This is a genomic window from Nonomuraea sp. B208 (assembly GCF_057536035.1).
In genome coordinates, this window is sequence record NZ_BAAJOU010000010.1 from 615,910 (window position 1) to 727,642 (window position 111,733).

The 111,733-nt window shown below is 72.4% G+C and carries 105 protein-coding genes and 2 tRNA genes (1 of these 107 cut by a window edge); 59 read left to right on the forward strand and 48 right to left on the reverse strand.

Features of this window, described 5'->3' with window-relative positions:
• The 6 genes from AC27IY_RS08185 to AC27IY_RS08210 all read left to right on the forward strand — a co-directional run.
• Positions 1–1,595, forward strand: partial view of a sugar ABC transporter ATP-binding protein gene (locus AC27IY_RS08185; RefSeq protein WP_487177580.1) — the 3' portion only. It extends 82 nt beyond the left edge of the window; only the last 1,595 of its 1,677 coding nucleotides appear in the window; the start codon falls outside the window, past its left edge; it ends in the stop codon at positions 1,593–1,595.
• The gene (locus tag AC27IY_RS08190) at positions 1,588–2,547 is read left to right on the forward strand and encodes an ABC transporter permease (protein ID WP_487177581.1); all 960 of its coding nucleotides are present in this window, start codon (positions 1,588–1,590) and stop codon (positions 2,545–2,547) included. The genes AC27IY_RS08185 and AC27IY_RS08190 overlap by 8 nt, the downstream gene beginning before the upstream one ends.
• Positions 2,544–3,557: an ABC transporter permease gene (locus AC27IY_RS08195; RefSeq protein ID WP_487177582.1), complete on the forward strand. Its 1,014-nt coding sequence runs from the start codon at positions 2,544–2,546 to the stop codon at positions 3,555–3,557. Before AC27IY_RS08190 ends, AC27IY_RS08195 begins: the two co-directional genes overlap by 4 nt.
• On the forward strand, positions 3,550–4,458 hold the full coding sequence (lsrF, locus tag AC27IY_RS08200; RefSeq protein ID WP_423445717.1) for a 3-hydroxy-5-phosphonooxypentane-2,4-dione thiolase: 909 nt from the start codon (positions 3,550–3,552) through the stop codon (positions 4,456–4,458). The genes AC27IY_RS08195 and lsrF overlap by 8 nt, the downstream gene beginning before the upstream one ends.
• Before the next feature lie 74 nt (positions 4,459–4,532).
• Positions 4,533–6,182 carry a glycerol-3-phosphate dehydrogenase/oxidase gene (locus AC27IY_RS08205; RefSeq protein ID WP_487177583.1) on the forward strand — a complete coding sequence of 550 codons (1,650 nt, stop codon included), beginning with the start codon at positions 4,533–4,535 and terminating at the stop codon, positions 6,180–6,182.
• The gene (locus AC27IY_RS08210) at positions 6,179–7,744 is read left to right on the forward strand and encodes an FGGY-family carbohydrate kinase (RefSeq protein ID WP_487177584.1); all 1,566 of its coding nucleotides are present in this window, start codon (positions 6,179–6,181) and stop codon (positions 7,742–7,744) included. The genes AC27IY_RS08205 and AC27IY_RS08210 overlap by 4 nt, the downstream gene beginning before the upstream one ends.
• Positions 7,745–8,063: 319 nt before the next feature.
• Here the strand turns inward: AC27IY_RS08210 and AC27IY_RS08215 are convergent, their stop codons facing one another.
• From AC27IY_RS08215 to AC27IY_RS08225, 3 genes are all read right to left on the reverse strand, one after another.
• On the reverse strand, positions 8,064–9,041 hold the full coding sequence (locus AC27IY_RS08215; protein ID WP_487177712.1) for a quinone oxidoreductase family protein: 978 nt from the start codon (positions 9,039–9,041) through the stop codon (positions 8,064–8,066).
• Between the two features lie 139 nt (positions 9,042–9,180).
• Positions 9,181–10,071, reverse strand: coding sequence for a Vgb family protein (locus AC27IY_RS08220; protein ID WP_487177585.1), 891 nt, complete (start codon positions 10,069–10,071; stop codon positions 9,181–9,183).
• Positions 10,065–11,936, reverse strand: coding sequence for an ABC-F family ATP-binding cassette domain-containing protein (locus AC27IY_RS08225; RefSeq protein ID WP_487177586.1), 1,872 nt, complete (start codon positions 11,934–11,936; stop codon positions 10,065–10,067). The genes AC27IY_RS08220 and AC27IY_RS08225 overlap by 7 nt, the downstream gene beginning before the upstream one ends.
• Positions 11,937–12,055: 119 nt before the next feature.
• Between AC27IY_RS08225 and AC27IY_RS08230 the strand changes: the two genes are divergently transcribed.
• Positions 12,056–12,649, forward strand: coding sequence for a TetR/AcrR family transcriptional regulator (locus AC27IY_RS08230; RefSeq protein WP_344207048.1), 594 nt, complete (start codon positions 12,056–12,058; stop codon positions 12,647–12,649).
• Positions 12,650–12,689: 40 nt separating this feature from the next.
• On the opposite strand, the gene AC27IY_RS08235 is transcribed toward AC27IY_RS08230, so the two are convergent.
• Genes AC27IY_RS08235 through AC27IY_RS08260 form a run of 6 tightly spaced genes read right to left on the reverse strand, consistent with a single transcriptional unit; the run spans position 12,690 to position 18,892 of the window.
• A complete protein-coding gene (locus AC27IY_RS08235) occupies positions 12,690–14,315 on the reverse strand; it encodes a serine/threonine-protein kinase (protein WP_487177587.1) in 1,626 nt (541 codons plus the stop codon).
• A gap of 43 nt (positions 14,316–14,358) precedes the next feature.
• Positions 14,359–14,982 carry an HAD family hydrolase gene (locus AC27IY_RS08240; RefSeq protein WP_487177588.1) on the reverse strand — a complete coding sequence of 208 codons (624 nt, stop codon included), beginning with the start codon at positions 14,980–14,982 and terminating at the stop codon, positions 14,359–14,361.
• Complete coding sequence (locus tag AC27IY_RS08245; protein ID WP_487177589.1) at positions 14,972–16,075, reverse strand: ABC transporter ATP-binding protein; 1,104 nt, start codon at positions 16,073–16,075, stop codon at positions 14,972–14,974. Before AC27IY_RS08245 ends, AC27IY_RS08240 begins: the two co-directional genes overlap by 11 nt.
• Positions 16,072–16,929, reverse strand: coding sequence for an ABC transporter permease (locus tag AC27IY_RS08250; protein ID WP_344207052.1), 858 nt, complete (start codon positions 16,927–16,929; stop codon positions 16,072–16,074). The genes AC27IY_RS08245 and AC27IY_RS08250 overlap by 4 nt, the downstream gene beginning before the upstream one ends.
• On the reverse strand, positions 16,917–17,741 hold the full coding sequence (locus AC27IY_RS08255; protein ID WP_487177590.1) for an ABC transporter permease: 825 nt from the start codon (positions 17,739–17,741) through the stop codon (positions 16,917–16,919). The genes AC27IY_RS08250 and AC27IY_RS08255 overlap by 13 nt, the downstream gene beginning before the upstream one ends.
• Positions 17,738–18,892: an ABC transporter substrate-binding protein gene (locus AC27IY_RS08260; protein WP_487177591.1), complete on the reverse strand. Its 1,155-nt coding sequence runs from the start codon at positions 18,890–18,892 to the stop codon at positions 17,738–17,740. Before AC27IY_RS08260 ends, AC27IY_RS08255 begins: the two co-directional genes overlap by 4 nt.
• Positions 18,893–19,003: 111 nt before the next feature.
• On the opposite strand from AC27IY_RS08260, the gene AC27IY_RS08265 reads away from it, so the two are divergent.
• Genes AC27IY_RS08265 through AC27IY_RS08275 form a run of 3 tightly spaced genes read left to right on the forward strand, consistent with a single transcriptional unit; the run spans position 19,004 to position 23,720 of the window.
• Positions 19,004–19,771, forward strand: a complete 768-nt coding sequence (locus AC27IY_RS08265; protein WP_487177592.1) for a GntR family transcriptional regulator — start codon at positions 19,004–19,006, stop codon at positions 19,769–19,771.
• Positions 19,772–19,830: 59 nt separating this feature from the next.
• Positions 19,831–20,097 (forward strand): DUF6504 family protein, encoded by a 267-nt coding sequence (locus AC27IY_RS08270; protein ID WP_026214111.1) that lies wholly within the window; start codon positions 19,831–19,833, stop codon positions 20,095–20,097.
• A complete protein-coding gene (locus tag AC27IY_RS08275) occupies positions 20,097–23,720 on the forward strand; it encodes a DNA polymerase III subunit alpha (protein WP_487177713.1) in 3,624 nt (1,207 codons plus the stop codon). The genes AC27IY_RS08270 and AC27IY_RS08275 overlap by 1 nt, the downstream gene beginning before the upstream one ends.
• Positions 23,721–23,724: 4 nt before the next feature.
• Here AC27IY_RS08275 and AC27IY_RS08280 read toward each other — a convergent pair whose 3' ends face one another.
• The 3 genes from AC27IY_RS08280 to AC27IY_RS08290 all read right to left on the reverse strand — a co-directional run bounded on the left by AC27IY_RS08280 (position 23,725) and on the right by AC27IY_RS08290 (position 26,011).
• Positions 23,725–24,408, reverse strand: coding sequence for a DUF4328 domain-containing protein (locus AC27IY_RS08280; protein WP_487177593.1), 684 nt, complete (start codon positions 24,406–24,408; stop codon positions 23,725–23,727).
• A 65-nt stretch (positions 24,409–24,473) separates the two neighbouring features.
• Positions 24,474–25,124, reverse strand: a complete 651-nt coding sequence (locus AC27IY_RS08285) for a response regulator (RefSeq protein WP_091093801.1) — start codon at positions 25,122–25,124, stop codon at positions 24,474–24,476.
• Between the two features lie 56 nt (positions 25,125–25,180).
• On the reverse strand, positions 25,181–26,011 hold the full coding sequence (locus tag AC27IY_RS08290) for a DUF3800 domain-containing protein (RefSeq protein ID WP_487177594.1): 831 nt from the start codon (positions 26,009–26,011) through the stop codon (positions 25,181–25,183).
• 230 nt (positions 26,012–26,241) lie between these two features.
• Between AC27IY_RS08290 and AC27IY_RS08295 the strand changes: the two genes are divergently transcribed.
• Positions 26,242–26,922, forward strand: a complete 681-nt coding sequence (locus AC27IY_RS08295) for an ABC transporter ATP-binding protein (RefSeq protein WP_487177595.1) — start codon at positions 26,242–26,244, stop codon at positions 26,920–26,922.
• Positions 26,919–28,865: an FtsX-like permease family protein gene (locus tag AC27IY_RS08300; protein ID WP_487177596.1), complete on the forward strand. Its 1,947-nt coding sequence runs from the start codon at positions 26,919–26,921 to the stop codon at positions 28,863–28,865. Before AC27IY_RS08295 ends, AC27IY_RS08300 begins: the two co-directional genes overlap by 4 nt.
• A 4-nt stretch (positions 28,866–28,869) precedes the next feature.
• On the opposite strand, the gene AC27IY_RS08305 is transcribed toward AC27IY_RS08300, so the two are convergent.
• Positions 28,870–29,871: an LLM class F420-dependent oxidoreductase gene (locus AC27IY_RS08305; protein WP_344207058.1), complete on the reverse strand. Its 1,002-nt coding sequence runs from the start codon at positions 29,869–29,871 to the stop codon at positions 28,870–28,872.
• 126 nt (positions 29,872–29,997) lie between these two features.
• Here AC27IY_RS08305 and AC27IY_RS08310 point away from each other — a divergent pair, with 126 nt between their 5' ends.
• A complete protein-coding gene (locus AC27IY_RS08310; protein WP_423474784.1) occupies positions 29,998–31,383 on the forward strand; it encodes a sulfatase family protein in 1,386 nt (461 codons plus the stop codon).
• Here AC27IY_RS08310 and AC27IY_RS08315 read toward each other — a convergent pair.
• Positions 31,377–32,099: a FadR/GntR family transcriptional regulator gene (locus AC27IY_RS08315; RefSeq protein ID WP_487177597.1), complete on the reverse strand. Its 723-nt coding sequence runs from the start codon at positions 32,097–32,099 to the stop codon at positions 31,377–31,379. The genes AC27IY_RS08310 and AC27IY_RS08315 overlap by 7 nt on opposite strands.
• An 87-nt stretch (positions 32,100–32,186) precedes the next feature.
• Here AC27IY_RS08315 and AC27IY_RS08320 point away from each other — a divergent pair, with 87 nt between their 5' ends.
• Genes AC27IY_RS08320 through AC27IY_RS08330 form a run of 3 tightly spaced genes read left to right on the forward strand, consistent with a single transcriptional unit; the run spans position 32,187 to position 34,859 of the window.
• The gene (locus tag AC27IY_RS08320; protein WP_344207062.1) at positions 32,187–32,918 is read left to right on the forward strand and encodes a (Fe-S)-binding protein; all 732 of its coding nucleotides are present in this window, start codon (positions 32,187–32,189) and stop codon (positions 32,916–32,918) included.
• Positions 32,915–34,309, forward strand: coding sequence for a lactate utilization protein B (locus tag AC27IY_RS08325; protein ID WP_423474782.1), 1,395 nt, complete (start codon positions 32,915–32,917; stop codon positions 34,307–34,309). Before AC27IY_RS08320 ends, AC27IY_RS08325 begins: the two co-directional genes overlap by 4 nt.
• Positions 34,296–34,859: a LutC/YkgG family protein gene (locus tag AC27IY_RS08330; protein WP_449958045.1), complete on the forward strand. Its 564-nt coding sequence runs from the start codon at positions 34,296–34,298 to the stop codon at positions 34,857–34,859. Before AC27IY_RS08325 ends, AC27IY_RS08330 begins: the two co-directional genes overlap by 14 nt.
• On the opposite strand, the gene AC27IY_RS08335 is transcribed toward AC27IY_RS08330, so the two are convergent.
• On the reverse strand, positions 34,849–35,859 hold the full coding sequence (locus AC27IY_RS08335) for a baeRF2 domain-containing protein (RefSeq protein WP_423445694.1): 1,011 nt from the start codon (positions 35,857–35,859) through the stop codon (positions 34,849–34,851). The two genes, AC27IY_RS08330 and AC27IY_RS08335, sit on opposite strands and share 11 nt — an antisense overlap.
• A 3-nt stretch (positions 35,860–35,862) precedes the next feature.
• Positions 35,863–36,270: a DUF2795 domain-containing protein gene (locus tag AC27IY_RS08340; protein ID WP_449958051.1), complete on the reverse strand. Its 408-nt coding sequence runs from the start codon at positions 36,268–36,270 to the stop codon at positions 35,863–35,865.
• 77 nt (positions 36,271–36,347) lie between these two features.
• Between AC27IY_RS08340 and AC27IY_RS08345 the strand changes: the two genes are divergently transcribed.
• The 11 genes from AC27IY_RS08345 (at position 36,348) to ettA (ending at position 53,247) form a co-directional block, all read left to right on the forward strand.
• A complete protein-coding gene (locus AC27IY_RS08345; RefSeq protein ID WP_364460379.1) occupies positions 36,348–37,436 on the forward strand; it encodes a GNAT family N-acetyltransferase in 1,089 nt (362 codons plus the stop codon).
• Positions 37,437–37,521: 85 nt separating this feature from the next.
• Entirely contained in the window at positions 37,522–38,700 is a 1,179-nt protein-coding gene (locus AC27IY_RS08350) for a bifunctional cobalt-precorrin-7 (C(5))-methyltransferase/cobalt-precorrin-6B (C(15))-methyltransferase (protein ID WP_487177598.1), read from the forward strand.
• A 70-nt stretch (positions 38,701–38,770) separates the two neighbouring features.
• Positions 38,771–39,610 (forward strand): sirohydrochlorin chelatase, encoded by an 840-nt coding sequence (locus AC27IY_RS08355; protein ID WP_449958057.1) that lies wholly within the window; start codon positions 38,771–38,773, stop codon positions 39,608–39,610.
• A 33-nt stretch (positions 39,611–39,643) separates the two neighbouring features.
• Positions 39,644–40,729 (forward strand): nicotinate-nucleotide--dimethylbenzimidazole phosphoribosyltransferase, encoded by a 1,086-nt coding sequence (cobT, locus tag AC27IY_RS08360; protein WP_423474777.1) that lies wholly within the window; start codon positions 39,644–39,646, stop codon positions 40,727–40,729.
• Between the two features lie 27 nt (positions 40,730–40,756).
• On the forward strand, positions 40,757–41,770 hold the full coding sequence (gene speB, locus AC27IY_RS08365; protein ID WP_344207071.1) for an agmatinase: 1,014 nt from the start codon (positions 40,757–40,759) through the stop codon (positions 41,768–41,770).
• A gap of 93 nt (positions 41,771–41,863) precedes the next feature.
• A complete protein-coding gene (cobA, locus tag AC27IY_RS08370; protein ID WP_344207072.1) occupies positions 41,864–43,096 on the forward strand; it encodes a uroporphyrinogen-III C-methyltransferase in 1,233 nt (410 codons plus the stop codon).
• Positions 43,093–46,446 carry a dynamin family protein gene (locus tag AC27IY_RS08375; RefSeq protein WP_487177599.1) on the forward strand — a complete coding sequence of 1,118 codons (3,354 nt, stop codon included), beginning with the start codon at positions 43,093–43,095 and terminating at the stop codon, positions 46,444–46,446. Before cobA ends, AC27IY_RS08375 begins: the two co-directional genes overlap by 4 nt.
• Positions 46,443–48,068 (forward strand): GTP-binding protein, encoded by a 1,626-nt coding sequence (locus tag AC27IY_RS08380; RefSeq protein ID WP_487177600.1) that lies wholly within the window; start codon positions 46,443–46,445, stop codon positions 48,066–48,068. The genes AC27IY_RS08375 and AC27IY_RS08380 overlap by 4 nt, the downstream gene beginning before the upstream one ends.
• A gap of 165 nt (positions 48,069–48,233) precedes the next feature.
• The gene (locus AC27IY_RS08385) at positions 48,234–48,791 is read left to right on the forward strand and encodes a single-stranded DNA-binding protein (protein WP_423445681.1); all 558 of its coding nucleotides are present in this window, start codon (positions 48,234–48,236) and stop codon (positions 48,789–48,791) included.
• An 892-nt stretch (positions 48,792–49,683) separates the two neighbouring features.
• Positions 49,684–51,471, forward strand: coding sequence for a diguanylate cyclase (locus AC27IY_RS08390; protein WP_487177601.1), 1,788 nt, complete (start codon positions 49,684–49,686; stop codon positions 51,469–51,471).
• A 111-nt stretch (positions 51,472–51,582) separates the two neighbouring features.
• A complete protein-coding gene (gene ettA, locus AC27IY_RS08395) occupies positions 51,583–53,247 on the forward strand; it encodes an energy-dependent translational throttle protein EttA (RefSeq protein WP_344207077.1) in 1,665 nt (554 codons plus the stop codon).
• 73 nt (positions 53,248–53,320) lie between these two features.
• Here the strand turns inward: ettA and AC27IY_RS08400 are convergent, their stop codons facing one another.
• Positions 53,321–54,634 (reverse strand): MFS transporter, encoded by a 1,314-nt coding sequence (locus AC27IY_RS08400; protein ID WP_344207078.1) that lies wholly within the window; start codon positions 54,632–54,634, stop codon positions 53,321–53,323.
• Between the two features lie 164 nt (positions 54,635–54,798).
• On the opposite strand from AC27IY_RS08400, the gene AC27IY_RS08405 reads away from it, so the two are divergent.
• From AC27IY_RS08405 to AC27IY_RS08415, 3 genes are all read left to right on the forward strand, one after another.
• Entirely contained in the window at positions 54,799–55,311 is a 513-nt protein-coding gene (locus AC27IY_RS08405; protein ID WP_487177602.1) for a VOC family protein, read from the forward strand.
• Between the two features lie 75 nt (positions 55,312–55,386).
• Positions 55,387–55,806 carry a Zn-ribbon domain-containing OB-fold protein gene (locus tag AC27IY_RS08410; protein ID WP_487177603.1) on the forward strand — a complete coding sequence of 140 codons (420 nt, stop codon included), beginning with the start codon at positions 55,387–55,389 and terminating at the stop codon, positions 55,804–55,806.
• Positions 55,803–56,930, forward strand: coding sequence for a thiolase C-terminal domain-containing protein (locus AC27IY_RS08415; RefSeq protein ID WP_487177604.1), 1,128 nt, complete (start codon positions 55,803–55,805; stop codon positions 56,928–56,930). The genes AC27IY_RS08410 and AC27IY_RS08415 overlap by 4 nt, the downstream gene beginning before the upstream one ends.
• A 55-nt stretch (positions 56,931–56,985) precedes the next feature.
• Here AC27IY_RS08415 and AC27IY_RS08420 read toward each other — a convergent pair whose 3' ends face one another.
• Entirely contained in the window at positions 56,986–59,073 is a 2,088-nt protein-coding gene (locus AC27IY_RS08420; protein WP_487177605.1) for an acetate--CoA ligase family protein, read from the reverse strand.
• Positions 59,074–59,077: 4 nt separating this feature from the next.
• Positions 59,078–60,232, reverse strand: a complete 1,155-nt coding sequence (locus AC27IY_RS08425; RefSeq protein ID WP_487177606.1) for an acyl-CoA dehydrogenase family protein — start codon at positions 60,230–60,232, stop codon at positions 59,078–59,080.
• A 115-nt stretch (positions 60,233–60,347) separates the two neighbouring features.
• Between AC27IY_RS08425 and AC27IY_RS08430 the strand changes: the two genes are divergently transcribed.
• Entirely contained in the window at positions 60,348–60,959 is a 612-nt protein-coding gene (locus AC27IY_RS08430) for a TetR/AcrR family transcriptional regulator (protein ID WP_487177607.1), read from the forward strand.
• A 9-nt stretch (positions 60,960–60,968) separates the two neighbouring features.
• On the opposite strand, the gene AC27IY_RS08435 is transcribed toward AC27IY_RS08430, so the two are convergent.
• Together AC27IY_RS08435 and AC27IY_RS08440 are read right to left on the reverse strand one after the other, a co-directional pair.
• On the reverse strand, positions 60,969–61,787 hold the full coding sequence (locus AC27IY_RS08435; protein WP_487177608.1) for a MaoC/PaaZ C-terminal domain-containing protein: 819 nt from the start codon (positions 61,785–61,787) through the stop codon (positions 60,969–60,971).
• A gap of 1 nt (position 61,788) precedes the next feature.
• The gene (locus tag AC27IY_RS08440; RefSeq protein ID WP_487177609.1) at positions 61,789–62,688 is read right to left on the reverse strand and encodes an SDR family oxidoreductase; all 900 of its coding nucleotides are present in this window, start codon (positions 62,686–62,688) and stop codon (positions 61,789–61,791) included.
• A 77-nt stretch (positions 62,689–62,765) separates the two neighbouring features.
• Here AC27IY_RS08440 and AC27IY_RS08445 point away from each other — a divergent pair, with 77 nt between their 5' ends.
• Genes AC27IY_RS08445 through AC27IY_RS08455 form a run of 3 tightly spaced genes read left to right on the forward strand, consistent with a single transcriptional unit; the run spans position 62,766 to position 65,801 of the window.
• Positions 62,766–64,199: an MFS transporter gene (locus tag AC27IY_RS08445; protein WP_423445668.1), complete on the forward strand. Its 1,434-nt coding sequence runs from the start codon at positions 62,766–62,768 to the stop codon at positions 64,197–64,199.
• A 22-nt stretch (positions 64,200–64,221) separates the two neighbouring features.
• A complete protein-coding gene (locus AC27IY_RS08450; RefSeq protein WP_364460433.1) occupies positions 64,222–64,638 on the forward strand; it encodes an acyl-CoA thioesterase in 417 nt (138 codons plus the stop codon).
• Complete coding sequence (locus AC27IY_RS08455; RefSeq protein WP_449958091.1) at positions 64,638–65,801, forward strand: MFS transporter; 1,164 nt, start codon at positions 64,638–64,640, stop codon at positions 65,799–65,801. The genes AC27IY_RS08450 and AC27IY_RS08455 overlap by 1 nt, the downstream gene beginning before the upstream one ends.
• Positions 65,802–65,804: 3 nt before the next feature.
• On the opposite strand, the gene AC27IY_RS08460 is transcribed toward AC27IY_RS08455, so the two are convergent.
• From AC27IY_RS08460 to AC27IY_RS08475, 4 genes are all read right to left on the reverse strand, one after another.
• Complete coding sequence (locus tag AC27IY_RS08460) at positions 65,805–67,313, reverse strand: glycoside hydrolase family 13 protein (protein WP_449958094.1); 1,509 nt, start codon at positions 67,311–67,313, stop codon at positions 65,805–65,807.
• Positions 67,314–67,330: 17 nt separating this feature from the next.
• The gene (locus AC27IY_RS08465) at positions 67,331–67,711 is read right to left on the reverse strand and encodes a globin (protein ID WP_344207090.1); all 381 of its coding nucleotides are present in this window, start codon (positions 67,709–67,711) and stop codon (positions 67,331–67,333) included.
• 9 nt (positions 67,712–67,720) lie between these two features.
• Positions 67,721–68,716, reverse strand: coding sequence for a mechanosensitive ion channel family protein (locus AC27IY_RS08470; RefSeq protein ID WP_423445664.1), 996 nt, complete (start codon positions 68,714–68,716; stop codon positions 67,721–67,723).
• A gap of 454 nt (positions 68,717–69,170) precedes the next feature.
• Positions 69,171–69,455, reverse strand: coding sequence for a hypothetical protein (locus AC27IY_RS08475; RefSeq protein WP_344207092.1), 285 nt, complete (start codon positions 69,453–69,455; stop codon positions 69,171–69,173).
• A gap of 271 nt (positions 69,456–69,726) precedes the next feature.
• Between AC27IY_RS08475 and AC27IY_RS08480 the strand changes: the two genes are divergently transcribed.
• The 6 genes from AC27IY_RS08480 (at position 69,727) to AC27IY_RS08505 (ending at position 76,736) form a co-directional block, all read left to right on the forward strand.
• On the forward strand, positions 69,727–71,277 hold the full coding sequence (locus tag AC27IY_RS08480; RefSeq protein ID WP_449958098.1) for an NsdA family TPR-like regulatory protein: 1,551 nt from the start codon (positions 69,727–69,729) through the stop codon (positions 71,275–71,277).
• Positions 71,274–71,777 (forward strand): GNAT family N-acetyltransferase, encoded by a 504-nt coding sequence (locus AC27IY_RS08485; RefSeq protein WP_344207094.1) that lies wholly within the window; start codon positions 71,274–71,276, stop codon positions 71,775–71,777. The genes AC27IY_RS08480 and AC27IY_RS08485 overlap by 4 nt, the downstream gene beginning before the upstream one ends.
• 264 nt (positions 71,778–72,041) lie before the next feature.
• Positions 72,042–73,340 (forward strand): DMT family transporter, encoded by a 1,299-nt coding sequence (locus AC27IY_RS08490; protein ID WP_487177610.1) that lies wholly within the window; start codon positions 72,042–72,044, stop codon positions 73,338–73,340.
• 201 nt (positions 73,341–73,541) lie between these two features.
• Positions 73,542–75,245, forward strand: coding sequence for a tetratricopeptide repeat protein (locus AC27IY_RS08495; protein ID WP_487177611.1), 1,704 nt, complete (start codon positions 73,542–73,544; stop codon positions 75,243–75,245).
• Positions 75,246–75,316: 71 nt separating this feature from the next.
• Positions 75,317–76,282: a YbgA family protein gene (locus tag AC27IY_RS08500; RefSeq protein WP_423474759.1), complete on the forward strand. Its 966-nt coding sequence runs from the start codon at positions 75,317–75,319 to the stop codon at positions 76,280–76,282.
• A gap of 13 nt (positions 76,283–76,295) precedes the next feature.
• Positions 76,296–76,736 carry an NUDIX domain-containing protein gene (locus AC27IY_RS08505; protein ID WP_449958106.1) on the forward strand — a complete coding sequence of 147 codons (441 nt, stop codon included), beginning with the start codon at positions 76,296–76,298 and terminating at the stop codon, positions 76,734–76,736.
• Here the strand turns inward: AC27IY_RS08505 and AC27IY_RS08510 are convergent.
• Together AC27IY_RS08510 and AC27IY_RS08515 are read right to left on the reverse strand one after the other, a co-directional pair.
• Positions 76,723–77,520 (reverse strand): hypothetical protein, encoded by a 798-nt coding sequence (locus AC27IY_RS08510; RefSeq protein ID WP_423474756.1) that lies wholly within the window; start codon positions 77,518–77,520, stop codon positions 76,723–76,725. The genes AC27IY_RS08505 and AC27IY_RS08510 overlap by 14 nt on opposite strands.
• Before the next feature lie 17 nt (positions 77,521–77,537).
• A complete protein-coding gene (locus tag AC27IY_RS08515) occupies positions 77,538–78,164 on the reverse strand; it encodes a TetR/AcrR family transcriptional regulator (protein ID WP_487177612.1) in 627 nt (208 codons plus the stop codon).
• Positions 78,165–78,244: 80 nt separating this feature from the next.
• On the opposite strand from AC27IY_RS08515, the gene AC27IY_RS08520 reads away from it, so the two are divergent.
• Positions 78,245–79,171, forward strand: a complete 927-nt coding sequence (locus tag AC27IY_RS08520) for a zinc-binding dehydrogenase (RefSeq protein WP_423445648.1) — start codon at positions 78,245–78,247, stop codon at positions 79,169–79,171.
• 105 nt (positions 79,172–79,276) lie between these two features.
• On the opposite strand, the gene AC27IY_RS08525 is transcribed toward AC27IY_RS08520, so the two are convergent.
• Genes AC27IY_RS08525 through AC27IY_RS08535 form a run of 3 tightly spaced genes read right to left on the reverse strand, consistent with a single transcriptional unit; the run spans position 79,277 to position 81,348 of the window.
• Entirely contained in the window at positions 79,277–79,729 is a 453-nt protein-coding gene (locus AC27IY_RS08525) for a hypothetical protein (RefSeq protein WP_487177613.1), read from the reverse strand.
• Positions 79,730–79,768: 39 nt separating this feature from the next.
• Positions 79,769–80,404, reverse strand: coding sequence for a DUF47 domain-containing protein (locus AC27IY_RS08530; protein WP_344207103.1), 636 nt, complete (start codon positions 80,402–80,404; stop codon positions 79,769–79,771).
• Complete coding sequence (locus AC27IY_RS08535) at positions 80,401–81,348, reverse strand: inorganic phosphate transporter (protein WP_364460473.1); 948 nt, start codon at positions 81,346–81,348, stop codon at positions 80,401–80,403. The genes AC27IY_RS08530 and AC27IY_RS08535 overlap by 4 nt, the downstream gene beginning before the upstream one ends.
• A 187-nt stretch (positions 81,349–81,535) precedes the next feature.
• On the opposite strand from AC27IY_RS08535, the gene purU reads away from it, so the two are divergent.
• Positions 81,536–82,390, forward strand: coding sequence for a formyltetrahydrofolate deformylase (purU, locus tag AC27IY_RS08540; protein ID WP_487177614.1), 855 nt, complete (start codon positions 81,536–81,538; stop codon positions 82,388–82,390).
• 13 nt (positions 82,391–82,403) lie between these two features.
• On the opposite strand, the gene AC27IY_RS08545 is transcribed toward purU, so the two are convergent.
• From AC27IY_RS08545 to AC27IY_RS08555, 3 genes are read right to left on the reverse strand one after another with little or no spacing between them, the layout of a single operon-like run.
• Positions 82,404–82,751 (reverse strand): VOC family protein, encoded by a 348-nt coding sequence (locus AC27IY_RS08545; protein ID WP_344207106.1) that lies wholly within the window; start codon positions 82,749–82,751, stop codon positions 82,404–82,406.
• Between the two features lie 4 nt (positions 82,752–82,755).
• Positions 82,756–83,547: a helix-turn-helix domain-containing protein gene (locus tag AC27IY_RS08550; protein ID WP_344207107.1), complete on the reverse strand. Its 792-nt coding sequence runs from the start codon at positions 83,545–83,547 to the stop codon at positions 82,756–82,758.
• Positions 83,548–83,557: 10 nt separating this feature from the next.
• On the reverse strand, positions 83,558–85,615 hold the full coding sequence (locus AC27IY_RS08555; RefSeq protein ID WP_449958127.1) for a prolyl oligopeptidase family serine peptidase: 2,058 nt from the start codon (positions 85,613–85,615) through the stop codon (positions 83,558–83,560).
• A gap of 279 nt (positions 85,616–85,894) precedes the next feature.
• Between AC27IY_RS08555 and AC27IY_RS08560 the strand changes: the two genes are divergently transcribed.
• The 3 genes from AC27IY_RS08560 to AC27IY_RS08570 are packed head-to-tail and all read left to right on the forward strand — an operon-like array spanning position 85,895 to position 87,464.
• Positions 85,895–86,404, forward strand: a complete 510-nt coding sequence (locus AC27IY_RS08560; protein WP_329591958.1) for an HNH endonuclease — start codon at positions 85,895–85,897, stop codon at positions 86,402–86,404.
• 46 nt (positions 86,405–86,450) lie between these two features.
• Positions 86,451–87,248, forward strand: coding sequence for a GNAT family N-acetyltransferase (locus tag AC27IY_RS08565; RefSeq protein ID WP_364460489.1), 798 nt, complete (start codon positions 86,451–86,453; stop codon positions 87,246–87,248).
• Positions 87,249–87,251: 3 nt separating this feature from the next.
• Positions 87,252–87,464 (forward strand): FmdB family zinc ribbon protein, encoded by a 213-nt coding sequence (locus AC27IY_RS08570; RefSeq protein WP_344207110.1) that lies wholly within the window; start codon positions 87,252–87,254, stop codon positions 87,462–87,464.
• 80 nt (positions 87,465–87,544) lie between these two features.
• Here AC27IY_RS08570 and AC27IY_RS08575 read toward each other — a convergent pair whose 3' ends face one another.
• The 3 genes from AC27IY_RS08575 to AC27IY_RS08585 form a co-directional block, all read right to left on the reverse strand.
• Entirely contained in the window at positions 87,545–88,045 is a 501-nt protein-coding gene (locus AC27IY_RS08575; RefSeq protein ID WP_177241217.1) for a WYL domain-containing protein, read from the reverse strand.
• A 110-nt stretch (positions 88,046–88,155) separates the two neighbouring features.
• A complete protein-coding gene (gene ilvD / locus AC27IY_RS08580; RefSeq protein ID WP_487177615.1) occupies positions 88,156–89,994 on the reverse strand; it encodes a dihydroxy-acid dehydratase in 1,839 nt (612 codons plus the stop codon).
• A gap of 164 nt (positions 89,995–90,158) precedes the next feature.
• Entirely contained in the window at positions 90,159–90,986 is an 828-nt protein-coding gene (locus AC27IY_RS08585) for a nuclease-related domain-containing protein (RefSeq protein ID WP_344207114.1), read from the reverse strand.
• A 202-nt stretch (positions 90,987–91,188) separates the two neighbouring features.
• On the opposite strand from AC27IY_RS08585, the gene AC27IY_RS08590 reads away from it, so the two are divergent.
• Positions 91,189–91,479: a hypothetical protein gene (locus AC27IY_RS08590; RefSeq protein WP_344207115.1), complete on the forward strand. Its 291-nt coding sequence runs from the start codon at positions 91,189–91,191 to the stop codon at positions 91,477–91,479.
• A gap of 21 nt (positions 91,480–91,500) precedes the next feature.
• Positions 91,501–91,866, forward strand: a complete 366-nt coding sequence (locus tag AC27IY_RS08595) for a DUF5130 family protein (protein WP_344207116.1) — start codon at positions 91,501–91,503, stop codon at positions 91,864–91,866.
• A gap of 18 nt (positions 91,867–91,884) precedes the next feature.
• On the opposite strand, the gene AC27IY_RS08600 is transcribed toward AC27IY_RS08595, so the two are convergent.
• The 3 genes from AC27IY_RS08600 to pepN form a co-directional block, all read right to left on the reverse strand.
• Complete coding sequence (locus AC27IY_RS08600) at positions 91,885–92,844, reverse strand: hypothetical protein (RefSeq protein ID WP_423445637.1); 960 nt, start codon at positions 92,842–92,844, stop codon at positions 91,885–91,887.
• 90 nt (positions 92,845–92,934) lie between these two features.
• A complete protein-coding gene (locus tag AC27IY_RS08605) occupies positions 92,935–94,434 on the reverse strand; it encodes a serine/threonine-protein kinase (RefSeq protein ID WP_487177616.1) in 1,500 nt (499 codons plus the stop codon).
• Positions 94,435–94,584: 150 nt separating this feature from the next.
• Positions 94,585–97,149, reverse strand: a complete 2,565-nt coding sequence (gene pepN, locus AC27IY_RS08610) for an aminopeptidase N (RefSeq protein WP_423474750.1) — start codon at positions 97,147–97,149, stop codon at positions 94,585–94,587.
• Positions 97,150–97,239: 90 nt separating this feature from the next.
• Here pepN and AC27IY_RS08615 point away from each other — a divergent pair, with 90 nt between their 5' ends.
• Positions 97,240–97,860: a mycothiol-dependent nitroreductase Rv2466c family protein gene (locus tag AC27IY_RS08615; RefSeq protein ID WP_487177617.1), complete on the forward strand. Its 621-nt coding sequence runs from the start codon at positions 97,240–97,242 to the stop codon at positions 97,858–97,860.
• A gap of 127 nt (positions 97,861–97,987) precedes the next feature.
• The gene (locus AC27IY_RS08620) at positions 97,988–99,391 is read left to right on the forward strand and encodes an aldehyde dehydrogenase family protein (RefSeq protein WP_344207121.1); all 1,404 of its coding nucleotides are present in this window, start codon (positions 97,988–97,990) and stop codon (positions 99,389–99,391) included.
• An 18-nt stretch (positions 99,392–99,409) separates the two neighbouring features.
• On the opposite strand, the gene AC27IY_RS08625 is transcribed toward AC27IY_RS08620, so the two are convergent.
• Together AC27IY_RS08625 and def are read right to left on the reverse strand one after the other, a co-directional pair.
• On the reverse strand, positions 99,410–100,141 hold the full coding sequence (locus tag AC27IY_RS08625) for an SDR family oxidoreductase (RefSeq protein ID WP_423445631.1): 732 nt from the start codon (positions 100,139–100,141) through the stop codon (positions 99,410–99,412).
• Between the two features lie 22 nt (positions 100,142–100,163).
• The gene (def, locus tag AC27IY_RS08630; RefSeq protein ID WP_344207123.1) at positions 100,164–100,649 is read right to left on the reverse strand and encodes a peptide deformylase; all 486 of its coding nucleotides are present in this window, start codon (positions 100,647–100,649) and stop codon (positions 100,164–100,166) included.
• A gap of 89 nt (positions 100,650–100,738) precedes the next feature.
• On the opposite strand from def, the gene AC27IY_RS08635 reads away from it, so the two are divergent.
• Positions 100,739–101,206, forward strand: coding sequence for a ribose-5-phosphate isomerase (locus tag AC27IY_RS08635; RefSeq protein ID WP_344207124.1), 468 nt, complete (start codon positions 100,739–100,741; stop codon positions 101,204–101,206).
• Here AC27IY_RS08635 and AC27IY_RS08640 read toward each other — a convergent pair whose 3' ends face one another.
• A complete protein-coding gene (locus AC27IY_RS08640) occupies positions 101,207–101,362 on the reverse strand; it encodes a hypothetical protein (protein ID WP_344207125.1) in 156 nt (51 codons plus the stop codon). It abuts the gene before it with no gap.
• 44 nt (positions 101,363–101,406) lie between these two features.
• Positions 101,407–102,639, reverse strand: a complete 1,233-nt coding sequence (locus AC27IY_RS08645; protein ID WP_487177618.1) for a GNAT family N-acetyltransferase — start codon at positions 102,637–102,639, stop codon at positions 101,407–101,409.
• A 118-nt stretch (positions 102,640–102,757) separates the two neighbouring features.
• On the opposite strand from AC27IY_RS08645, the gene AC27IY_RS08650 reads away from it, so the two are divergent.
• Both AC27IY_RS08650 and AC27IY_RS08655 read left to right on the forward strand, forming a co-directional pair.
• Positions 102,758–103,873: a PP2C family protein-serine/threonine phosphatase gene (locus AC27IY_RS08650; protein ID WP_344207127.1), complete on the forward strand. Its 1,116-nt coding sequence runs from the start codon at positions 102,758–102,760 to the stop codon at positions 103,871–103,873.
• A 141-nt stretch (positions 103,874–104,014) separates the two neighbouring features.
• Positions 104,015–105,319, forward strand: coding sequence for a M50 family metallopeptidase (locus AC27IY_RS08655; protein WP_364460526.1), 1,305 nt, complete (start codon positions 104,015–104,017; stop codon positions 105,317–105,319).
• On the opposite strand, the gene AC27IY_RS08660 is transcribed toward AC27IY_RS08655, so the two are convergent.
• The 3 genes from AC27IY_RS08660 to AC27IY_RS08670 form a co-directional block, all read right to left on the reverse strand.
• Complete coding sequence (locus AC27IY_RS08660) at positions 105,280–105,780, reverse strand: nucleoside/nucleotide kinase family protein (RefSeq protein WP_487177619.1); 501 nt, start codon at positions 105,778–105,780, stop codon at positions 105,280–105,282. The two genes, AC27IY_RS08655 and AC27IY_RS08660, sit on opposite strands and share 40 nt — an antisense overlap.
• Positions 105,781–105,816: 36 nt before the next feature.
• On the reverse strand, positions 105,817–106,263 hold the full coding sequence (locus tag AC27IY_RS08665) for a hypothetical protein (protein ID WP_487177620.1): 447 nt from the start codon (positions 106,261–106,263) through the stop codon (positions 105,817–105,819).
• A 75-nt stretch (positions 106,264–106,338) separates the two neighbouring features.
• Positions 106,339–106,415 (reverse strand) — tRNA-Pro (locus AC27IY_RS08670).
• Between the two features lie 89 nt (positions 106,416–106,504).
• Here AC27IY_RS08670 and AC27IY_RS08675 point away from each other — a divergent pair.
• Positions 106,505–106,578 (forward strand) — tRNA-Gly (locus AC27IY_RS08675).
• 80 nt (positions 106,579–106,658) lie between these two features.
• On the opposite strand, the gene AC27IY_RS08680 is transcribed toward AC27IY_RS08675, so the two are convergent.
• The gene (locus AC27IY_RS08680) at positions 106,659–106,991 is read right to left on the reverse strand and encodes a hypothetical protein (RefSeq protein ID WP_487177621.1); all 333 of its coding nucleotides are present in this window, start codon (positions 106,989–106,991) and stop codon (positions 106,659–106,661) included.
• A 105-nt stretch (positions 106,992–107,096) separates the two neighbouring features.
• Here AC27IY_RS08680 and AC27IY_RS08685 point away from each other — a divergent pair, with 105 nt between their 5' ends.
• From AC27IY_RS08685 to AC27IY_RS08700, 4 genes are all read left to right on the forward strand, one after another.
• Complete coding sequence (locus AC27IY_RS08685; RefSeq protein ID WP_487177622.1) at positions 107,097–107,291, forward strand: hypothetical protein; 195 nt, start codon at positions 107,097–107,099, stop codon at positions 107,289–107,291.
• A 117-nt stretch (positions 107,292–107,408) separates the two neighbouring features.
• Positions 107,409–107,561: a hypothetical protein gene (locus AC27IY_RS08690; protein ID WP_487177623.1), complete on the forward strand. Its 153-nt coding sequence runs from the start codon at positions 107,409–107,411 to the stop codon at positions 107,559–107,561.
• 38 nt (positions 107,562–107,599) lie between these two features.
• The gene (locus AC27IY_RS08695; protein ID WP_344207134.1) at positions 107,600–108,232 is read left to right on the forward strand and encodes a nucleoside/nucleotide kinase family protein; all 633 of its coding nucleotides are present in this window, start codon (positions 107,600–107,602) and stop codon (positions 108,230–108,232) included.
• A 42-nt stretch (positions 108,233–108,274) separates the two neighbouring features.
• The gene (locus tag AC27IY_RS08700; RefSeq protein WP_487177624.1) at positions 108,275–109,585 is read left to right on the forward strand and encodes a TrpB-like pyridoxal phosphate-dependent enzyme; all 1,311 of its coding nucleotides are present in this window, start codon (positions 108,275–108,277) and stop codon (positions 109,583–109,585) included.
• A gap of 44 nt (positions 109,586–109,629) precedes the next feature.
• On the opposite strand, the gene AC27IY_RS08705 is transcribed toward AC27IY_RS08700, so the two are convergent.
• Complete coding sequence (locus tag AC27IY_RS08705; RefSeq protein WP_371252575.1) at positions 109,630–109,707, reverse strand: 50S ribosomal protein bL37; 78 nt, start codon at positions 109,705–109,707, stop codon at positions 109,630–109,632.
• Between the two features lie 142 nt (positions 109,708–109,849).
• Between AC27IY_RS08705 and AC27IY_RS08710 the strand changes: the two genes are divergently transcribed.
• Together AC27IY_RS08710 and galT are read left to right on the forward strand one after the other, a co-directional pair.
• The gene (locus tag AC27IY_RS08710; protein ID WP_344207136.1) at positions 109,850–110,632 is read left to right on the forward strand and encodes a DeoR/GlpR family DNA-binding transcription regulator; all 783 of its coding nucleotides are present in this window, start codon (positions 109,850–109,852) and stop codon (positions 110,630–110,632) included.
• Positions 110,629–111,708, forward strand: coding sequence for a galactose-1-phosphate uridylyltransferase (gene galT / locus AC27IY_RS08715; protein ID WP_487177625.1), 1,080 nt, complete (start codon positions 110,629–110,631; stop codon positions 111,706–111,708). The genes AC27IY_RS08710 and galT overlap by 4 nt, the downstream gene beginning before the upstream one ends.
• Positions 111,709–111,733: the final 25 nt, after the last annotated feature.

A 111,733-nucleotide genomic window follows, 5' to 3' on the forward strand; every position in this document is an offset into this window, starting at 1 on the left:
TGACCAAGGCGTACGGGCGCACCAAGGCACTTGCGGGCGTGGACCTGCAGGTCCGCGCGGGCGAGGTGCTCGGGCTCGTCGGCCACAACGGCGCGGGCAAGAGCACGCTGATGCGGGTGCTCGCCGGGCTGGAGTCCTGCGACGCCGGCGCGGTTCTGGTGCACGGCGAGGAGGCGCCGGCCGGTTCCGCGGCGGCCTTCCGGACGGTGCGCATGGCCTACCAGGAGACGTCGCTGTGCCCGGACCTCACCGTGGCGGAGAACATGTGGATCTCCTCCCGGCACTGCCTGCCCCGGTTGGGGTGGCGGCGGGCGGCGAGCACGTCGGTACGCCGCCGCCTCGACGAGGTGTTCCCCGGGCACGGCGTGACGCCGCGCGACCGGGTCGAGGACCTGTCGCTGGCGCAGCGCCAGATGGTGGAGATCGTCCGTGCCTGCCTGGTCGACCGGCTCGATCTGCTGATCCTGGACGAACCGACCGAGTCGCTCGGCCCGGACGCGGCCCGGACGCTGTACGCGTACGTGCGCCGGCTGGCCGAGGCCGGCACCGCCGTGCTGCTCATCTCCCACCGCATCCGCGAGGTGCTCTCGACGGCCGACCGCGTCGTGGTGCTGCGCGACGGCGCGGTCACCGCGGACCGGCCCGCAGCCGGGCTGACCGAGCCCGGCGTGCTCACCCTGATGGGCGCGCACGTCGCCGTCCCGTCCGAGCGCACCTCAGAGGCGCGCGCCGCGACCGGCGACGGGACGGGCGCCCGGATCGTGGCCGAACTGCGCGACGCCCGCGGCGGCGGCCTGCACGGGGTGTCCCTGCGCGTCGCCGCCGGTGAGGTGGTGGGCCTGGCCGGGCTGGCCGGGCAGGGCCAGCAGGAGGTGCTGGAACGCCTGTGGCGGCCCGCCCGGCGCGACACCGAGGTGAGCGTCACCCGGGCGTACGTGCCCGGCGACCGGCAGCGTTCCGGGGTGCTGCCCCTGTGGAACGTGGGCGACAACCTGGTCGTCACCGCGATGCGCGAGATCGCCCGCCGCGGGCTGCGCCGGATCCCCGACGAGCGGGACGTCGTCCGGCACTGGGTCGAGCGCCTGGCCGTCAAGGGCGGCGCGGACGCCGGCATCACCGAGCTGAGCGGCGGCAACCAGCAGAAGGTCGTCGTCGCCCGCGCGTTCGCCTCCACGGCCGGGCTGGTGCTGCTCGACGACCCCTTCCGCGGGGTGGACGTGCACACCAAGACCGAGCTGTACCAGCTCATCCGGGAGGAGGCGGCCAAGGGCCGCAGCATCGTCTGGTACTCCAGCGAGAACGCCGAGATGGCGCACTGCGACCGCGTCCACGTCTTCCGCGCCGGCCGGACCGTGGCCGAGCTGACGGGCGAGGAGATCTCCGAGGAACGGATCATCGCCGTCTCCTTCGCCGAGCCGGACGAGCCGGGCGAGCGCGCCGAACTGGTTAAGCGCGCCGAGCCCGACGAGCGCGCCGAGCCGGACGAGCGCGCCGAGCCGGACGAGCGCGCCGAGTCGAACGAGCCGGGGAGGCCCGGCGAAGCGGGCGAGTCGGGCGCTGCCGGTCGCGCCGCGCAAGGGAGGACTCATGGCTGAGCAGCTCGCACCCGCCCTGCCGGGACGCCCGCGGATGCGCCACTCCGCACCCGCTGCCGTCAGCACACTGGCCCTGATCGCCATGATCGGCCTCTGCTCGTCGCTGCAGCCCGGCGTGCTCAGCGTGCAGGGTCTCACCCTGGTCCTGTCGGCGACCGTGCCCCTCGTCATCGCCGCGCAGGCGCAGATGACGCTGATGGCCGTGGGCGACATCGACCTGGGCATCGGCGCCTTCGTCGGCCTGGTCACCGTCGTCACGGCGACCAAGCTGTCGTCGTCGCCGCTCGTCGGCGGCCTGGTCCTGCTCGGGCTGGTCGCCGCGTACGCGCTGCTCGGCCTGCTGATCCACCTGCGCCGGGTGCCGTCGCTGATCGCCACCCTGGGCGCGTCGTTCGTCTGGCTCGGGCTGGGCCTGTTCCTGCTGCCGACGCCCGGCGGCAGCACCCCCGAGTGGCTGGCGGCCTTCGGCGCCTGGCAGCCCGCCGGGTTCCCCGCGCCGCTGCTGCCCATCCTGCTCGTCACCGCGCTGGTCTACCTGCTCGCCTCGCGCGGCTCGGCCGGCGTACGGATGCGCGCCCTCGGCAGCAACCCGGTCGCGCTGGGCCGGGCCGGGCTGCGCCCGCTGACCTCCCGCGTCATCGCCTATGCCACGGCGGGCGGGCTCGGCGTCGCCTCGGGCCTCGCCCTGGCCTCCCAGACCGGCGGCGGCGACGTGTCGTCGGCCTCCAGCTACACGCTCATGACGGTGGCGGCCGTGATCCTCGGCGGCGGCTCGTTCGCCGGCGGCGTCGCCGTCCCGTGGGGCGCGGCGGTCGGCGGTGTGACGCTGGGCCTGGTCAGCGTCGTGCTCAGCCTGCTCGACGTGCGGTCCGACCTCCAGTCGGCCGTGCAGGGCGGCATCGTTCTGGCCGTGCTCGCCGGCCGCGTGCTCGTGGGGAAGGTGCTGCGATGAACCTCCGTGTGACCCGTTCGCGCCCCTGGATCTGGGGCTTCGCCGCGGCGGCGCTGATCTGGCTGGTCATCCTGGCCATCTCCGGCCAGGGCGGCGGCCAGACGCTGTCCCTCGCCCTGTCCCTCGCGCCGTACCTGGTCATCGTCGCCCTCGGGCAGATGCTCGTCGTCACCGCCGGGCCGGGCAACATCGACGTGTCGGTGGCTCCGGTCATCTCGCTGGCCGGGTTCGCCTCGGTCGCGGTGTCCGCAGGCACTGGCTCGGCGCTCGCCGGGGTGCTGGCGGGGATCGGCGTCGGCCTGGTGGTGGCGGTCGTCAGCACGATGGCGATCCTCGGCCTGGCCGTCCCGCCGATCATCGCCACGCTGGCCGCCGGGCTCGTCGCCTCGTCGGTCACGCTGCACCTGGCCGGCGGCTTCACCGCCGTGCCCGATCCCGGGCTGCGTGAGCTGCTCAACCTGCGCCCCCTCGGCGTGCCCGCGCTCGCCGTGGCGATCGCGGCGCTCACGTGGCTGACCGTCGTCCTGCTGCGCCGCACCGTCTACGGTCGGTCCCTGATCGCGGTGGGGCAGAACCGCCGCGCCGCCGAACGGGCCGGCGTCCCGGTCTCCCGGGTGATCGCGACGGCGTACCTGCTGAGCGGGGCGCTGGCCGGGCTGACCGGCGCGCTGCTCGCCACCTACATCGCGCCCTCCGCCGACCTCGGCACCCGCTACCTGCTCGACTCCGTGGCCGTCGTCGTCATCGGCGGCACGCTCATCTCCGGCGGCCGCGCCGTCCCGGTGGGCGTGTGGGGGGCGGCGCTGTTCTTCATCCTGCTCGACGGCCTGGTGAACCTCGTGGGCTGGAGCACCGCGGGGCAGAACCTGCTCAAGGGCGGCCTGGTGCTCTTCGTCCTCTTCCTCGCCGGCGGGGGTGACCGTGCCGCGAGCACGGCCCCCCGGCTCAGACGGCGGCCGCGTCCCGCGGTCGCCACCACCACTACCACAGGAGACAACTCTGATGGCTGACACCGACGGTCTCATCGACGCCCGCGACTTCGGGACGTCCGCGCCCGCGGCGAGCGGCCTCCACGGCGGGTTCTTCGTCAAGGGCGCCCACGGACAGGACTGGGGCCTGCGCAACCGGCTGTCGCGCATCTTCCGGCCGGACACCGGGCGCACGGTCATGCTGGCGTTCGACCACGGCTACTTCGTCGGCCCGATGGCCGGCCTGGAGCGTCTCGACACCGGGATCGCCCCGCTCGTGCCCGCCGCCGACGCGATCATGATGACCCGGGGCGCGCTGCGCACGAGCATTCCGCCGACCACGGACGCCGGGATCGTCCTGCGCGCCAGCGGCGGCCCGAGCATCCTGCGCGAGCTGTCGGACGAGCACATCGCCCTCGACATCGAGGACGCGCTCCGGCTCAACGCCGCCGCGCTGGCCATCCAGGTGTTCATCGGCGGCGAGCACGAGTCCCGGTCGGTGGCGAACCTGGCCGCGCTCGTGGACGCCGGCCAGCGGCACGGCGTCGCCGTGCTCGGCGTCACCGCCGTCGGCAAGGACATGGTCCGCGACGCCCGCTACTTCCGGCTGGCCACGCGGATCAGCGCCGAGATGGGCGCGCACATCGTCAAGACCTACTACGTCGAGGACGGGTTCGAGACCGTCACCGCGAGCTGCCCGGTGCCGATCATCGTCGCGGGCGGCAAGAAGCTGCCCGAGCTGGACGCCCTCACCATGGCGTACCGGTCGATCCAGGAGGGGGCGGCGGGCGTCGACATGGGCCGCAACATCTTCCAGAGCGAGTCCCCCGCCGCCATGCTGGCCGCGGTGCGCGGGGTCGTGCACGACGGGCTCAAGCCCGTCGAGGCGCACGAGCTGTTCAAGGAGACGGCGGCCGGCGCCACGGGCAACGCCGAGTCCTGACCCTCGTGAGCGCGGGTCCGTGAGCGCGTTCGGACCGCCGCGGACCCGCGCCCGTCACCTCCGGGAGCCTCCCCATGTCTCACCATCCCACCGGAACCGGCGGCGAGGTCGATCTCGCCGTCATCGGGGCCGGTATCAACGGGCTCGCCATCGCCCGGGACGCCGCCGCCCGCGGGCTGCGCGTCGCCGTCGTGGACCGCGCCGACATCGGCTCCGGCACGTCCAGCACGTCCAGTCGGCTGATCCACGGCGGCCTGAAATACCTCGAACGCTACGACTTCTCCCTCGTGTACGAGTCCATCCGGGAACGGCACCTGCTCTTTCGCACCGCTCCGCACCTCGTGCGCGACTACCCGATGCTGATCCCCTTCTACCGGGGCAACAGCCGGCCGGGCCCGCTGATCCGGCTGGGCCTGCTCGCCTTCGACGTGCTGGCGCTGGGCCGGGGACGCGGCCTGAGCCGCCGCGTGCCGCTGCGTGAGGTGGCCCGCCGGTGGCCCGGCCTGTCGCGTGCGGGCCTGCGCGGGGCCGCGCTGTTCCACGACGCGCAGGTGCCGGGGGCGGAACGGCTCTGCGTCGAACTGCTTCTCGACGCGCGGCGGCTGGGCGCGCGGGTGCTCACCCACACCACGGTCACCGGCCTCATCGTCGACGACGGTCACGTCCGCGGGCTGCGCATCGAGGACCGCCGGACCGGCCGGCGCGAGGAGATCCGGGCCGCCGTCACCGTGAACGCGGCCGGCCCGTGGATCGACCGCGTCCTCGACGGGCAGGTGGAGAGCCGCCGGCTGAACGGCGGCACCAAGGGCAGCCACGTCGTCGTCGACCCCTTCCCCGGCGCGCCCGACACCTGCATCTTCTTCGAGGCGGCAGCCGACCGGCGGCCCATCTTCGTCCTGCCCTGGCAGGGCAGGTACGTGCTCGGCAGCACCGATCTCAGCTACGACGGCGACCTGGACGACGTCACGGCGAGCGACGACGAGATCGGCTACCTGCTCGCCGAGACCAACCGCATCTTCCCGGACGCCCGGCTCACCCCCGGCGACGTGCTCTACAGCGTCGCCGGGATCCGGCCCCTGCCGTACGAGAGCGGCGTGGCGGACAACGCCAAGATCAGCCGGGGACACACCGTGCTCGACCACGCGCCCGCGTACCAGGGTCTGCTGACCGTCATCGGCGGGAAGCTCACCACGCACCGCGCGCTGGCCGAGGACGTCACCGACGCGGCGCTGCGGGTGCTCGGCCGCCGGCCCAGAAGGTGCGTGACGCGCGGACGGCCGCTGCCCGGCGCGGAGACCTCGGACTGGCCGGAGTTCGCCCGGGACTTCCTCCGCCACTCGCCGCTCGACCGGGCGCGCTCGGCCAGGCTGCTCACCCTCTACGGGGTGCGTGCCCGCCGCGTGCTCGACCTGGCCGCCGAGGACCCCGCCCTCGCCGAGACCGTCGACAAGGAGAGCGGCGCACTGGCCGCCGAAATCGTCATGGCCGTGCGCGAGGAAGGCGCCGTGACCCTGGGTGACATCATGCTCAGACGTACCCTCATCGGGCTCGGCGCCGACATGGGTCTGTCCGCCGCGCCCGCCTGCGCCGCCGTGGCCGTGCGCCATCTCGGCTGGGACGAGGAGCGGGCAAGGGCCGAGGTGATCGGCTACGAGAAGGAGCTGGAGCGCTATCGGCCGCGGGCCCTGGCGGCACCGGCGGGCGGCGACAGGAGGACATCGTGACGGACCGGGCGATCTGCTACATCGGCGTCGACGTCGGCCTGACCGCGTCGAAGGCCGCGGCGTTCGACGCGGAGGGCCGCGAGGTCGGCGTGGTGCACGCCCGCACGCCCCGCACCACCACGACCGCGCACCGGCACGACGTGGACATGCGGGGGCTGGCCGACACGGTCGTCGCGCTGCTCGGGCGGCTGGCGGCCGAGCTGGCGGCCGGCGGGTACGTCCCCGCCGGAATCGGGGTGGCGGCGCACGGCAACGGCCTGTACCCCGTCGACGCGGACCTGCGGCCGGTCGGCCCGGCCATCGCCTCCTCCGACAGCAGGGCCAGGCACCTCGTCGACGCGATCCCCGCCGATACCGCCCGCGCCCTGGCGGCCGAGACCGGGTCCATCCCGTGGGCGGCGCAGCCGGCCGTGCTCCTGCGCTGGCTGCACGACCACGAACCCGAGGCGTACGCGGCGACCCGATGGGTCCTGTCCTGCAAGGACTGGGTGACCTCGCAGCTCACCGGCAGGCCGAGCGCCGATTACAGCGACGCCAGCGCGTTCGGCATGGTGGCCCTGGACACCCGGCGCTACACCCCGACGGCGCTGGAGCTGGTGGGGCTGCCGGCGAGCGACCTCGACCGGTTCCCGCCGCTGCGGGAGTCGGGGGAGGTCGTGGCCGGGCTGAGCGCGCGGGTGGCGGAGCTGACCGGGCTCCCCGAGGGGCTGCCCGTGATCGCCGGGTGCATGGACTGCGTGGCCGCGACGCTCGGCGCGGGCGGCCGCGAGCCGGGCGACATGACGATCATCGTCGGCACCTGGGCCATCAACGGCGTCGTCGTGCCGGCGCGGGTGCCGGCTCCCGGCGTCACGCTCAGCGCGCTGATGCCCGACTCCCGGACGATGCTGGCCATGGAGGTCGCGCCCACGTCGGCGGCCAACCTGGAGTGGCTGGCCTCGGCGTGCGCGCCGTACGACCAGGTGGGCGGCGTTCCCGCGGCCGAGCTGCTGCGGGAGGCTGCCGAGGTGGAGCCGGGGGCGGTCGGGCTGCTGTTCCTGCCGTTCGTCAACGGCGCGCCCGAGCACCCGGCGGCCTCCGGCACCTTCCTCGGCGTCTCCGGGCTGCACCGGCGCGGCCACCTTACCCGCGCGGTCATCGAGGGGGTCGCCCAGTACCACCGGGTGCAGCTCGAGCGGGTGCTGGCCAGCGGGGCCGCCGTCGCCGACCGGCCCTGGCGGCTGGCCGGAGGGGGCGCGCGCTCGGAGGTGTGGGCACAGGTCTTCGCCGACGTCCTCGGGCGGCCGGTGCGCCGGCAGCTCACCAGCGAGCTGGGGGCGCGCGGGGTCGCCTCGCTGCTGCCCGCCGCGCTCGGCCATGCGGACATGCCGTGGTCGATCAGCGACAGCGACGACCTGTGCGTACGGCCCGGGCCCGCGCGGGCGGCGTACGTGCGGCAGGGGCAGGCGTTCGACCGGTGCCTGGCCGGCATGTGGGCGGCCTGGTCGGAGGTCGAGCGGTACCGCAGCGCCGAGTTCGAGCCCGTCCCCGGCACGGTCCGGCCCGCGGCCGTCGGCGCCTGACGCGGCTGGGAGTCCTCTGAAGAGGTCGTCCGGACAGCGGGTGGTGGGGCCGGCAGGGCGGTCGATGGGGCGCCGGGCCCGCCGCGGTGGCGGAGCTCGCGTGCGCCGCCGTCCGCGCCGACCACAGCCAGGGGATGCGGCGTTCGACGCCGTGTCCCTCTGCGGTGCCGACACGGACAGTACGGCGACGCGATGCTCGCTGTCTCGACGACGGCCGGGATCGAGGTGACGGCGGGCTCGCCGTCGTCACCTCTGCTCGACTGGCGACCGGCCGAAGCCGTGGCCCGAGATCGTCCACGACTGTCCGCCGCCGGCGCCCTCACCGGCGAGTACGGTCACCGGCCGATCGGTCCGGGATGAGGAGCAGTTTGCCGGTCGTACGCCGGCCGGCCAGGTCCTCGTGAGCCTTCCGTGCGTCCGCCAGCGGATAGCGGTGCGAGATGTTGATGCGCAGCTCGCCCGCCGCGATCCAGCCGAACAGGTCGGACGCGCGCTGCAGCAGCTCCGCCCGCTCGGCGATGTAGTGCACGAGTGTCGGCCGGGTCAGGAAGAGCGAGCCCTTCTTGTTGAGGGTCTGCGGGTCGAGGGGCGGGACCGGGCCGCTCGCGGCGCCGTACAGGGCCATGAGGCCGCGCGGGCGCAGGGCGTCCAGGCTGCCGTCGAAGGTGGCCTTGCCGACGCCGTCGTACACGACGTCGATCGTGCCGCGCAGCGCCTCGGCGAAGTCGTCGTAGCGCAGCACCTCGTCGGCCCCGGCCTCGCGGGCCAGCTTCTCCTTCTCGTCGGTGGACACCGTGGCGTACACCTTGGCGCCCCGCAGCTTGGCGAGCTGGATCAGCAGCTGGCCCATGCCGCCCGCGCCCGCGTGCACGAGGACGCGGTCGCCCTCCTTCACCTCGTGCGTGGAGTGGGTCAGGTAGTGGGCGGTCATGCCCTGCAGCATGGTCGCGGCGGCCAGCTCGGCCGACACGCCGTCCGGCACCGGCACCAGCCGCGCGGCCGGCACGACGGCCTTCTCGGCGTAGCTGCCGAGCACGTTCGCCCAGGCCACGGTGTCGCCGACGGCCACGTCCCGCACCCCGGCCCCGACCGCCGCGACCGTGCCCGCCCCCTCCGAGCCGATGGTGATGGGCAGGTCGAGCGGGTACGCGCCGGAGCGGTGGTAGATGTCGATGAAGTTGACGCCGCTGGCGGCGACGTCGACCACGACCTCGCCGTCACCGGGCGTGGGGTCGGGACGCTCGACGTATTGGAGAACTTCTGGACCGCCCTGGGCGGAGACGAAGATGGCATGCATGCCCATAGTCAACTCCGCGCGAGAGTCCGGTCGCCACCCGGACCCCCGCAACACCCCCTTGACGGACTCGACGGGTGGCGGCTCAGATCGAGCCGTGATGAGCCCCGTAGGTGGTGGGGAGTGGGACGAGGCCGGGTGGTCAGGGCGTCGTGGTGAGGCGGGCCAGGGCGCCGGCTTCGAGGGCGGTCCAGATTGCTCCGTCAGGGCCCACCGTCAGGCCGTGTGGCTCTGCCTTCCACGGTTCGCCGCCTCCATGACCGGGTGGCGGCTCCGGGAGGGCGAACTCCTGGATGGCACCATCCGGGGTGATGCGGCCGACGCGGTCGGTGCCCCAGAGGGTGAACCACAGGGCGTTGTCGGGGCCTGCGATGATCGCGTGTGGGCGGGAGGCGGGGTCGGCGAGCGGGTACTCGTCGATCTTGCCGGTCGGGTCGATGCGGCCGATCTGCCCGGCGCCGATCTCCACGAACCACAGCGCCGCGTCCGGGCCGAGCGTGATGCCGACCGGGGCGGCGGCCTCCGTGGGCAGCGGGTGGAGGGTCACCTCGCCGGTCAGTGAGACGCGGCCGATCGCGTTGCCCTGGTTGAGGGTGAACCACAGGGCCTCGTCGGGACCGGGGGTGATGAAGGCGGGCATGCCGCCGGGCGACGGGATCTCGAAGTCGGCGCGGTCGCCGTCCGGTGTGATGCGGCCGATGCGGCCCGGCTGCATCTGGGTGAACCACATGGCGCCGTCGGGGCCTGCTGTGATGCCGAACGGGGAGTCGGCGGGGTAGGCGGTCACCTCGCCGTCGGCGGTGATCCTGGACACCCGGCCGCCCTGGCCCTCGGTGAACCACATCGCGCCGTCCGGGCCGGGCGTGATCACGGTGGGCTGGCCGTCGGCCGGGTCGAGCTGGTGGATCACCGGGGCGCCGTGACCGGGGCGCAGGCGTCCGATGCGGCCCTGGTGGACGAGGGTGAACCAGAGCTCGCCGTCCGGGCTGGTCGTGATGCCGTACGGTGTGCCGGCGTCGATCATGGTCAACATATACGTCCCCCTACGAGGTGCAGGTGTTCGCCGCGGAAGCGCTGGGTCAGCGCGCGGTCGTGCGACACCACGACGAGCGTGCCGCGGTAGTGGTCGAGTGCCTGTTCCAGCTCCTCGGCCAGGAGTGGCGAGAGGTGGTTGGTGGGCTCGTCGAGCAGGAGCAGGTCGTGCTCGGAGGCCAGCAGGCGGGCTAGGGCCAGGCGGCGTCGTTGCCCCACTGACAGCTCGCCGACCTTCTGCCGGAGCGTGTGCGGGGCGAAGAGGCCGGTGCCGAGGAGGGCGGCCTCGCGTTCGTCCGGGTAGCCGTGGCCGTAGGCGGCGAGGACGGTGAGGTCGGGGTCGAACGTCACCTCCTGGGGGAGGTGGCCGACTCTGACCGAGGCGCGGGCGGCCTCGTCGGCGAGCGCTTGCAGGAGCGTGGACTTGCCGGCGCCGTTGGGGCCGCGTACGAGCAGGCGGTCTTCTGGGGCGAGGGCCAGATGCGGGATGTGCAGGCGGCCGTCGCCGATCCGGACGTCGCGGAGCTCGACCAGCACCCCTTGCTCCGATGCCCTGACGGTCGCGGAGGTGGCGGAGGTCGCGGAGGTCGCGGAGGTCCCAAGGGCGCCGGCGGTGCCGGAGGTCCTGGCGGTCCCGGTGGCGGCGGCTCCGGTGATCCCGGTGGCGGCGGTTTCGATGGTTGCGGTGGCCCCGGTGGTGCTGTCGGTTCCGGTGGTCCCGGGGGCGGTGGTCCCGAAGGCGGTGGTCCCGGTGGTTGCGGTGGCCCCGGGGGCGGTGGTCCCGGGGGCGGTGGTCCCGGCGGTGCTGGCGGTTTCGGTGGGGGTGGGGCCGTTGTCGGGGACGGGGACGGGGGTGGGGGGTGGGGTGAAGGGGGAGTGGAAGTGGAGGGGGGATGGGGGGCGGGGGATCGGGTTGTCGAGGAGGCGGCGGAGGCGTTCGTGGGCGTTGCGGACGCGGCTGGAGATCGAGCTCTGCACGCGCCCCGCGTTACGGTCGTAGGCCATCTTGTTGTTGTCGCGCATGAGGCCGCCGGCGGCGACGCGGTGGGCGGTGGTGGCGGCGTGCTCGCGCACCTGGCGCACCTCCGCGCACCAGGCCGCGTACGCCTGCTCCCAGCGGGCCCGCGCCGCCGCCTTGGCGGCGACGAAGCCGTCGTAGCCGCCGCCGAAGCGGGTGACGGCCCCGCCCTCGACCTCCAGGACGGCGGTGGCGACGCGGCCGAGGAAGACGCGGTCGTGGGAGACCACGACGACCGTGCCGCGATGCTCGCGCAGGCGGTCTTCGAGCCAGGTCAACGCCGGCTCATCGAGGTGGTTGGTGGGCTCGTCGAGGAGCAGGACGCGGGGCGCGGCGGCGAGGACGCAGGCCAGCCCGAGCCGGGCCAGCTCGCCTCCCGACAGGCTGCCGAGAGTCCGGTCGCGGCCGACGTGGGCCAGGCCGAGGCCGTGGAACGCCTTGTCGACGCGGGCGTCGGCCTCGTAGCCGCCGCGCGCCTCGTAGAGCGTCTGCAGTTCGCCGTACTCGGCGAGGGCGGCGGCGTCGGTGGTGTCGGCGGCGGTGTCGTCTGCGGTGTCGGCGGCGGCCGTCGCGAAGGTCGTCTCCAGGTCGCGCAGGCGGCGCTCGATGGCCCGGAGGCCGGCCAGGGCGGCGTCCACGGCCTGCTGGACGGTGTGCGTGGGCGGCAGGTCCAGGGTCTGGCCGAGATAACCCACCTCGTCGGCGGCGGTCGGCACGGTGATCTCGCCGTCGTCGGGGCGCTCGACCCCGGCCAGGAGCCGGAGCAGGGTGGACTTGCCCGAGCCGTTCTCGCCGACGACGCCCGCGCGCTCGCCCGCCTTGACGGACACGGTGACGTCGTCGAGCACGATGCGCTCGCCGTAGGACTTGGAAACGCTACGAAAGTGGATCAGGATGAAACTCCAATCGCAACTGCGGTAGCGTTAGCTAACCACAAGCGGGCAGACAAACGCAACTGGAGTAGTTTTTGGAAGCGGGTGGCAGCAAACGGCCGGGAGGGCGCAGCGCGCGCGTACGCGATGCCGTACGCCAGGCGACCCTCGCCGAGCTGGCCGAGCACGGCTACACCGGGCTGACGGTCGAGCGGGTGGCCGAGCGGTCCGGCGTGCACAAGACGACCGTCTACCGGCGCTGGGGCAATGTGGAAGGGCTCATCTCCGACGCACTGGAGCTGGCGCGCGACGAGCCTTGGCCCATCCCCGACACCGGGACGATCGAGGGCGACCTGCGGGGCGTCGTGCAGCTCGTCCGGTCGGGGTTCGACGATCCCGAGCTCGGGCCGGTGTCGTCGGCGTTCGTGGCGGCCGCCGTGCAGAACGAGGCGGCGGCGCGGGCGCTGCACGACTTCTTCGTGGCCAGGCACGACCAGTCGGCCGAGGTCGTACGGCGGGCGGTCGCCCGGGGCGAGCTGCCCGACGTGGTGGACGTCCGCGAGGTGATCAGGGTGGCGGTCGCGCCCGTCTACTACCGGTTGTTCGTGGCGCACGAGCCGGTCAGTGAACGGGACGCCGACCGTGCCGCCGACGCCGCCCTGGCCGCCGCCCGCGCCGGAGTCCTCTGAGCAACCGGAGTCCTCTGAGCAGAGGTCGACTGCGTGGCGATCAGGGGTCGGCCTTCTTGCCGCGCAGCTCGAAGTCGTCGAACGTGGTCCGCAGCAGCGACCCCTCGGCCTTCGTCGTACGCGCGAACAGCCCGAGCGTCCCGTTGCCGATCCCGTCCGGGTCCTCCACCTGGTGCACCCGGTCGTCGTTGACCCACATGGTCAGCCGCGTCGCCGTGTCCACCTGCTCGCACGCCACCACGATCCTGACCGGCCCGCCGGACAGCCCGTCCACCTGGACCGGAGGGGCGAGGGTGCCGCCCGCGCCGTCCACCACCCGCCGGATCCTGGCCTTGCCCGCCGTGTCCAGCCCGAACTCGTAGTAGGACTTGTCGTCGGCGGCGTGGCAGTAGACGCCGTACTCGCCGGTGCCCGACGCCTTCTTGACCTCGGCGGTGACGCCGATGACCACCGACGTCGGCAGCATCGGCGTGGGCTTGGCCGTCGGGTTGGGCGTGGTCGTCGGCGTGGCGACGAGGAAGGGGATGGGGGCCTCCGCCCACCGCTCCTCCCAGCCGCTGCCCTGCTTGACGTCCAGTCCGTACGTCCCGTCCGTCCGGTATCCGTAGGAGGCGTCGGCACTGGCGTCGTAGGTGCCGTTCCAGCCGCCGGAGGTCTGGGTGAAGTCCTCGGCGTACAGGACGCCGAGGTCGGGCGGGCCGCCGGGCGACAGCAGCGCCCACGCCCCGACGGACGCGGCCACGAGCAGCGCGGCCCCGGCGGCGACGGCCGCGTACAGCTTGCCGCGCTGCGCCCCGTCCACCGGCTGCGGCGCGTACGGGCCGCCGGCGTGCTGCCAGGTCGCCTGGACCGTCCGCGTGGCCTGCTCCGGCTCGGCGGCCCGCCCGACGAGGTGGTCGAGGAGCTGCTGGGCGGTCGGCCGGGCGGCCGGGTCCTTGCGCAGCGCGGCCCTGACCAGCTCGCGCATCCCCGGCTCGACGCCGTCGAGCGCGGGCTCGGTGTTGAGCACCTGGTAGACGATGGTGGGCAGCGTGTCACCGGGGAACGGCGCCCGCCCGCTCGCCGCGAACGCCACCAGGCACCCCCACGAGAACACGTCGCAGGCCGGCGAGACCGGCTCGCCCCGCAGCACCTCGGGCGCCATGTAGCGGGGCGTGCCGACCAGCTCGCCAGTGCCGGTGACGCCGCCGAGCGTGTCGAGCGCCCGCGCGATGCCGAAGTCGATCACGCGCGGGCCGACCGGCGACAGCAGCACGTTGGACGGCTTGAGGTCGCGGTGGACGACCCCGGCCGCGTGGATGGCGGTCAGTGCCGTCGCCACGCTCACGGCCAGCGCGTCGAGGCTGGAGCCGCGCAGCGGGCCCGACTCGCGTACGGCCTGCTCCAGGCTGGGGCCCGGCACGTACTCGGTGACGACGTAGAGCTGGTCGCCGTCGAGCGCCGCCTCCAGGACGGCCGCCGTGCAGAACCTGCGCACCCGGCGCGCGGCGTCGGCCTCCCTGCGGAAGCGCAGGCGGAACTGCTCGTGCTGGCTCAGCTCGGGGTTGATGACCTTGACGGCGACCCGCTGGCCGGCGGGGTCCTCGGCGAGGTGAACCGTGCCCATGCCGCCCCGCCCCAGCACGCTCAGCACCCTGTAGCGCCCGATGTGGGAGGTTTCATTCACGCCGCGCAAGCTTACCGACACCGCCATGATCGCGGGAGCATGGTCACAAGGCCCCTCGCGACGCGGCCAGGCAGGCGCGGATGCCGGCCAGGGACGGCGGTCCCTCCGGCCCCGCCACCAGCACCCGGCATCCCGCGGCGGTGGCCGCCGCGACGCCCGCCGGGCTGTCCTCGACGGCCACGCAGCGCCGGGGGTCCGCGCCGAGCCGCCGGGCCGCCTCCAGGTACGGGTCCGGATGCGGCTTGCCGCGCGCCGCCTCCCCGTCGGCGACGACCACGTGGAACGAGTGGCGCAGGCACGGCAGCACCAGCTCGACCACGCGCCGCGGGGACGCGCTGACCAGGGCCGTGGGGATGGACGCGGCCGCGAGGTCGGACAGGAGCTCAAGGGCCCCGGGCATCACCGGCACGCCGTCGCGGCCGAGCCGCTCGGCGAAGGCGTCCACCAGCCGCTCCGCCAGCGCGCCCACAGCGGCTCCGGAGGCGGAGGGGAGGAGGTGGGCGGCGGCGTCGGCGGCGGTGCGGCCGCGTACGTGCGGCACGTCGTCCGCCCCCAGCCGCCGCCCGAGCGTCGCGGCGACCCCGGCCACCGCCCGCCACCACGCCCCCTCGGTGTCCACCAGCGTCCCGTCCAGGTCAAGCAGGACCGCCTGAGGATCAGACGGCATCGGCGGCGGCCACGACGGGAGCGGGCGTCGTGACCGTACGGGCCGCCACCAGCACGGGCCGCTCCACCAGCCGCACCGCGACCCGCGTCCCCGGCCCGAGCCGCGCCGCCTCGTGGCCGGGCACGTCGGCCAGCACCTCGCCGCCGTCCACGGCGAGCCGGAGCCGTACGGACGCGCCGCGGAAGGAGGCCGCCAGCACCTCGGCCGTCGCGCCCTCAGCGGGCCCGTCCTCGGCGGGCTCCACCCGGACCGCCTCCGGCCGGACCAGCACGTCCACGTCCGCGCCGCCCGGTACGGGGCCGTCCACGGGCAGGCTCTGGCCGAGCACGCTCACCCGGTCGCCGCCGAGCGTCCCGGCGAGGTGGTTCATGGTGCCGACGAACTCCGCGACGAACGGCGTCGCGGGCCGGTCGTAGACCTCGGCGGGCGCGCCCACCTGCTCCAGCCGCCCCTCCCGCAGCACCGCGACCCGGTCGGCGACCGACAGGGCCTCCTCCTGGTCGTGGGTGACGAAGACGGTGGTGATGCCCAGGTCGAGCTGGAGCCGCCGGATCTCCTCGCGCAGGGTGACCCGTACCTTGGCGTCCAGCGCCGACAGCGGCTCGTCGAGCAGCAGCACGCGCGGCTCCAGGGCGAGCGCGCGGGCCAGCGCGACCCGCTGCTGCTGGCCGCCGGAGAGCTGGTGGGGGTAGCGGTCGGCGTGCTGGGGCAGGCCGACCAGCTCCAGCAGCTCGTCCGCGCGCGCCCGGCGGGTGGCGGCGGGCACCTTGCGCACGCGCAGCCCGAAGGCGACGTTGTCGCGGGCGTTCAGGTTGGGGAACAGCGAGTACGACTGGAAGACCATCCCGGCGTCGCGCTTGTTGGCGGGCACGCGGGTGACGTCCTTGCCGTCCACGAGCACCGCGCCGGAGTCGGGCCGCTCGAACCCGGCCACGCACCGCAGCGCCGTCGTCTTGCCGCACCCGGAAGGGCCGAGCAGGGCGACGAACTCGCCGGGCTCGATGAGCAGGTCGAGCCCGTCCAGCGCGACCGTCCTCCCGAACTCCCGCCGCAGCGCCCGGAATTCGACGGACGCCGGAGCCGATGCGGTCATTTCCTTTTCTCCCTACCGAAGACGGTCGACACGGCCAGCAGGAGCAGCCAGATGATGAGCAGGCTCAGGATGGAGACGGCCACCGAGAGCTGGCCCCTCGACCCCGACACGGTCACGATCCACACCGCGAACGGCTGGTAGCCCAGGAGGCTGGCGACGGTGTACTCGCCGAGGACGAGCGCGAGCGTCAGGAACGACGCGCTGGCGAGGGCCGAGCGCAGGTTGGGCACCACGACCCGGAACAGCACGTACGGCCACGAGGCTCCCAGGTTGCGCGCCGCCTCCACCAGCGTCCGCACGTCCATCGTGCGCAGCCCGGCGTCCAGCGACCGGTACACGAACGGCAGCACCAGCACCACGTACGCGAGCACCAGCACGATCGGGAAGCCAGGGTCCTGCACCGCGATGATCGTGGCCCAGAACGGCGTCGGCGCCAGCATCTCGGTGCCGTTCCGCAGCGCCGTGGACAGCCCCGCCACGAACGTGATCGGCGGCACCACCAGCGGCAGCGTGCACAGCACCTCCATGACCGGCCGCAGCCGCGGCGCGAACAGCCGTACGGCCAGCATGGCGGGCAGCGCCAGCAGCAGCACCACGGCGATCGTGGCCGCCGCCAGCCCCAGCGACAGCGTCAGGGAGCTCGCGAAGCCCTCGGCCGTCAGCAGCTCGGCGTAGGGCGCGAACGACACCCCGGACCTGGGCGAGTAGAGCGTGTACCAGAGCGAGGCGCCGAGCGGCACCAGGAAGTAGAGCCCGGCCACCAGGAACACCAGCCCGCGCCACACCCTCGGCCGGGCGGGCGCCTTCGCGGGGGCGGCGGTGGCGACGGGCTCCAGCCCGGTCAGTGCAGCCATCGCGAGGTCCTCCTCTGCAGCGGCAGGTAGATCACCATGACCAGGCCGGCCACCACGATCATGTCGAGGCTGAGCGCCAGCGCGATGTTCTCGTAGCCGATCAGCACGTCGCCGGTGAGCGCGGCGGCGATCTTCAGGGTGACGAGCGGCACGACGGTGCCGACCATGGCGTTGGCGGTGGCGTAGGCGGAGAAGGCCGAGCCGAACAGCAGCACCACGCCGCCCAGCATGGCCGGGGCGAGCACCGGCAGCGCCACGTAGCGCCAGTAGTGCCAGGCGGTGGCGCCGCTGTTGGCCGCCGCCTCCCGCCACTGCGGGCGCAGGCCGTCCAGCGCCGGCGCCATGGCCAGCACCATCAGCGGCACCGAGAAGTACAGGTAGACGACGGCGAGGCCCCAGAACGTGTAGAGCGACCCCGACGGCAGCCCGACCAGCCCGCTGACCACGCCGGAGTTGCCGAGCGTGGCGATCCAGAAGAACGCCAGCGGCACCCCGCCGAAGTTGGCCAGCACGCCGGAGGCGGTCAGCACCGCCTCCCGCAGCAGCCGCGAGCGCGAGGTCACGACGGCGTAGGCGAGGAACGTGCCGAGCACGGCCCCCGCCAGCGCCACCACGGCCGACAGCTTCACGCTGCCGAGCAGGGCGGTCAGGTAGCCGCCCTGCAAGCTCAGCGCCAGGTTGGCCGTGCTGGGCCGCCCCTCCGCGGTGAACGCCCCCGCCACCAGCACGACGGCGGGGACGCCGAAGACGAGCGCGAAGAACGTCAGCAGGGGCAGCGCGCCCAGCCAGCCGCTCGACCGGGGACGGCTCATCCGGAGATCGCGGCGTCCCAGCCGCTGGCCAGCTTGGCCTTGGCCGCGTCGACCTGCTCGGTGGTGGGGAAGGTCGGCTCGCCCTCCACCTTGGGCAGCTTGTCGGCGAGCGCCTGGTCGGCGGTGCCGTCGGCGGTCATGGCGGGCAGCAGCACGGGACGGGCGAAGCCCTTGAGGAAGAGGTTCTGGCCCTCGGCGCTGTAGAGGTACTCCTGCCACAGCCGGGCGGCGGCCGGGTGCGGGGCGTCCTTGTTGATCGCCTGGGCGTACATCTGGAAGTACTTGCCGTCGGAGGGGATGTTGACCTGCCAGTCGATGCCCTTGTCGGCCATCTGGGGGGCGTAGGCGGCGTTGTTGTAGTCCCAGTCGATGCTGATCTGGGTCTCGCCCTTCTCGATGGTGGCCGGGGTGGTCTCGACCGGGTTGTAGTTGCCGGCGTCCTTGAGCTTCTTGAAGAAGTCGATGCCGGGCTGGATGTCGTCGAACGAGCCGCCGTTGGCGAGCGCGGCGGCGTACACGCCGGCGAAGGCGGAGCCCGCCTTGGTCGGGTTGCCGTTCATCGCGACCTTGCCCTTGTACTCGGGCTTGAGGAGGTCCTGGAAGCTGGTGGGGCAGGTGGCGATCTTCTTGGCGTCGCAGCCGATGGACACGTAGCCGCCGTAGTCGTTGACCCAGAGGCCGCTCTGCTCCTTCTGGCCCTCGGGGATCTTGTCGAACGTCTGCACCTTGTACGGCGCGAACAGCCCCTCGGCCGCGCCGCTGAGCGCGAACGACTGGCCGAGGTCGAGCACGTCGGGGGCGCGGTCCTGGCCCTTGCGGGTCTTGACGGCGTTGATCTCGTCGGCGCTGGACGCGTCGGGGGTCTCGCTCTCGATCTTGATGCCGTACTTGGCCTGGAACTTCTCGATGATCTCGCCGTAGTTCGCCCAGTCGGGAGGCAGGGCGATGACGTGCAGCGCGCCCTCCTTCTTGGCGGCCTCGACGAGCTTGTCCAGCCCGCCGAAGTCGGCGGCGGAGGTGGCGGTGGCGGCGTTCGCCCCGCCCTGTGACGCCTCGGTGGTCTGCTGGGTGCCGGGGGCGGCGCCGCAGGCCGCGGTGGACAGTGCGAGTATTGCGGCGATTCCGGCCGCTCGGGCGCGAGAGGTGAGCACGACGCCTCCATGTGCAGGGGGTATGGCACGAAAGTAAGGGAACTTGTACAAACAAGCGAGCACCAGTAAGTCGCATGAACGTTGCTCTTTCATGAACGGGGAGGGGCGGGTGTGGCTGCTCGCTATGAACTGATCGCTGATGACCTGCGGGAAGGCATCCTCTCCGGCGCGTACCCAGTGGGCTCGCAGCTCCCCAGCGAGGCCGAGCTGGCCCGGCGGCACGGCGCGGCGCGCGGCACGGTGCGCCAGGCGGTGGCGGTGCTCGCCGCCGAGGGGCTGGTGGGCTCCCGGCAGGGCGCCCGGCGCATCGTGCTCGGCGCGGCGCCCAGCCAGAGCTTCGCCGAGCTGCACAGCTTCGCGCAGTGGGCACGCGCGGGCGGCCACCGCTTCGGCGGCCAGGTGATCGAGCAGCGCCGCCGCCCCGCGAGCGCCGCCGAGACGGTCAGGCTCGGCGGCGGCGAGGTGCTGGAGGTGCTGCGGCTGCGCACGCTGGAGGGCGAGCCGGTGCTGGTCGAGCGGACGGTGTACGCGGCCTGGGTGGCCCCCGCCGTCGAGGCGCTGCCCGCCGACTGCGAGTCGGTCACCCAGGCCCTGTACGACACCGCCGGCCTCGTGTGCGCCTACGGCGAGCACCTCATCGACGCGGTCGCCGCCGGCGCCCAGGACGCCCGTCTGCTGGGGGTGCGCCGCGGCAGCCCGCTGCTGCGCCAGCGCCGCACCACGACGACCCACGAGGGCCGCCCCGTGGAGTCCTCCGACGACCGTTACCGCGCGGGCAGCGTGGCCTTCAGCATCCGCAACTCGATCGGCGCGAACCCGCTCGTACGGCAGGCGATCGACTTGCGTTCCGCGCCCGGAGAACATATGTTCGAGTCATAAGCGCCCGTCTTCCCCCGGGTGGCTCACGAACACGACCAGAGCCGCGTGGGAGAAGCGTCTTGAGCAGACTCTATGGCGATCCGATAGAGGTGTGGACGAGGGACGGGGAGCCGATCCAGTTCGTCTGGCGCGACCGGCTCTACCTGGTCCGCCGCGTCCTCGACCACTGGGTGGTCGCGCGCGAATGGTGGAAGACCAGCGAGGGAGATCCGGGCGAGCGCCGGTTCTGGCGCGTGGACGCCGGCCCCGGCCGCGAGGTGGGCTCCTACGAGCTGCGCTACGACACCGCCGCCAACGGCTGGCTGCTGCTGAGGGCGTGGGACTGATGGCGCCGCCGTTCCCGCACCTCAACGTGTGCTCGGCCTACTCCATGCGCTACGGCACCGCCTTCCCGCAGGCGCTCGCCGGCCGCGCCGCCGAGCACGGCATGGACATCCTGGCCCTGACCGACCGCGACGGGCTCTACGGCGCCGTCAAGCACGTCCAGGCGTGCGCCGACGCCGGGATCGCGCCGGTCGTCGGGGTCAACCTGGCGCTCGACGCCCCGCCGGCCGGTCCGGTGCCCGGCATGCGCGCCGAGCGGCCCCGCACCGGCCCCGAGGCCGAGGACCGCGTCACCGTGCTGGCCCGCGGCGAGGGCTGGTCGCGCCTGGCGCGCCTGGTGACGGCCGCCCACCGGGCCGGCGAGCGCGGCAGCCCGAAGGTGACCCGCGAGCTGATCGGCGCGTGGGCGGGCGGGCCGGGCGGCGAGCACGGGTTCGGGGCAGACGACGGGCTCGTGGTGCTGCTCGGCCCCCGTTCCGACGTGGGCCGCGCGGTGGCCGCGCGGCGCGACGAGCAGGCGCGGACGCTGCTCGGCCTGTGGCGGGCGGCGGTGCCCGCCGTGGTGATCGAGCTGGTCGACCAGTACGGCTTCCGCGACGCGACCACCGCCGTGCGCATGCTCGGCCTGGCCGAGTCCATGGGCGTGCCCGCCGTGCTCACCAACGCGGTGCGCTACCTCGACCCGGCCGACCACCAGGTGGGCGACGTGCTCGACGCGGCCCGCCAGCTCGTCCCCCTGCACCCGCGCCACCTCGACCGGACGACCTCGCACGCCTATCTCAAGAGCACCAAGGAGATGTGGCAGGTGGCGGCCAAGGTCTGCGGCGCCGACCGGACGCGGGTGGGGCGGCTGCTGCTCACCACCCGGCGGCTGGCCGAGGCGTGCGCGATGGACCCGCTGCGGCTGCTCGCGCTCCGCAACGACCCGCCTGACCTGCACCTGCCCGAGATCGGCAGGGATCCGGTGCCGCTGCTGCGCCACCGCGTCGAGGACGGCCTGCTCCGGCGCGGCCTCGGCCGCGACGCCGACGCCCGGCGGCGGCTCGGCGAGGAGATGACGATCATCGAGCGCAAGCGCCTGTCCGGCTACTTCATCGCGGTGGCCGGCATCACCGACATGATCCGCGGCATGGGCGTGCGCTGCGCCATCCGCGGCTCGGGCGCCGGCAGCCTGGTCAACTACCTCATCGGCATCGGCGAGGTCAATCCGCTCGACCACGGCCTGCTCATGGAGCGGTTCCTGTCCGAGGGGCGCGTCGGGCTGCCCGACATCGACGTGGACGTCGAGTCCGCCCGCCGCCTCGACTGCTACAAGGCGATCTTCGAACGGTACGGCGAGGACCGCGTGGCCTGCGTGTCCATGATGGAGACCTACCGGGCGCGCAGCGCCATCCGCGACGTCGCCGGGGCGATGGGCCTGCCGCCGCACGAGATCGACACGATCGCCAAGGCGTTCCCGCACATCAGGGCCAGGCAGATCACCGCCTCGCTCGCCGACCTGCCCGAGCTGCGCGGCAGCCGGCTCGGCGACGCCGGGCTGGACCGGGTGTTCCGCCTCGCCGAACGGCTCGACGGGCTGCCCCGGCACATCGCGCTGCACCCGTGCGGGGTGCTCGTCGGCAACTCCGGCCTCCTCGACCGGACGCCGGTCGAACGCAGCCTGCTGGAGTTCCCGATGTCGCAGTTCGACAAGGACGACGTGGAGGAGGCCGGGCTGCTCAAGCTGGACGTGCTGGGCGTGCGGATGCAGTCGGCGCTGGCGTACGCGCTGGGCGAGATCAAGCGCGTGGACGGCGTCACCGTCGAGCTGGACACCCAGCGCGGCGACGACCCGGACGTCCAGTACGTCCCGCACGACGACCAGGAGACCTACGACATGGTCTGCGCGGCCCGGACGATCGGGTGCTTCCAGATCGAGTCGCCCGGTCAGCGGGAGCTGGTCGCCAAGCTGGAGCCGCGCAAGATGCATGACCTGATCGTGGACATCTCGCTGTTCCGGCCGGGGCCGGTCAACTCCGACATGATCACCCCGTACCTGGAGGCCAGGCAGGGGTGGCGGCAGCCGCACTACCCGCACGAGCGGCTGCGTGAGGCGCTGCGCGAGACGCACGGCGTCGTGGTGTTCCACGAGCAGGTCCTGAAGATCATCTCGGTGATGACCGGGCGCGACCTGTCCTTCGCCGAGCTGCTGCGGCGAACCCTCGGCACGCCGGAGGGACGCGAACGGGTGCGCAAGACGTTCGTGCCCCTGGCGCGGGCCAACGGCTTCGACGACGCGGCCGTGGACCGGGCCTGGCGGGTGCTGGACGCGTTCGGCGGGTTCGGGTTCTGCAAGGCGCACGCGGCGGCGTTCGCGCTGCCCACCTACCAGTCGGCGTGGCTGAAGCGGCACCACGCGGCGGCGTTCTTCGCGGGGGTGCTCACGCACGACCCCGGCATGTACCCCTCGCGGGTGATCATCGACGAGGCCAGGCAGTGCGGGGTCAAGATCCTGCCGCTCGACGTCAACAAGTCCGGCAAGGACTGGCGGGTGGAGCGGCTCGGGCCGCGCGTGCCGGTGCGGGTGCGCCCCGACCGCCTGGCCGGCGCGCGGCGGCGGGAGTTCCGGGCCGCGGACATCGGCAAGGGGTACGCGCTGCGGGTGCCGTTCTCGGCGGTCAAAGGGGTGAGCGAGGCCGAGGTCGAGCGGATGGTGGCCGGGCAGCCGTACACCTCGCTGGCCGACTTCTGGGACCGCGCCCGGCCCTCGCGGCCCGTCATCGAGCGGATCGTCCAGGTCGGCGGCCTCGACGCGCTGCACGACCTGCATCCCGGCGGGCCGCGCTGGAAGCCCGGCGAGCTGACCCGGCGCGACCTGATTGCGCGGATCGGCGCGCTCGAACGGTCGTCGGCGAGCGGCGTACGGGCCGGGCCGCGCGCCTCCAAGCGCTACACCCGCACCGCCACCCGAGCGGTGGAGCCCCAGCCGTCGGCGCAGCTCCCGCTGGGCTTCACCGAGCACCTGCCGCCCGGCGAGCTGCCCGAGATGACCGAGGCCGAGATGGTCGAGGCCGAGCTGGAGATCCTCGGCATCGACGTCAGCCGGCACGTCATCAGCTTCCACGGCGAGCTGCTCGACCTGCTCGGCGTGGTGCGCGCCCGCGACCTGCTGCGCATGCGCAACGGGTCCGAGGTGCTGGTGGCCGGGGTCAAGGTGGCCACGCAGACGCCCGCCGTGCGCTCCGGGCAGCGGGTCGTCTTCACCACCCTGGAGGACTCCACCGGGCCGATCGACCTGACCTTCTTCGAGTCGGTCCAGGGGCACTGCGCCGCGACCGTGTTCGGGGCGTGGCTCATGCTGGCCAAGGGGGTGGTGCGGCGCACCGGGGTGCGGGCGGTGTCGCTGCGGGCCCTCGACTGCTGGGACCTCGCCGACCTGGACGGGCTGTGGCGTTCGCAGGGCATCGACGCGGTCCGCGACCTGCTCCGCCGTACGCCGGGCGAGCCGGTGGGCGTGGGCGGGCGGAGCATCGAGTATCCCAACGGCTTCCGGCTGTCGCCCTACTCCGACATCGCCCCGGCCGTCACCCCGTCCCGCCGCCTCTGGCACGCCAGCCCCGGCAGCTCCGGCCCCACGGCCGCCTGACGGGTCACATGGGGTGGCTGAGAGAGGTGGAGTCGGGGGCGGGTCTGGCGGACAGAGGGCGGAGGGAGGTGAGGGGGGAGCGGGCGGCGCGCTGGAGCCGGGTCAGCTCGCGGACGGTGCCCGCGCAGAGGGCCGCGGCGACGGCCGCGCACAGCAGCTCGGGCGCCCCCACCCCGGTGAGGCCGCCGGACGCGGAGTCGAGCGGCAGCCGGATCGTGACCAGCGCGAGCGTGGCCAGCCAGCTCAGCCACCACCCGGCCAGCAGCGCCAGCCACCGGCCGCGCCGCCCCGCGGGCGGCCGGGCGCCGCGCCAGACCTCGTCGAGGAGCACCGCGGGCGCCACCAGGTTGACGCCGGGGATCAGCCAGGCCGCCGCCACCGGCGCGGTCGCCGCCGAGCGGTCGTTGGCCTGCCTGGCCCGGACGAGCCACGTCACGTATGCCGCCCCGGCCGCGACCGACGTGCCAGCCACCAGCATGATCAGCACCGCGAACACGGTCACCGCGCCCACGACCGCCTCCGCCTCGGCCCCCTGGGGACGTCCGCCGAACGCGGCGAGCTGGGCGGCGAGCTGCCGCCCGCGCACCTGCTCGAAGATCACCAGAGCGGCGAGGGAGAGGACCTGCGCGGCGAGCGTGACATAGACGGCGGAGGCGGCTCTGGTAGGCGGTGCCTGGGTGTGGCGCATGTTCTCTCCCCGGGCCTTGCGCTGCGGTTCTGATTCACTTTTTATCCCGCGGGCCCCGCCGTTAATCAGCTCACCACGCCGGATTCCCACGCCCAAGCAGCGATTTCCACCCGATTGCGCACGCCGAGTTTGGCGAAGATGCTGCCGAGGTGCGTCTTGACGGTCGACAGCGACACGAACAGCTCGGCCGCCACCTCCTGGTTGGTGCGCCCCCGCGCGATCAGCCGCACCACGTCCAGCTCGCGCTCGGTCAGCGGGTCGTTCATGGGCGGCGGCGCGGCCCGCCTCGGCTGGGCGAGGTGCTGCAGCAGCCGCACGGTGACCGACGGCGACACCAGCGCGTCCCCGGCCGCGGCCGCGCGCACCGCCTCGATGAGCAGCGTGGGCCCGCTGTCCTTGAGCAGGAACCCGGTCGCGCCGGAGCGCAGCGCGCCGTAGACGTACTCGTCGAGGTCGAACGTGGTGACGATGACCACCCGCAGCGGGTTCTCCACGCCGGGCCCGGCCAGGATCCTGGTCACCTCGATGCCGTCGAGCCTCGGCATCCTGATGTCCAGGAGGCACACGTCGGGCCGCAGCCGCCGCGCCTCCGCCACCGCCTCGGCGCCGTCGGCCACCGCGGCGACGACCTCCATGTCCGGTTGCGCGTCCAAAATCATCTGGAAGCCGGTACGTACCAGCTGCTGGTCGTCGGCGACGAGAACCCGAATAGTCACGGCCCAACTCTAAAGAGATCGGCACCCTGCCGAGTCGTCAAGCCGTCCCGGCGCTGTCAGGCTCCGAAGAGCCGGGAGCCGGGCTCCTTGGACACGGGATCGCTGACGACGAGACCTCCGCGCCACTTCCCGGTCTCGTCGCGGTAGCGGTACTGGAGACTCCGGAGTCGGGCGCCGAAGTCTGTTCGCACGTCGGCGTAGAGCCCTGACGAATGAGGATTTCCCGGCCGCCGAGGGCAATATGCCCATGCCGCCATCGGGAATACCAGGGTGGTTGCCAACAGGTCGGCGATTTGGAGTCCGGCGTGGTTGTCGCTGGCGGCGAACAGAGGCACTTCGCTGAGAGGCTGGTAAGGGTCACCACCCGTTCGCCATTTCTGGGTGAAGATTGAATGTGCAACGCCACGATTGGTCTCGTGATCCCTGCCGTCGGCGATCAATACACCCATGGCGCCGCGAAATGTGAGGTATTGGCTGAAGTGACGAGCAATGTCTTGAACGGCATAGCTGTAGCTGGCCGATGGATTCAGTCCTTTGCCGGCTTCCTTGATCCATACTCGGCCTACAACCCGGCAGTCGTGTGCTTCCACAAGATCCAATAGATCTTGACGGAACCGATGCGCCTTGCGCCGCTGGTTCCGTGAAGGCTTCCGGGTCATCTGGAGGATCTCGCTCCCCTTGATCTCTTCAAGGATGTGATCGAGAGCATGCCCGCAGGCGAATCTCGCCGGGAAGTGATTGCGTTTGAGAGCAAGGAAGTCTCTGGTCAGCGAGGGAATCGAGGCGCTGTTGACGATCAACCCCAGAAGCACCATGACCGGGGTTGCCGTCAGGCTCATGTCGGGGGACTCGCAGCCACCGGATTCGTCGAGGTAGCAGAGCTGCACTAGGTCAAGATAGCGCTAAGGCCGCCCAAAGGCGGCCTTAGGATGTGGTGTTCGGGTTGCCCCTAGGCACCGATAGAAAATTTCTCCCTTCATGTAAGCACAACCGCAGATCCGGAAGCAAATACGGCTGATGGTGGGCCTGAGCCGGCTGCGAGATCGGCCGTTCGGCCGAGACGGGATGGCCGCACGGCCGATCCGGTGGGTACGCGCCCGCCGGGAGGCTGGAGGGCATGAACGACGTGCTTGTTGGACGGGCCCTGGTCAAGAGGTTCGGGCAGACGGTCGCCCTCGGCGGCGTGGACATCGCGGTGCGGGCCGGCGAGGCCGTGGCGATCATGGGGCCGAGCGGGTCGGGCAAGTCCACCCTGCTCCACTGCCTCGCGGGCATCATGCGGCCGGACGACGGCGAGGTGCACCTGCTGGGGCAGCGCATCGACGCGATGGGGGAGCGCAAGCGCAGCGCGCTGCGGCGTACCCGGTTCGGCTTCGTCTTCCAGTTCGGGCAGCTCCTGCCCGAGCTGCCGGCCGAGGAGAACGTGGCCCTGCCGCTCATGCTGGGCGGCGTGTCCCGGCAGCAGGCGGTCAGGCAGGCGCGCGAGTGGTTCGCGCCGCTCGGGCTGCCGGGCATGGAGACGCGGCGGCCGGGCGAGCTGTCCGGCGGGCAGGCGCAGCGGGTGGCCATCGCGCGGGCGCTGGTGACCAGGCCGGCGGTGGTGTTCGCGGACGAGCCGACCGGGGCGCTCGACCAGCGGACCGGGCAGGACACGATGCGGCTGCTGGTGGAGGCGACCCGGCACAACGACGCCTCGCTGATCGTCGTCACCCACGACCCGAACGTGGCCGCCTGGTGCGACCGCACCGTCGAGGTCCGCGACGGCCACCTCGTGACGATGAGCGGAGCGTCGGCGTGAACCTGGATCTGACGTGGCGGCTGCTCAAGGGCGGCGGCCGCAAGGGGCTGCTGGGCGTCTGGCTGACGCTGGGGGCCGTCGCCGTGTCCACGGCGCTGCTGCTGTTCGCCGTGGCCGCGAACCTGGCCTTCGACGCCCGCGCCGAGCGCGGCGCCTGGCGCAACCCGGTTCCGGTCGCCAAGGACGCGGCCAAGGACGCGGTCGCCGTCGAGGCGTCCCGGTTCGACTACGTACGCGACCGGGTGATCACCGTCGTGGACCTCGCCGCGCTCCGGCCCGACGCCGTGCCGCCGCCCGGCCTGCCGCGCTTCCCGAAGCCGGGGGAGACGTGGCTGTCGCCCGCGCTCGCGGAGCTGGCCCGTGAGCTGCCCCCCGCCGAGCTGGGCGACCGCTACCCGAACCGGGCGGGCGTCCTGGGGGACGAGGCCCTGGTATACCCGGGGGAGCTGGTGGCGGTCGTCGGCCACGCGCCGGACGCGCCGGCGATGACCGCGGAGCGCAGTGACGACTGGCTCATGGGCAAGCCGCCGGTCAGGGTCGCGAGCCTGGCGGGGACGCCGAGCGAGGACGCGGAGGCGTACAAGGTGCTCGCGGTCATCGCGAGCGTGCTCATGGTGGTGCCGCTGCTGGTGTTCGGGGGCGCGGCGGCCCGGCTCACGGTGGCCAGGCGGGACACGCGGCTGGCCGCGCTCCGGCTGGTCGGCGCGACGCCTGGCCAGGTCGTGCGGATGACGGTGGCCGAGGCGGTGCTCGTGGCGCTGGCCGGGGCGTTGGCGGGCGCGGTGGCGTTCGCGCTGTCCGTGCCGCTGCTGACCCGGATCGAGATCCAGGGCGGCGCCTGGTTCGCGGGGGACCTGTTCCCCGGCCTCGCGGTGCTGGCCGGGGTGCTGGTGGCGGTGCCGCTGCTGGTGGGGCTGTCGGCGGTGGCGGGGCTGCGGCGGGTCGTGGTGAGCCCGCTCGGCGTGGCCAAGCGGGAGACGCCGCCCGGCATGCGCTTCGTCCGGGTGCTCGCGCTGGTCGTGGTGCTGGCCGCGTTCCCGCTGCTGACCCAGGGGACCAGCGTGGCGATCGTGGCCGTGGCGCTGGGGCTCGCGTTCCTGTGCCTGAACCTGGCCGGGCCGTGGGTGGTGGGACTCATCGGCCGGATCACGGCCGGTACTGCGCGTACCCCCGCACGGCTGCTGGCCGGGCGCAGGCTGGTGGACGATCCGCGTTCGGCCTGGCGGACGGTGAGCGGGGTGGCGCTGACCGGGTTCGTGGCGGGCTTCCTCGGCCTGCTCAGCCCGGGCGCGTTCGCGGGGGACGACGGGCCGCTCCAGCTGCGCGTCCTCGCGCCCGCCGGGCAGGTCGAGCAGGTGGCCGGGCAGGCCCGCGAGCGGCTGGCGGCGGCGAAGGTGCCCGCCGCGGTCACGGTCGTCAAGCGGACCGTCGTCGCCGCGCCGTCGGGCTCGCCCGACGCCGCGGACGTGGACCGGGCGCGTACGGCCCTCGCCGGGCTCGTCCCCGGGCGTACCCCGACCACCGAGGCCGACGAGCGGAACTTCAGCGACCAGCTGCTGGCCGACGTGCGGGTGGGCACGATCGTCGTGCTGTCGGTGTCGTTCCTGGTGGCCATCGCGAGCGCCGGCATCACGGCCGCCTCGTCGATCCTCGACCGGCGGCAGACGTACGGGCTGCTGCGCCTGGCCGGGACGCCGCTGGAGGTGCTGGACCGGGCCAGGCGGGCCGAGACGCTGATCCCGCTGGGCGTGATGGGCGGCGGCGCGATCCTGGTGGGGGCGTTCTGCGCGACGCCGTTCATGATCGGCGGGGTCAGTGTGGCCGGGGTCGTCACGCTGACGGTGTGCGTGGTGCTCGGGTTCGCCGGGGTGATCGGGGCGGGGGCGCTGAGCCGGCCGCTGCTGAGGTCGGTCACGGCCGACCCGGCGCCCCGTCCGGACTGAACGGCTAGCCGAGGACCAGGTCGCGGACCAGTTTCAGCGTGGGCTCGTCGCGCGGTCCCATGACGAGCAGGCTCGTCACCGGGCTCTTGCGCCACAGCTCCAGGCGCTCCCTGATGCGGCCGGGCGGGCCGACGAGCGAGATGCCGTCGGCCAGCTCGTCGGGGATCGCCCGGAACGCCTCGTCCTTGCGCCCGGCCAGGTAGAGCGCCTGGATGTGCTCGGCGGCCTCGGCGTAGCCCATGCGGCCGATGATGTCGGCGTGGAAGTTACGGTGCCGGGCGCCCATGCCGCCGATGTAGAGGGTGAGCATGAGCTTCACGCCGTCGAGTGCGGCCCGTACGTCGTCGGAGACCACGACGGTCACCATGGCCGCCACCTCGAAGCCCGCGGGGGCGCCGGCGAGCGCGCCGCCGTACATCTCCTCGATCTTCTCGGGGAAGGCGAACAGCGGCAGCCAGCCCTGGCCGATCTCGGCGGCCAGCGCGACGTTCTTGGGGCCCTCCGCGCCCAGGTAGACGGGGATGTCGGGGCGCAGTGGGTGGGTGATGAGCTTGAGCGGCTTGCCGAGGCCGTCCGGCAGCGGCAGCGGGTAGTGGGGGCCGTCGGCGGTGACCGGCTCCTCGCGGCGCCAGACCTTGCGCATGATCTCGACGTACTCGCGGGTCCTGGCGAGGGGCCTGGCGAACGGCTGGCCGTACCAGCCCTCGACCACCTGCGGGCCCGAGGCGCCCACGCCGAGCAGCAGCCGGCCGCCGGTCAGGTGGTCGAGGGTCATGGCCGTCATGGCGGTCGTCACCGGCGGCCTGGCCGACAGCTGCGCGACCGACGTGCCGAGTTTGATGCGGCTGGTGCGCGCGCCGTACCAGGCGAGCGGGGTGAACGCGTCGCTGCCGTACGCCTCGGCCGTCCACACCGAGTCGTAGCCGAGGCGCTCGGCCGCCAGCACGGATGCGGTCGCGTCGTCGGCGTTGCGCTGCCAGTAGCCCAACTGGAGCCCGAGCTTCATGTGACACCTCCGGAATTAAGTTCTATTACCCCCGTGCGGGGGCCGGGTGTCAATGGAGGATCCTCCGGGCAGTCACAGTCCGTGGTCAAAGGTCTCTGTCGCGTAGCCTGCGTCCTGCTCCTGCTGTTGCCCGCGGCCGAGCCCCTGGTGGCGGCGAGCGCGTCGCGGCCGAACATCGTCCTCATCGTCACCGACGACCTGGAGGCGGGCACGCTGGCGTACTTCCCCCAGATCACCCGGCACCTGGTGCGCAAGGGGGCGACGTTCGACCGGTTCTTCGTGACGAACTCCTGGTGCTGCCCGTCGCGGGCGTCGATCCTGCGCTCCCAGTACGTCCACAGCCACGGCGTCCTCACCAACACCGCCCCCGAGGGCGGCTTCGACCGGTTCCACACCCTCGGCCTGGAAAGCTCCACGGTCGGCACGTGGATGCAGGCGGCCGGCTACCGCACCGCGCTCATGGGCAAGTTCCTCAACCACTATCCGGGGCGCACCGCCACCGAGACGTACGTGCCGCCCGGCTGGGACGAGTGGGCCGTCCCGGTGACGAACCTCTACGAGGAGTACGGCTACCGGCTCAACGAGAACGGCGCGCTGACCGAGCACGGCTGGGGCCAGGAGGACTACCTGTCGGACGTGCTCGCCGAGAAGAGCCGGGAGTTCATCAAGAGCTCGGGCCGGCCGTTCTTCCTCTACCTGGCGCCCATCGCGCCGCACAACCCGGCCAATCCGGCCTGGCGGCACGAGGGCGCGTTCCCCCACGTGACCGCGCCCCGGACGCCGTCGTTCAACCAGGCCGACGTCAGCGCCGAGCCGCTGTGGCTGCGCGGCAGGCTCCCGCTGTCGCAGGAGCAGATCGACGCCGTGGACCGCCGCCACCGCGCCAGGCTGCGCGCCATGCTCGGCGTGGACGACCTGGTCGGCGCCGTCGTCGACGCGCTGCGCGACAGCGGGCACCTCGACGACACCTACATCATGTTCACCTCGGACAACGGCTTCCACCTCGGCACCCACCGGCTGCCGCAGGGCAAGACCACGCCGTACGAGGAGGCGATCAGGATCCCGCTGGTGGTGCGCGGGCCCGGCGTCCGGCCCGGGGCGAGGATCGGCCACATGGGCGCCACGGTCGACCTCGCGGCGACCGTGGCCGACCTGGGCGGGGCCATGCTGCCTCCGTTCGCCGAAGGGCGGTCGCTGAAGCCGCTGCTCAAAGGGTGCAAACCGCCGATATGGCGGCACAACGCGCTCATTGAGTTCCACCGGCCGGCCAACCGGTCGTCCGCGCGGCAGACGCCGGTGCCCGCCTACACCGCGCTGCGCACCGAGCACTACACCTACGTCCGCTACGTCACCGGCGAGAAGCAGCTCTATGACCTGCGGACGGATCCGTACGAGCTGCAGAACCTCGCGGCCACGGCCGACCCCAAGCTGCTGGCGAACCTGGACGTCCGGCTGGACACCATGGCGCGCTGCTCGGGCGCGGGCTGCCGCCAGGCCGACGTGCTTCAGTGAGTGAACAGCTCGGGGTAGGCGTCGGCGAGGTGCTCCGACACGGCCGCGGCGGCCTCGGCGGGGTCGCCCGCCTCGATCGCGGCCAGGATGCGGACGTGCCCGGCGCGCAGGATCGCGGTGTCGCCGAGGCGTTCGACCGCCTCGACCGAGAACTTGCGCATCGTGTCCCGGAGCGAGCGCATGACGGCGGAGACGAGCCGATTGCCCGAAGCGTCCGCGAGCGCGCAGTGGAAGGCGGTGTCGTGCTCGACGAACTCCTCGGCGGTGCGCGCCGCGTCCATGCCGGCGAGGGCGGCGGCCAGCGCCTCGGTGCCGGCGTGGCCGGCGCTCGGCGTCCCAGCGCCGTCGCGGCCGGCGGCGGCGCGGGTGGCGGCGGCGCGGGTGGCGGCCCACTGCTCGATCATGTGCCGGGTGTCGATGACCTCGCGCAGCTCCAGGGTGGCCAGACCGAGGTGCAGCCGCAGCAGCCCGGTCATGGCCGAGTCGGGACGGGCGATGAGCACCGCGCCCGCGTCGGGGCCCCGTCCGACCTGGGAGGAGACCACGCCCAGCGTCTCCAGCACGCGCATGGCCTCGCGCACGGACGAGCGGCTGACGCCGAGCTGTTCGGCGAGCCGGCGCTCGGCGGGCAGGCGGTCACCGGCCGTGAGGCCGTCCTCGGCGATGCGCCGCTCGATCTGCGCGAGAACGTCCTCGAACGTGCGCGTGCGCTTCACCGGACCCCACCCGCTGCCGTCCACTCGGACCTCCCTGCTATGGTCTGACCATATTGTGGTCAGACCATACTCTTCGAGAGGAGAGCGGTGCGAGTCGCCCTGTTCATCACGTGCGTGAACGACACGCTCTTCCCCGGCACCGGCAAGGCCGTGGTGTCCCTGCTGCGCAGGCTCGGCTGCGAGGTCGACTTCCCCGCCGCCCAGACGTGCTGCGGCCAGATGCACGTCAACACCGGCTACCGCGCGGAGGGGGTGCGCCTGGCCCGGCACTTCACCGAGGTCTTCGCCGGGTACGACGCCGTGGTGGCCCCGTCGGGGTCGTGCGCGGCCATGGTCCGCGAGCAGTACCCCAAGCTGGCCCGGCCGGGCAGCAAGGGGGCCGCGGCGATCGCGGAGGTCGCGCCCAGGGTGTACGAGCTGTCGGAGTTCCTGATCGACGTGCTCAAGGTCGAGGACGTGGGCGCGTACTTCCCGCACCGCGTCACCTACCACCCGACCTGCCACTCGCTGCGCGGCCTGCGCCTCGGCGACCGGCCCGCCCGGCTGCTGCGCAACGTACGCGGCCTGGAGCTGGTGCCGCTGCCGGGCGCTGAGGAGTGCTGCGGCTTCGGCGGCACGTTCGCCGTGAAGAACCCGGCGGTCTCGGCGGCGATGGGCGCCGACAAGACCCGCAACATCATGGACACCGGCGCCGAGGTGCTGTGCGCGGCCGACAACTCGTGCCTCATGCACATCGGCGGCACGCTGAGCCGCCAGAAGACCGGCGTGCGGACGATGCACCTGGCCGAGATCCTGGCGTCCACGGAGGAGAGCCAATGAGCGCGACATTCCTCGGCATGCCCGGAAATTTCCCGAAAAACTCGCAGAAGGCCGTCCAGGACTCTCAGCTCCGCTACAACCTCCGCAAAGCCACTCACACCATCCGCGGCAAGCGCGCCGGCGTCGTCGGCGAGCTGCCCGACTGGGCCGAGCTGCGCGCCGCCGGCAAGGCCATCAAGGACCACACGCTGCGCAACCTCGACCGCTACCTGGTCCAGCTCGAACGGGCCGTCCAGGACGCGGGCGGCACGGTCCACTGGGCGCGCGACGCGGCCGAGGCCAACCGCATCGTCACCGGCCTGGTCAAGGCCACCGGCGAGCGCGAGGTCGTCAAGGTCAAGTCGATGGCCACCCAGGAGATCGAGCTCAACCAGGCGCTGGCCGCCGAGGGCATCACCGCGTACGAGACCGACCTCGCCGAGCTGATCGTGCAGCTCGGCGACGACTTCCCCAGCCACATCCTGGTGCCCGCGATCCACCGCAACCGGTCGGAGATCCGCGAGATCTTCCTGGAGAAGATGCCGAAGACCCCGGAAGGGCTCACCGACGACCCGCCCGCGCTGGCCGAGGCCGCCCGGCTCCACCTGCGCGAACGGTTCCTGCGCAGCAAGGTCGCGATCTCCGGGGCCAACTTCATGGTGGCCGAGACCGGCACGCTGGTCGTGCTGGAGTCCGAGGGCAACGGCCGCATGTGCCTGACCCTGCCCGAGACGCTGATCAGCGTGGTGGGGATCGAGAAGCTCCTGCCCACCTGGCGGGATCTGGAGGTGTTCCTCCAGCTCCTCCCCAGAAGCTCCACAGGTGAGCGGATGAACCCGTACACCAGCATGTGGACCGGCGCGGTCGAGGGCCAGGACTTCCACCTCGTGCTGCTCGACAACGGCCGCACCGGCGTGCTCGCCGACGAGGTCGGCCGCCAGGCGCTGCGCTGCATCCGCTGCTCGGCCTGCCTCAACGTGTGCCCGGTCTACGAGCGGGCGGGCGGCCACGCCTACGGCTCCGTCTACCCGGGCCCGATCGGCGCCATCCTCACCCCGCAGCTGCGCGGCATGGGCTCCGAGCTGGACGCCTCGCTGCCGTACGCCTCCAGCCTGTGCGGCGCCTGCTACGACGTCTGCCCGGTCGCCATCGACATCCCCGAGGTCCTGGTGGACCTGCGCGCCAAGGCCCCGCACGCGGCGGCCGAGAAGGCCGGCATGAAGGTCGCCGGCTGGATACTCGACGACCACCGGCGGCTGGCGGCGGCCCAGCGGCTCGCGTCCAAGGCACGCGGGCTGGTGCCCAAGAAGCGGCTGCCCGGCCCGCTGTCGGCCTGGACCGACACGCGGGACGTGCCGGAAATCCCGGAAGAATCGTTCAGAGACTGGTGGGAGCGGAATGAGCGCGCGTGAGGAGATCCTCGCCCGGATCGCCAAGGCCGTGGCGGGCACCGAGGACGTCGAGATCCCCCGCGACTACCGCACCGAGGCCGCGACCGGCGACCTGGTCGAGCTGTTCGCCGAGCGGGTGGACGACTACCGCGCCGTCGTCCACGTCCTGCCGGCCGCCGAGGTGCCCGGCTGGATCGAGAAGCGCCTGGCCGGCCGCCGCATGATCGTCCCCGACGGCTTCGGCCTGGCGGGGCACGAGAGCTGGCCCGACCTGCACACCGCCGACGGGGTCGTCACCGGCTGCGCCGTGGGCATCGCGGTGACCGGCACGATCGTCCTCGACCACGGCCCCGGCCAGGGCACCCGGGCCCAGACGCTGGTGCCCGACTACCACCTGTGCGTGGTGCGGGCCGACCAGATCGTCTCCTCGGTGCCCGAGGCCGTCGCCAGGCTCGACCCGGCCCGGCCGCTGACCTGGATCAGCGGCCCGTCGGCCACCAGCGACATCGAGCTCAACCGGGTCGAGGGCGTGCACGGCCCCCGCACCCTCGAAGTGGTCATCAGTACCTGAGCACCGCCGCCACGTCCTTGACGCCGTCTGTGAACCACAGCTCGGCGTCCGTCATCGCGGCGGCCCGCACCAGGGCGGCGTCCGCGCGCTCGCGCACCGGCTCGGTTACACCCCAGTGCCGCAGCTCGCCCTGGTCGGTGTTGAGCTGGACGCCGCCCTCGCCGATCCAGATCGGCTCCGGCCGCTCGCCGGGCAGCAGCAGCGCCTGCACCCGCCCGTCGCGCAGCGCCCGCGCCACCTGCGACAGGCCCACGGGACCGCCGCTCTCCTGGTGGCGCTCCAGCAGCTCGCCGCGGCGGCGGTCGAGCCAGTCGTCGAGCGCCTGCTCGACGTCCTCCTCGAACTGGCCGTGGTCGGAGCGGCTGCCGTGCTCGACCATCACCACCCGGTCGCTCGCCTTGGTGCCGAGGTGGTGCATCAGGAACGAACGGGACTTCGGCTCGCCGGCGATGATGATCAGCTCGGTGCCGAGGCGGCGTACCTGCTCGTCGATCTCGTGCGCGACCGCCTGCGCGTTCTGCTCCCAGGCGTTCTCGACGGACATCTCGTAGCGGCGCTGCGACCAGCCGCCCTGCGCGGTCTTCTGCAGGGGCCAGACCGCGGCCTGCACCGTGCGCCGGCGCGGCGCCCCGCTCCCGTACACGGTGAGCTCCGCCCCCGCGTGGTCCACGATGACCCGCAGGTGCGGCACGTTCTCGCCGCGCTCCAGCAGCATCGGCGCGATGTTCGGCAGCGGGGACCAGGTCGCCCGCTCGTACGGCGGCCGCGACAGCGGCTCGGCCAGCACCACCTCCCCGTGCGTGGCGAACAGCGCCTGCCCCGCGGCCGCCGCCTCGGCCCGCTCCGCAAGCGCCGCGACGGTCGCCGGGTCCGCCCCGTCGAGCGCGTCGCGCACGCTGTGCCAGTGCGTCTCACGCTCCGGGCCGGTCAGCGCCCCCAGGTAGACGGAGGCGTACGGGCCCCGCCGCTCGTACAGCGGCCGGATGAAGTCGAGGCGCACCCGTCACCACCTCCGCTTCTCCACGCCGAGCCCGAGCGCCTCGCCCACGTCGGCCATGTTCGTGTACTCCCGCTCGGGGAGGGAGCGCACCATGTCCGTCACCCGGTCGGGAGCGTCCGCCTCCTCCGCCTGCCGGAGCAGGTCCGCCTTCGACTTGGGCCAGTGGGTGTCGCTCAGCCACTTGGCCAGGTCGGCGCGGGCGTCCACGCTCTGCCCCGTCATGCCTTCCGGCACGCCGGGCTCGTGGCCGGGCGGGTACGACCGCATGGACTCCTCGCCTGGCGCCGGCATGGACTCGGGCTCCTTCCACTCCTCGGCGTGCGTGGTGCCGCCGCCGCGCATCATGCCCTCGGTCTCGTGCTTCTGCTGGTGGTCCAGACGGGGGCCGTGCTTGTCGCTCCCACGTTCCATATTCGCCTCACCTCTCTCTTCAGCGCCCCTACCCCCGCTTTCGTGGGCAAACATCGCCGCTGTGTACCCTGCCGTCCGTGTTCGATGCCGACATCACCATCGCGACGGCCCGCCTGACCCTGCGGCCGTTCGCCCCCCAGGACACCGCGCGGATCCGGTCGATCGTGGAGTCCGGCGCCGTCTTCCTGCCCCCCGGCGCGCCCGCCACGGCGTCCGGCGTCGAGCAGTGGCTCGACCGGGGCGTGCACGAGCTGCACAGGTCGGGCCAGGGCGTGCACCTCGCGATGATCGACGTGGACGGCCGCGTCGTGGGCGCCATCAGCCTCTTCAAGACCTCGTGGGAGTCCGGCACGACCGAGGTCGGCTACGGCGTGCACCCGCTGTACCGGGGCCGCGGCCTGGCCACCGAGGCCCTGCGCGGCCTCGCCGAGTGGGTCTTCGACAGGACCCGGCTGCGTCGGATCGACCTGACCGCCAACCTCGACAACCTGCCGTCGCTGCGCGTCGCCCAGAAAGCGGGCTTCACCTGGGAGGGCGTGCTGCGCGGCGCGGTGCTGGAGGACGACGGGCCGCACGACTTGGTCGTGTTCGGCCTGCTGCGGGGCGACGGCCGCGCCCCTGCCACCGTCCTGCCGCGCGCCGAGCTGCGCACGCCGCGCCTGCTCCTGCGCGCGCCCGAGCCCGCCGACGCGACCGACCTGGCCGCCACCGGGGCCGACCCGCTCACCCAGGCCAGGACCGGCGTGCCGCGCGGCTACACCGTCGAGCACGCGCTCGCCTTCATCGACCACGCCGAGCGGGTACGCGTCCGCGGCGCCGGCATCGCCTGGTCGGCCGTCGAGCAGGCGACCGGCCGCTTCGCCGTCAACGTGGACCTGCGCGACGTCGACTGGAGCCACCGCACCGCCGAGATCGGCTACATGACCGCCCCCTGGGCGCGCGGCAACGGCTACGCCGGCGAGGCGGTGCTCGCGGTCGCCCGCTGGCTGTTCGAGCGGCAGGGCTTCACCCGGCTCCAGCTCCGCGCCGCCGTGGACAACCCGCAGTCGCAGCGCGTCGCCGAGAAGGCCGGCTTCGTCCGCGAGGGCGTGGCCCGCTGCGCGCTCGCGGGGGAGGACCTGGTCGTCTTCAGCCTCGTGCCGTCCGACCTGGAGTCCGGCGCGTAGCCCCGAAGGCACGCCGTACTGGCTTTCGCAGTCCTTTGTGAAACCCGCCGGCAACCGTCACCCTTGAAGGGGAGGTGGAGGCACGATGATCACGGTTGTCGGCTGGGACGGGACGGAGCTGCCGCCCGCCGCGCTCGACCGGCTGCGCGAGGCCGCCCTCGTCGTGGGCCCCGACGCCCTGCTCGGCCGGCTCAGGCTCAACGCCGCGACCGTGGCCGACGGCGCGCTGCTCCAGGCGCTGGACGACCATCTCGAGAACGGTGACGGTCCCGCGGTCGTGATCGCGGAGGGCGATCCCGGCTTCTTCGGCGTCGTACGCACGCTCCGGGCGCACGGCCTCAAACCGGACGTCCTGCCCGCGACCTCGCTGGTCACCCGGGCCTTCGCCTGCGCCGGGCTCAACTGGGAGGACGCGCTGGTCGTCGCCCCCGGCGGCCCCCACCAACTGGCCAGGGCGGTCAACGCCTGCCGCGCCCACCCCAAGGTCGCACTGCTGGTCGCGCCCGGCGTCGGCCCCGCCGAGATCGCCCGCGAGCTGGCCCCCACCACGCCCCGCGCGCTCATCGTCTGCGAGGACCTCGGCGGGCCCGACCAGCGGGTCACGCACAGCCGCATGGGCGAGGCCACCACCCGGCCGTGGAAGGACCCCGACGTCGTCCTCGTCGTCGACCCGCTCCACCAGGCCAAGGAGCCGAGCTGGGTGGCGGGGGCGCAGCCGGGGCCGGCCGAGTGGGCGCTGCCGTTCGAGGGGGGCGGGCTGCCGCCCGAGGTGCGGGCGTACGTGCTGGCCAAGCTCGGCCCCCGGCTCGGCGACCTCGTCTGGGACGTCGGCGCGGGCGTCGGCGAGATCGCCGTCGAGTGCGCCAGGCACGGCGCGGCCGTGGTCGCCGTCGAGCGCGAGGAGGCCAACTGCGCCCGGCTGCGCGCCAACGTGCTCGCCCACGGCGTCAAGGTCGCGCTCACCCGGGGCCAGGCTCCGCCCGCCCTGGAGCCCCTGCCCGACCCCGACGCGGTGTTCGTCGGCGGCGGCGGGGCCGACGTGGTGTCGGCCTGCGCCGCGCGCCGCCCGCGCTCGCTGGTGTGCGCGCTGCGCACCGTCGAGCAGGTCTCGGCCGTGCTCGACCGGCTGCGCGAGCACGGCTACCGGGGCACGGGCACCCAGATCATCGCCTCGGCGCTGACCGTCAACCCCGACGGGACGCACCGCCTGGCCGCCGCCGACCCCGTTTTCGTGGTCCACGCGACGCCCGCGTACGGAACGTGACCTGTTCCCTACTGCCGCGCATCGGTTATCCTCGCGTGTCCTTGTCCAACGCCTCGGAGATTCCCTCACGATGAAGCCGCCGCTCCTGCTGATCGGGCAGGGCTCGCACGATGACGCCTACGCCGCGGAGTTCGGCAGGTTCGTACACCGGCTGCGCTGCCGCCTCGACCTGACGGCCGTCGACGTCTCCGGCGGCTACCTGGAGCGCGCCACGCCGCGGCTGAGCGACTCCGTCGCCTCCCTGGTCGCGAGGGGCCACCACCGTCTCGTCGCCCTGCCGCTCAGCCTCAGCAGGACGAGCGACGACCTCGGCGCCGCCATGGAACGCGAGCAGCGGCGCCACCCCACCCTCATGTACGACTACGGCCGCCCGCTCGGCCCCGACCCCCGTGTGCTGTCGCTGCTGGCCGAGCGGCTCACCGAGGCCGCCGCCGACCTGTCCAGGCCGCGCGCGCTGGAGCCCGCGGGCGCCCGCCCCCGGCTGCGCGCCGTGGACGCCCCCGTCGACGAGGACCTGCACGTCGAGCCGGGCGAGACCGGCATCGTGCTGGTCGGCGAGGGCTCGACAGACCCGGCGGCCAACGCCGAGATCCACCGCGTGTCCCGGCTGTTCTGGGAGACGCACGCCTACGACTTCATGACCGTCGAGACCGCGTTCGTCTCGGTCACGCCCCCAGGCGTGCCTGGCGGGCTCGAACGCTGCCGCCGCCTCGGGGCCAGGCGCGTGATCGTGGTGCCTTACCTGCTGTTCGCGGGCGGCATGCTGGAGCGCGTGTGGGCGCAGGCGCTGGCGTACGGCGCCGGCCACCCCGATCTCGACATCCGCTGCGCCGAGGTGATCGGCGACTGCGAGCCCCTGGCCGACGTCGTCATCGAGCGTTACGAGGAAGCACTCCAGCTCGTCCACTGAGCCCCCCAAGCCCTTTCTTCCCGGAGGTACGCCGTGCTGGCCGACACCCTCGCCGCGATCCGCGCCGCCGACCCGGTGGCGATCGCCGAGGCCCGAGCGTTCCAGGACCGTCTCACCAAGCCGCGCGGCTCGCTCGGCGTGCTGGAGGACGTCGCGGTCCGCCTGGCGGGCGCGGCCGGCGTCTGCCCGCCGCCCCTGCCCGCCCCGGCCGCGCTGGCCATCTTCGCGGCCGACCACGGCGTGCACGCCGCGGGCGTCACGCCCTGGCCGCAGGAGGTCACCGTGCAGATGGTGGCCAACTTCCTGGCCGGCGGCGCGGTCGCCAACGCCTTCGCCGCCCAGGCAGGCGTCACGGTCACCGTCGTGGACGTCGGCGTCGCCGCCGACCTGCCCGACGCGCCCGCCCTGGTCAAGCGGAAGGTCGGCTACGGCACCGCCGACCTGTCGCGCGGGCCCGCCATGACCGTCGACCAGGCCGTCAGGGCCATGGAGGCGGGCATCACGGTGGCCCGCGACCTGGTGGCGGGCGGGGCCCGCTGCCTGATCACCGGCGACATGGGCATCGCCAACACCACGGCCTCGGCCGCCCTGATCTCCGTCTTCACCGGCGCCGACCCGGCCGAGGTCACCGGCAGGGGCACCGGCATCGACGACGAGACGTACGAGCGGAAGGTCGGCATCGTCCGCGAGGCGCTGCGCGTGAACGGCCTCGACGGCGGCCCGCTCGGCCCGCTCGGCTCCTCGGCGAGCGAGGCGTTGCGGGCGCTGGCCGCCGTCGGCGGGTTCGAGCACGCGGCGCTCGCCGGCTTCATTCTCGGCGGCGCGGCGGCCCGCGTGCCGGTGCTGCTCGACGGTGTGATCGCCGGGGCCGCGGCCCTGGTCGCCGCCGCTCTCGACCCGTCCGCGCTCGATCACTGCGTGGCCGGGCACCGCTCGGCCGAGCCCGGCCACGCCGCCGCGCTCGCCCGCCTCGGGCTGCGTCCCCTCGTGGACCTGGAGCTCCGGCTTGGCGAGGGGACCGGCGCGCTGCTGGCCCACCCCGTGCTGTGCGCGGCCGTACGGGTGATGCACGAGGTCGCGACGTTCGACTCGGCGGGGGTCACCGAGAAGCCCGTGTAAGGATGGTGCTCACTGGAGGTGAGCTCGTTGTCCCGATACGGCGCCATGTACGGCCCGGATTACACGTTCCTGGGGGTCGACCGCTGCGACCTGGGGGATCCCGCGTCCTACGAGGGCGCGGACGTCGTGATCCTGGGCGCCCCCTTCGACGGCGGCACCTCCCACCGGCCGGGCGCCAGGTTCGGCCCGCAGGCGCTGCGGCAGGCGTGCTACCTGCCGCACGACGGCTCACGTCCGAGCCTCGCGCTGCGCGTGGACGGGCTGAAGGACCTGCGGGTGCTCGACGCCGGCGACGTCGAGTGCTACTCGGGCGACGTCGAGGGCTCCTTGCAGGCCATCGAGGACGCCGTGCACCGCATCGCGGCCTCCGGCGCGGTGCCCCTGGTGCTGGGCGGCGACCACACGATCGCGCTGCCCGACGCGCGCGGCACGGCCAGGGCGCACCTCCCCGGCCGCACCTCGATGATCCACTTCGACGCGCACGCCGACACCGGCGACATCACCTTCGGCCACCTGTACGGCCACGGGCAGCCCATGCGGCGGCTCATCGAGTCCGGCGCCATCCGCGGCGACCGGTTCCTGCAGATCGGCCTGCGCGGCTACTGGCCCGAGCCTGAGACGCTGTCGTGGATGGCCGGGCAGCGGATGCGCTCGTACGAGATGACCGAGATCGTCGCCCGCGGGCTGGACGAGGTGCTGACGGAGGCGTCCGCGATCGCGCTGGACGAGTGCGACCAGATCTTCCTGTCGGTCGACATCGACGTCTGCGACCCCGGCCACGCGCCCGGCACCGGCACGCCCGAGCCCGGCGGCCTGACCGCCCGCCAGCTCCTCGACGCCGTTCGCCGCCTCTGCTACGAGCTGCCCGTCGCCGGCATGGAGCTGGTCGAGGTGGCTCCGCCGTACGACCACGCGGACATCACCGCCTTCCTCGGCAACCGGGTCATCCTGGAGGCTCTGTCGGCGATGGCCAGACGCCGCAAGGACGACGAGGGCGGGCCGCGCTGGGATCCGCGTCAGCCGCTTCTCGACGGCCGTTGACTCGTGCCCGTTAACCTGTGCGCAGCAAATGACGGATGCGAAGCCGGTAGGTTTACCTCTTAACACAACCTGCGCGAACGGGAGATTTCCCTCATGGGCCCCTACCTCCTCGGCCTGCGGCTTTCCGGCCGCCGGGTGCTCGTCGTGGGCGGCGGCCGCGTTGCCCAGCGGCGGGTGCCCGCGCTCCTGGAGGCCGGTGCGGAGGTCACGGTCGTCTCGCCGAGCGTGACCCCGGCACTAGACGACCTCATCGCCGCCGGACGGATCACCTGGCACGCCCGGCCCTACGAGGTCGGCGACTGCGACGGCGCCTGGCTCGTCCAGGCGTGCACCGACGACAGGTCCGTCAACACCGCGGTCGCCGCCGAGGCGGAGGCCAAGCGCGTGTGGTGCGTACGCGCCGACGACAAGGACGCGGCCGCCGCCTGGACCCCCGCCAGCGGGCGCGTCGGCGAGATCAGCGTGGCCGTCACCGCGGGCGGCGACCCCAGACGGGCCGCCGGCATCCGCGACGCCGTGGTCGAGGCACTGCGCGACGGCACCGTCGACGCCCGCCGCAACCGCACCAAACCCGTCGGCGTCGCCCTCGTCGGCGGCGGTCCCGGCGATCCGGGGCTCATCACCGTACGCGGGCGGCAGCTCCTCGCACAGGCCGACGTGGTCGTCGCCGACCGCCTCGCGCCGCGCGCCCTGCTCGACGAGCTCGCCCCCGACGTCGAGCTGATCGACGCCGCCAAGGTGCCCTACGGCCGCTCGCTGTCCCAGGAGACGATCAACGACATCCTCGTGGACCGCGCCAGACAGGGGAAGTTCGTGGTCCGGCTCAAGGGCGGCGACCCGTTCGTCTTCGGGCGGGGCGGCGAGGAGATGATCGCCTGCGCGGAGGCCGGCATCCCGGTGCTCGTCGTCCCCGGCATCACCAGCGCCGTCGCCGTCCCCGCGTCGGCCGGCGTGCCGGTGACGCACCGGGGGGTCAGCCAGGAGTTCCACGTCATATCGGTGCACGTGGCGCCCGACGACGAGCGCTCCACCGTCGACTGGCCCGGCCTGGCCCGTTCCCAGGGCACGCTGGTGCTCATGATGGCCGTCGAGCGGCTGGCGAAGGTCGCCGAGACGCTCGTTCGAGACGGACGTTCGCCGGATACTCCCGTAATGGTGGTGCAGGACGGTACCCTTCCGACGCAGCGGGCGGTCGTCGCTTCGCTTTCCACCGTGGCCGACCGCGTGTCGGCGGCTGGAATACGACCGCCGGCGATCGTCGTCGTCGGGGACGTCGTCAGGGTCGGCCAGGAGGTCGAGATGGTTCGAGCGGAGCGCCTGCCGTGAACACGGCCATGGATGACGGGCGGCCGGAGTCGCTGGGGGAGCAGACGCTGTCCTTCCCCTCGATCAGCGACGACGACACCTTCGACGCCTTCACCCCCTCCGGGGACACCAAGAAGAACCCCAAGGACACCCCGCGCGACCCGCGCCGCCCCCGCGACGCCCAGGACCCTCGCGAGCGGCGAGCTGGCGACGCCCAGGAGCGCCGCGAGCGGCGGCCCGGTGACGCTCAGGAGCGCCGCGAGCGGCGGCTCGGCGAGGCTGAGCACGTCCGCGAACTGCGCCGCGCCGGCGAACCGCCACAGGCCCGCGAGCCGCAGCCGGGCCGGGAGCCGCTGCCTGCTCGCGAGCCTCAGGCGGGTCGGGAGCCGCTGCCCACTCGCGAGCCGCAACAGGGTCGGGAGCCACTGCCCGCTCGCGAGCCGCAGCGGAGCCGCGAGCCGCTGCCCGTTCGCCAGCCGCGGCAGGGCCGCGAGCCACAGCAGGGCGGCGAGCGGCGGCAGGTGGGAGAGCCCCAGCAGGGCCGCGAGCCGCAGCAGGCGCACGAGCCACTTCCGAGGCGTCGCCCCACGTCCCCCAATCGCCCTGCCTTCCCCGGCCACCCTGCCACGGGCGCCCCTGAGGGCCACGGCGCGCCGGGCGAGGTCAACCTGTTCGACGCCCCCGCCAAGCCCGCCGACCGCATTGACTTCTTCACCCCCCGAAAGCCCGCCGCCGGCACCTCCCCCGTCCCAGAGGACACCCCCTCAGCGGACCGACCCGCCCCCGGCCCTCAGGACCCCGCCCAGCCTGCCCCCGGCGCCCAGAGCCTTTTCCGGTCCGCCCCCAGCAGACCCGCTCGCCCCGCCACCGACGCCACCCCGGGCCGTCCCGCCGCTGCACCCTCCGGCGAACCCTCCCTCTTCACCAGGCCCGCCGCACTGAGCGTCCCACCCACCGGCGAGCCCCCCACCGCAACCCCCTCACCCACCGACGACCACCTCGCCCCCGAGCACCCGTACGCCCCCGAGCAGCCGACCGACGCCGAGCAGCCAACTGACGCTGACCAGCAGACTGACGCCGAGCAGCAGACTGACGCTGATCAGCTCAGCGACGTTGACCAGGTAGGCGACGCCGAGCAGACGCTCGCCGCCAAGCCCTCCGCCGACGAGCCGCCCGCCGTCGAAGCGCTTCCGCCCGCCACCGACCCCTCCGCCGACCACGACGCGAGCTCTCCAGAGGACCTGAGCCCTTCAGAGGACCCGGAGACCTCCACAGACCTCGCCTCCTCCGCGGAGCCCGACCTCTCCACCGAGCCCGCCCCCTCCGGCGAGGACTCCTCCGCAGACGCCGCCTCCACCGGGGACGCTGACGTCTCCGCCGGTCCGGACCTGGACCCATCGGCAGAACCGGACGACTCCGCGCCGGATCTCGCTCCGTCCACGGAGTCCCGCACCGCCGGCGAGCCGGCCGACGACGAAGAGTCCACCCCCGTCCCCTCCGCAGAAGCCGCACCCGCCGACGACACCTTGGCGGCGACCACCTTCCTCCAGTCCGAGGCCACCACTCTCGACGAGGGCGAGGACGACGGAGAGGAAGAAGACGAAGACGCGGAGAAGGCCGAGGAAGAGGGAGAGGACGCCGCCGCCGACCAGCAGCCCTCCGCCGACGAGCAGCCCCCCGCCGACGGCACCCGTACCGAAGCCCTCCCCCCGGAGACCGTAGAAGCGCTCACCACCGCGCTCGACCAGCTCCGCGAGAGCATCACCGACATCCGCCTCGGCCTGGACCTCCCCGGCGTCAAAGACGCCAGGCAGGCCCGCACCGACCTCCTGGCCCAGCTCGACAACTACGTCCTGCCCAGGGTCCGCACCAGCACGGCCCCCGCCCTGATCGTGGTGGCCGGCTCCACCGGCGCGGGCAAGTCCACGCTGGTCAACAGTCTCGCCGAGCGCAACGTCTCCCGCACCGGCATCCGCCGCCCGACCACCGGCACCCCCGTCCTGGTGTGCCATCCGGACGACCGCCAGTGGTTCGCCGAGGGCGAGCTGCTCGGCACCGTACAGCGTCTCGACCAGCCCGAGCCGACCGCCACCCGGGGTGGCGGCGCGGGCACGGGCACCAACGACGGCCTGGTCCTGGTCGCGACCGAGAAGCTGCCGCAGGGCGTGGCGCTGCTCGACACCCCCGACATCGACTCGGTCGTCGAGGAGCACCACGAGATCGCGCACCGCATGCTCGACGCCGCAGACCTGTGGATCTTCGTGACCACGGCGGCCCGCTACGCCGACGCCCCCGCCTGGAGCCTGCTCAAGCTGGCCAAGGAGCGCGGCGCCCGGCTGGCGATCGTGCTGTCGCGGGTGCAGCCGAAGGCGGTGGACGTCGTGCTGAAGCACTTCGTCCGCATGCTCACCGAATATGGTCTGGGCGACATCGACCGGTTCGTCATCCACGAGTCGGAGGTCACCGACGGCAGGCTGCCCGACAGCGAGGTCACCGACCTGCGCCTGTGGCTGGCCGAGCTGTCAGTTGACGAGGAGCGGCGCGCCCAGGCCGTCCGCGAGACGCTGAACGGCGTGCTCGACAGCTTCCGCACCCGCGTACCGGCGCTGGCCAAGCACCTGGAGGCGCAGGTCGCGTTCCGCGCAGAGCTGCGCAAGGACGTGGAGGCCGCGTTCTTCGGCGCGCTGAGCGACATCGACAAGGCGGCGAGGAGCGGCTCGCTGCTGCACGGCGAGGTGCTGGCCCGCTGGCAGGACTTCGCGGGTTCGGGCGACCTCATGCGCTCGCTGCAGCTCCGCCGGCGCGGCCGGGCGGCGAGGCAGGCGCCGGAGCGGGTGATCGCGTTCAGGGCGGCGATCCGCACCGGCCTGGAGTCGGTGATCGTCGCCGCCGCCAACCGCGCGACCGCCGAGGTCGTCGCGCGCTGGCGGCACCGCGCCGAGCTGGGCGGCAAGCTCGGCGAGGGGCTCGACGTCCCCTCCGACACGCTCGTACGCAACGCCGGCCGGGCCATCGCGTCCTGGCAGGATCACCTGGGCGAGCTCGTACGCACCGAAGGCGTGGCCAAGCGCTCGGTGTCCAAGATCGTGTCGTTCGACCCCGACGCGCTGGCCCTGATCTTCACGGTCGCCATGTTCAGCGGCGCGAACGGCGAGGGCGTGCCGCACCGCCTGGTCAACGCCCTGCTCGGCGCCGAGTCGCTGCGCGGCATCGGCGCGAAGGCGCTGAGCGACCTGCGGGCCAGGATCGGTATGTTGTTCGACGAGGAAGCCATGCGTTACGTGCAAGCGCTCGACTCCGCGGGCGTGCCCGACGAGTCCGCCGCGACCCGCCTCTACCAGGCGACGTACAACCTTGAGGTCGCCCGATGACCACCACGACCACCCCCAGGCCGGGGCTCGCCGCGCGGCTGACCGCGCTCACCAAGGTGGTCGAGGTGGGCGCGGGCCGGCTCGACAAGAAGCTGCTCGACGAGGCCACGGCGCTGCTGCAACGGGCCGGCGAACGCCTCAAGCTCTCCTCCGAGCACACCGTCGTCGCCCTCGCGGGCGGCACGGGCAGCGGCAAGTCGTCGTTGTTCAACGCCATCTCGGGGCTGGAGCTGTCGCCGACGGGCGTACGCCGGCCGACGACCGGCCGCACGCACGCCTGCGTGTGGGGGCTGGAGGGCTCGGCGCCGCTGCTCGACTGGCTGCAGATCCAGTGGCGGCACCGCTTCTCCCGGGCCAGCGCGCTCGACAAGGGCGACACCCAGCTCAACGGGCTCGTCCTGCTCGACCTGCCCGACCACGACTCGATCAGGGCGCTCACCGACACCGAGGCCGACCGGCTCATCGGCCTGGCCGACCTGGTCGTGTGGGTGCTCGACCCGCAGAAGTACGCCGACGCCTCGACGCACCGGCGCTACGTCACCGAGCTGGCGGGACACGACGCGGTCACCGTGTTCGCGCTCAACCAGGCCGACAAGCTCGACACCGAGGAGCTGGCCGAGCTGCTCATCGACCTCAACGACCTGCTGCGCCGCGAGGGCGTCGAGCACCCTAGCGTGGTGCCGACCTCGGCGGTCACCGGGCGGGGCGTCGAGAGCCTGAAGAGCGTCATCGCCACCGCCGTCTCCCGCCGCCGCGCCGCGATCCAGAAGCTGGAGGCCGACCTGCAGCGGCTGGAGCAGCGCATCGCCGAGACCATGCCGCTCGGGGAGGCGCTGTCCGCGCCCGCCTCCGTGGACGAGGCCCGCCGCATGGGCCTGACGGACGCGCTGTGCGACGCGGTCGGCGTCCCGGCCGTGGGCGAGGCCATGGAGAACGTCTACGCCGAACGTTCCAGCAAGTGGGTGGGCTGGCCGTACCCGCGCTGGGCCGACAGGTTCCGCGCCGACCCGCTGAAGAGCCTGCGGCTGGAGGACGTCAGCGAGGAGATCCGCGGGATCACGACCGGCTCGGTGAGCGCGCAGTCGGCCGAGGTCGCCAACGCGGTGCACGCCCTGGCCGACGGTCTGTCCATGAACATGCACCCCGTGTGGCGCACGGCCGTACAGCAGGCGGCGAAGTCGCGTTCCAAGCAGTTGCCCAAGGCGCTGACCGAGGACCTGGCGGAGGTGGCGCCCCGCCTCGACCACGTGCCCGGCTGGTGGTGGGCGCTCAAGATCTGGCAGTACGTGCTGGTGGCGGCGTTCCTGGCGGGCGTGGTCTGGCTGGCGGCCGGGCTGCTCATGCCGGGCTCGCTGCCGCCGTCGCTGGAGCTGCTGGGCGACAGCGCGACGCTGCCGTGGGTGGGCCTCATGATGGCCTCGGTGCTGGGGCTGGGCGCTTTGTCCGGCATCGCGGCCCGCAACTTCGTGGAGCTGGGGGCCTCGCGGGAGCGCGAACGCCTCGAACGCGAGATGCGCCGCCGGGTCGCCGCCGTGTCGGCCACGATGGTCGTCGAGCCCGTGGAGCGCGAGCTCGCCCGCCACCACACGTTCTACACGGCCCTGCGCGACCTGTCCGCCTGACCTCCCGGCCGCGGGTGGGGGCGTGAACGGGGGGCGTGCGCCCTCCGCCCGTACGCCTCCATCCACAGAATCCCGTTCGCCCGCCCGCGGCCGTAGCCGTCTACGGCACCTTGTCACCAGGCCGCGGGCACCCCGCCCGCCGCCCGCAGCAGGGGAAGGCACAGGATGAACGACATCTACGTCACGCTCACCGGCAACGTCGCAGCAGAGCCCAGGCAATACACCTTCGAGGACGGCCTCAGGGTCACCTCGCTGAGGGTCCTCACCTCACATCGCTACTTCGACAAGAAGACCGGCCAGTGGACGGACGGCGACCGCGTCTGCTTCACGGTCCGCTGCTGGCGCGCCCTCGGCGACAACGTCGCCACGTCCGTACGGGCCGGGCAGCCCGTCGTGGTGTCCGGCAGGCTGCGCATCCGCGAGTTCGGCCCGGAGGGCGACCGCCGCTTCATGCCCGAAATCGAGGCCAGCGCCGTGGGCCACGACCTGCGCTGGGGCACCGGCGCCTTCACCAAGCCCGAGCGGGGCGGCGGCACGACCTCGATGAGCAAGGAGATGCGCGACCGCCTCGACGAGGAAACCCAGGACTGGGCCATGGCCACCCGCCCCGGCCGCGCTTCCTCTCCGACCGTACGCATCCTCGGCGCCCCCGACCAGGAGCAGCCCGAACCCTTGGACGACGACGCTGACACCCACCTGACGGAGGACCGAGCGGCAGCATAACCCCGACACCGCTACGCCACCCGGCGGCTGCCGCCCAGGCGAACCGCCACACCCCGACGCACGAACAGCCCGGCAAACAACAGGACACCAACGCAACCCCGCCCCGCCCCGCCCCGCCCTACGGACCGGGGCGGGCGGGCCGGGTGAGTCTGCTGGGGTTGGCGGGCTGGGTTGGGAGGGCTAGGTTGGGCGGCCGGGTTAGGCCGGATGCGTTGGGCTGGCTGCGTTTGGTCGGCTGGGTGAGCGGACCAGGTCGCGCAGGCCGGGCGAAGTCGTTCGCCTGACCCAGTGGGCGTGAGCCGGCCCGCGCGAGAGCAGCGGGCCGCGGCGGCAGAAGGCGGCGAGTCTGTGATCGTCGCCCTCACCCCGGACCAGGCGAGCGCCCGACCAGGCGAGCAGTCCTGGCTCGGATCAGGCGAGCAGCTCTGGCTCGGATCAGGCGAGCAGAGTCCTGGCTCGGATCAGGTGAGCAGTCCTGGCCCGGACCAGGTGAGTAACCCTGGCCCGGATCAGGTGAGTGACCCTGATCCGGGCAGGCGGGCAACCGACCATCCAGGCAGGGACCGCCGCCGGAGGAGCGGGGGAGATGGGCGGGGAAAGCTGGGGGAGGGGGGCACCGGCCAGGCCCGTTACTTCACCCCGAGGGCGGCCGATGGCATGTTCACCAGCATTAGATCCCGAGAGAGCATCTATCAGGTCCAGATGACGCCCCGCACCATGGCTGCTCCTTTCCGGCACGGCCCGCTCGCGGAGTGAGCAGGCACGGTCCATGCCAACGTATAGGTTCCCATCGCACAACGCACACTCCGCAATTATTGTGTTACACATCGTTAGTTAGGGAGGAGACGAGATGGCGGCGACCAGTCACGCTTCGATCCAGCCTCGCGACGGTGTGTCAACACTGGTCGGCCGCTGGCCGTTGCTCGGGCAACGCCGCGCGCTCGTGATCTACCTGGCCGCGATGGTCGCTCTCGACCTCGTCGCGATCATGGTGTTCGCGGTAACACTGGAGTTCCGGTGGCCGGACGTGTACACCTTCGCCGCCCTCATGGGCTGCGGCGCGGTCTGCATCGAGGCGACCCGGCGGCTCGGGGTGCCGGCCGGAGTCTCACGCGACCTGCTGTCGGCCTGGTGGTTGCCGGTGGCGCTGCTCCTGCCACCGCTCTACGCGTTGTTCGCGCCGATCGTCCTGCACGCGCTCCTGCAGGTACGGGTCCGGGCGACCGTCCTCTACCGGCGGGTCACCAGCGCGGCCGCCATCGGCCTGGCGGGATGTACGGCTTCGGTGCTGTTCCATCGTTTCGTCGCGGAGCCGGGGCTGCTGTCGCAGGGCAGCGGGCCGCCGATCATCTTCGCGGTCGTGGCCGCCGTCCTCTTCGCGCTGCTCAACATCGCCCTCATCGCCATCGCAGCCCTGACCGCCGACCCGGACATGAGCTGGCGCGAGGTGCTTTGGGACAAAGAGAGCCTCCTGCTCGACATCGTCGAGCTGTGTCTGGGCATCTCCGTCGCGATCGTCTGCGGGCTCAACCTGGCCCTGCTCCTGCTCGCCCTGCCGCCTGTCGTCCTGCTGCAACGCAGCCTGCTGCACGCCCAGCTCCAGGCGGCGGCCCGTACGGACGCCAAGACCGGGCTGCTCAACGCCGCCGCCTGGCATCGCGAGGCCGACATGGAGATCGTCCGGGCGCGGCGCACCGGCGCGAGCCTGGCCCTTCTGATCATCGACATCGACCACTTCAAACGCGTCAACGACGCCCACGGGCACCTGGCCGGCGACCAGGTGCTCGTTGGCGTGGCGTCCACGTTGCGCGGCCAGCTCCGCGAGTACGACGTGGTGGGTCGCTTCGGTGGTGAGGAGTTCGTGGTGCTGCTGCCGGGCGCCGACTCCCATGAGGCCCGTCGCGTGGCCGAGCGCCTGCGCACCCGCATCCGCCACCTGGCCGTCCCCGCCGATGACACCCTGATCAGGGTCACCGTCTCGACCGGCGTGGCTCTGATGAACGTCCACGGCGACGATCTCATCGAGCTGCTGGCCGCCGCCGACCTGGCCCTCTACCGAGCCAAGGAGCTGGGCCGCGACCGCGTCTGCGTGTCCGTCATCCAACCCCAGCCCGGCTCCCCACCCGCCACCGAGCCCCATCCGGAGCCCCACCTCCTCCCCGAGTCGCATTCGGAGTCCCATCTCCTCCCCGAGCCCCAGCCGGCGCCCTGCCCTCTCCCCGAGCCCTATCCGGAGTCCCGCCCTCTCCCCGAGTCGCGTCCGGAGCCCCATCTCCTCCCCGAGCCCCAGCCGGCGCCCCGCCCTCTCCCCGAGCCCTATCCGGAGCTCCACCATCTTCCCGAGTCTCCTCCTCCGCACCCCGATAGCCCACCTCAGCCTCAGTCCTTGTCTCCGTCTCCGTCGCTGGATGCGTCTCCTTCCCAGGCTCTGTCTCGGTCGCAGCACCAGCCCAAATCCGATCCCGAGCTCGCCCCTGGCCCCCGCCCCGACCTCGACGCCGGGCCCGACCTCGCCACTCAGCTCGGTCTCGGGTCCCATCCTCGGCTCGGGCTCCATCCCGACTCGCAAGCCGGGCCTCAGCCTCAGCCCTGGGCCCAGTCTCAGATCCAGGGTGAGTATCCGATTCCGGTTCAGCCCCAGGCCCACCAGGTTCAACCTGTTCCTGAGCCGGAGGTCTGAGAGGAGCGGTTGGAGGGGGACGCTCGAACCTGGCGGCCCAGAAGGGGGTCGCGTGGGTGCGGTGGGGAGGAGCGGCGGAAGCCTGGGTCAGGAGCCCCTAAGCTAGGGGGCATGCCGGAGTACATCTACACGCTGCAGCGCGTGCGTAAGGCGCACGGCGACAAGGTGGTCCTTGACGACGTCACGCTGTCGTTCCTGCCCGGAGCCAAGATCGGTGTTCTGGGGCCGAACGGCACCGGGAAGTCCACGCTGCTCCGGATGATGGCCGGCCTGGAGCAGCCGTCCAACGGTGACGCGCGGCTCATGCCGGGCTTCACGGTGGGCATGCTCCAGCAGGAGCCCCCGCTCAACGAGGAGAAGACGGTCCTCGGCAACGTGCAGGAGGGTGTCGCCGAGACGATGGCGATGCTCCAGCGCTTCAACGAGATCGCCGAGCAGATGGCCACCGACTACAGCGACGAGCTGATGGACGAGATGGGCAAGCTGCAGGACCAGTTGGAGCACCGCAACGCCTGGGATCTCGACAGCCAGCTCGAACAGGCGATGGACGCCCTGCGCTGCCCGCCGCCCGACGCCGACGTCACCACGCTGTCCGGTGGTGAGCGCCGCCGGGTCGCGCTGTGCAAGCTGCTGCTGGAGGCCCCCGACCTGCTGCTGCTCGACGAGCCCACCAACCACCTCGACGCCGAGAGCGTGCAGTGGCTGGAGCAGCACCTGGAGAAGTACGCCGGCACCGTGCTGGCCGTCACCCACGACCGCTACTTCCTGGACAACGTGGCGAACTGGATCCTGGAGCTCGACCGCGGCCGGGCCTACGCCTACGAGGGCAACTACTCGACCTACCTGGAGGCGAAGGCGCAGCGCCTCAAGGTCGAGGGGCAGAAGGACGTCAAGCGCAAGAAGCGCCTGGAGGACGAGCTGGAGTGGGTCCGCTCCAACCCGAAGGCCCGCCAGACCAAGAGCAAGGCCCGTCTCCAGCGGTACGAGGAGATGGCGGCCGAGGCTGACAAATACCGCAAGCTGGACTTCGACGAGATCCAGATCCCGCCGGGCCCGCGTCTCGGCACCACGGTCATCAGGGCCGAGGAGCTCACCAAGGGCTTCGACGACCGGCTGCTGATGGAGGGCCTGACGTTCGACCTGCCGCGCAACGGCATCGTCGGCATCATCGGTCCCAACGGCGTCGGCAAGACCACGCTGTTCCGGATGATCACCGGCGGTGAGACGCCCGACAAGGGGTCGATCACGATCGGCGACACGGTCAAGATCTCCTACGCGGACCAGAGCCGTGGCGGCATCGACCCGAACAAGAACGTCTGGGAGGTCGTCTCCGACGGGCTCGACCACATCAAGGTCGGCAACGTCGAGATGCCGTCGCGGGCCTACATCGCGGCGTTCGGGTTCAAGGGCCCCGACCAGCAGAAGAAGGCCGGGGTGCTGTCGGGCGGCGAGCGCAACCGGCTCAACCTGGCGCTCACCCTCAAGCAGGGCGGCAACGTGCTGCTGCTGGACGAGCCGACCAACGACCTCGACACCGAGACCCTGTCGTCGCTGGAGAACGCGCTGCTCGACTTCCCGGGCTGCGCGGTCATCACCTCGCACGACCGTTGGTTCCTCGACCGCATCGCCACGCACATCCTGGCGTGGGAGGAAGGGTCGAACTGGTTCTGGTTCGAGGGCAACTACGCCGACTACGAGAAGAACAAGATCGAGCGGCTGGGCGCGGACGCGGCACGCCCGCACCGGGTGACGTACCGCAAGCTGCACCGCGACTAGAAGCGGGTCGTACGTAAGGCGGCAGGCGCCGGTCCCCCCTCGGGACCGGCGCCTGCCGTCATGAGGAGGCAGGTCAGCCTTCCGCCTTCACCGCCACCTTGACGGGGGTCCGGTCGGTACGCCGCCAGGGGCCGTTGAACATCAGGATCGCGGGGACGAACAGTACGAGGCAGCCGAGCGCCACGTACAGCCAGGTCTGCCAGCCGGTGGCCTCGACCACGCGCGGGATGACGAGCAGCCCGACCACCGCGATGCCCTTGGACAGGAAGCCGAACAGGCCCCACGCGGTGCCCTGCAGGCGCGGGTCGGCGTCCTCGGCGTCCTCGGAGTAGTTCGCCATCCACGGCGCGTACGCGACACCGAGCGAGCCGCCGAGCAACGCGCCGACGACCATGAGCGTCCCGGAGGAGACGCCGGGCGAGCCGAGGAGCACGGCGAGGAAGGCGGTGACGAGCACGGCGGCGATCGTCCCGCCGAGGGTGAACGGCTTGCGGAGCTGGAGCCGGTCCGACAGGCGGCCGGTGATGATGAGCGTGATGAGGTTGAGGCTCCAGAACGCCGCCATGATCGTGGACGCCTCCGCGCTGCTCACGCCGAGGGCGCCGACCAGCATGGTCTGCCCGAACAGCGACAGCGTGATGTAGAGGACCAGCCACAGCGAGATGCCGACGACGTGCGCCCAGATGTTGGGCCGGGCGAACAGCGCCGAGATCCGGACCGGCCGCGTCACGTCCACGGCCTCGGTGGCGGCGCGCTCGGTGTGCTGGATCCTGGCCCGCAGCTCGGGGGAGAGGTCGGCGATGTTGAGCGCGATGACGATGGAGATGACCAGCGAGAAGCAGCCCATGATGACGAACTGCGAGCGCCAGGAGTCGTTGAAGATCGGCAGGGTCCAGCCGGCGACGGCGGCGGCCAGGAAGTTCGCGCCGACCGGCCCCCACGTCCAGAACCCGAACGCCTGCGCCCGGCCGAGCCGCGGGGAGAAGTCGCGGATCAGCGGAGCCGTGCTGGCCATCGCCACCCCGTCCACGAACGCCAGCACGATCCTGGCGATCAGCAGGTCGCGTGGGCTGTGCACGAGCGTCATGGCGAAGCAGCACACGGCGGTCAGCGCCATGAGCGGGATGAGCAGCCGCACCCGCCCCACCCGGTCGGTGAGCCGGCCGCCGAGGATGGAGGCGATCGCGCCGGCCACGGCCGCCGCGCCGGACACGGCGCCGTACGTGGCCAGCGTCATGTCCAGGTCTTTCAGCAGCAGCGGGACGACGGGCGCGATCTGCCCTTCGTAGGAGCCGATGAGGATGGCCAGGACGGCCATGGTGAGGATCTTCATGCGCCGGGCGCCGGTCGGGTACTCGTCGAGCTCGCGGACGTAGGACAGCCTCATGGACGGCCTTTCTGATCGGGCTGGACCCCCGCCTAGTTCTAGAAGCTAGCTCTAGAATCGGTTTCTGCGATGCTGCTCCTCACACCGGGCCTCCGTCAAGGGTGAGTCGCGGTCCGCGCGCTAGAATGAAATTCTAGGATTCGACGGAGTAAGGGAGTCTCGCCTTGGACCTGGAACTCGACGGCCTTGAGGTGATCTTCGACCACACGGCCGTGGCCGCGCCGCGCATCAGGGACCTGCTGCCGATCTACGGCGACCTGCTCGGCGGCCGGCATCTGGGCGGCGGGGGCGACAACCGGGTCAGCGGCTACCGCACCCTGCAGCTCACGTACGCGAACGGCGGCAAGGTCGAGCTGATGGAGCCGCTGGCGGGCTCGTCCTTCTTCGACAGCTTCTTCGAGCTCACCCGGGGCCGCGGCGGCGTCCACCACCTGAACTTCCACGTCAACGACCTGGACGCGGCCGTCGCCCGGCTCGCCGCCCGTGGCTTCCGCCTGCACGGGCTCAACCGGGCCGACGCGCGCTGGCAGGAGGTGTTCCTGCACCCCAAGGAGGCGCAGGGGGTGCTGATCCAGCTCGCCCAGCCGGGCTTCCGCGACCCGAACGAGCCGCGGCCGAGCCTGGAGGAGGTGCTCGCCGGGCGCGGCCGCAACGGCAACGGCATCCCCAGTCCCTGATCCGGCCTCGCGGGTCTTCCCTCTCTGGTCTCGCCAGATTTAGAGTGAGATTCTAGAACCAGATTGGGGAGGCCGATGAAGCCGGCACCTAAGCCCACACCCGACACCCAGCCGTTCTGGGACGGCACGGCCGCGGGAGAGCTCAGGATCCAGCGCTGCCAGACGTGCGCGCGCCACTACTTCTACCCGCGGCCGAGCTGCCCCCATTGCGGCAGTGACCAGGTCGAATGGGTCCGGGCCAGCGGCCGCGCGACCCTCTACTCGTACGTGATCAACCACCGCCCCGCCCTCGGCTTCGAGGACGAAGGACCGTACGCCATCGCGGTCGTCGAGCTGGAGGAGGGCGTACGCATGATGACCAACATCGTGGGCGTCGAGAACGTCCCCGAGAACCTGCCGCTGGACATGGAGCTGCGGGTGGTGTTCGAGCGGCGCGGCGAGGTGTCGGTGCCCCTCTTCGAGCCCGCCGCCACGGACGCTGGAGGCGCCCGATGAACGTCGTGATCGCCGGCGCCGCCGAGACCGACGAGGTCGGCCGCCTTCCGAACCATTCGACCCTCCAGCTCCACCTGGAGGCCGCCCGCAACGCGCTCGCCGACGCGGGGCTGACCAAGGACGACATCGACGGCGTCGCCACGGTCGGCACGCCCGGCCCGATCCAGGTGGCCCACGCCCTCGGCATCACCCCCGCCTGGCTCGACGGCACGGGCGTGGGCGGCTCGTCGTTCCTGTTCCACGTACGGCACGCGGCGGCGGCCATCCGCGCCGGGCTGTGCCACACCGTGCTCATCACGCACGGCGAGTCGGGCCGCTCGCGGGTCGGGGCCGGCCGGTTCGGCATGGGGCCGGACTCGCTGCTGGGTCAGTTCGAGGTGCCGTACGGCGTGGTCGGGCCGCCCACGTCGTTCACCATCACCGCGTTGCGCTACATGAAGGAGACCGGCCTCACCCACGAGCAGCTGGCCGAGGTGGCGGTGGCGCAGCGGCGCTGGTCGCACCTCAACCCGCGGGCGATGTTCCGCGATCTCATCACGGTCGAGGACGTGTTCGCCTCGCGGATGGTGGCCTACCCGTTCCACCTGCTGGAATGTTGCCTGGTCACGGACGGCGGCGGCGCCCTGGTCGTCACCTCCGCCGAGCGCGCCCGACGCTCCCCGGTCCACCTGCTGGGCTCGGGCGAGTCGGCGGAGTCGCCGATCATCTCGCAGATGGAGGACTTCACCACCTCGAAGGCGTTCCGGCTGTCGGGGGAGGCGGCGTTCGCCGAGGCCAAGATCACGCACGAGGACGTCGACCACCTCATGGTGTACGACGCCTTCGCCCACGTGCCGATCTACGGCCTGGAGGATCTCGGGTTCGTGGGCCGGGGCGAGGCGGGGGCGTTCATCGCCGAGGGCCACACCTCGCCAGGCGGCCGGCTGCCCATGAACACCAACGGCGGCGGCCTGTCCTACACGCACACCGGCATGTACGGCATGTTCGCCATCCAGGAGGCGGTGCGCCAGCTCCGCGGCGAGGCGGCGGCCCAGGTGTCAGGCGTGGAGGTGAGCGTGGTGCTGGGCAACGGCGGCATGTTCGCCTCGGCCGCGACCCTCGTCCTCGCCAACCGCCTGCCCTGACGCGCCGAGCCGGCCGGGGACCGCAAGCCCCCGGCCGGCAGGCGTCGGCGTGGGATCAGTCGCGCCAGGTGACCAGTGCGTCCAGGGCCTCGACGCGGGAGCCGGTGACGAGGAGCGGGTTGATCTCCAGGGACTCCAGCCGTTCTCCGAGGCTCTCGGCGAACGCCGCGATCCGCGCCACCACCTCGGCCACCGCGTCGAGATCGGCGGGCTCGGCGCCCCGAGCCCCCTGCAGCAACGCCGCGCCGCGCAGCTCCGACAGCGCCCGGCGGACCTCGGCGGCGTCCACCGGCAGCACGCGCAGCGCCGCGTCCCGCAGCACCTCGACCCACACCCCGCCGAGCCCGACGGCGAGCGTCAGCCCCCAGGCGGGATCGCGGACGATCCCGACCAGCAGCTCGATCCCGCCGCCGCGCTGCGGCTGCACGAGCACCCCGTCCGCGTCGGGCACCGCGGCCATGAGCTCGCCGTGGATCCGCCCGACCGCGGCGGCGTCCCGTACGTCCAGTCGGACCCCGCCGATGTCGCTCTTGTGGCCGAGCCCTTCGGCGGCCACCTTGAGCACGACGGGATAGCCGAAGCTCTCGGCCGCCGCGACGGCCTCGTCCGCGGTCCGGGCGAGCGCCGACGGCACGACGGGCAGCCCGGCCGAGGCCAGCAGGGCGGCGGCCCGGTGCTCGGCCCACACCCCGGCCGCCCCTTCAGGAACGGCCACGGTGGCGGGCGGAGCCGCGGCGGGCCGGGACAGGGCGTGCTCCCGGGTCTCGGACCAGCGGACCGCGGCCGCGATGGCCTGGAGGCCGTGCTCGATCCCGCCCGCCACGTACGGATAGCCGGTCTCCCGCTGCACCTGCCGCCCGAACTCCGTGACGTCCGTCAGCACGTTGCTCACCACGACGACCGGCACCGGCGACTCGGCGATGCGCCGCGCGCTCGCCGCGTACAGCGCGAAGACCGGCGCCGGGTCGGGCGGCGCGACCTTGGGCGGCTCGGACAGCAGCAGCACCACGTCGATGCCGGGATCGGCGGTGACCACCTCCAGCGCCCGCCCCAGCAGCGTCCGGTCGATGAGGACGTAGCCGGTGACGTCGAGCGGGTTCTGCACGGTGCCGAACGACGGCACGATCTCGGCCAGCTTGGCCACGGTCTCCGGCGCGAACGCCGGCAGCTCCAAGCCTTCGTCCTCGGCCCGGTCGGCGATGATCTCCGACGCGCCGCCGGAGGGCGTCACGACGCCGACCCGCCGGCCGGGCAGCGGCCCGGTCGCGGCCAGCAGCCCGGCCGTGATGATCAGATCCTCCAGCGAGCGCACCCGGATCACGCCGAGCTGCCGCAGGGCGGCGTCGATGACGTCGTCGTCGCCGACGAGCGCGCCCGTGTGGGCCTGCGCGGTACGCGAGGCCAGCGTGCTGCGCCCGATCTTCAGCGCCACGATGGGCTTGCCGGCCTCCAGTGCCCGCCGCGCCACCCGGGAGAACTCGGCCGGGTTCCTGATCGTCTCCAGGAACAGCGCGATCACCTTGGTCGCCGGATCGTCCACGAGGTAGTCGACCACGTCGGTGACCGTGACGACCGACTCGTTGCCCATCGAGGTGAGCAGGCTGACGCCGACGTTGCGGGCCAGCGCGAAGCCCAGCACCGAGCTGGCCAGCGCGCCGCTCTGCAGCACCACGCCGACCGAGCCGCGCAGCAGCGGCTCGGGGATGGGCAGCCCGTACGGGGTGATCCCGGCGGCGGCGTTGATGTAGCCGTTGCCGTTGGGCCCGAGGACGGTCAGGCCGTGCTCGCGGGCGAAGCCGGCGACCTCGGCCTCCATCCGCGCGCCCTCCTCGCCCGACTCGCCGAAGCCCGCCGTCAGCACCACGTAGTCGCGGATGCCGAGCTTGGCGCCCTCCTTGAGCACGCCGAGCACCGCCGGGGTCGGCACCATGACGTACGCGAGGTCGACGGGCTCGGGGATCTCGGTGAGGCTGCGGTGGGCGGGCTGCCCGTGCACCACGCCGCCGCGCGGGTTCACCAGGTGCACCGGCCCGGGGAATCCGTGCGTACGCAGGTTGAGCAGGGTGCTGACCGACCAGCCCGACTTGTCGGTGGCGCCGACCAGGGCGATCGAGCGCGGGTTGAACAGTGCGTGGACCGACATGCGATCACTCCCCGATGAGACCCAGCCGCGCGTGTCCCTTGATGAGGTTGCGGGCGATGGTACGGCGCTGGATCTCGTCGGTGCCCTCGAAGATGCGCAGCAGCCGCAGCTCGCGGTACCACCGCTCGATCGGCAGCTCCTTCGTGTACCCCATACCCCCGTGGATCTGGAGCACCCGGTCGACGACCTGGTTGGCCATGACCGCGCCGTTGAGCTTGGCGATGGAGGAGGCGTGCCGGGCGTCCATGCCCTCCTGGACCCGCCAAGCCGCGTACAGCGTGAGCCACTTGGCGGCCTCGATCTCCACCTGGGAGTCGGCGATCATCCACTGGATGGCCTGGTACTCCGCGATCGCCTGCCCCATCGACTTGCGGATCTTCGCGTAGTCGACGGCCATCTGGAGCATGCGCTCGGCCGAGCCGATGGCGCGGGCGGGGATCATGTAGCGGCCCTGGCCGATCCACTGCATGGCCAGCTCGAAGCCCTTGCCCAGCTCGCCGAGGATGTTCTCCTCCGGCACCCGGACGTCCTGGAACACCAGCGACGCCGGGCCCCATTCGCCCATGGTCGGGATCGGCTCGGAGGTCCAGCCCATCTCCCTGTCCACCAGGAAGCAGGTGACGCCGTGCTCCTCGGCCACGGCGAACACCATGACGAAGTCGGCCTCGCTGCCGTTGGTGATGAAGGTCTTCTCGCCGTTGATGATCCACTCGCTGCCGTCGCGTACGGCCTTGGTGCGGATGTTGCGGGCGTCGGAGCCCGCGCCCGGCTCGGTGATCGCGAAGCAGGAGCGGCGCTCGCCCTCGATGGTGGGGACGAGGTAGCGGCGCTTCTGCTCCTCGGTGCCGGCGTAGAGGATGTTGTCGGCGGTGCCGCCGAAGGTGAACGGCACGAACGTACGGCCCAGCTCCATCGCGATGATCGCGGACATGACGGGGCCGAGGGCGGCGCCGCCGTACTCCTCGGGGGTGTTGATGCCCCAGAACCCGGACTTCCTGGCCTTGGCGCGCAGCTCGACCAGTGTGTCGCGGTCGATCGCCGGCCGGCCCTCGCGCTCGTTGCGCAGGACCTCGGGCTCCAGCGGCATGACCTCTCTCTCGATGAAGGACCGTACGGTGTCGCGGATCTGCCGTTCCTCGGGGGTGAGTGAGAAGTCCACGGCCGCCTCCTGCCTGCGGAAATTTCTAGAATCTTTCTCTAGGAATACATTCGGGGCAAGGAGGTCCGGTGTCAAGAATCAGATTCTAGAATTTGGAGGCGCTAGCATGGCACGCATGGCACGCAAGTCGTCGTGGGAGTGGAGCCGCACCGCGCAGACCCGCAAGAGCATGCTGCAGGCGGCCCGTGAGGTCTTCAGCGAGCACGGCTTCGCCGAGGCCAACGTCTCCGAGGTGGTGGCCCGCGCCGGATCCAGCGTCGGCAGCCTCTATCACCACTTCGGCGGCAAGACCGAGCTGTTCCTCGCCCTCTACGAGGACCACCAGGCGGCGCACGAGCAGGCGTCGGCCGCCAGCGTGTCCAAGGCCAAGAAGGAGGGCGAGAGCGACCCGGTCGAGCTGCTGATCGCCGGGGCGCGCGCCTACCTCGCCGGGGCGTGGGAGCGCCGCGACCTGGTCCGGCTGTTCATCGACGGCGACGGGCCGCCCGGCTTCGAGCTGATCAGGCGCACCCGGGGCCGCGAGTGGGTCCGCCAGAACGCCGTGCTGCTCGGCGCCGGCGGCGACCCGCTCGACCGGTTCACCGTGGCCGTGCTGACCAGCATCATCGGCGAGGCCGCGCGCGAGGTCGCCACCTCCGACACCGAGGAGGAGGCGCAGGAGGTCATCGAGGCGGCGATGACGCTGATCCGCCGCCTCGACCCCCTGCGGGTGCTCGACGAGAGCTGAGCCCGGGGCTCAGGCGACGGTGGCCCGGCCCCGGTCGATGACCACCGTGCCGTCGTCCTTCGCCGTACGGAACAGCACGTCGGTCCCGTCCACCCAGATCGACACCGTCAGCGACTCGCCCGGGAAGACGGGGCTGCTGAACCGGCCCGACATCGCCTTGAACCGGGCCGGGTCCGAGCCCGCGACCGCGTGCAGCAGCGCCCGCCCGGTCACCCCGTACGTGCACAGCCCGTGCAGGATCGGCCGGTCGAAGCCCGCCCGCGCGGCGAACTCCGGATCGCTGTGCAGCGGGTTGTAGTCGCCCGACAGCCGGTAGACCAGCGCCTGCTCGTGCCGCGTCGCGTAGGTGATCTTGTGGTCGGGAGCCCGGTCCGGCGCCCGCCAGTCGTCGCGCGGCCCGCGCTCGCCGCCGAAGCCGCCCTCGCCCCTGATGAACACCGAGCTCCGGCTGACGATGACCGGCTCGCCGGTCTCCAGGTCCACCGCCCGCGCCTCGGTCGTCACCAGCGCGCCGGAGCCCTTGTCGTAGATGCCGGTGACCGTGCTGGACGTGCGCACCCCGCCGGCCGGCGGCAGCTCGCGGAACAGCTCGAACGCCTGCTCGGCGTGGACCAGCATGGCCCGGTCGAAGTCGCCGAGCCGCCGCCCCGGCGACTGCGCGGCCAGCACCGCGAACGTCGGCAGCACCCGCTGGCCCTTCTCGGTCGCGAACTCCAGCTCCGACAGGCCCGCGCCGACGCCGAGCGCGTACAGCATGGTGTCCCTGGCCGTCCAGGTGCGCTCGTGCGCCGGCCCCTCCTGGCCGACCACGTCGTGGTCGAGCGGCATGTCAGTCCTCCCGTCCCGGGATGCGGCCGTTGGTGAGCGCGTTGGGCGCGGCCTTCTCGACCAGGCCGGGGATGACCGCGCCCAGCTCGGCCGGGTCCCACCGCGAGCCCTTGTCGACGCCGGGCCCCGCGTGCCAGCCCTCGGCCACGCTGATCGCGCCGCCGCGCACGTTGAACACCCGGCCGGTGATGCCGCGCGCCTCCGCGCTGGCCAGCCAGACCACCAGCGGCGCGATGTCCTCGGGATCGGCGCCCTTGGCCCCGGACGCGATGAGGTTCTCGGTCATGCGGGTGAGCGCGGCGGGGGCGACGGCGTTGACGGTGACGCCGTAACGCTCCAGCTCCCGCGCCGCGATGACGGTCAGGCCCGCGATGCCCGCCTTGGCCGCGCCGTAGTTGCCCTGCCCCGGGTTACCGTAGATGCCGGAGGACGAGGTCGTGTTGATGATCCGGGCATCCACCGGTTCGCCCGCCTTCGCCTTGCCCCGCCAGTAGGCGGCGGCGTGGCGCAGCGGCGCGAACGTCCCCCGCAGATGCACCTTGATGACGGCGTCCCACTCGTCGGCGGTCATGTTGACGAGCATCCGGTCCCGCAGGATGCCCGCGTTGTTGACCAGCACGTGCAGGTCGCCGAACCGCTCGATCGCGGCGCGCACCAGGCGTTCCGCGCCGTCGAAGTCGGAGACGTCCTCGCCGTTGACGATCGCCTCCCCGCCCATGGCCTCGATCTCGGCCACCACGTCCGCCGCGGCCCCGGACGAGCCGGTGCCGTCCACCTCCGCGCCCAGGTCGTTGACCACCACCTTGGCGCCCTGCCGGGCGAACTCCAGCGCGTGCCCGCGCCCGATGCCCCGCGCTCCGCCCGTGACGATGACCACGCGGCCGTCGACTATCCCGCTCATCCGACACCTCGATCCTTGACCGGCTGACGATGCGAATTGGATTCTAGTATTAAAATCTAGAAAGGACAGGGTCTCTCTTGACGCTCACGACCACCACCCCCACGGGCCAGGCCTGGCGAACGTTGTCGGTCGTGAGCCTCGCCAGCGTGCTGACCGGTCTCGGCGGCAGCTCGATGAACGTCGCGCTGCCCGAGATCGCCCGGCACACCGGGGCCGACGCCACCGCGGCCGGCTGGATCCTCCTGGGCTTCCAGTTGACCACGACCGTGCTCATGGTGGTGTTAGGCAGGCTCGCCGACCTGTTCGGCCGCCGCCGGATGTACCTGCTCGGGCTGGGGATCTACACCTTCGCCGCCCTCCTCGCCGGCTTCTCGCCCAACGCCTGGGTGATCGTCGCGCTGCGCGTGGTGCAGGCCGCCGGGGCCGCGATGCTCCTCACCAACAGCGCCGCCCTCGTCAGCGACGCCTTCCCCCGCGAGCGGCTGGGGGAGGGCATGGGCGTGTACGTGGCCTCGTTCTCGATCGCCGGGCTCATCGGGCCGACGCTCGGCGGGTTCCTGGCCGAGAGCCTGGGCTGGCGGTGGGTGTTCTGGTTCAACGTGCCGATGGGCGTCGTGTGCCTGGTCTGGGGCGCGCTCGTGCTGCGCGGCCCCGCGCCCGGCGACCGGGACCGCGGCCTCGACCTGCCCGGCAGCCTGCTCGTGCTGGTCACGCTGGGCGGGCTGCTGCTGGCGCTGTCGGAGTTCACCCGGCTCGGCTGGAGCCACCCGGTCGTGGTGTCCGGGCTGGTGGCGGCCGTCGCCGGGCTGCCGCTCTTCCTGATCAGGGAGCGGCGGGCCGCGCACCCCGTGGTGGACCTGGGGCTCTTCCGCGACCGGGCGTTCGCCTTCGGGACGCTCGCCTCGTTCCTCAACGCCGTCGCCCGCATGGGCATGGTGTTCCTCGTCGCCCTCTACTTCCAGGCCGTACGCGGCGAGGACCCGGTGCAGGCCGGGCTCAAGGTGCTGCCGCTCGCGGTGGCCGCGATGACCGCCTCCGTGGTCTCCGGGTTCCTCCAGCGCCTGCTCACCGCCCGTACGCTGGCCGTCGGCGGCGCCGCCGCCACCACCTGCGGCCTGCTCGTCATGCTGGCCGTGATGTCCACCGACGTCCCCTACCCGGCCGTGGCACTCGGGCTGGTGCTCATCGGGCTCGGCTCGGGGGTGTTCCTGCCCTCCAACACCACCGCCATCCTCGACGGCCTGCCCTCCGACCGGCTCGGCATCGTCAACGCCATGCGCCTCATGCTCCAGAACACCGGCAACGTCGTCGGCACCGCCCTGGTCCTGTCGATCCTCACCGCCCCGCTCCCGGCCGCCCTGCACCAGCAGGTCTTCGCCGGCACGCTCGGCCGGCTGTCGGGCGGCGCGGTCGAGCAGCTCGTCACCGGCTACCGCTACGCGCTGGCCGCCATGGCCGCGATCTCGGTGCTGACCGTGCTGGCCTGCCTGGCCCGGCGCAGGGCCACCTGACCGGGACCGGTACGGTGGCCAGGTGGTTGAACACGATGGTCCCCGGCGACACGTCTACCTCCGCGCGGTGCGCTTCGGCGACGTCGACTCCCAAGGGCACGTCAACAACGTGCGCTTCCTCGACTATCTGGAGGACGCCCGCTTCGGCATGTTCGCCATCGACCCGCACAACGCGGGGGAGGAGCCGTTCGGCGGCCTGGTCGTCACCCGGCACGAGATCGACTACCGCCGCCCGCTCGGCTTCCGCCCCCAGCCGGTGCGCGTGGAGACCTGGGTGGAGGAGGTCCGCGCGGTGCGCTTCCGGCTGCGGTACGAGATCCGCGACGACGACGAGCTCTACGTCACGGCCACCTCCGTGATCGCCGCCTACGACGTCGAGCGGGCCGCCCCGCGCAGGCTCAGCGAGGCCGAACTGGCCTACCTCAAGCGCTTCGCGTAATGAAGCGCTGGTGGATGCTGGCGCTGGGCGTCAACGCCCACGCCGGCGTCACCCTCGGGCTGTTCGGCTTACCGCTGGTCATGCCGGAGATCCAGCGCCACTTCGGGGTGTCGCTGCCGGTGGCCGGCATCATCGCCAACGCCTCCGCCGTCGGCATCCTCGCCGCCCTCGTCGCCTGGGGCGCGCTGGCCGACCGGCACGGCGAGCGGATCGTGCTCGGCGCCGGTGTGGGCCTGGCGGCCGTGCTGTTCGCCGCCGCCTCCCGCGTCGGGAGCGCCTGGGGGGTGGCCGTGCTGCTCGCCCTGGCCGGCGCGGCGGGCTCGGCCGCGATGGTCGGCGGCGGGCGGATCGTGCTGCGCTGGTTCCGGCCGCCCGAGCGCGGCGTCGCCATGGGCGTGCGCCAGGTCTCCTTCACGCTGGGCATGGCGGTGAGCGCGTTCACGCTGCCGCCGGTCGCGGCGGCGTACGGGCTGCCCGGCGTGCTCCTCGTCTGCGCGGGCGTGAGCCTGCTGGCCGCGGTGCTGGCCGCGATCTTCCTGACCGAGCCGCCGCACGAGGCCGCCGGGCAGGGCGCGGCGCCGGTCGGCTCGCCGTACCGGCAGCCGGCGCTCTGGCGGGTGCACGCCACCAGCGCCCTGCACGTGGTGCCCCAGATCGTGGTCACCACGTACGGGGTGACCTGCCTGGTCGAGCTCTACGGCTGGGACGCCGTGTCGGCCGGCCGGCTGTTCGGCGTGGCGGCGATCGGCGGGGCCGCGGTGCGCGTCGCGGCCGGCCGCTGGTCGGACCGGGTCGGGCTGCGCATGCGGCCCCTGTTGCTGATCACGTTCGCCAACGTCGTCGTGCTGCTCCTGCTGGTCGCCGGGACGCTCACCCGCACCTGGCCGGGCCCCGTCATGCTGGCGCTGGCCGCCGTGATGACCGTGGCCGGCAACGGGCTCGCCTACCTCGCGGCGGGCGAGCTGGCCGGGCCCGCCTGGGCGGGGCGGGTGCTCGGCACCCACAACACCGTCCAGAACACCGTCTCCCTGGCCGCCATCCCGCTCACCGGCGTGCTCATGGAGAGCGCCGGGTTCTGGGCGGGCTTCGCCGCGGGGCTGGCGTGCACGCTGCTGTCGGTGCCGGTCGTGCCATGGCGGGGTGAGCGGACCAGGCGAGGGTGAGGGCTATGCGGCCCGGCGCAGCCACACGGCCGTGTCGGCGGGCAGCAGGCCGCCCTTGACCGGGCCGCTCGCCAGGATCACCTCGTCGTGGGCGGGGAGGCGTACGGGGTGGGTGCCGCAGTTGATGGCGCAGATCAGCGGGCCGCGGGTGAAGAAAAGCGCACCTTCGGGAGAATCCAGCCACTCCAAGGTATAAGGAATTTCCTCCACCAGTTCGCGGCGCCGGGCCAGCGCCCGCCGGTAGAACTCCAGCGTCGAGCCGGCGTCGCCCTCCTGCTTCTCCACGCTCAGCTCCGCGAACTCCGGCGGCTGCGGCAGCCACGGCTCCACCGAGTCGGGGGAGAACCCGTGGGAGGGGGCGTCCACCGTCCACGGGATCGGCACCCGGCACCCGTCGCGCCCCGGCAGCTTGCCCTCCGACTGGAAGAACACCGGATCCTGGCGGGCCTCGGCCGGCAGATCGGTGACCTCGGGCAGGCCCAGCTCCTCGCCCTGGTAGAGGTAGGCCGAGCCGGGCAGGGCCAGCATGGTCAGCAGCGCGGCCCGCGCCCGTGCCAGCCCCGTGCCGGGGTCGGCCGTGCCGTAGCGGGTGCGGTGGCGGACCACGTCGTGGTTGGACAGCACCCACGTCGCGTAGGGGACCGCGCCGAGCGTGTCGTCGATCACCTGCTTGAACGCCGTCGGCGACCAGGGCGCCTGCAGCCAGGCGAAGTTGAAGCTCTGCTGCAGCTCGTCGGGGCGCACGTAGAGCGCGAGGTCGTCGAGGCTGTCGGTCCAGACCTCGCCCACCGCCATGCGCTCGCCCGGATAGCTGTCGAGCAGCCGCCGCCAGTCGCGGTAGACGCCGTGCACCTCGGGCTGCCCCCACACCGGCGAGGCCGCCATGAACGACTGGTCGCCCACGTCGGGCAGGCCCTCCGCCTTGTAGAGGCCCATCGCCACGTCGATGCGGAACCCGTCGACGCCGCGGTCCAGCCAGAACCGCAGCACGTCGAGGAACTCCTCGTGCACCTCGGGGTTGCGCCAGTTGAAGTCGGGCTGGCCCGGGGCGAACAGGTGCAGGTAGTACTGGCCGTCGGGCACCTGCGTCCAGGCCGGGCCGCTGAAGGTGGACTGCCAGTTGTTGGTCGTGTCGCGGAAGATGTAGCGGTCGCGGCCCTCGCCCCGCAGCGCCGCCTGGAACCACGGATGCTGGTCGGAGCTGTGGTTGGGCACGATGTCGACCAGCACCCGCAGCCCCAGATCGTGCGCCTCGGCCACCAGCGCGTCGAAGTCGGCCAGCGAGCCGAACAGCGGGTCCACGCCGCGGTAGTCGGCCACGTCGTAGCCGCCGTCGGCCATGGGGGAGGGGTAGAACGGGGTCAGCCAGATGGCGTCGATCCCCAGCCGCTTCAGGTAGGGCAGCCGCTGCCGCACCCCGGCCAGGTCGCCGACGCCGTCTCCCGAGGCGTCGGCGAAGCTGCGTACATAGATCTCGTAAACGACGGCGTCACGCCACCAGGGGATGTCCATGACGGCTCTCTGCCCCGTCAGGCGGGGGAGTTCACCAAGCTGTGGGCGGCGTAGACCAGATAGTCCCAGAGCCGGGTCTCCTGCTCCTCCGGCAGGTCGAGCGAGTCGACCGCGTCCCGCATGTGCCGCAGCCAGGCGTCCCGCTCGGGCTCGCCGATCACGAACGGCATGTGCCGCATCCGCAGCCGGGGATGCCCGCGCTGCTCGCTGTAGGTCTTGGGGCCGCCCCAGTACTGGACGAGGAAGCCCCGCAGCCGCTCCTCGGCGCCCGTCAGATCGGGCTCGGGGTAGAGCGGCCGCAGGATCGGGTCGTCGGCGACCCCCTCGTAGAAACGGTGGACGAGGCGCCGGAAGGTCTCCTCGCCGCCTACGGCATCGTAGAAGGAGGTCTCAGTCACAGCATTAGCTTAGGCAATCGCGACCATGGGAATGCCCGCGGTGTCCATGGCCGTCTTGACCCGGAGCCTGAGCTCCCGCGCCACCTCGGCCTGCGCGGACGGCAGGGTCTTGACCGTGACGCGGAACACCATCGCGCTGTTGGACATCTGCTCCACGCCGAAGACCTGGGGCTGCTCGACCATCTTGCTCTCGCGCAGCTCGGAGTCGGCCCACATCTCCTCGGCGGTGTGCTCAAGCAGCACCTTCACGGTGACCACGTCGGCGTCGTAGGCGACCGGGACGTCCACGAAGGCGCGCGACCAGCCCTGCGACTCGTTGCCGACGCGGGTGATCGTGCCGTTGCGCACGTACCAGACCCGGCCGTCGGAGTCGCGCAGCCGGGTCACCCGCAGCGTCACCGCCTCGACGGTGCCGACGGCGGCGCCCGCGTCGATCACGTCGCCGACGCCGTACTGGTCCTCCATCAGCATGAACAGGCCCGCGATGAAGTCCTTCACCAGCTCCTGGGCGCCGAAGCCGATGGCCACGCCGAGGATGCCGACGCTGGTCAGCACGGGCGCGATGGGGATGGTCAGCCGGTCGAGCACGGTCAGCGCCGCGGTGCCCAGGATGACGATCGAGGCGATGTACCTCAGCACCGAGCCCATGGTCTCGGCCCGCTGCTTGCGCCGCTCGTGCAGCAGCACGTCGATGCTGTCGGGGGGCGCGCCCTTGCGGAATCTGCTGGTGATCGAGCCGCCCGCGGCCGCCCGGTTGACCACCCGGGTGATCACCCGGTGGGCGATGTTGCGGATCACGAACGCGAGCACCACGATCAGGACGATCGTGATGGCGGTCGCCACCAGCGGCGCCCAGGGCGCGTTGTCGAACACCCCCGCGAGCGTGGAGCAGAGCACCGTGTCGTTCTGGCAGACCGTGCTCACTCCGTTCGTGAGCGTGTCCAGGTCGGGCAGGACCGTGGACGTCGACGAGGGCTGTGGCGACGGTGTCACCAGCAGTAGCACTGGGTGGATCCCCCTCCGGAAGCGGTTCGATCGGCATTGGACCGAGTTGATCTAGTTGATCTAGTTCGGATCCAAAATACCGCCGACCGAACCGCCCGCCGTCACATCACGCCGGGGAAGACGGGGACGCGGGCTCTCTGGGCCGCGGAGGGAGAGAGCCCACGCTCCGATGACGGACGGCTCGGAACGGGACACGCACCCGGAAGCATGTCCCGCGCCGGTTCCGGGAGGGATCCCCCGAACACCCGCCCCGGTGGGACGGGTGGCTTGGCCACGCGCACGGGTGCGAGCCGTGCGCGCGAGATCTGCCGCCCCCGAAAGGGCGGGAACCGGCGGAGTGACACAGGGCGCCTTCGGTCGGAGCCCTCCGCACCGGTCACCCCGCCGGCTCCGAGGAGCCGCCGTGGTCGCGGTGAGCCGTGATGGCCGCGTTCCATCCGGATCACCGCCGTCGTCACTCGCCCACGGCGGCGAGCACTCGGGCGACCTTCGTCGCCGCACCGGCCGGGTCGTCCGCCGTGTGCATCCGCTCGCCCCAGGACCAGCAGTACCACCAGTCCGGCATGTCGGAGATGGTGGCCGACCGGCAGGTCACGTTCTCCGTCAGGCTGGTCGCCTTCGGGTTGATCACCCGTACGAACTGCCGGCCGCCCTGGGTCCGGACCACTCGGGCGAGCAACCCGCGGGCGCCGAGCTCCTTGACCAGACGCTCCAGCCGCTCGTAGTCGTCGTCCCCCACCGTGTCCTCCTAGGAATCGCTGCTGGTGGGCCAAAGATGGCTCAAGTCGGCGGCGGGCGCAACGAGCGGAATCCGGCTACGGGGAGTTGCTTCTCCCTCATGGGATGTAAGAAACAGCCCCTGGGAGGACGATCCTTAACCGTAGGCTTGTCGCGGAGCGTTTCCTTCCAGTCTTCGTTGCTTCATAGTCATGGGTAGGCGCGCTGCGACTTGATGACTACGATCAGTCATCAGTTGCGGACCGGTCGAGACTTGCGGGAGAGGGGCCGGGATGTCCGGCAGGCAGCACAGGGAGACGGAGATCGCGCGGCGGATCCGGGCCAAGGGCCTCGCCGCGGGGCGCACTTCCGCCCAGATAGCCGACGAGATCCACGAAGCATGCGCGTCGCAGTTCAGCACGAGCCGGATCAAGGCGCATCGCCTGGCGCACGGCATCGCGCTGGCCGACGTGATCGAGCAGGTCAGGGCCCTGTTCGATCGAGATCAGAAACCAGCGCCGGGCATCGGCGAGACGCTGCTGTCCGCGTACGAGAGCGGGCTCAAACGCCCGGGGCCCGAATACCTCCACTATCTCTGCACGGTCTACCGAGTGGAGCCCTCCTCGCTCGGCTTCGACGCGCCGTGCATCTGCGGGCACGGTCACCGCATGCCCGGCACCGTCAGCGGCGAGAACATCCCCCGCCCCCTGACGCTGGCCGAGCGCGACCTGGTGCTCCACCCGATGGTGATCGACCCGGAGACGGAGGAGGACGAGAACATCCTCCGCCGCACTCTGTTAAACCTGCTCAACACCGACACGAACCTCTCGGAGCAGCTCGACGGCCCCGTGCTCGGCGCGTGCGAGGGCATCAGGCGCCGCATGGACGAGACGCTCGTGTCGGCCACCGTCTCCGCCCAGATGCTCGACCAGTGGGAGGAGGCGACGGCCAGCTTCGGCCGCCAATACACCACGACGGCCCCGCTGCGGCTGCTGTGCGACGTGCTCCTGGAGCTGAGCGCGGTCCGTACGGCGATGTCCAGGCGCCAGCCCATCGACCTGACGGATCGGCTGTGCCGGATGGCCGCCCAGCTCTCCGGGCTGAGCGGCATGATCCTCATCAACCTCGGCGACCACCGCCTGGCCCGCGCGTTCTTCCGCACCGGGCGGGTGGCGGCCGACGAGACCGGCGACCGCGCGCTGCGGGCCTGGATCTGCGCCCGCGAGTCCCTCGTCCCCCTCTACTTCGGCGACGCCCGCGAGGCGCTGCACCTCGCGAAGAAGAGCCGCGACCTGGCCGGCAACACCCCGTGTGTCGCCCAGGCCATGGCCCCGGTCGTCGAGGCCAGGGCGCTGGCCATGATGTCGGGCATCGACAGCAAGAAGGAGGTCGTCGACCAGGCCAAGCGGGCGCTCGCCCGGGCCAGGAACGCCTTCAGCCACATGCAGGAGGAGGACAAGGAAGACCTCGCCTTCGGCTACACCGAGAAGCAGCTCTACTTCTACCAGGGCGACGTGCTCACCAAGCTCGGCCAGACGCTGGAGGCCGAGGTGGTGCTCGACCAGGCGCTCAGCGCCTACGAGGACCACATCCTCGACCAGACGCTGATCCGGCTGGACCAGGCGCAGTGCCGGCTGATCGACGGCGACGTCGCCGAGGCGGTGTCCGTCGCGACCAAGGCGCTCCACCTGGTGGGCAACGAATACCTGACCGACTTCATCGTGCGCCCGGCCACGGCGCTGGAGCAGCTGATCGTGGCGCAGGACCCGCACGCGCCCGGTCTCGAGGAGTTCCGCGCCGCGCTGCGGCGCCCGAGGGCACAGATGAAAGGGGGCGGTGCGTGAAGCTGACCATCAGGCGCTATCGCTGGTCCGATCTCGACACCATTCTCACGCTGCACCAGATATGCCTCGCCCAGGTGGGCCTGTTCCCCGGCGACGGCGTCTACTACGACGACGACTTCCCCCGCATCCAGGATCTCTACCTGGCCTGCGGCGGTGACTTCCTCGTCGGGGAGACCGGCGGGCGGGTCATCGCGATGGGCGGGCTGAGACCCGTCGACACCGTGACGGCCGAGGTCTGCCGGTTGCGCGTCCATCCCGAGTTCCAGCGGCGCGGCTTCGGCGCGGCCATGCTGCGCGCGCTCGAACAGCGCGCGGCGGAGCTCGGGTTCCGCAGCGTCAGAGGCGACACCACACTCAACCAGGGCGCGGCGCTGTCGCTCTACCGGCGCCAGGGCTGGCGCGAGCTGTCCAGGGAGCGCGTGGGCGACCTGACCGTCGTCTACGGAGAGAAGCGCCTGGCGCCTCCCGCGGTTCTCGACGCGGCGTCCGGCGCGCTCTAGCCCGGCCCCTCGCGTTTCCCCCTCCCGAGGCCATCCCCCTCCGGCCTCGTTCGGCGTGACCGTTCCGCCGATCCTCCCTGTTGTGGACAGGGCGCGCCATTCCCGTGAAGCGGGATAAGTGAGGAGATGGGGCGACCCCCGGTGCGTGCGAGGTAGGGATGTACGAACCCGCGGGTGAGTGTCTTCACTCCAAGTGGTAGAGGAACCTGCCCGGCTCGCTGGCTGTACATCCGCGGCTGCGAATAGTAGTGAGATGCTTCTGTCATGGCAGGTGTGCCCGCTCCCCGACCCCTCCTGGGAGCCGTGCTTCTGTTGTTCGTCAGCGCCGCTTGGGGGTCGGCGTTCCCGCTGATGAAAGACCTCATCCACCGGTTACCGGTCGAGGACCTCCTCGCCGAGCGCTATCTGCTCGCGGCGCTGACGCTCCTGCTGATCCGGCCGCGCTGCCTTCGGGGGCTGCCGCGCGAGACGTGGATCAACGGGGTCGTCCTGGGGATCATGTTCGGCATCGGGCAGACCGCGCAGGCCGTGGCGCTGCACGGGCTGCCGTCGGCGGTGTCGGGGTTCGCCGTGGGGTGCAGCGTGGTGATCACGCCCATCCTGGCGCTCCTCATCCACAAGGCCCGGGTGCAGACCCGCATCTGGTACGGCGTCGTCTTCGCGCTCGCCGGGATGACCGCGTTCACGCTGATGCGCGGCGTCGAGGAGCACGAGATCTCGCTGATCGCGCTCGCGGCCACCCTCGCCGCGGCGGCGCTCTACTCCGGCCACACGCTCATGCTCGGGCACATCTCCAAGCAGCGGGCCTTCCAGCCGTACGCGCTGACCGCGATCCAGCTCGCCACCATCGGGCTGACCACGGGCCTCGCCGGCGCAAGGGACGGCATCACGCTCCCTTCGAGCGCGCCCGACTGGCTGCTGCTCGCGCACCTGTCGGTGGTGTCGTGCGCGCTGGGGTTCCTCGCCCGCTCGTACGGCCAGGCGCACGTGCCGGCCATCCCGAGCGCCGTCCTCATGTCGTCGCAGCCCGTCTTCGTGGCCCTCATCGCGGTGATCTGGTTCCACGAGCAGCTCGGCTGGAGCATGGTGGTGGGCGGCGGGCTCATGGCGGCCGCGATGCTGCTCGCCGTCCCCGCGCGGGCCACACCGGACAAGCGGGCCGTCGCGCCGGACGAACGGGCCGCCCCGCCCGAGAAGGAGCGGGTGCCGGACCGACGCGAGCTTCTCGACCTGTCCCGCAGGGCCGCGAAGGTGCTGAAGGACCTCCGCGTCAAGCGCGAGGAGCCGGCGGCTCCCTGCGCCGGGCCGACCCCGATCATCGCCAAGAGCGCCTGCGTGGACACCGCCTCCTGCCCCTGGCACACCCGCTCGCTGAAGGGCGGCGGCGAGCCCAGCCTCGAACGCCTCATCGAGCGCGCCACCATCATCGTGCGCGCCAGGAACCTGCCCGGCCCCGGCTGCTGCCGATCGGTCACGCTCCTGGGCCGCTGCCTGTGCGAGTTGATGGAGGAATCCGAGCGCAAGCGCATGGAGTCGATGCCCCGGTGGTTCGGCACCAAATAGGTTAGGGAAACCAGTCAAAAGGCAACTACTTCTTATCCCCGGCCCTCCGGCTTATCCACCGCGAACCTTGATATGCGTAGTGATGCCCTCCTGATAGGGCACCACCCCCGCGCGAGTGGAGAGGCACGTCATGAAACGCATCGTCGTCCGCAAGCCTGGCCCCAAGAGGCTCGCCGGGACCTCCAGCGTCATCCACAAGGGGTGACCGGGTCCCACCTCAAGGTCGAGGGCGCACCGCCCGAGAGCTGGCAGGCCGCGCGGCTGCTGATGCCGATGATCGACGCGCACCGGCGGCCACGCGGCCCCTACACCGTCGCGGCGGCGCTGCTGCGCAGGCTGGTGCCCGAGACCCTCGAACGCTCGGCGGAGCTGGTGGCGGCCCACGACATCGAGATCCGGGCGGCGGCGCCCGAGCTGGCCGAGCTGGTCCCGGCCCGGCGGGTGACGATCGACGCCGGGCTGAGCGACGACGAGCGCATCCTCGTCCCCGCGCCGCGCCGCACGCTGCGGCTGGCCAACGGCCTCGCCGAGTTCGTCCGCGACGCCGTGCCGCCGGGACGGGCGCTGGCCGTGTGCAACCTCGCCGAGGCCGACCCCACCGATCTCGAACTGCTCGACGTGCTGGCCCGCCGCGTACCGCCCGGCACGCTCACCCTCCTGCTCTGCACCGGCGGCCCCGAGCCGCCGCCCGACACGCGGGACGCCGCCGCGCTCTGGGCCGTCGTGGACCGCTCCATGCGCGAGGGCTTCCTGCACGCCGTCGCCGAGCTGGGGGAGCGCGGCCTCGCCAGGACCGAGCCCGGCGGGACCTCGTGGTGGGGCTTCGCGCAGCGCACCGCGACCGCGCTCGGCGGGCTCGGCCGCACCGCCGAGGCACGGGCGCTCTGGGACCGGGTGCGCGAGGTCAGCCAGGACCCGAAGATGCACGCGGCGGCGGCGTACGGCACCGCCATGCTGGACGCCCGCCACCCCGACCCGGCCCGGCGCGACCTCGGCCGCGCCCGGCGCTGGATCAACCTGGCCATCGCCGTCTCCTCCCTCCTGCCCGACCCCGCCGAACGGGCCTTCAAGCTCGGCTTCGACCGCAACGGCCTGGCCCTGGTCGAGCTGCGCGGGCAGCGGCCCGAGGCCGCGCTGGCGCTGGTGGAGTCGGCCGTCGAGCTGGCCCGCGAGCTGGGGGAGCGGCATCCGCTGCACCGCATGGTGCTGCTGGCCAACCGGGCCCAGCTGCTCGCCGCGCTCGGCCGCGACAAGGAGGCCTTGGACGACTACGGGGCCGCCATCGCCCTCGACCCCGCCTTCCCCGACCACTACCTGGAGCGCGGCAACCTGCTGCTCAGGCTCGGCCGGCACGAGGAGGCGCTGGCCGACTACGAGCAGGCCATGCGGGCGGGTCCGCCGCTGCCGGAGGCGTACTACAACCGGGCCGAGCTGCGCGTGACGCGCGGCGACACCGAGGGCGCGCTCGCCGACCTGGCCCGGGTCATCGAGCTCGACCCGGCTCACCTGGACGCCTCCATCAACCGGGCCGGGCTGCTGGCCGCCCTGGGGCGCGACGAGGAGGCCGCGGCCGAGGTGGCCGCCGGGCTCGCCCGCGCGCCCGGCAACCCGCACCTGCTGACCGTGCTGGGGCAGCTGGAGACGTCGGCGGGCCGGTTCGACGCGGCCGCGGCGGCGCTGGACGAGGCCGTGTCGGCCGCGCCCGACCTGGCCGCGGCGTGGGGGAACCGGGGGGTGCTGCGGTACGCGACCGGCGACGTCGAAGGCGCGATCGAGGACCTGAGCCGGGCCATCGACCTCCAGCCCCAGCCCGACCTGTACGGCAACCGCGCCGTCGCGCTGCGCGCCCTGGGCCGCACGGAGGAAGCCGAGGCCGACGAGCGGCGCGCGGGCGCCTTCTCCTGAGTCGGGCGGCCTTGCGACTGATCTCCCCGGCCTTGGTTGCCCGCGCTCCCCTGGCGGGATTGGATGGAAGGATGATCACGGGCAGGCCGGACGCGAGACCGCTGGTGGCGGTGTCGAGCTGCCTGCTGGGCGAGCTGGTCAGATACAACGGCGGCCACAGCCGCGACCGCTTCCTCACCGACGCGCTCGACCCGTACGTCGACTGGATCCGCATCTGCCCCGAGATGGAGGCGGGCCTCGGCACGCCCCGCGAGACCCTGCGGCTGGAGGCCGCCGACGACGGCCCCCGGCTGAGGACCCGCGCCACCCACGTCGACCTGACCGACCGGATGCGCGCGCTCGCCGCCGAGCGGGCCGCCGCGCTCGACGTCGACGGGTACGTCTTCAAGGCCAAGAGCCCCACCTGCGGCATCCACGGCGTGCCCGTCTACCGCGCCGACGGGACGCCAGCCGACCGGCGCAACAGGGGCCTGTTCGCCGAGACGGTCATCGCGGCCCATCCGCTGCTGCCGGTCGAGGACGAAGGCCGCCTGCACGACGCGCTGCTGCGCGAGAGCTTCGTGGAGCGCGTGTTCGCGCACGCCCGGCTGCGGGCGCTGCTCGCCGGCGACTGGCGGCCCCGCGACCTGGTCGCCTTCCACGCCCGGCACAAGATGCAGCTCCTCGCCCACGACCCGCTCCGCTACCGGCAGGCCGGGCGGGTGGTCGCCGAGGCGGGCGTCCGGCCGCACGAGGAGGTGGCCGCCGCCTACGCCGCGCTCTTCCGCGAGGCGCTGGCGAGCAAGGCCACGCTGGGCAGGAACGTCAACGTGCTGCAGCACGCCATGGGCATGCTCGCCCTCGACCCGACCCGGCGCGCCGACCTGGCCGAGGTGATCGAGTCCTACCGGGCCGGCGTGGTGCCGCTGAGCGTCCCGACGACGCTGCTGCGCCACCACGCGCGGGGCGAGGCGGCCGAATACGTCCGCGACCAGACCTACTTCTCGCCCTACCCGGACGACCTGCGGCTCCGTAACCACGTGCCGGCTCTCGGATAGCTAGCCTCGGGGGATGGAGCACGTGAGCGCCCGTCCCGCCGCCCGCGTCGTCTGCCTCGACCGCGACGACCGGGTGTTGCTGTTGCACTGGTACGACCGCGTCGCCCGGGCCGACCTGTGGGAGCCGCCCGGGGGCGGCATCGACCCGGGAGAGACGGCGTTCGACGCCGCCCGCCGCGAGCTCACCGAGGAGACCGGGCTGCCCGGCTCGGCGGTGCTCGACCGGCACGTCGTGGTGGCCCGCGACTACGCCTGGCTGGGCGTCCGCTACGTCAAGGACGAGTCGTTCTACCTCGCCAGGTTCCCCGGGGCCCGGCCGGTCGTCAGGCCGGACGGGCTGACGGAGGAGGAGCGGGAGGCGTACCTCGGATACGTGTGGGCCGAGGAGCTGCCCGCGGCGGGGCTGGAGCCGCCGGGCCTGGCGGAGGTCGTCCGCCGGCTCACGGACCAGTAGGCCGCCGGGGCTTCGCGCCGCCCAGCTCGGTCAGCGTCGTCGCCATCAGCCCGCGCAGCAGCGCGCCGGACAGCTGGTCGTGCACCTGCTCCACCGGCAGGCCCTTGCCCACCCGCTGCCGGTAGTCCTCGCGGGCGGCGGCGTCGGGGAAGGGCAGCGCGGTCATGCCGACGACGACGCTCACCCGGGTGCCGCCGCGCGGCAGCAGGGCGACCGCGTGGGTGCGCAGGCAGGTCTCGTCGGGGGCGCCGTACCAGCCGCACTTGACGGCCGCCTCGGCCGAGCCGAGCGCCTCCCGGACCCCGAACGTCTGCTCGCCCTCCACCTGCCGCATCCACTCCAGCACGTCGGCGGCCACCGGGTCGCCGGCCGCCGCGGACTGGGCGAGCACCGCGTACGCGGTCGCGACCTCCTCGGCGGCGACCTCGACCGAGCCGAAGCGCGAGGGGTCGCCGTTGGGCGGGGTCCAGGACACGCCCGTGCGCTCGCGGAGGTCGTCGAGGATGACGCCGGGCCCGACGCCGAGCCACAGGTTGAGCGTGTCGGCGTTGGAGGAGACCACGACCGCGGGCTCGGCGTGCCGGCGCCAGCGCTCCCGGTCGGGGATGCGGTCCGCGGCCACCCACGCGTAGAGGGGTTTCAGCAGCGACGCGCAGCGCAGCCGGGTGAAGCCGGCGCACGCGGACACCGTGCGGGGCGGCGGCCCTCCGTAGCCGCGCCGGATCCCGGCGGCCTGGGCCGCGGCGCTATGGTCAAGGTCGTCGAGCAGGTCGTTGAACGCCACGCACCCCACCGTAGACCCTACGGGCGCTCTCCCCAGCGGCCTTCGTACCACTCCGCGCCCGGCGGATCGCCGGGCAGCGGGGTGCGGCCGGGGGCGCGCAGGCCGTCGAGCGCTATGGCGAGCAGCCGCCGCTTGACGTGCTCCTGCGCGGGGTCGGGCGGGCCGGGCGCGGGGCGGCTGAACTGCTCGATGAGCAGTGAGAGGTCGAGGGCGGTCACGTCCCGCCTGAGCACGCCGGCCGCGTGCGCCCGCCCGACGAGCCGCCCGGCCAGCTCGGTGGCCCGGCGCGAGGCGCGCCACATCTCGGGGGTGACCTCGATGGTGCCCGCGACGGGGGCGAGCGCGCCGGAGCGCAGGTCCACGCATTGCCGTACGTATCCCTCCAGGCCGGACCACGGGTCGTCGTCGGCGAGGGCCGTCTCGGCGGCCTCGGCGACGCGCTCCATGGCGATGAGGCACAGCCGCTGGAGCAGCTCCTCCTTGGTGCGGTAGCGGCGGTAGAGGCTGCCCATGCCCACGCCCGCCTGTCGGGCGATGGCCGAGACCGGCGCGTCGAACCCCTGCGTCGTGAACACCTCGTGCGCCGCCCGCAGCAGCCGCAGATCGTTGCGCGCCGCCTCGGCCTGCCTGCCGCGTCCGGACATGGTGACCACGATAGTCGCGGAGCGGTACGCTCCGATATAGATTCCGGAGCGAATCGCTCCGATACTGGAAGGGCTGGGACATGCGCGCGGTGGTCCTGAGGCGGTACGGCGGACCGGAGGAACTGGTCGCCGAGGAGGTGCCGGACCCGGTCGCCGGGCCGGGGCAGGTGCTGGTGCGGGTCGCGGTGGCGGGCGTGACGTTCGTGGAGACGCAGGTGCGCGCCGACCGGGGCCCGCGGCGGGCCGAGCTGCCCGCCGTCCTCGGCAACGGGGTGGCGGGCACCGTGCTGGCGGTGGGGGAGGACGTGGACCCGGCGCTGACCGGCACGCTCGTCGTCACCACGCTCGGCGGCCAGGGCGGCTACGCGGAGCTGGCGGTGGCCGGCGCCGCGGACGTCATCCCCGTTCCTGAGGGGCTGTCGCCCGAGCACGCCGTCGCGCTGCTGGCCGACGGGCGCACCGCGCTCGGCCTGGCACGCGCCGCCGCCCCTGCGCCGGGGGAGTGGGTGCTGGTGGAGGCGGCGGGCGGCGGAGTGGGCAGCCTGCTCGTGCAGCTCGCGAGCGCCGCCGGGGCGCGCGTGGTCGCGGCGGCCGGCTCCGCCGCCAAGCGCGAGCTGGCCGCGAGCCTGGGGGCCGAGCTGACCGTCGACTACACGCGGCCGGGCTGGGCCGGCGAGGTGCGCGCCGCGACGGGCGGGCTCGACCTCGTCTTCGACGGCGTCGGCGGCGACATCGGCGCGGCGGCGCAGGGGCTGCTGAAGGACGGCGGGCGGATCAGCGTGTACGGCATGGCGGGCGGCCCCATGACCACCCCCGACCCGCGCGTCAAGGCCGTCGCCTGGCCGGACACGGACCTGCGCGAGCTGTCACGGGCGGCGCTGGCCGAGGCCGCGGCCGGGCGCCTCCGGCCGGTGATCGGCGCGGTCGTCCCCCTGGAGTCCGCCGCCTCCGCCCACGCGGCCATCGAGGCCAGGACGGTCGTCGGCAAGACCCTGCTGGTCCCCTGAAGGCCGCCCCAAGAGGCGGTTTCTGAGGTAGGACCTTCAAAGGGCCGTGGAGGAGCCATCGGCGGGCTGCGGACGGGGACGTCAGCGGGCTTTGGGCGCGGGCCGTCAGAGGGGTGACCTGGCCAGGGTCAGGGCCAGGGCGAGTGGCGGCAGCGCGACCAGCGTCAGCGCCGCCGCCACCCGCCACCCCAGGTGGACCCGCGACTCGGTCACGAACGCCGCCACGATCCCCGCCCCCGCGAACGCCGCCCCCGCCGCCGCCAAGTCCGCCCACTGCGACGTCCACGACGGCAGCGCCTCCCCGGCCAGCCGGAACACCACCAGCGCCCCGGCGGCCACCAGCGCCACCCGCCGCGCGGGCCGTACGTCCACCCGCTCCAGCACCCGTACGGCCCCGGCCAGCAGCACCAGGCTGATCACCACGAGCAGCCCGACCGACGGCGCGAGGCACCCCCAGTCCGCGCAGCCCACGCCGAGCCAGGCGACGCGGACGGTGGCCCACCACAGCACCCCGAGGACGGCGCACACCGCGGCCGCCCGCCCCATTCGCCCCGCCATGACCTCCATGTTCTCATCCAGGGCCGGCGGGGGAGCCGGTCAGCGCTTCATGGCGCCGTCCGCGATGGCGTCCGCCGCCTCGCCGATCGCCACCCCGACGATCTCCAGCCGCCGCACCAGCTCCCGCTCCTTCATCTTCTCCGGGGTCAGCTCGTCGCCCGAGAAGATGCGCGAGATCTCGTACTGGTACATGCGCCGGATCGCCCCGCCCGCCTTCTTCGCCTCCAGCGCGTCCACCTCGACCGCCGACGGGCTCGCGGCCAGGTCGCGTACGGCCTGCTCCAGGGCGTCGATGCCGACGATCACCTGGTCGAGCATGGGCGTGAAGCGGATCTGCTCCGGCACCCGGTACAGATGGGACTCGCGCACGAAGTCCCGCAGCGAGTCCAGCACGTCGTCGATCGAGCGCGACAGCCGGAACAGGTCCTCCCTGTCGATCGGAGTGACGAGGGCGGACTGGAGCTCGTCCACGAGGCGGGCCCGCTCCTCGTCGCCCAGGTGCTCGATGGAGCGCATCCGCTCGTGCGCCCCGGTGCGCCCGACCTCGCCGCCGATCATGGCCATGGCCAGCCAGGCCCCCTCCTTGGTGGCTTCAAGCTGGCCGAGCAGCGCTTCGGTCACCCCGGCGTCCATGCGCCCGGAGATGAGATCCCTGATCCACCGCAGCCGCTTCACAACGCTCTCAGTCCTTTCACCGCCAGGGCCAGGACCCAGCCCGCCAGCGCGCTGGCCGGCAGGGTCAGCAGCCAGGCCGTCGCGATCTTCAACGCCGCGTACCAGCGCACCCGGCCGCTGCCCTGCGCGACGCCCGCGCCGATCAGGCCGCCCGCGATGGCCTGGGTCATGCTCACCGGCATCCCGGCCGCCGCGCAGCCGATGACCGCCAGCCCCGACGCCAGCTCGGCGGCGACGCCGTGCGGGGGCCTGGAGACGATGATCTCCCGGCTCAGCGTGCGGCCCGCCCTCGGCAACCCGTAGAGGACGCCGATCCCGAAGAGCACGGCCACCAGCGCCGTGTACGGGGCCGGCGCGTCACGGAAGCCGATGGCGATCATGAAGAGCGCGAGCATCTTCTGGGCGTCGTTGGCGGCGTACGCGACGGTCTGCAGCAGGAAGCCCAGCCGGTGCCACCGCCCGAGCCCCCGCGAGCCCGTCACCAGCGCCAGCAGCCGGATCAGCACCCATGCCAGCAGCCCGCCGACGATCGGGGCGGCGACGCCGAACGCGAGCACCTGCGCCACCGTCGCCCCCGACACCGGCAGCCCCCACCCGAGGCCCGCCCCGGTGAGCCCGCCCACGACGGCGAGGGTGAGGCTGGTCGGGCGGCCCTTGACGCTGAGCGCGACGACCACGCCGAGCGCCGCGAGCACGGCCGCCGACGTCGCGATCCGCCCGCCGGGCGCGTCGAAGTGCGCCAGCCGGTCCACGAACGTCAACGCCACCTGGTAGGACAGCAGCGGCACGACCGCCACCATGAGGATCAGCCCGAGGATGCCGACCGCCGGCCGCACCGTGGGCAGCTTGAGCCCGGTGGCGAGCAGCGCGCCGCCGTCGTTGATCCCGGACACGATCGCGAACAGGGCGGCGACCACGACCAGGACGACGGCGTCCAAAGGCACGCGCTCCACCCCCGTCGGCTCAGGACGATGAGGCGGGACCCGGCCGAGTTACCCAAATCGTCCGCAATGCCGGATAACTACCCCATATTTGATCGCCCAGCGTGTCCCCGGCGACCGTCCTCACGCCGGTACGCTCGACGTGACGCCCGATCCACGTCCCCACGACACTAAGCGCGAGAGTGACCGCATGACCAGCCCAGCCGAATACATCCTGACGCTCTCCTGCCCCGACCGCCCCGGCGTCGTGGCCGCCGTCTCCGGCCTGCTCGCCCGCCACGGGTGCAACATCATCGAGAGCCAGCAGTTCGGCGACCGGAAGGCGGAGCGCTTCTTCATGCGCGTGCAGTTCGCCGGGGGGCCGGCCGAGGACGACATCAGGGCGGCCTTCGCCGCGCTCGCCCCCGACTTCGCCATGGAGTTCACGGTCCGGGACGTCGCGCGCAAGCCGCGCGTGCTCATCATGGTCAGCAAGTTCGACCACTGCCTCAACGACCTGCTCTACCGGGTCAAGGCGCGGACGCTCGACATCGACGTGGTCGCCGTCGTCTCCAACCACCCCGACCTGCGCCCGCTCACGCAGTCGCACGGCATCGACTACCACCACCTGCCGGTCACCCCGGACACCAAGCCCCGGCAGGAGGCCGAGGTGCTGGCGCTGGTCGAGCACTACCAGGTCGACCTCGTGGTGCTGGCCCGCTACATGCAGGTGCTCTCCCAGGACCTCTGCGAGAAGCTTGCCGGGCGGGCGATCAACATCCACCACTCGTTCCTGCCGTCGTTCAAGGGCGCCAAGCCCTACCACCAGGCGCACGACCGCGGCGTCAAGCTGATCGGCGCCACCGCCCACTACGTGACCTCCGACCTCGACGAGGGGCCGATCATCGAGCAGGAGGTGGCCAGGGTCAACCACAGCCACTCGCCCGAGGACCTCGCGGCCATCGGGCGCGACGTCGAGTGCGTGACGCTGGCGCGGGCCGTCAAGTGGCACGCCGAGCAGCGGGTGCTGCTCGACGGCCACAAGACGGTGGTCTTCCCGCGCTGAGCCCGCGTGGGGGTCAGGGCCGGTAGGTCCCGAACCACCAGGTGTTGCCCTCGGGGTCGGCGCAGCCGTACTCCCTGGACCCGTACGGCTGGTCCACCAGCGCCATGGTGACCCGGGCCCCCGCCGCCACCGCGCGGTCGTGGTGGGCGTCCACGTCGTCCACCGCGACGTAGATCCCCGGCCCGCCGGGCCGGCCCTGGCCGAGCATGATGATGTCGTCGCCTGCCAGCACTTCGACGTGGTAGACCACGCCCTCGTCGTTCTTGGACACCTCGTGCGCCCGGAATCCGAACGCCTCCGTCAGGAAGTCGAGCGCCGCCCCGCAGTCCTGGTAGCGGGCGAGCGCGTACACGGTTCGCATGCGCTCAGGATGCCGCGCGGCCGCCCCGGGGTCTTGGAGAAATCTGACCGGGCGTGACGCCGCCGAGCGCCCGGAACTCCCTGTTCAGGTGCGCCTGGTCGGAGAAGCCGCACTCGGCGGCCACCAGCGCGGGCGCCGCGCCCGAGCGCAGCAGCCGCGCCGCCCTGCCGAACCTGATCACCCGGGCCGCCCTCTTCGGCGGCAGCCCCACCTGGTCCTGGAACCGCGCCACCAGATGCCGATGGCTCCAGCCGAGCGCGGCGGCGAGCTCGGGCGCGCGGACCCGCCCGCCCGACTCCAGCAGCCGCGCCCACGCCCACGGCACCTCCGGCCCCACCTCGGGCCCCTGCCGGAGGCGGGCCAGCAGCAGCCGGTCGGCCAGCGCCAGCCGCTCCCGCCAGGACGGCGTGGCGGCCAGCCGCTCCACGACCGTCTCCGCCCACGACCCCAGCAGCTCGCCGGCCGGCAGGACGCGGTTGGTCAGGTGACGCATCGGCAGCCCGTGCAGCCGCCGGGCGCCGAACGGCGTGAGGAACACCTGCACGCCCTCCGTCGGCCCCGCCGTGCGGGTGACGGTGAACCGGTCGCCCAGCCCGCCCGCGAACGCCGTGAGCCGCTGCCCGTCCACCTCCATCGGCGTGCCGAAGGCGAGGATGAGCACGGCCCCGGGCATCGCCGGCTCCGCCCGCGTCACCGGCGCTCCGTGGCGCTCGCGGTAGGCGGTCAGGCGGGTGACGTAGGGGCGCAGGGCAGCGCTGGGGACGGCCTCGACCATGGCCAGCCCCAGCGCGCTCACCTCTCCGACTCTAGAGCCCGGTGTGGGCGGCGAGGAAGGTCAGCGTGTCGGCCGACAGGTCGACCGAGCGGCTGACCGAGCGGGCGCCGTGGCCCACCTCGGTCTCGTTGCGCAGCAGCACCGGCCGGCCGGAGGTCGTCGCGTGCTGCAGCGCCGCGCACATCTTCCAGGCGTGCAGCGGGTGCACCCGGGTGTCGGACTGGAAGACGGTGAACAGCGTCGCCGGGTATTCCACGCCCTCCTTGACGTGGTGGTAGGGCGAGTAGCCCCAGAGCCAGCCGAACTGCTCGGGGTCGTCGGCGGAGCCGTACTCGACGTTCCAGGTCGCGCCCAGGCCGAACAGCTCGTACCTGACCATGTCGAGCAGCGGGGCCGAGCACACCACGGCGGCGTACAGGTCGGGCCGCTGGGTGAGCGCCGCGCCCACGAGCAGGCCGCCGTTGGAGCCGCCGGAGATGCCGAGCTGCCCGGCCGTGGTCACCCCGGTGGCGATCAGGTGCTCGGCCGCGGCGTGGAAGTCGTCGAAGACGTTCTGCTTGTTGCCCAGCATGCCGTCGCGGTGCCACTGCTCGCCCTCCTCGCCGCCGCCGCGCAGGTTGGCGATGGCGTAGACGCCGCCGGCCTCCACCCACGCGAGGATCGAGGCGGAGTAGCCGGGGGTCATGGAGATGCCGAAGCCGCCGTAGCCGTAGAGGATCGTCGGGCGGGGGCCGCTCGCCTCGCCGGGCGGCGAGATGACCAGCATCCGCACGTCGGTGCCGTCCGCGGAGCGGTAGACGACCTGCTCGGTGCGGACGTCCGGCACCTCCACGGCGCCCGGCGAGGCCGCCCACAGCGTGGTCTCGCCGGTGCGGGCGTCGTAGCGCTGGATGGTGGGCGGGGTGGTGTTGTCGGTGTAGCCGAACCAGGCCTCGTGGCCGCCCTCGGGGCGCTCGGCGATGCCGCCGATCGAGCCCAGGCCGGGCGTGGGCACCTCGCCGAGGCGCTCGCCGGTCTCCAGGTCGTGCAGGGTGAGCTCGCTGATCGCGTGGCGGGTCCAGCCCACCAGCAGCACCGGGCGCTCCAGGTCGTCGAGGATGGCGAAGTCGTTGAGCACCGCCTCCGGGTCCTCGGGGATCAGCTCGCGCCAGGTGTCGTAGCCGGGCTCGGCCGGGTCGGTGACGCACACCCGGCCGCGGGAGGCGTCGCGGTCGGTGTGCACGTACAGCCGGCCGTCGCGGCCGAAGACCAGCCCGGCCTGCGCGTCCACGCCCTCCTGGACGACCCTGAGGTCGGGCCGGTCGGCCGGGGACGCCGTCAGGTCGGCCACCCAGAGGTCGTTGCGCGGCGCGGTGCCCTCGTGTGCCGAGACCTGCAGCCAGCGGCCGTCGCGGGAGACCCCGACGCCGTAGTAGTTGGTCATCTTCAGCCCCTGGCCGAAGATCATGACGTCGTCCTCCGTGGAGGTGCCGACGCGGTGCAGGTAGACGCGGCGGTGGAACTGGCTCTCGTTCTCCGGCACCTCGGTGCTCGGCAGCCGGCGCACGTAGTAGAACGCCTCGCCGCCGGGCAGCCAGGCCACGGGGGAGTAGCGGCAGCGGTCGATCGGCCCCTCGACGCGGACGCCCGTCGCCACGTCCATGATGTAGAGGACGGACTCCTCGTTGCCGCCCACCGAGAGCTGGTAGGCCAGCAGCCGCCCCTCCTTGTCGGGCTGGACGGCGTCGAGCGTGGTCAGCCCGGACGGGTCGATGGCCATCGGGTCGATCAGCGCCCGCTCGGTGCCGTCGGCCTCGACGACGTAGTAGACCGCGTGCTCCTGGTCGGGCGTGCGGCGGCTGAAGAAGTAGCGCTCGCCGCGCCAGGCGGGCACGCCGACAGAACCGGACCGCAGCAGCTCGGCGATGCGGCTCTTGAACCGTTGCGGCCCCCTGCTCCGGCTGAACAGCTCGCTCTGCGCGAGCAGCCACCCCTTCGTCTCTGGACTGTCGGGATCCTCCAGCCATCGATAGGGGTCCGGTACGGGCGTTCCGTGCAGTTCGTCGATGATGTCTTCGCGGCGCGCGGTCGGGTACGGCTCTCGGGTCATGCAGGGAACCCTACTGCCACGGAGCAGGCGTAAAACGCAGGTGAAGCGGGCATAAAACGTACCGTGCGTCCCTTTGGTCAGTCCGGTGAGTGGTTATGGGGTGGCGGGGACAGCGCTGCTAACGCCAGACTTGCTGACAGGACGGTGCCGTGGTGACCATCCGCTGGGCCGTCCGGCGGAGGTCCACGTGACGGAAGCACGAGTGCCCCAGGAGGGGCCGATAGCCGGGACATGCCACGGCATGTCCCCTCTCATACGCAAGCAGCGGGGAGAGGCCCGATGACGCGCCAGGTCCTGCTGCTGAACGCCACTTACGAGCCGCTCACCACGCTCTCCCTGCACCGCGCCGTCGTGCTGGTGCTCCGGGGGAAGGCCGACGTCGTGCACCGCGACGGCAGGGGCGCCGTGCTGCGCTCCGCCAGCTGCACGCTCGACGTGCCCTCGGTGATCAGGCTCCGCAGATATGTCCGCATTCCTTACCGGTCACGCATCCCCCTGACCAGGGCGGCGCTCATGCGCCGTGACAACTACCGCTGCGCCTACTGCGGGCAGCGGGCCGAGACCATCGACCACGTCATCCCGCGCTCGCGGGGCGGCACGCACACGTGGGAGAACTGCGTGGCGTCCTGCACCACCTGCAACCACAGCAAGGCCGACAAATACCTGGAAGAGCTGGGGTGGACGCTCCGCGTCCTCCCGGCGGTGCCGCGCGGGGCACACTGGCGGCTGATCGGCGCCTCCCTCGTCGGCGACCCCCAGTGGGCGCCCTACCTGGAGGCGGCGGCCTGACCGCCTGCTTTGTCCGGGCAGGCCGGTGCCTGGCACCATGCCAGGCATGTGGACCTTCACCTCGGACCCCGAGGAGTACGCCGCGGTCGCCGAGCCCTTCCTGCTCGGCGACCCGGTGGGCAACACCGTCCCGCTGACCGTGCTGGCCGACCTGCGCGCCGGCACGCCGGCGAAGGACCCGCGATTCGGCTGGTGGACGGTGGGCGGGCAGGTGCGCGGGGCGGCCTTCCGCACGCCTCCCTACCCGATCGGGCTCGCCGTGATGCCGGTCGAGGCGGTCGCGCCCCTGGTCGAGGCGCTCGGCAGGGCCATCCCCGCGCTGGTCGGCCGGGTCGAGCTGACCGACGAGGTCGTCCGCCTGATGGGGCCGCCCGCGCGGACCGTCGCCGAGCGGCTCTACCGGCTCGGCACGCTGAGCGTCCCCGACGTGCCGGGGCGGGGCAGGCTCGCCGCGCCCGCCGACTTCCCGCTGCTGGTGAGCTGGTACCACGCCTTCGGCGAGGAGGCCGGGCTCGGCGAGGGCGACCCGGCCGAGCGGGTGGCCCAGCGGCTCACCCGGCGCGAGCTGTTCGTGTGGGAGGACGGCGGCGCGCCGGTCGCCCTCGCGGCGCTGTCGCAGCCGGCGGGCGGGGTCTGCCGGATCGGGCCGGTCTACACGCCGCCCTCGCGCCGCCGGCGCGGCTACGGCTCCGCGGTCACCGCCCACGTCAGCCAGGTCGGGCTCGCGGAGCGGGGCGAGGAGGTCGTGCTCTTCACCGACCTGGCCAACCCCACCAGCAACGCCATCTACCAGGCCATCGGGTACGAGCCCGTGTCCGACTACGCGCACATCACCTACGCTTAGGCCATGCCGCGTTACGACTTCCGCTGCCGCGCGTGCGGCTCCACGTTCGAGGTGTCCCGCCCCATGTCGGCCTCCGACGCGCCGGCGTCCTGCCCCGAAGGCCACGACGACACGGTGAAGCTGCTCTCCACGGTCGCCATGACCGGCGGCGCCGCCGCACCCCGCCCCAGCGGTGGCGGCGGCGGCTGCTGCGGCGGGGGCTGCTGCTCCTCCTGACCCGAAAGGCCGGGGTTGCTGTTCCCCCTTGACCCCTGATACCGGGGCGGCGGCGAGCCGGCCGCCCCGGCGTCCTGGCGCTAGGCCGCTCCGGCCCTGACCCGCTTGCGGCGCTGGAACGGCAGGAACCGGTCGGCCAGGTGCGGCCGCGCCGGCGTGAGCGTGGGCTCGACCGCGAGGATGCGGTCGAACCGGAAGGCCCTGATCCCGCGGCGCATCCGGCACACGCCGACGAGATACCAGTATTCGCGGTGCACCAGGCAGGTCACCGGCTCGACGTCGCGGACGGTGACGTTGCCCCCGGCGTCGCGGTAGTGCAGGCGGATCATGAGCCGGCTGGTGATGGCGTCGGCCATCAGCCTGGCCCGGGAGGCGATCTCCAGGGGCAGCGGCTCGGTCAGGGTGGTGAGCGTGGCGGCGATGACGTCGTCGTCGAGCTCCAGGTGCTGGAGCGCGTGCTGCAGGCCGCGCCGTGCGGTGACGGCCTGGGGTCCCGCGCCGAGGTGGGCGAGGGAGAGTGCGAGGGCGGCGATCTCGGCGGTCGTCAGCGGGCGAGTATCGTGCTTCACGACTGTCGTCATACCCAAAGAATACGGACCGCGACCGACATTTTTCGAAAACCTGTCCGGAAGGACAGGTGCCCGGACACGCGGAAGCGGCGGGTGGGAAACCCGCCGCTCCGGACGCCGGACTACTTCGACAGCTGTGACAGGTCCCGTGAGGCCCCCGTCGAGGCGGAGGTCGTCATCGCGGCGTAGGCCTGCAACGCCACGCTCACCGGCCGGTTGCGCTCGCGCGGCCGGTAGCCGCCCAGGTCGGCCAGCAGCCGCTCACGCCGCGCCGCCAGCTCCGCCTCGGGGACGCGCAGCTCCATCGACCGGCCGGGGATGTCGATCTCGATGAGGTCGCCGTCCTCGACCAGCGCGATCGTGCCGCCCTCGGCCGCCTCGGGGGAGGCGTGGCCGATGGACAGGCCCGAGGTGCCGCCGGAGAAGCGGCCGTCGGTGACCAGCGCGCACGCCTTGCCGAGGCCCTTGCCCTTGAGGAACGAGGTCGGGTAGAGCATCTCCTGCATGCCGGGGCCGCCCTTGGGGCCCTCGTAGCGGATGACGACGACGTCGCCCTCCTTGACCCGCCCGCCGAGGATGCCTTCGACGGCCTCCTCCTGCGACTCGAACACCACGGCGGGGCCGCTGAAGCGCCAGATCGACTCGTCCACGCCGGCGGTCTTCACCACCGCGCCGTCGCGCGAGATGTTGCCGTAGAGCACCGCGAGGCCGCCGTCGGCGGTGTAGGCGTGCTCCAGGTCGCGGACGCAGCCCTCGGCCCGGTCGAGGTCGAGGTCGTCCCAGCGGTTGCCCTGCGAGTACGCCTTGACCGTGCGCACGTTGCCGGGAGCGGCGTGCCAGAGCTCGACGGCCTCCGGCCGGACGGCGGGCGACTTGACGTCCCAGCCGGCCAGCAGGTCGGCCAGCGTGCCGCCGTTGACCGTGGGCACGTCGCGGTGCAGCAGCCCGGCCCGGTCGAGCTCGCCCAGGATGGCGGGGATGCCGCCGGCCCGGTGGACGTCCTCGACGTGGTATTTGCTGGTCGCCGGGGCGACCTTGCACAGGCACGGCACCCGCAGCGAGATCTCGTTGATCTCCTTGAGGCCGAAGTCGACCTCGGCCTCGCGGGCCGCGGCCAGGATGTGCAGGATCGTGTTGGTGGAGCCGCCCATGGCGACGTCGAGCGCCATGGCGTTCTCGAACGCCTCGCGGGTGGCGATCGAGCGCGGCAGCACCGACTCGTCGCCCTCCTCGTAGTAGCGGCGGGTGATCTCGACCAGCGTGCGGCCGGCGTCCTCGAAGAGCTGCTTGCGCGCCTTGTGCGTGGCCAGCGTGGTGCCGTTGCCGGGCAGCGCCAGGCCCATCGCCTCGGTCAGGCAGTTCATGGAGTTGGCGGTGAACATGCCGGAGCACGAGCCGCAGGTCGGGCAGGCGCTCTCCTCCATCGCCAGCAGCTCCTCGTCGCTGACCGACTCGTCGGCGGAGGCGATCATCGGGTCGATGAGGTCGAGCTTGCGGCCGGGGGTCTTGCCGGCCTCCATCGGGCCGCCGGAGACGAAGACCGTCGGGATGTTGAGCCGGAAGGCGGCGAGCAGCATGCCCGGCGTGATCTTGTCGCAGTTGGAGACGCAGATGAGCGCGTCCGCGCAGTGGGCGTTGACCATGTACTCGACCGCGTCGGCGATCAGCTCGCGGGACGGCAGCGAGTAGAGCATGCCGCCGTGGCCCATCGCGATGCCGTCGTCGACCGCGATCGTGTTGAACTCGCGGGGGATGGCGCCCGCCTCACGCACCGCGCCGGCGACCACGTCGCCGACCTCACGCAGGTGCACGTGACCGGGGACGAACTGCGTGAAGCTGTTGGCGATGGCCACGATCGGTTTGCCGAAATCGCTCCCGGCTACGCCGGTCGCCCGGAGCAGGGCCCGGGCACCGACCATGTTCCTGCCGTGAGTGACCGTACGTGACCTGAGGGCGGGCATCGCGCTTCTCCCATCGCTGTCGAGTCTTCACATGGTACGACCACCGCCCGGTGACTGAGACAAACCGTCCACGCTTCGGACGAGGCGACGATCCGGCGGGAAGAGCGCGCGAAAGCGCCGCACGCCCGCCCGGGGAGGCGGCATGCGGCGCTGCCGGTCGTCCGTCAGCCTTCGCCGTAGCGGGGAGGCAGCACCTTGCCGGCGATCTCGAAGATCTTCTCGATCTCGGCGTCGGTCAGCGCCCGCTCCCGCTTGGTGATCCACTTGCGGGCCCGGTCGCCCTGGTAGACGTCCACGCCCCGGATCGTCATGATCTTCCACGGCACGGGCGGCCCGTAGATCGCGAGCGAGGGCACGACGGGCACCTCGCGCCCGAACGACGCGCTGATCAGCTCGCTCGCCCTCGACGCCTCGAACTTGGCGTGGGTCAGCCGCTCCTTCTGGTCGAACGGCCCGTGGAAGAGCTTCTTGGCCATCTGCACACGGACCGGGAGGCGCTTGTCCCACTTCTCGGAGTCGACGGCGTAGACGCCGGTCGGGCCGACCACGAGATGGTCGATCTGCTGCTCGGTGTCGGGGATCGCGCGGGCGTGCAACGTGCGGTAGCCCAGGCGTTCCAGCTTGCGCAGTTGTGCCTCGGTGCGCCGCTCGGCCACGGAGGCGCGCCGCCAGGCGGGCACGGACGAATTGGAGCGTGCCCGGTAGGCCGCCTCCAGGATGGCCGCGACCACGCCCGCGGTCACGCCGATCCGCCAGTCCTGCGCCAGGAAGCCCACCACGATCGCCGCGGCGACGCCCACCAGCAGGCGCGTGCGCCACCGGCGGAAACGCGGTTGTGCCAGCAGCTCGCGCACGGACGCGCGTGGCACGGGCGCGTACGTGGAGGTGGGCGCCGATGGCGTCGAGGCGGCGGTCCGCTCGCTCTCCGGCCGGTCGCTCACCCAGATCGGTGACGCGTTGTGACCGTCTTCTCGCTGGTTGTCGGTGTCCACGTGACTCACCGTAGCCCGGAAATCTTGCCGAATCCTAGTGTTGCCCTGTCCATAGTTTTATGGCCCAGCTCATCGTGTTCCACGCCCGTTTTCGGGGTATTAACTACGTTCTTCTCTAGAGAAGTGCCCCCTCACCCATGATCATAACTCCCGCCCCCGCCAGGGTCTGGCCGGACTCGCACACGAGGTTTACGTTCGTGGTGTGAACAGCGCGGCAGAGATTCTGCTCTATCTCTTCGGGGTGTCCTCAGGGCTGTTCGTGCTGATCAGCCTGCTGGTCATGCTGCCGGGACGCGGCGCGCAGCGGCGCGCGGAGGCGGGGCCGGTCTGGCTCGGCGGGCCGTTCCGCAGCGAGCGCGGCGTGAGCACGTCGGGGCTCGTCCTCGCCGACCGGGTGGCGCACTGGGCGGAGGTCCCCGAGAACGACTGGGTGTCAGCGGCCGAGACGGCGGAGCCGAGCCGGCACGTCGGCGGCGCCTCGGCCGGATGGTGAGGTGACGATGGGAGCACCGAGATGCGCGGACTGACCAGCGCCCAGGCCGACGACCTCCGCCAGGCCCTGCACACCGCCGAACGGCGGAGCGGGCTGCGCTTCGGGCTCTTCCTCGGCGCGCCCGCCGCGGGCGGCCGGCGGCACTTCGCCGAACGCCTGCACGCCGCGCTCGGCACGGAGTCCGCCGACGCCGTGGTGGTGCTGGTGGACCTGCACGGGCGCGGCATCGAGATCGTCACCGGCGAGCGCGCCCGCGCCCGCCTCGGCGACGCCGCTTGCCGTCTGACCGCGATGTCGATGGCGACGGCCTTCAGCGCCGGCGACCTGATCGGTGGCCTGCTGCACGGCATCAACGCCCTCGGCGAGCAGGCGACCGCCCGCCGCTGACGCGGCGCGCGCGGGGGGTCAGGCGGCCTCGTGCCGTTCGAGCAGCCGCACGACGTGCTCGCTGACGCCGCGCAGGAGGGTGGAGGGCTCGATGGCGGCGTCGGCGATGGCGGCGAACAGCGCGGGCAGCCCCGGCAGCGGGAACCCGTCGTCCTTGGAGGCGGCGGCGCCGATGGGGTTCTTGTCCAGCGCCAGGCGGCTGCGCTCCCAGGCGTCGAGCACCTCCTCCGGCGACGGCACCCCGAACCCGTGCCCCACGGGCGCGGCGTGCCGCAGCCGCACCAGCGGGGTCTCGGCGAAGGCCAGCGCCGTGCGGGCGCGCAGTTGCAGGTCGGCCCGGGGCTCGGGATCGATCCAGTCCATCGACGTGCAGGGGTTGCGGCAGGTGGCCACGCACACCGCCAGGGCGCCCGCGACCTGGCTGTGCTGCCGGTCGAAGTAGGCGCGCCAGCCCTCCGCAGGCTCCACCGACACCCGCAGGGTGCGGTTGGTGGCCGACTGCTCGGACTTGGTGTGGTCGCACTCCCGGTCGCCGATCACCCCGAACCTGCTCCCCGGCGCGCTCAGCCCGGCCGGCCAGCGGGCCGGATCGCCGGCGTGGCCGAGATGCGGCTCGAACGCCAGCAGCGGCAGGTATTCGCTGGCGATGTGCACGGCGGCGATCATCGGGCTCAGCTCCCGCCGGTGCCACCGCACCGCGATGGCCTCCAGCAACAGCCCGTACGCCGGCCGCAGCGACTCCAGCGCCCCCCGAGGCTGCTCGCGCGGCGTCTGCGGCATGTGGCAGGCCCGGGCCCGGCGCCTCAGCTCGGCGGGCACCACCCTGGCCTCGGCCGCGAAGTCCTCCGCGTCGAGGGAGAGCAGCCGCTGCCCGAACTCGCACACCTCCGCGATCTCCGCCGCCGGCGCGAGCGCGCCGAGGTCGGCGAAGGCGTAGCGGCGGGCCAGGGCGATGAGCAGGTCACGAGTCGTCTCCACGGGACGACCTTCTCACGATCGCCGAGTGTTCGCGTACACCGGCAAAGCGCGCGGGCGGCCGATTCCGGGCACCCTGCTATGGGCACACGCTTACGGGCACGGCTCGCGGACGCACTGGATGTCGCCCGGTGGGTCGCTCGGCGGCTCCGTCGCCGGCTCCTCAGGGCCGGAGGACTGCGTGGGCTCGGAGGTGGGCTCCTTCGTCGGCTCCTTGCTCGGCTCGGGCGTGGTCGGGGCAGCCGTGGGCGTCTGCGTGGCCGACGCGGTCGGCGTGACCGTCACCGACGGCGTGGGCAGCGGGTCGGCGCCCTTCGTCGGCACGGCGGTCGGACTCTGCCGGACCGGAGGCACGCTCTGCTGCCGGGAGGGGGCCGGGGTCTTGGGGCCGGTGGTCGCCGTGGTGTCGGTCACGCTGGTCGGCGTCACCGTGGCCTCGCTCGACGAGCGGTCCGGGCGCAGCCACACCGCTCCGGCGACGCCGGCCGACACCAGCACCGCGGCGGCGACGGTGAGCGCCACCCGCGCCGTCCGCCGCACACGCCGCTCGGGACGGGCGGGCAGGGTGCCGGCGGAGGCCCCGCCCGCGATGCCGCCTGCTGGTCCGCCTGCCGTGCCGCCTGCCGTCCCGGCCGTCGCGCCGGGATCGGTCCCGTGAACGCCGCCGCCCGGGAAAGCTCCCAGCCCTCCGGCCGCGACCGCACCCGCGACGCCGGTGCCCGGCGCCGCCGTGGGCCCCGTGTCGCCGGCCCCGTGCGGCACGACGTCGGGGGCGGCCAGGGCCTGCCGGGCGGCCGCGGCCATGGCGGCGGCCGACTCCCAGCGCTGCTCGGGCGTCTTCTGCAGCGCCCGCGTCACCACGGCCCGCGGCCCTGCGGGCACCTCGCCGGGCAGCTCCGGCACCGGCGAGTTGAGGTGCTTGAAGATGATCTGCACGGGCGTTTCGCCCTGGAACGGCGGCCGCCCGGTCAGGCACTCGTACGCCACCACGCCCAGCGCGTAGACGTCGACCGCCGGCGTGACCTCGCTGGAGGTCGCCATCTCCGGCGCGCAGTAGCCCGCCGAGCACAACATCTGCCCGGTCGCCGTCAGGTGCCCGGCCGAGACCGAGTGCGCGATGCCGAAGTCGGTGAGCGCCACCCCGCCGCCCTCGCGGACCATGAGGTTGGCCGGCTTGACGTCGCGGTGCACGATGCCCTGGGCGTGCGCGGCGGCCAGCGCGTCGCCGACCTCGGCGACCAGCCGCATGGCGGCGGCCGGGTCGAGCGGGCCGCGGCGCAGCACCCGGTCGAGCGACTCGCCCCGCACGTGCTCCATGACGAGGAAGGTGACCTGGCGGCCGGAGATCTCGCAGGTGCCGTAGTCGTAGACGTCGACCACGCCGGGATGGGTGAGCGTGGCCATGGCCCTGGCTTCGTTCTGGAACCGCTGGGCGAAGGTGGCGTTCTCGGTCAGCGCGGGCGTCATCACCTTCACCGCGACCGAGCGGCCGAGCACCTTGTCCTCGGCACGCCAGACCTCGCCCATGCCGCCGCCGCCGAGGCGACCGGCCAGCACGTAGCGGTCGTTGAGCGTGGTCCCGGCGCCTAGCACGTAGTCGAATCTAACACCGGCTCTGAGGTGGCAGGACCAAGTCGGCGCGGGTGTCGGATGCCCCGCCCGTCCCCGACCTCGCCGGTAGGGAACACTCACCTCACGGGTACGGTGCGCCGGGCGGAGCGGCACTCCGCCCGGCGCGCGGGATCAGGACGCGGCCGCGTCCTTCTCCTGGTTGCGCAGGGCGCGGCGGACGCCGTCGGCGCCCTCCAGGATCAGCCGGCGCAGCGCCTGCGGCGGCTGCTCGGCCGCGAGGTAGTCCTCGGCGGCCCGTACGGTCGCCTCCTCGATGAGCAGCGCGGGGAAGCAGCCCACCGCGAACGACGACGCCTGGTCGAACGTCCACTCCTTGTAGATGCGCCCGACCTCGGCGAAGTACTTCTCCCGGTACGGCACGAGCAGCTCGGGGTGGTGCGGGTCCTGGAACCCGCCGATCGTGGCGCGCGCGATGTGGTTGGCCAGCTCGCCGCCCACGACGCGCTCCCACGCCGCCGCCTTGGCCTCGGCGGTCGGCAGCGCGGCCCGGCACTGGGCGGCCGAGCGCTCACCGGTCGCCGTCGGGTCGCGCTCCAGCTCGGCCGCGATGCCCGCCTCGTCGATCCGGCCGCCGACGACCAGCGCGTGCACCAGGCTCCAGCGCAGGTCGGCGTCCACGGTCAGCCCGTCGGGCACGGAGGTGCCGTCGAGGATGCCGGCCAGCAGGTCGAGGTCCTCGCCCGAGGTGGCCGCCGGCGCGAACGCGTGCAGGTAGGCGAGCTGGTGGTCCGAGCCGGGCGCGGCGGCGGCGAGCAGCGAGCGCAGCTCGTCGGCCAGCAGCCGCAGGCCCTCGGCCCGCCAGGCCGGGTCGGCGTACTGCTGGACGGCCTGGCGGGCCTGCCGCAGGATCGCCTGGAGCACGGTGAGGTCGGTGACCACGCTCGCGCCCGAGATGACCAGCCGGACGTAGTCGCGGGCCGGCATCTCGCCGTCGCGGGTCATGTCCCAGGCCGCCGACCAGCACAGCGCGCGCGGCAGCGAGTCGGTGAACGCGGCGATGCCGCCGTTCACCAGCGTCCGCAGCGAGTCGTCGTCGAGGCGGATCTTGGCGTAGGTGAGGTCGTCGTCGTTGATCAGCACCAGGTCGGGCCGCTCCGCGCCGACCAGCTCGGCCACGGGCGTCCGGGCGCCGACGACGTCCAGCTCGACCCGCTTGGTACGGGTCAGCGCGCCGTCCACCAGCGAGTACAGGCCGACGGCGATGCGGTGCGAGCGCAGCGTCGGGTAGTCGGCGGGAGCCTCCTGCAGCACCTCGAAGCGGGTGAAACGGCCGTCCTCGACGTCGAACGACGGGCGCAGCGTGTTGACCCAGGCGGTCTCCAGCCAGTCCTTCGACCAGGCCGACAGGTCCCGGCCCGAGGTGCGCTCCAGCGCGTCGAGCAGGTCCTTCAGCTCGGTGTTGCCCCAGGCGTGGTCGGCGAAGTAGTCGCGCACGCCGGCGAGGAAGTTCTCCAGCCCCACGTACGCGACGAGCTGCTTGAGCACCGAGGCGCCCTTGGCGTACGTGATGCCGTCGAAGTTGACCTCGACCGCCTGCATGTCGGGGATGTCGGCGGCGATCGGGTGGGTGGAGGGGAGCTGGTCCTGACGGTAGGCCCAGGCCTTCTCCACGTTCGCGAACGTCGTCCAGGCGCCCCTGCCCCACCGCGTGGCCTCGGCCTGGCAGAGCACCGACATGTAGGTGGCGAACGACTCGTTGAGCCACAGGTCGTCCCACCAGCGCATGGTGACGAGGTCGCCGAACCACATGTGCGCCATCTCGTGCAGGATCGTCTCGGCGCGCCGCTCGACCAGGGCGTCGGTGACGCGGGAGCGGAAGACGTAGTCCTCCAGGAACGTCACGCAGCCCGCGTTCTCCATCGCGCCGGCGTTGAACTCGGGCACGAAGAGCTGGTCGTACTTGCCGAAGGGGTAGCGCACCCCGAACACCTTGTGGAAGAAGTCGAAGCCCTGCCGGGTGACCTCGAAGATGTTGTCGGCGTCGAGGTGCTCGGCGAGCGAGGCGCGGCAGTAGATGCCGAGCGGGATGCCGTCGTGCTCGGAGGTCGCCTTGTGGTACGGCCCGGCCACCAGCGCGGTGATGTAGGTGGACATGACCGGGGTGGTGTCGAACGTCCACCGCTTGGCCGCCTGCACGGTGCCGTGCCGCCCGGCCTGCTCGGGCAGGCTCTCGACGTTCGTCGCGGCGGCGTTGGAGACGACCTCCCAGTCGGCCGGGGCCAGCACGGTGAGCTGGAAGGTGGCCTTGAGGTCGGGCTGGTCGAAGCAGGCGTACATCCGGTGGGCGTCGGCCGTCTCGAACTGCGTGTGCAGGTAGACGCCCTGGTCGACCGGGTCGACGAAGCGGTGCAGGCCCTCGCCGGTGCGCATGTAGGAGCAGTCGGCGTCCACGCGCAACTCGTTCGACTCGGCGATCGAGGGGAGCGGGAAGCGGCCCTTCTCCGCGTCGTAGGCGGACACGTCGAGGTCCTCGCCGTTCAGGGTCACCTGGCGGACGTGCGCGCCGTGCAGGTCGATGAAGGTGGACGAACCGGGGACCAGGCCGGAGAAGCGGACCGTGGTGACGCTTTCGAAGCGCTCCTCACCTTCCGTCAGATCGAGGGCGACCTCGTACGACTCGACCTTCAACAGCTTGGCGCGTTCGCGCGCTTCGTCCCTGGTCAGGTTGCCTGCCAAGTTCCGCTCCTTTTCAACCGCTTCGTCGGGGTTGTCGGTATCCTGTCACGGCGGGAATAGGATCCGAGCCACCCCAGGTTATGGCCCCACATGGCTGAGAAGATTCCCGTGGACCTCTGGTTCGATCCTTCCTGTCCCTTCGCATGGGTAACGTCACGGTGGCTGCTCGAAGTCGAGAAGGTTCGGCCCATCGAGCCCCGCTTCCGCTTCATGTCGCTCCACTACCTCAATGAGGGCAAGGACGTGCCCGCCGAATACAAGGAGCGGGCGCTCAAGGCGCACGGATCGGTCCGCGTCGTGGCGGCCGCCGCCGCCAAGCACGGCGAGGAGTACATCGGCCGGCTCTACACCGAGCTCGGCACCCGCCTGCACAACGAGGGCCTCGGCAAGGACCCGGAGAAGCTGCGCGAGATCAACGAGGCCGCCCTGGAGGCCGTGGGCCTCGACTCGCAGCTCGCCGACGCCATGGAGTCGGACGAGTGGGACGCCGGCATCCGCGCCTCGCACGACGAGGGCATCACGCTCGTCGGCCAGGAGGTCGGCACGCCGATCATCCGCGTCGGCGCCAACGCCTTCTTCGGGCCGGTCATCACCAGGATCATCAGGGGCGAGGACGCCGGTCGCCTGTGGGACGGCGTCGTCGCGGTGACGGAGTTCGACGACTTCTTCGAGCTGAAGCGCACGCGCACCCGCCGCCCGCAATTCGACTGAAAACCCGCTGTCAGCGCATTACGGATACCCCGCGGGGAGGAAAGACCCTGATCGCGGTGGAGAATCCTTATCCCCGGCTCAGTGAACCTCCCTCGCGAACGCCGGGATGCGCTGTCAGGATGGGGACATGCGTCAGCTGTACATCGGCGGCTCCTGGACCGCCTCAGCGTCCGACGAGTCCATAGAGGTCGTCAACCCGGCCACAGAAGAGGTCATCGACCACGTGCCCGCCGGCTCTCCCGACGATGTGGAGTCGGCCGTGGCCGCGGCGCGAAGAGCGTTCCCGTCCTGGTCGCGCAGCGCGCCGGCCGAACGCGGCAAGCTGCTCGCCGCCGCGGCCGAGCTGCTGAAGCAGCGCGCCGACGACGTCGCCGCGGCGATCGCCACCGACATGGGATCGCCGCTGGGCTTCGCGCTCAAGGTGCAGACCCTGATGCCCGCGGGGGTCCTCGCCTCCTTCGCCCACCTGGCCGAGAGCCATCCGCGTGAGCAGCGCGTCGGCTCCTCCCTGGTCGTCAAGGAGCCCATCGGGGTGGTGGCGGCCATCACGCCGTGGAACTACCCGCTGCACCAGATCGTCTGCAAGGTGGGCGCGGCGCTGGCCGCCGGGTGCACCGTCGTGCTCAAGCCGAGCGAGGTGGCGCCGCTGGCGGCGTACGAGCTGGCCGGCATCCTCGACGAGGTGGGCCTGCCGCCGGGCGTGTTCAACCTCGTCAGCGGGCGCGGGCCGGTCGTCGGCGAGGCCATGGCCGCCCACCCCGAGGTCGACATGGTCTCCTTCACCGGCTCCACCGCCGCGGGCCGCCGGGTGGCCGCGCTCGCCGCCGAGACCGTCAAGCGGGTGGCGCTCGAACTCGGCGGCAAGTCCGCCAACATCATCCTCCCCGACGCCGACCTCAAGCTCGCCGTCAAGGTCGGCGTGGCCAACTGCTTCGTCAACGCCGGGCAGACCTGCTCGGCCTGGACCCGCATGCTCGTCCACCGCGACCAGTACGACGAGGCCGTCCGCCTGGCCGTCGAGGCCGCCCGCGGCTACACCGTCGGCGACCCCTTCGACGAGTCCACCCGGATCGGCCCGCTGGTCTCGCAGGTCCAGCGCGACCGGGTGGTCCGCTACATCAACCGCGGCCAGGAGGAGGGCGCCCGGCTGGTGGCCGGCGGCACCGAACGGCCGCACGAGCGCGGCTTCTACGTCGAGCCCACGGTGTTCGCGGGCGTCGAGCCCGGCATGGCGATCGAGCAGGAGGAGATCTTCGGGCCGGTGCTGTCGGTGATCCCCTACACCACCGAGGACCAGGCCGTCTCCATCGCCAACGGCACCCGCTACGGCCTGGCCGGCGCGGTCTGGGCGGGCACCGAGGAACGCGCCCTGGGGGTGGCCCGCCGCCTGCGCACCGGCCAGGTCGCCGTCAACGGCGGCCGGTTCAACCCACTGGCCCCGTTCGGCGGCTACAAGCAGTCGGGCGTCGGCCGCGAGCTCGGCGAGTACGGCCTGGAGGAATACCTGGAGATCAAGTCGCTTCAGCTCTGACGTCCGCCGGCGGGCGGCTCAGACCAGCAGGCCCCCGCTGGCAATCAGGTTCTGGCCGGTGATCCACCGCCCGTCCGGCCCGGCCAGGAACGCCACCACCGAGGCGATGTCGTCCGGCCGCCCCAGCCGTCCGAGCGCCGTGAGCGCCTGCGTCCGCTCCAGCGCCTCGGGCGGGTTGGCGCCGCGCAGCATGTCGGTGTCCGTCGCGCCCGAGGAGACGACGTTGACGGTGATGCCGCGCCCGCCCAGCTCCCGCGCCGCCACCTTGGCGAACTGCTCGACCGCTCCCTTGCCGCCGCAGTAGAGCGCGAGCGTCGGGGCGGGCACCTGCGTGTTGAGCGAGGAGATCGTGACGATGCGCCCGCCGTCGCGCATCACCCCGGCGGCCCACCGCAGGGCGAGGAGGACGGCGCGCACGTTCACCGCGAACGAGCGCTCGAAGTCGTCGTCCGTGAGGTCGGCGAGCAGCTTCTGCCCGGTGGTGGTGGCCGCGTTGTTGACGAGGATGTCCACCCCGGGCAGCCGGGCCTCCGCCTCGGCGAACAGCCGCTCCAGATCCTCCTTGACGCCGAGGTCCGCGCGCACCGCCGTCGCGCCCGTCTCTTTGGCGACCCGCAGCGCGGCCTCCTCCGACCGCTCGTAGCAGAAGACGACCTCGGCGCCGTCCTGCCGCAACCGCTCCACGACGGCTCTGCCGATGCCACGGGAGCCTCCCGTGACCAACGCGCCCTTGCCGGAAAGCACAGTCATGCCGCCAAGCTACGCCCCCGGATCAGGCGCGCGACATGATCCCGCGGGCCTCGTCGCGCGGCAGGCGGTCGACGTACAGGCGGCCGTCGAGGTGCTCGACCTCGTGCTGGAAGCAGCGTGCCAGCGAGCCGCGGGCGCGCACGCGCACCGGCCGCCTGAGCCGGTCCACGCCCTCCACGGTCACGCCCGCCGCGCGCGCGACGGGGGCGTAGATCGGCCGCCCGGTGCGCCGGTCGGGCACCGACAGGCAGCCCTCCTCGTCGGCGATCTCCTCCGGGTCGTCCACCGTCAGCACCGGGTTGATCACGTGGCCCTTGCGCCGGTTGATGTCGTAGACGAACAATCGCCGCGACACGCCGATCTGCGGGGCCGCCAGGCCCACCCCGTCGACCGCGTACATCGCCTCGAACATCTCCTCGATCAGGCGGCGCAGCTCGCGGTCGAAGTCCGTGACCGGCTCGGCGGGCGTGCGCAGCACGGGGTCGCCGATGACGCGGATCTCTCGCATGATCCCTGCCTTCGTAAGGGGTGGTGGACGGAAGTGATCCTTACTCTAGTGCGCGAGCCGCCACCCCGGGGCTGTGGAAGACTGGGCGGGTGCGTGTCTACATCGGTGCCGACCATGCCGGCTATGAGCTCAAGAACCACCTCGTGTCCTGGCTGAAGGACCACGGGCACGAGGTGACCGACTGCGGTCCCTTCGTCTACGACGCCGAGGACGACTATCCGGCGTTCGTGCTGCGCGCCGCCGAGGGCGTCGCGGGCGACCCGGCGAGCCTCGGCATCGTCATCGGCGGCTCGGGCAACGGCGAGCAGATCGCCGCCAACAAGGTGCGCGGCATCCGCGCGGCCCTGGCCTGGAGCGAGGACACCGCGCGCCTGGCCCGCGAGCACAACAACGCCAACGTCGTCAGCATCGGGGCGCGCATGCACTCCCTCGACGAGGCCACCCGTTTCGCCGAGGTCTTCCTGGGCACGCCCTTCTCCGGCAGCGAGCGCCACAGCCGGCGCATCGCGCAGCTGGCCTCGTACGAGACGATCGGCCAGCTCCCGCCGCTGCCCTGACTAGCTGTTCTGTCCTTTACGCCGGGTCTCGCGCTTCGGCATCTCGTCACGCAGGGGCCGCCGGTCGGCGGCCTCCTGCTGCTCCTTCGCCGGGCGCGACACGTCGCGGGCGCGCATCGCGATCGTCGCGGTGATCTGCAAGCTCTGCAAGGCCATGACCCGAGCGTACGTCCGAAGCCCCGGCTCTCGGGAGAGGCGGCTCAGAAGGTCCGGCCCGCCCACGGCTTGGGGCTCCAGGACATCGCGGTGGCGAGCCCGCGCACCGCGCCCGGGGTGTGCTCGCGCAGCAGCCCCGCGCCGAGCATCGGGCCGAGCTGCCCGTCGCCCAGATACGCCGAGCCCAGGGCCGCCACCGGCACCGTGAGGTCCGGCTCGTCCTCGACCTGCTTGCACTCCGCGCCCGACGGGTCCGCGGTGAGCCGCCAGCGGCCGGCGTTCCACGGGCACACGTCGTCGTCCACCTCGATCACCAGGTCCACCGGGGCGGCGTAGGCGCGGGCGGCCAGTGCGCGGTCCACCTCGACCAGGCGTACCCACAGCTCGTCGCCCCAGGTCGCGCGGAGCTGGCGCGAGTCGGCCAGCAGCGCCTGGATCGGGTCGTCGACCGGACGGCTGCCCGTCCGCAGCGTGGTCGCCAGGTCCCGGTCCAGCAGATGGCGCCACAGCAGCGCGTACGCCGCCGGATCGCTCGCCTCCAGATCGTAGAGGTGCACCTCGCCCTCCGGCAGCCCGGTCTCGTCCCAGGACGTCTTGATGCGGAACAGCGCGTACCCGCGAACGCCGCCGTCGTCCTCCGCCAGCACGCAGCGCAGGGCGCCCATCCCGCGCTGGTCGGCCTCGTCGTCGGCGAGGTTGCCGTCCCAGAAAGCGGCGTGCCGCTCGTAGCGGCCGGGCCGGGCGGTCACCACGGACGCGAAGAGGGCCTCCAGCTCGGCCCGCACCTCGGCCGGCGGGGCCACCCTGATCCGCAGCGACGGGTCAACGGGCGCGTCCGCCACGAAGGCCGCGGCGCGCTTGGTGATGCGGAAGGACAGCTGGCTCGCGGCCCGGCCGTAGCCGAAACGTCCGTAGATGCCGGACTCGGAGGCGTACAGCGCGGCCACCGACTCCCCACGCTCGCGGATGTCGGCGAGCTGGCGGCGCATCATCTGCGACAACACGCCGCGGCGCCGGTGCGAGGGCAGCACGCTCACGGACGTCACCCCGCCCACGGGCAGCAGCCGCCCGCCGGGGACGGCCATGCTGAGGCTGAAGACGCCGGTGGTGCCCACCATGACCTCGCCGTCGAAGACGGCCAGCGTCCGGTCGAACTCGGTCTCGGCCTTGAACCGCTCGATCATCCCGGGCGGCGCGGTCCAGCCGAACCCTTCGCTCATGACGTTGACGTACGCCGTCCACTCGGATTCGGCGATCGGGCGGATGGGGAAGCTCATCCGTCCACCGTAGGAGCGGGCAAAGGGGGAGAGCCACCGAATATCCGCACGTAATGATCAAGGCCTTGGTCAAGTGGACTGCCCAAACGGGATGCGGACCGATACAGTCGGGCCCATCATGAGTTCCCGTCCGGCGCCGCTGATCCCGCCACGGGTCCGCGCCGCGCTGGCGCGGGTGCCCTTCCTCGTGTCCATCGTCCGCTTCGTCCGCAGAGGGCCGCTCGCCCGCGACCGCAATCTGCTCATCACGCTCGCCGTGCTCGCGCTGCTCATCGGAGTGCTGGCCGGCCAGGTCTCCACCGAGTGGTTCTCGCCGTCCCTGCTCATCCTCGTCACCCTGGTCGGCGGGCTGCAGCTGCGCCTGCGCAGCCTGGTCGTGCTGCTCGTGGCGGTGGGCGCGGCGCTCGGCTACGTCGCGGTCACGCTCGGCGCGGGCAGTGTCGGGGTGGGGCTCATGGTGACGATCGGGTTCACCACCGTGCTCGCCGTGCTCATGGCGCGCACCCGAGGCAAGCTCGGCGTGCAGGGGCTGCGCGGTGACGCGATGCTGCTGGAGCTGCGCGACCGGCTCAAGAGACAGGGCGAGCTGCCGCCGCTGCCCAAGGACTGGGGCGCCAAGGTGGTGCTCAAGCAGGCCGGCGGGTCCTCCTTCGGCGGCGACTTCCTTGTGTCCATGCGTGACGGCGACAGCGTCGAGATCGCCCTGGTCGACGTCTCCGGCAAGGGCGTGGACGCGGGCACCAGGGCGCTGCTGCTGTCGGGGACGTTCGGCGGCCTGCTCGGCTCGGTCGACGACTTCCTGCCCGCCTGCAACGCCTACCTGCACCGCCAGCGGGGCGACGAGGGCTTCGTGACCGCCGTACACCTGCGCCTCGACCTCGCCACGGGCGACTACACGATCACCTCGGCCGGGCATCCGCCGGTGGTGAAGTTCGACGCCGGCACCGGGAGCTGGCAGGTCGCCGCGGCCAAGGGCGTCGTGCTCGGCGTGGTGCCCGACCTGCACTGCGAGCCCGACAGCGGCACCCTGCGCAAGGGCGACGCGCTGCTGCTGTTCACCGACGGGCTCATCGAGCAGCCCGGCCGCGACATCGACGCCGGGCTCGACCGGCTGCTCGGCGAGGCCGAGCGGCTGCTGCCCTCGGGGTTCCGCGACGGCGCCCGCGCGCTGGTCAACGCCATGGCCTCGGGGCACAACGACGACTGCGCGCTGGTGCTCATCTGGCGGCCGTGACCCTGACGTTCGACACGGGCCAGGTCGTGAGAAGGGCGTACTGTCAACGCCTGCCCAAAATGTCTGAGGCCCTTGAGGACCGGGGAAGTCGACTACCCTGAAGCTGTCTGGACCGTCCGCCTTGCCCTGGAGCGCGCATAGATGAACTGGCTCTATCTGGTGGGGATCATCCTCTTCCTGCTCGGGTTGATGTTCTCCATCGCGCTGCACGAGATCGGCCACCTCATCCCCGCCAAGCTCTTCGGGGTCAAGGTCACCCAGTACATGGTGGGCTTCGGCTCGACCGCCTGGTCCAGGCGCAGGGGCGAGACCGAGTACGGCATCAAGTGGATCCCGTTCGGCGGCTACATCCGCATGATCGGCATGCTGCCGCCGCGCCCCGGTGACGACCCGAACAAACTGCGCAACACCGCCACCGGCCCCTGGCAGGGCCTCATCGAGTCGGCCAGGGACGCCGCCCAGGAGGAGGTGCGGCCCGGCGACGAGGACCGCGTCTTCTACCGCAAGAAGTGGTGGCAGAAGATCATCATCATGTCCGGCGGGCCGCTGATGAACTTCGTGCTCGCGTTCGTCTTCTTCAGCATCCTGCTGGTCGGCATCGGCCTGCCCGCCTGGGCCCCCGTCGTCTCACCCGAGACCTCCACCTGCGTGATCCCGGTCAGCGAGCAGCGCAAGACCTGCCAGGCCGGCGACCAGCCCACTCCCGCGGCGCAGGCCGGGCTCAAGCCCGGCGACCGGATGGTCACCTTCGACGGCCAGAAGATCACCACGTGGGAGGACGCCACCCGGCTCATCCGCTCCCACGGCCCCGGCCCGGTCGAGCTCGGCGTCGTACGCGACGGCAAGCCGCTGACGCTCGACGTCACCCTCATCGCCCAGGACCGCCCCAACCTCCAGGACCCGAGCAAGATCGACAAGAACGTCGGCTTCCTCGGCGTCCTGCCCACCGAGGTCATGCAGCGCCAGAGCTTGGGCGCCGTCGTCGGCTACATGGGCGAGCTGACCGGCCGTGTGGCGGGCTCCCTGCTCAACCTGCCGGACAAGATGGTCGGCGTCTGGCACGCGGCCTTCTCGGGCGAGAAGCGCGACCCCGAGGGCCCGGTCGGCGTCGTGGGCGCGGGCCGCATGGGCGGCGAGATCCTGGCCAGCGACCTGACCAACGAGAAGAAGATCGCCATCTTCGTCAACCTGCTGGCCGGCTTCAACCTGGCGATCGGCATGTTCAACCTCATCCCGCTGCTGCCCCTGGACGGCGGGCACATCGCCGGCGGGATCTGGGAGGGCATCAAGCGGGCGTACGCGAAGATCATGCGACGGCCGGAGCCGAAGTACGTGGACATCGCGAAGGTGCTGCCGCTGACGTACGCGATCGCGCTCGTCATGATGGTGATGGCCGGGCTCCTGGTCTACGCCGACCTGGTCAACCCGCTCACCCTGACCGGCTGACCGGCGGCCGGACTTCCCAGGCCGGCTGTTGGAGCAATGTGGCGGTCGCGCCAGGACCGTTCGATCTCGGCGGTGTCACGCTGTGCCTCGACGAGTTCTGGAAGCAGGAGGAAGACCCCGTCGAAGAGCAGTACGGCGTCTGGGGGAGCGGGAGCGGCCGCGGGGGAGCACGGGGTGTCGGAACCTCCGGCCTCCGTCCGGGCCCAGCGGATCGAGCAGGACCCGGCACAGCGCGGCACGGTCGTGGGCGTCGAAGTAGCAGCCTTCGGCCGAGTATCGGCCGCGTCGATAGCGCGCTGCGCACGCGGGAAGAGGAAGTCGTTGACGGTCACGCGGATGGTGTCGCGGTCCTGCGCGCGCAGGACGACGGCGAGCTCGTCGGCCGACGTGGTCCTGCCGGCGGCGGGCGGCCCGCCGACGACGACCCGCAGCGGGTGCGCGGCCGCGACGGACCCGATCACCTCGACCAGCTGGCTGATGAGCTCGCCGTGGCCCGCTCAGCCCTCGTCCCAATACGAGTAGGGGGCGACCGACACCCCCTCGACGATCGAGCGTTCGTCCTCCTCGTCCGCGTCAGGGTCCAGGTCGAGAGCCCACAGAGATCCCATCGACCACACGGAGAAGCCGGCGTGGAAGGTGAACCCGATGTCAGAGGACGTGCCCGTGTGGCCCTTCGCGGCCAGCTCGGAAACCACCTCGTCCATGAACCGGTAGGTCAGCTGCACGCCGTCGAAGAACACCTCCTCCCCGCCGTGGCCCGAGTAGGCGATCTCCACCAGCTCGACCCGGTCGTCCGGGTCGTAGTGGACGATCAACATGGGAGCGGTGTCGTAGACGTTCTTACTGCTGGGGCCATGCACCGGACCGCCGATCCGGCCCTCGACCTCGGCTCGCTGATCCCCGACCTTCACCAGGGCCACACCCGCGCCCGGAAGTATCTCCATGCGCCCATAGTCTGCCGACTGATGACCCGCGCCCGGACGCACAAGGCCCCTTCCGCATCGGAAGGGACCTTGAACTGGTCGGGGCGACAGGATTTGAACCTGCGACTTCTTGCTCCCAAAGCAAGCGCGCTGCCAAGCTGCGCCACGCCCCGCTTCGCCGAGTGCGCATGCGCCCCGGGACTCCGGTACGCTTACGCTCTGACGACCGGATGAAGTCTAGACCAGAGTTCGACCGGTTCGCGCGGACGTAGCTCAATGGTAGAGCCCTAGTCTTCCAAACTAGCTACGCGGGTTCGATTCCCGTCGTCCGCTCCAAGCGCGAAGGCCCAGGTCCGGGAGTTGATCCCGAGTCTGGGCCTTGCTGTTATCCGACCTTGTCTCTCCGGTCGTGCCGCTCACGCGCCGTTCGTCTCGTCGGCCTGACCGCCCCTTGCCACCCACCGGGCTTCCCCGAGCGCCTGAGTGGACGGCCCCACCATGGCGAGCCGATCCTTGCGCCACCGTCGTACGTCTGCCTCTCGGATGCCGGTCAGACTGCGATTGCCGACAGCCGGGGCAAAGTGGTTCTTGAGCAAGCTCCGGTAGAGATCTTCCATCGTGGGCTTGATCACGCTGCCGGTGATCCACTGCTCGGCGTATGCGCCGAACGAGATCTTCACCAGCCAAAGATCAGCGTCATGGTACTTGCCGGAGGTGCGCTCGGATGCTGCCGAAGTGTCGTCGGGCACCGGCCATCATGCAGCCCTCCCTAGCCCTGCGGTGACTGGCTCAACCACGTTGCCGGGGTCGTTCTCGCGCGGGAGCCGCGCGGGCTGAGGAAACAGGGGTCACCTATGATCAGCATGACGACAGGAGGCTCAGTGGTCTTCCATCCGTTCGCGCTCTTCGTGCTCGTGATTCTGCTCGGCGGAGTTGTCCTGTTCGTCGTGATGAGCATCCAGCTCTGGAAGCTGTTCTGTGCAGGCGACGCCTCCGGCGGGGGCACTCGGCTCCAGGATGATCGCGAAAGCGGTCCAGCCTTCGAGTAGTCAGTGGCTGAGGGCCCGATCTTCCCGTCCGCCACGTCCCGGGCAGAGCCCAGCAGTCAGTCGCACGCGGCTGCCTGGCCTTTGACCTGGGTCGAGATCGTGCAGACGCTTGCCCTCGTGTCCGTGGCCATCACGCTGGTCATGAGAGCGCGGCGGCGCGGCAGGAAGAATGTTCAGGACCGCCGGCAGCTCCGTACGGGGATCATCCTGATGTTCGCCTGCTGGTTCGGCGCGATGCTGCTCGTACGGATCACGGCCTGGACAGCCTGATCCGAGGCTCGCGGGCGGGCGATCGTAAGCTGAGAAGGATGATGCGCGCGCGACCGATCTCCCGTGACGTCCTGGTCGAGGAGCTGGCCGAGCTGATCGCCGGACGGCCGCGGGAGGCGTGGGTGCGGGTGGCCGTGGACGGCGCCCCCGCGGCGCGGCCGGAGGCGCTGGCCGACGAGCTGGTCGCCCCGCTGCGGTTGCGCGGGAGGCCGGTGCTGCGGGTGTCCGCCGGCGACTTCCTGCGTCCGGCGTCGCTGCGGCTGGAGCACGGCAGGACCGATCCCGACGCCTTCTACGAGGACTGGCTGGACGTCAAGGCGTTGCGGCGGGAGGTGCTGGAGCCGCTGGACGCGGGCGGGTCGGGGCGGGTGCTGCCGGCGCTGTGGAACAGCAGCGTGGACCGCGCCTACCGGGCGCCGTACGAGGAGCTGCCGCCCGGCGGGGTGGCGCTGGTCGACGGGACGTTGCTGCTGGGGCACGGGCTGCCGTTCGACGTGAGCGTGCACGTGTGGCTGTCGCCGGGAGCGCTGAGCCGCGGCACGCCGGAGGAGGAGCGGTGGCGGCTGCCCGCGTACGAGCGCTACGAGCGCGAGGCCCGCCCCCAACGCTCGGCCGACGTCGTCGTCAGGGCCGACCACCCCGATCGGCCGGCGGTGTTGACCGGTAGCTGAGAGTTACTGGATTGCCGTGCGTAACGGGCGCAGACTGAAACAGTGATCCCGAGCAACTGGTACAACATCGTTCCCGACCTGCCCGCTCCTCCGCCGCCGCCGCTGCACCCGGCCACCCGCGAGCCCGTCGGGCCGGACGACCTGGCCCCGCTGTTCCCGATGGAGCTGATCGCGCAGGAGGTCAGCGCCGAGCGGTTCGTCCCGATCCCGCAGGAGGTCATGGAGGTCTACCGGCTCTGGCGGCCGACGCCGCTGATCCGGGCCCGCCGTCTGGAGCGGGCCCTCGGCACGCCGGCGAGGATCTACTACAAGTACGAGGGCGTCTCGCCGGCGGGCTCCCACAAGCCGAACACCGCCGTCCCGCAGGCGTACTACAACGCCAAGGAAGGCGTCCGGCTGCTCACGAGCGAGACCGGCGCGGGGCAGTGGGGATCGTCGCTGGCCTTCGCCTGCGCCCAGTTCGATGTGGAATGCCAGATCTGGATGGTTCGCGCCTCCTACGACCAGAAGCCCTACCGCCGCTCGCTCATGCAGGTGTACGGGGCGACGGTGCACGCCAGCCCGTCCCCGGTGACCGGCGCGGGCAGCAAGGTCCTGGCCGGCGATCCGGAGTCGCCCGGCAGCCTCGGCATCGCGATCAGCGAGGCCGTCGAGGTGGCGGCCGCGACCCCCGACGCCCGTTACGCGCTCGGCTCGGTGCTCAACCACGTGCTCATGCACCAGACGCTCATCGGCGAGGAGGCACTGGAGCAGCTTCCCGAGCTGCCCGACCTGGTCATCGGCTGCACGGGCGGCGGCTCCAACTTCGCCGGGCTGATGTTCCCGTTCCTGCGCGAGAAGCTGGCGGGCCGCCTGGACACGGTGTTCCGCGCGGTGGAGCCGGCCGCGTGCCCGTCGTTCACCCGCGGCGTGTACGCCTACGACTTCGGCGACACCGCCGGCCTGACACCGCTGCTCAAGATGCACACGCTGGGCCACTCGTTCGTACCGGACCCGATCCACGCGGGCGGCCTGCGCTATCACGGCATGTCGCCGCTGCTGTCGCACATGTACGACCTGGGCCTGTTCGAGGCCGTCACCCGCGCCCAGAGCGAGTGCTTCGAGGCCGGCGTCCGCTTCGCCCGTACCGAGGGCATCGTGCCGGCCCCGGAGCCCACGCACGCGCTGGCCGAGACGATCGCGGAGGCGTTGCGCTGCAAGGAGAGCGGCGAGGAGAAGGTCATCCTGACCGCGCTGTGCGGCCACGGGCACTTCGACCTCGCGGCCTACGACCGGCACCTGGGCGGCGAGCTGGAGGACTACACGCTGCCGCAGGAGCGCATCGACCAGGCGCTCACGGAGCTGCCGACCTGACCTTGATCGCCGGGTGGCCGCAGGAGGCGGCCACCCGGTGGTTCCTAACGTGCGGTGGGGCGTTTGCCGTGGTTCGCCTTCTTCTTCTTGCGCGCCTTGCCTTTGCGTGCCCGCCTGGCCATGAAGCTCGCCTCCCGCGCTCGGGGTCCGGCATGGACCCCCACCGTCCTCCCACCGTGCCGACCAGGCAAGTGATCCTCGCGAACTAACATTTCCCACCATTGTCATGTCATAATTTGGTGGAATCTGTTGGAAGGGGCAAGGGTGCTCGCACAGCAGCGTCAGCAGGCGATCCTCGAACGTGTACGCAGCAACGGCGGCGTACGCGTGGCCGACCTCGTACGCGAGCTCGGCGTCTCCGACATGACCATCCGCCGCGACCTCGAGGTGCTGGCCGAGCGCGGCCTGCTGGAGAAGGTGCACGGCGGCGCGACCGCACTCGGCCCCGGTTCGACCGAGGAGCCGGGCTTCACCGCCAAGTCCGCCCGCCAGCAGCCGGAGAAGCAGGCGATCGCGCGCCGCGCCGCGCAGCTCGTCCGGCCGGGCACCGCCGTCGCGCTGTCGGCGGGCACCACCACGTGGGCCCTCGCCCATCACCTGATCGCCGTGCCCGAGCTGACCGTGATCACCAACTCGGTCCCCGTCGCCGACGTCTTCCACCGCAACCCGCGCGCCGACCGCACGGTGGTGCTGACCGGCGGCGTCCGTACGCCATCGGACGCGCTGGTGGGCCCGGTCGCCGTGGCCGCGATCCGCCGCCTGCACGTGGACACGCTCTTCCTCGGCGTCCACGGCATGAGCGTCCGTGCCGGCTTCACCACGCCCAACCTGCTGGAGTCCGAGACCGACAGGGAGCTGGTGAGCGCCGCCGGCCGCCTGGTGGTGCCCGCCGACCACACCAAGTGGAACACGGTCGGCATCAGCACCATCGCCGAGCTGAGCGAGGCCGACGTGGTCATCAGCGACGCGGCGCTGCCGGAGGAAGCACGCACGGAGCTGGCCGACCGGGCCGGCGAACTCATCATCGCGGAAGAGGGCACGCTGTGAAGCGCACCATCACCCATCTGGCCGACGGCCGGGAGCTCATCTACTTCGACCGGAGGGATGACGCCGACCGGAGCGCGGCGGACCGGCGCGAGCTCGGCCCCCGGCCGGTGGCCTCCGAGCTGCGTTACGACCCGCTGACCGAGGAGTGGATCGCGATGGCGGGGCACCGCCAGACGCGTACGTTCCAGCCCAAGGGCACGGCGGCCGAGTGCCCGCTGTGCCCGTCGGCGCCCGGCCGCGACACGGAGATCCCGGCGTACGACTACGACGTCGTGGTGTTCGAGAACCGTTTCCCGTCCTTCTCCGGAAATTTCGGTACGTATGAGGACGTGGGCGGCCTGAGCGAGGTCCGTCCCGGCGCCGGCCGCTGCGAGGTCGTCTGCTTCACCTCCGACCACGACTCCAGCTTCTCCCGCCTCTCCGACGACCAGGTCGAGCTGGTCATGGAGGCATGGGCCGACCGCACCGCCGAGCTGTCCGCCGTCGAGGGCGTGGAGCAGGTGTTCTGCTTCGAGAACCGCGGCTCGGAGATCGGCATCACGCTCGCGCATCCGCACGGCCAGATCTACGCCTACCCGTACGTCACCCCGCGCACCAAGCTCAACCTCGGCGCGGCCTCCCGGCACAAGGGCCCCGGCAACCTGTTCGCCGACGTCCTCGCCGCCGAGCGCGCGGCGGGCACGCGGGTCGTGACCTCCAACGAGCACTGGACGGCGTTCGTGCCGGCCGCCGCGCGCTGGCCGTTCGAGGTGCACATCTACCCGCACCGGCAGGTGCCGGACCTGCCGGCGCTGACGGAGGCGGAGCGGGCCGCGTTCGCGCCCCTCTACACCTCGGTGCTGCGGGCCTTCGACGGGCTGTTCGGGGTCGTGATGCCGTACATCGCGGCCTGGCACCAGGCGCCCGTGCGCGAAGGGCGGGACCTCGCCTACCTGCGGCTTGAGCTGTTCAGCATCAGGCGGGCGCCCGAGAAGCTGAAGTACCTGGCGGGGTCGGAGTCGGCGATGGGCGCCTTCGTCAACGACGTGCTGCCGGAGGAGGCGGCACGCATGCTCCGATCACAACTCGATCACTAATAGATTTCTACTTAAGGTCGCATTA

What these genes read in the sequence shown, in the direction of transcription:
- AC27IY_RS08650 (WP_344207127.1), top strand. Translation starts at nt 102,758, where the DNA reads ATGAGTTCCCGTCCGGCGCCGCTGATCCCGCCACGGGTCCGCGCCGCG.
- AC27IY_RS08280 (WP_487177593.1), bottom strand. Translation starts at nt 24,408, where the DNA reads ATGCGCCACACCCAGGCACCGCCTACCAGAGCCGCCTCCGCCGTCTAT.
- AC27IY_RS08695 (WP_344207134.1), top strand. Translation starts at nt 107,600, where the DNA reads ATGATGCGCGCGCGACCGATCTCCCGTGACGTCCTGGTCGAGGAGCTG.
- AC27IY_RS08525 (WP_487177613.1), bottom strand. Translation starts at nt 79,729, where the DNA reads ATGGCGGGGCGAATGGGGCGGGCGGCCGCGGTGTGCGCCGTCCTCGGG.
- AC27IY_RS08505 (WP_449958106.1), top strand. Translation starts at nt 76,296, where the DNA reads ATGGAGCACGTGAGCGCCCGTCCCGCCGCCCGCGTCGTCTGCCTCGAC.
- AC27IY_RS08570 (WP_344207110.1), top strand. Translation starts at nt 87,252, where the DNA reads ATGCCGCGTTACGACTTCCGCTGCCGCGCGTGCGGCTCCACGTTCGAG.
- AC27IY_RS08415 (WP_487177604.1), top strand. Translation starts at nt 55,803, where the DNA reads ATGAACGTCGTGATCGCCGGCGCCGCCGAGACCGACGAGGTCGGCCGC.
- AC27IY_RS08250 (WP_344207052.1), bottom strand. Translation starts at nt 16,929, where the DNA reads ATGGCTGCACTGACCGGGCTGGAGCCCGTCGCCACCGCCGCCCCCGCG.
- AC27IY_RS08240 (WP_487177588.1), bottom strand. Translation starts at nt 14,982, where the DNA reads ATGCCGTCTGATCCTCAGGCGGTCCTGCTTGACCTGGACGGGACGCTG.
- AC27IY_RS08295 (WP_487177595.1), top strand. Translation starts at nt 26,242, where the DNA reads ATGAACGACGTGCTTGTTGGACGGGCCCTGGTCAAGAGGTTCGGGCAG.
- AC27IY_RS08615 (WP_487177617.1), top strand. Translation starts at nt 97,240, where the DNA reads ATGGCTGAGAAGATTCCCGTGGACCTCTGGTTCGATCCTTCCTGTCCC.
- ilvD (WP_487177615.1), bottom strand. Translation starts at nt 89,994, where the DNA reads ATGCCCGCCCTCAGGTCACGTACGGTCACTCACGGCAGGAACATGGTC.
- AC27IY_RS08460 (WP_449958094.1), bottom strand. Translation starts at nt 67,313, where the DNA reads ATGGACATCCCCTGGTGGCGTGACGCCGTCGTTTACGAGATCTATGTA.
- AC27IY_RS08330 (WP_449958045.1), top strand. Translation starts at nt 34,296, where the DNA reads ATGAGCGCGCGTGAGGAGATCCTCGCCCGGATCGCCAAGGCCGTGGCG.
- AC27IY_RS08685 (WP_487177622.1), top strand. Translation starts at nt 107,097, where the DNA reads ATGATCAGCATGACGACAGGAGGCTCAGTGGTCTTCCATCCGTTCGCG.
- AC27IY_RS08490 (WP_487177610.1), top strand. Translation starts at nt 72,042, where the DNA reads ATGGCAGGTGTGCCCGCTCCCCGACCCCTCCTGGGAGCCGTGCTTCTG.
- AC27IY_RS08410 (WP_487177603.1), top strand. Translation starts at nt 55,387, where the DNA reads ATGAAGCCGGCACCTAAGCCCACACCCGACACCCAGCCGTTCTGGGAC.
- AC27IY_RS08565 (WP_364460489.1), top strand. Translation starts at nt 86,451, where the DNA reads ATGTGGACCTTCACCTCGGACCCCGAGGAGTACGCCGCGGTCGCCGAG.
- AC27IY_RS08385 (WP_423445681.1), top strand. Translation starts at nt 48,234, where the DNA reads ATGAACGACATCTACGTCACGCTCACCGGCAACGTCGCAGCAGAGCCC.
- AC27IY_RS08620 (WP_344207121.1), top strand. Translation starts at nt 97,988, where the DNA reads ATGCGTCAGCTGTACATCGGCGGCTCCTGGACCGCCTCAGCGTCCGAC.
- AC27IY_RS08555 (WP_449958127.1), bottom strand. Translation starts at nt 85,615, where the DNA reads ATGACCCGAGAGCCGTACCCGACCGCGCGCCGCGAAGACATCATCGAC.
- def (WP_344207123.1), bottom strand. Translation starts at nt 100,649, where the DNA reads ATGCGAGAGATCCGCGTCATCGGCGACCCCGTGCTGCGCACGCCCGCC.
- AC27IY_RS08665 (WP_487177620.1), bottom strand. Translation starts at nt 106,263, where the DNA reads ATGGAGATACTTCCGGGCGCGGGTGTGGCCCTGGTGAAGGTCGGGGAT.
- AC27IY_RS08480 (WP_449958098.1), top strand. Translation starts at nt 69,727, where the DNA reads ATGTCCGGCAGGCAGCACAGGGAGACGGAGATCGCGCGGCGGATCCGG.
- AC27IY_RS08220 (WP_487177585.1), bottom strand. Translation starts at nt 10,071, where the DNA reads ATGTTGACCATGATCGACGCCGGCACACCGTACGGCATCACGACCAGC.
- AC27IY_RS08205 (WP_487177583.1), top strand. Translation starts at nt 4,533, where the DNA reads ATGTCTCACCATCCCACCGGAACCGGCGGCGAGGTCGATCTCGCCGTC.
- AC27IY_RS08305 (WP_344207058.1), bottom strand. Translation starts at nt 29,871, where the DNA reads ATGAAGCTCGGGCTCCAGTTGGGCTACTGGCAGCGCAACGCCGACGAC.
- AC27IY_RS08595 (WP_344207116.1), top strand. Translation starts at nt 91,501, where the DNA reads ATGCGCGGACTGACCAGCGCCCAGGCCGACGACCTCCGCCAGGCCCTG.
- AC27IY_RS08455 (WP_449958091.1), top strand. Translation starts at nt 64,638, where the DNA reads ATGAAGCGCTGGTGGATGCTGGCGCTGGGCGTCAACGCCCACGCCGGC.
- AC27IY_RS08325 (WP_423474782.1), top strand. Translation starts at nt 32,915, where the DNA reads ATGAGCGCGACATTCCTCGGCATGCCCGGAAATTTCCCGAAAAACTCG.
- purU (WP_487177614.1), top strand. Translation starts at nt 81,536, where the DNA reads ATGACCAGCCCAGCCGAATACATCCTGACGCTCTCCTGCCCCGACCGC.
- AC27IY_RS08655 (WP_364460526.1), top strand. Translation starts at nt 104,015, where the DNA reads ATGAACTGGCTCTATCTGGTGGGGATCATCCTCTTCCTGCTCGGGTTG.
- AC27IY_RS08355 (WP_449958057.1), top strand. Translation starts at nt 38,771, where the DNA reads ATGAAGCCGCCGCTCCTGCTGATCGGGCAGGGCTCGCACGATGACGCC.
- AC27IY_RS08195 (WP_487177582.1), top strand. Translation starts at nt 2,544, where the DNA reads ATGAACCTCCGTGTGACCCGTTCGCGCCCCTGGATCTGGGGCTTCGCC.
- AC27IY_RS08380 (WP_487177600.1), top strand. Translation starts at nt 46,443, where the DNA reads ATGACCACCACGACCACCCCCAGGCCGGGGCTCGCCGCGCGGCTGACC.
- AC27IY_RS08245 (WP_487177589.1), bottom strand. Translation starts at nt 16,075, where the DNA reads ATGACCGCATCGGCTCCGGCGTCCGTCGAATTCCGGGCGCTGCGGCGG.
- ettA (WP_344207077.1), top strand. Translation starts at nt 51,583, where the DNA reads ATGCCGGAGTACATCTACACGCTGCAGCGCGTGCGTAAGGCGCACGGC.
- AC27IY_RS08350 (WP_487177598.1), top strand. Translation starts at nt 37,522, where the DNA reads ATGATCACGGTTGTCGGCTGGGACGGGACGGAGCTGCCGCCCGCCGCG.
- AC27IY_RS08255 (WP_487177590.1), bottom strand. Translation starts at nt 17,741, where the DNA reads ATGAGCCGTCCCCGGTCGAGCGGCTGGCTGGGCGCGCTGCCCCTGCTG.
- AC27IY_RS08545 (WP_344207106.1), bottom strand. Translation starts at nt 82,751, where the DNA reads ATGCGAACCGTGTACGCGCTCGCCCGCTACCAGGACTGCGGGGCGGCG.
- cobA (WP_344207072.1), top strand. Translation starts at nt 41,864, where the DNA reads ATGGGCCCCTACCTCCTCGGCCTGCGGCTTTCCGGCCGCCGGGTGCTC.
- AC27IY_RS08275 (WP_487177713.1), top strand. Translation starts at nt 20,097, where the DNA reads ATGGCGCCGCCGTTCCCGCACCTCAACGTGTGCTCGGCCTACTCCATG.
- AC27IY_RS08440 (WP_487177609.1), bottom strand. Translation starts at nt 62,688, where the DNA reads ATGAGCGGGATAGTCGACGGCCGCGTGGTCATCGTCACGGGCGGAGCG.
- AC27IY_RS08190 (WP_487177581.1), top strand. Translation starts at nt 1,588, where the DNA reads ATGGCTGAGCAGCTCGCACCCGCCCTGCCGGGACGCCCGCGGATGCGC.
- AC27IY_RS08515 (WP_487177612.1), bottom strand. Translation starts at nt 78,164, where the DNA reads ATGTCCGGACGCGGCAGGCAGGCCGAGGCGGCGCGCAACGATCTGCGG.
- AC27IY_RS08500 (WP_423474759.1), top strand. Translation starts at nt 75,317, where the DNA reads ATGATCACGGGCAGGCCGGACGCGAGACCGCTGGTGGCGGTGTCGAGC.
- AC27IY_RS08340 (WP_449958051.1), bottom strand. Translation starts at nt 36,270, where the DNA reads ATGGAACGTGGGAGCGACAAGCACGGCCCCCGTCTGGACCACCAGCAG.
- AC27IY_RS08215 (WP_487177712.1), bottom strand. Translation starts at nt 9,041, where the DNA reads ATGCATGCCATCTTCGTCTCCGCCCAGGGCGGTCCAGAAGTTCTCCAA.
- AC27IY_RS08430 (WP_487177607.1), top strand. Translation starts at nt 60,348, where the DNA reads ATGGCACGCAAGTCGTCGTGGGAGTGGAGCCGCACCGCGCAGACCCGC.
- AC27IY_RS08645 (WP_487177618.1), bottom strand. Translation starts at nt 102,639, where the DNA reads ATGAGCTTCCCCATCCGCCCGATCGCCGAATCCGAGTGGACGGCGTAC.
- AC27IY_RS08520 (WP_423445648.1), top strand. Translation starts at nt 78,245, where the DNA reads ATGCGCGCGGTGGTCCTGAGGCGGTACGGCGGACCGGAGGAACTGGTC.
- AC27IY_RS08560 (WP_329591958.1), top strand. Translation starts at nt 85,895, where the DNA reads ATGACGCGCCAGGTCCTGCTGCTGAACGCCACTTACGAGCCGCTCACC.
- AC27IY_RS08575 (WP_177241217.1), bottom strand. Translation starts at nt 88,045, where the DNA reads ATGACGACAGTCGTGAAGCACGATACTCGCCCGCTGACGACCGCCGAG.
- AC27IY_RS08625 (WP_423445631.1), bottom strand. Translation starts at nt 100,141, where the DNA reads ATGACTGTGCTTTCCGGCAAGGGCGCGTTGGTCACGGGAGGCTCCCGT.
- AC27IY_RS08640 (WP_344207125.1), bottom strand. Translation starts at nt 101,362, where the DNA reads ATGGCCTTGCAGAGCTTGCAGATCACCGCGACGATCGCGATGCGCGCC.
- lsrF (WP_423445717.1), top strand. Translation starts at nt 3,550, where the DNA reads ATGGCTGACACCGACGGTCTCATCGACGCCCGCGACTTCGGGACGTCC.
- AC27IY_RS08435 (WP_487177608.1), bottom strand. Translation starts at nt 61,787, where the DNA reads ATGCCGCTCGACCACGACGTGGTCGGCCAGGAGGGGCCGGCGCACGAG.
- AC27IY_RS08420 (WP_487177605.1), bottom strand. Translation starts at nt 59,073, where the DNA reads ATGTCGGTCCACGCACTGTTCAACCCGCGCTCGATCGCCCTGGTCGGC.
- AC27IY_RS08705 (WP_371252575.1), bottom strand. Translation starts at nt 109,707, where the DNA reads ATGGCCAGGCGGGCACGCAAAGGCAAGGCGCGCAAGAAGAAGAAGGCG.
- AC27IY_RS08400 (WP_344207078.1), bottom strand. Translation starts at nt 54,634, where the DNA reads ATGAGGCTGTCCTACGTCCGCGAGCTCGACGAGTACCCGACCGGCGCC.